The following is a 115,343-nucleotide window of genomic DNA, read 5'->3' on the forward strand; positions in this document are numbered from 1 at the left end:
GAATAATATTAACGGCACCCTTACTAATACCACTAACACCGTACAAACAGCGACTTACACCGTAACTCCAACAGTCAATGGTTGTACAGGACCAGCTTTCACAGTCACCGTTACGGTAGATCCGATTGCTACCATCAATAATCTGACTATTGATGCTTGTACCGGAGATCCATTTACAATATCTCCGACTAATGGAACAGATGGTATTGTACCTTCTGGAACCACTTACTCTTGGAATTCTCCTTCTTTACCTGCAGGGTTAACAGGCGGACAACCTGGAAGCGGAAGCTCCAACATTGGTGGAACACTTATCAATTCAACTAATACCCCGCTAGCGGCTACATATACTGTAACACCTAACTCTGGAGGTTGTGATGGACCAGTGTTTACAGTTACCGTAACAATAAATCCAATTACTGCTATCCTCACTCAACCTGATCCTTCCGATTTTGTAGAATGTTTTGGAGATGGTTTCGACACTCCCCTTTCAATAAATACCGCTGGTGGAGGTTTAACCTATCAATGGTATGCAAAACCAGATAATTCTGACATTGCAACTAATCCTGGCACACCTGTTTCTGGTGCAACATCAAGCTCTTTTTTACCTCCTTCCACACCAGAAGGCATCAATTATTATTATGTTGTTGTTTCAGGTTTTTGTGGTACAGTTACCTCAGAATTATCAGGTCAGTACCGCGTTAATCCACCAGAAACTGTAATCGACATCGACCCTTCCCCAGATGACGAAACAGTTTGTCAAGGTGTTGTATTTTCTCCGCTTACTGTACTAGCCTCTGGTGAAGGAACTGTTACCTATCAATGGTATAGTAATACGTCTCCTTCCAATTCAGGAGGTACTTTGATTTCAGGTGCAACAAATGCAAACTTTACACCTCCTTCAAATACTGTTGGAACATTATACTATTACGCGACAGCATCAAGTAACTGTGGAACAGTACCAACCGATGTTTCAGGTGCACACACAGTCACACCATTAACAGAAATAACAAATGAGAATTTAGAAGAACAAACCGTTTGCGATGGAGATACTTTTGGCCCTATTTCCGTAACTGCAAATGGCACTGATCCAATTGTCTATCAATGGTATAGAAATGATCAAAATTCTACTACGACGGGAAACATCACACCAGTAGGCTCAAATTCAGATTCTTACACACCTATTGCTGATTTAGGAACCTATTATTATTTCGTAGTAGTCTCCAGTGCTTGTGGGCCAGATGACACTTCTAATGTTTCAGGGCCATTCACTGTAAATCCAATTCCAGCAGTAACCAACGCTGATTTAGATCAGATAATTTGCTCGGGCGCAAGTAGTTCAGAAGTTGTTCTAATCTCAGATGTTTCTGGAGCAGGATTCAGCTGGACTGCAAGTGCATCATCAGCAGACATTACCGGTTTCACCACAAGTGGTTCTGGAAATATCCCTGCTCAAATTTTAACCAACTCAGGAACCACACGTGGAAGTGTAACTTATACAATTGAGCCTTCCGCTAACAGTTGTGTGGGGCCAACTGTTGACTACATCGTTTATATTGACCCACTACCTACAGTAACTAATAGTACATTGACCCAAACGATTTGCTCAGGGGGAAATACAACTCAAGTTGATCTTACATCTGATGTAGCTAGTACGAATTTCTCTTGGACTGCAACAGCCACTCCGGGAATTTCTGGATTTATATCTAGCGGAACTGGGCCTATCCCTACTCAAAATATTACAACTACAGAAAATACTATTGGAACAGTCACATTTGAGATTACTCCTACAGCTAATTCCTGCAATGGACCTATTGCAACCTACACCGTACAGATCAATCCAATTCCTACGGTAACAAATACCCTTCTAGAGCAAACTATTTGTTCTGGAGCGCCAAGTTCTCAGGTCGATTTCACTTCTGCAGTAGGTGGAACTACGTTTAATTGGACAGTTGTTTCTTCAAGTGGGGTGAGTGGTTTTACCTCAAATGGATCAGGTTCACTTCCTTCTCAAACCATTTCGACTACGGGGCCTACGCAAGGATCAGTTACCTATGAAGTAACTCCTACAGCAAATGGATGTCTAGGTCCCCCCGAAAATTACACCATCTTTGTGAATCCTGTTCCGACAGTAACAAATACGGTATTGGAACAAACCATTTGTTCAGGTGAAAGCACCTCTCAGGTTGATCTTACTTCAGATGTCCCTGGAGTTATTTTCAATTGGACTGCGAGCTCATCCTCTCTTGATATTACCGGATTTATAACAACTGGATCCGGACCAATTCCAGTTGAAACCCTCTCTAATTCTGGAACTTCTCAAGGTGCAGTTACTTACACTATTACACCAATTGCCACTGGATGCTCCGGCCCTTCAGTAAACTATGTAATCAAAGTAGATCCCTTACCAATCCCTACCTTTACTAGTGCCCCTGGCTCCGATATTTGCGCGGAGATAGAAGAGGTTACTTATACTACTCAATCAGGACAATCAAATTATCAATGGAGTATTCCAGGAGTAGAGGGAACAGATTATGAAATTACTGCTGGTGGAATTGGAACTACAGATTCTTCAGTAAGTATTATTTGGATATCGAGTGGAGAGAAAACCGTAACTGTAAGTTATACTGACAGCAATACAGGCTGTCTAGCACCTACTTCTGCTACATCCACCACTGAAGTTGAAGCTTTAGCAACTGTTGGACCTACATCAGTAGCATTTCCTTCGGTTTGTATCAGTAGCCCTTCACTTCAGCCATTTACACAGTCCACAACTGGAGTTACTAGCATTGGTACTCCGACAGGTCTTCCGCCTGGAGTTTCAGCTACCTTTGATTCTTCTATAGGCGAAATAACATTCTCTGGTAATGCGGCTGGTGCTACACCAGGATTGTATAGTTATACCATTCCATTGTTCGGGAATTGTACCAATAGTCTAGAAGCCACAGGAACCATCGATGTCACTCCTAACTATCAATTAACCTCCATCAGCGCCGCATCTGCAACTGTATCAGGAGGCTCAGCAAGGGTCAGAATAACTGGTGACCCAGCCACTTTACCTAATGGCCAATACATTGTTAGCTATCAACTGAATGATGGTACACCTCCACCACAAGAGTATACATCTGCCCCCTTCTCAGTTTCAAATGGCAGTGGAGTATTTCCCACCATTCCTTTGACGGATCTCAATGTAGAAGTATATGAAATTACTATAAGAACTATCAAAAAGGTAACTGATGTTTGTGAGGTAAATATAACAGACAACAACATTGCCTTTTTCAGCGTTTGCGGAGCAACTTTCGATCAGGATGGTACTTTCACAGTTCCTGCTGGAATCTTTGAAGTAACAATTCAGGCAACAGGGGCAGGTAGTAGTGCGACTACTGAGTTAATCACAATACCTGTTACTCCTGGAGAACCATTAGGAGTATTTGTTGGTGAAAGTAATGGGAGTGGTGTTGCCAAAGACACCTATGTTACTAGAGATTCCTCTTCACCAGATCCACAAAACACAAGTTTAGTTTATTCTGTTGGAAGCGGAGGAGGAGGTTCTGATGGCTCTGTATTAATTTCTTACTCCTGCCCTGACCCGGATAAGGATGACTGCATTGATATAATCGATGATGGTGCAAAATCTGGAACTACTGTTATTAGGTTTACATGTGATTACACCTGGCCAATTCCGGAGGGATTAACTGAATTTTCAGTATTTGCAATAGGTGCAGGAGGAGGAGGAGGAATGGGCGATACCGGCGGCGGAGGTGGCGGCGGAGGTTTAACCTCTACAACAGTAATAAGCAACAACCCATATGGAATACCAGAAGGTGTTTTTATAGATATTGTAATAGGAGATGGAGGTGATGGCGCTGAAACTGTAAATGAAAAAGGTGATAATGGAAATCCTACTACAGTAATATCAGATATACCGGATATTAATGGTGATATAGCAATAAACCTCAATTCCCAAGGTGGCGGTGGTGGTGGTTCATATAATAATGTAGATGGTCGAGATGGTGCATCCGGCGGTGGTGGAGCATATGGTAGTGCGGATAATGCGGGGGCAGGAGGTTTAGGAATAGCAGGCCAAGGAAATGTAGGGGGTAATGGTGGTACTGCCCAAAAGCAAGGTGGCGGAGCCAACAGTGGAGGTGGAGGTGGCGGAGCCGGAGAACCTGGGACAGTTGGAACTGGAGCTGGTGTGGGTAATTCACAAGGTGGAGAAGGAGGGCCTGGTTTATCTTTCGAATTAGGTGGCACTTCCTATGGGTATGGCGCAGGAGGCGGTGGTATTGGGTTTAATGAAAACAGCAATGACAGTAATGGCAAAATTGAAGGGCCAGGAGGAGAAGTGAACGGGGTAATTTTGGGAGGCAATGCAGGTCCAAACTCAGTAGGTGGTCAAGGCACTGACTATAGTGGATCAGGTGGTGGAGCTGGAAATTTAGGTGGTGGTAAGGGAGGCTCAGGTGTAGTCTTTATTACTTATTTCAACTTTAGTATCCTCGAAGTAGAATATCTTTATTTCGAAACTAAATATAATGCAGATAACCGTTCAGGAGAATTAAATTGGGCTACTGCCAAAGAATGGGAAAATGATCGATTTGAAATAGAGAGATCTTTCAATAACGCCAACAGCTGGGAAAAAATAGGAGAAGTTTCTGGTCAAGGGTATTCCGACTCTGAGACTGCTTATTCATTTGTTGACTCAAACTTGCCTGCTTCGGGTGGGAATGTATTCTATCGTTTGAAACAGTTAGATATCGACGGCTCATTTACTTACAGCGTAACCCGATCTATCCAAGTACCAAGTTTAAAGGGTAAGTCGAATTGGATCATTTATCCGAATCCAAGTGAAAATAGATCTTATGTGACTGTTGGTCTATTGAATGTTTCAGTTTATAATGATGAGCCTATTTTGGTTAGAATTTCAGATGTGAAAGGTGTTCTACAAACCTATTCGACATCTTCCGTTGAAGAAGTTAACGCCGCTGTTAATTCCTATTTGGAAAATGCTATTTCCGGAATGTACATCGTCCAATTGATTTGGGGAGATCAAAGTGAGCAATTAAAAGTGATAAGAAAATAATTCGATATTAAATCAAAAAGAAAGTCTTTTGGAACTATTCCAAAAGACTTTCTTTTTGATAATACTTACAAATTCTCTAGTATTCTTCCTCTTCCTTTCTCCTCGGATCTTTTGGTTGACCAAGTCCTAAGCTACCTTTTAACCCACTAAAAGTAGCTCGCCACCAACCTCCAAAAATGAATTTTGATTTATCTCTTTCAAAATAGATCCTTGACTTAACCCGTTTGTTTAGAAACTTTCTTGGATTATCATTTTTAACAAAAATATTGGCTAAAAATGTCATCATATTTAGCTTACCAGTACCTCTATTCAACGTAAGACTATCCAAAAATTCAATCTTTAAATCCTCATAGTGAAAATTCATTTTTCCCCTTGCCACATCATCATTTACTTTGAAGTTCCATTTCCCATCTGTGACTTTCCCATCTAAAACTTTTACAAAAACCCCTCTAGATAACATTTCATTGATTGAAGTTAAATCAAATTCCCCCATTTCTACATCAACTTCCATCGGGTAAGGTTCCTTATAAAATAGTTTAGCTTCTAACTTCACATCACCCTGGCCCATTAATTTTGAAGTTGCTTCTAACCTGGTTGATTTCAATGGAAACTCCTCCCCTTCTTTTGACAAAATAAATGGTTCCATTTTCAGATTTACCTGATCAAAATAAATGGTTCCTGGTAACATAGATTTTGGACCAAACTCTTGATATCTAATTATTCCATCATGAATCATAACTGAATCAATTATCAAATCAAAGGGAGCACTTCGCATCAAAGCTTGTGGCATTGGCTTGTAAACTCCTTCTTTCAAGGGCAATCTTTTATCCCGAAAAACATCTAATTCCAAGCTATCTAAAATCAGTCCCTGAGCTTTTAATTTATTATCCAGAAAATACTGGTTAAAATCAATGTTTTGTAAGGTTATTCTTTTCACTCTTCCGTCAATCGCATCGGCTTGGTATTTCTGCTTATTTAAATAATCATATCGGCCAATGGTGGGACCAAAATCAATATTTTCAATAATCAAATCGTCTTCATTAAGACTAATCTTACCTATATCAATTCCGTTTAAACCGTCATCACTCAATAAATGATAATTTGAAATTGAAACACTCAAATCTTTTTCAAGAAAAAATTGAGGACTTATTTTTTGATTATTCCCGATAAGGTCTAGATTCAGGTTACCCAATTCGAAATTCACCCTTGCAAAAGCTAACCGATCGATTGGACCTGTTTCTTTATTATGTAATGTGAACCCACCATTTTGGATAAGAACATCCTGAAGAAGAATAGATTGAATCAAACCATCCTTTTTCTTTACTGAGGTTTTCTTTTCAGTTTTCTTTTTTTCAGCAGAGTCGAGATAAATATCTACCTGAGGATTTGTCAGAGTGACTTTTTCAAGATTGAAAATTCCAGTTTCCTGAATCTCTTTAAGGGTATTATTCTGGATTGAAAGTTCCCCAATATTGGCTGAAATTATAGGAACCCCCGGTGCCATGTTCGTACTTTTTGGAACTATCTGAAAATTAGAAAATACCGTCGCATCTACCGAATTATCAACATTCACACTGGAAAACATGAGAGTATGTATACTATCCGGAAGGGCAAATGAAAAGTCCTGAAGAGATAAATTAATTTCCGAAAAAAGCCCCGAAAGATCTTCTTTCGTATTTGTTGTGGAATCAAAATTGAAACCATTTATTCCAAGATCAAAATTTGTCAGAATGGATTGAGCTTCTCTGGTTCCAGACCTGAAATTAATGCCTAAAGTAGAACTCACCGCTTCAATTGAATCAATTTTCACTAATTCAACTGATTTTGGTAAAGATCTTCTCCTTTCAGAATTATTAGGGGTTTCATCTTTTTCATAATCCTTATCAATCTCAAGATTGATTTTACCCCCAGTTACTTTAAGATTATTAAGTTCCAGTTTATTATCAAATAAGAAGGACTCTATATCAACACCTTTGAATGCAACTTGAGGCAAATCAAGTGACAAAGCAATTTTGTTTTCAAGGTCGGGTCCAGGTACTAATTCTAGGTTCTCGATTATAATTGATTGATCCATGGAATTATAATTTAACCCACTTGTTGACGCGACATAATTACCTCCCGCAAGATCAAAGGCATAATTTTCTAACCTCAAATCAATCTCTTCAGAAAATAATGTCTTGTTATCTCTTACTGTACCTTTATTATCAACATAAAACCCTTTTAATTTAAGAGATAAGTTTTCTTCTTGAAACATGATATCTTTTTGCCCTGAATAATTTTCATACTTGATTTTTCCTTGAGAAAAACTCAGTGAATCAATATCAATTTCATTGAAATAAGAGGTAATTAAATCTCCAATTTCGCTACTCGACTCAATTGAAGATGTTGTTTTTGAATTTTGCTTTTTCCGAAACCGAATCATAGACAACTCAGGTTTTGGTATCAAAATCTGCTGAATTTCTAATCTTTCTTCTTCAAAAGCTGCTCTTACATTAAATCCTTCGGCCCTAAATTCCGGTATTTGAAAATCTAAGGTTACGCTTTTCCCATACGTATCAAGAATCTGTTGAACCTGATTTGAGTTTTCAGGTCTGATAATTAAACCTCGGATGGATAATAAGGAATTCTTCGAATCAATTGTGACATTATCTGCCATAAACTCGTGTAAATTATCCCTTAGTTTCAGGCGGTATTTATCCAGGCTCAATACCAAATCTTTTGCATATAGCAAATCACTAAGAGACTGAGAGGAATTCGGCTGGATGAAAACTTCATCTAATTCTAGGTCAAAACTTTCAAAGCCAATATCATTACTTCTCTCCCCGGCTTCATTCTTAAATTGTATTTCCCCATCATCTAATTTAAATCGCTGAATTTTAACATCTGTTAGAAATCCCTCAAGCAATTCTTTTACAGATACATTTTGATCTGAACCCTCTCCCTTTTTTTTCAACTCAATGATTTCAACTTTAGGTGAATTCAAAGTCATTTCATTCATCTCAAATTTCCCTTCATTATAAAGAAGTTTAAGATTTGCCCGGGTCAGAGCTAATTTAGGAAGAGTAATTTTTATGATTTGATCCGGATCTTTCTCATTTATAAACTCATCTCTTGGTTGGAAACTGAAATTTTCGATGTCTATTTCATCTTTAAAAGAAGAAACTGAAATTCTCTCTCCCTTAAGTACATGGATTTCGTCAGATAAATAAAGACTTGCATCTTGTATTTCCATCGATGCATCTTCACCATAAAAGAATTGGTTCAATTGCTTCGATTCATCATTCCCCAGATAAAACATGATCATTTTAAAATCAAATTCACCTATTTCGATCCTGTTCCTTAATGTATCTTTAGCATTTGAGGTGACGAAATTACCATTATTTACAGATAGCTCTTTGATAGAAACAGATTCTAATAAACCCTCAATCAATTCATTCAAATCACCCGTTCCAACACTATCCTTTTCTGAAATAATTAATTTTTCGACTTTGAATTGTGGATCGTCCAATACAATTTCATCAATTTGAAGAGCCGAAGTCATGAAGGCCCTATTCAAGTCCACATTTCCTACCCTCAATTGATCCAGCTTTACTGAATAATAAGATTTACTCTCTTTCGCCTTATCAGGCAACAAGGCAAAGTTTACGAGGTCTAATCGGTTTTCTAGGGAGCTGACAAAGACTTTATCTGCTATAATGCTGTGGACATTATCCGGCAGTGAAAAACTTACTTTCTCCAGGTCAAATTCAAACCCCTTCGCATTGAAAGGAGTATCCCATATTTCATTGGTAGTCAGATTAATATCTTTAACCAATAATTTAGTGTTTTGGGCTTTTAATGCATTCTCACTTAAGAAATTAAGAAAAAATAGGTCCGCATGGTTAATATCCAAGGTCCGGATAACCAATCCATTTAGTTTCATTTCCGCAATACTCTTCCTTACCTCATCTTCCAACCTACTTATTGGAGATTCTTTTTTAAGTTGAACCGAATCTTCATTAGCAGGATTACCTTTTGAATTTAAAGGCAAGTTCATATTGATGTTGGGGTTATCAAATTCTAACCTTCCTATATAAAAAATATTCTCAGAAAAGCTGTACCAAAGTCCTTTGAAGACCAATTCATCAAGAGAAAAGTCAAACAATGTCTGCCCAGGTTTTGCAACGACACCGTTAGCAGGTTTCATTATTATTCCATCTAAAAATATCCCTCTTCTTAATAGAGAGATGTTGATCCTATTAAATTCAATATTATAAATATCTTCTGTAGCATCATTTATTTTATTTCTTGCCCAATTAGATAAAAAGATATTTGAACCAAAATAAATAATGAATTCAAGAAAAAGCAGGAATAAAAAGGCTATCATAACCCATCTCAGTAGTTTCTTACGGAAAGGGTGGGCCGATTTTTTATGATGTACTTTTTCTGACATGCTCCATAAATTTAAACTAAAATAATTATTATGAGTGGAAATTTACTTGAAGAAAAAATGAGCTGAAATTTAAAAAGCAACACTTTCGTGTTGCTTTTTTTGCTGTAGGAGAAGGATTCGAACCTCCACGAGGCAGTTAGGCAATAGTCCGGTTTGAATTACGCTTTATTCTGGATTCCTCACCCTCGAGACAGGAGGGCTTGTCTGCCAATTTCAACATCCTACAATAATAATTTATTAAGTAAAATAGGTTTGAGAGTATTAGTTGAAAATTTACTTTTTGGAAATAGAGGCACTTCATTCTTAAAGAAAGAAATGAACTTCAATTCTAACTATTAATATATGGTGCCTTTTTTATCAACTACTTTAAATTGATAGCTCAAAATTAGAAATACCATTGGTTTATTAAAATTTTGATAATAATTTATTTCCTTTTTTACATTTTATTTATAATATAGGTATAATTATTATATATTTTCAAATTATGCTTGTGTAAAATGTTTAATTTTTACGGATTTGTTAATATTTCTTTTACTCTTAAAAATGCCATATTATATATGGCTAAATGCACTATATCCCAAATAGTATTAATCCATTAAAAAGTATGGATATAAAAAAAACCATGAAACAAAATTTCATGGTTTTAGTCAATTAACAATAAACCCAAAATAACCTGCTGTAGGAGAAGGATTCGAACCTCCACGAGGCAGTTAGGCAATAGTCCGGTTTGAATTACGCTTTATTCTGGATTCCTCACCCTCGAGACAGGAGGGCTTGTCTGCCAATTTCAACATCCTACAGTATAAATCTTTAAAGACCATTTGTCTTTGTTGATGATTCAAATATAGGCACATGAAACTTATTTTTACAAATAATCTAAAAAATATTCTAAATTTTTACAGTATTTTTAATGAAACCGATTGATTAATATAGATTTTAAATTTAGAGTAATGATTATCAAGATTATTTTGCCATATTTTCAATAATAAAAATTACTATTACATTATTTATACAAAAAGAGTATGGTATTTACGTAATTATTAACATTTGTATTGTTTTTTTAAACAAATGGCAGTTGTTCTTATTCAAAATTCACATAAGACTCCCATTTTTCTAATACAGATTGAAAATCCTTAGGCAAAGGAACCTCAAAATAGACCCTTTCTTTGGTAACAGGATGTACAAAACCTAAAGACATAGCATGCAAAGCTTGCCTCGGCATGAGATCAAAACAGTTTTGTACAAAAGTTTTATACTTTGAAAATTGAGTCCCTTTCCTAATCTTATCTCCTCCATACATTGCATCATTAAATAAGGGATGCCCTAAATATTTCATATGAGCTCTAATCTGATGGGTTCTTCCTGTCTCCAAATTGCATTGAATCAGAGAAACATAGCGAAGTCTTTTTAAGACTTTCCAATGGGTTACAGCATGCTTTCCCTGATCACCCTCAGGATACACATCCATAACCTTTCTGTTTTTCACACTCCTCCCTACATTTCCTATTATTGTCCCTTCGTCAGTTTCCGGCTCTCCCCAAATCAATGCTAAATAAGTGCGGTCAATGGTATGATGAAAAAATTGACTAGCTAAATCTGTCATAGCTTCCTCTGTTTTTGCTATTACCAATAACCCAGAAGTGTCTTTGTCTATTCTATGAACTAGTCCCGGCCTCCCCGAATTTCCCTTCATTTCAGGTAAATTTTCAAAATAGTAAACCAATCCATTGACCAAAGTGCCAGACCAGTTCCCATGGGCAGGGTGAACCACCATTCCTGGAGGTTTATTAACAATCATTAAAAATTGATCTTCATAAATTATATCCAATGGAATATTTTCAGAGTAAACCTCCGTTTCTTTAGGGGGTTTAGCTAACATCACTTTAATATCATCAAGAGGCTTAATTTTATAATTTGCCTTGGTTGGATTTCCATTCACCATGATTGAACCAGCATCAATTGCTTGTTGAACTTTATTGCGAGTGGCATTAGCTATTTTCTCACTCAAAAATTTATCTATTCTGATAGGGGTCTGCCCTTTATCGATTACAATTCTAAAATGCTCAAACAATTCGACTTCTTCCTCTTCAAAGTCTTCCTCTGGATTCATATTCATAATACAAAAATAGAAGGATCAGGGTTAACTTTGTCAAAATCACCGAAATCAAGCAAATGATAAATGCTAATCCTGTTTTTAATCAAGTATTGAAGAATCCTCTTTTTGAAGAAAAAGAGATAAAAGTGACTATAAAAAGGCTTGATTTAATTCATCCACAGGTTTCTGGAAACAAATTTTTTAAACTAAAATACAACCTTGAAAAAGCCAAATCGGAAAGGCAAAACACTGTCTTAACTTTTGGAGGGGCATTTTCAAATCATATAGCTGCAGTTGCATTTGCAGCTAAAGCAGAAGGGCTAAAATCAATAGGCGTAATCAGAGGCGAGGAGACCTCTCCCTTAAACCATACCTTAAAAACAGCTCAATCGAATGGAATGAAGTTGTTCTTTATTTCAAGAGAATTATATAGAAAAAAAAAGGAGCTTACTTTTTTGAATGACTTGAAATCAAGATTTGGAGATTTTTTCGTGATTCCGGAAGGTGGTACCAATGAATTAGCCATTTTTGGAACCAGTGAAATATTGAACAAAGAAGACAAAGCCTTTTCTCACATAATTACTGCCATTGGAACAGGCGGCACTTTTGCAGGCTTAGCAAAATCTTTATTAAATCACCAGACTTTAATTGGAATCTCGGCCCTTAAGGGTGATTTTATACATCAGGAAATTAAAGACCTCTTAGATATTCACAAAATCACTCCAAAAGGAGAAACAAAAATTATGGATAATTTCCACTTTGGAGGATATGCAAAATTCAATAAGGAATTGATAGATTTTATTTGGAAATTCTATGAAGATTATAAAATCGCGTTAGATCCGATTTATACTGGAAAATTAATTTTCGGTGTTTGGGATATGATTTCAAAAAATAAGATTCCTAAAGGTTCCTCCTTATTGATAATTCACTCAGGGGGATTGCAAGGCAATATTGGATTCACTGAAAGAACAGGAATTAAGCTCCCACCTCTTTCAATGTAAAATAGTCCTCAGATTCCTGTGGATGAATCCTTAATACATTTGCCAAAACGAGTCTAACCAAAGTCTTGGATGCTAAAAACTTTGGAATTCTGGCTAACTTCGAAAATTCCTTTAAGGTGATTTTGCCCTTTTGTTCTATGGCTTTTAAGAGAATTTCTTCCTTTCGACCATAAGTAAAAACCATATCCTTAATGGATTTACTTCTCTTAAGTATTTCCCAAACTTCAATACTAGCTTGTACACTTCTATCCTCAACTCTAATAAAAGAGTGCCTTTTATTATTAATCTTTAAATAATGTGGTCGATTGGGGCTTTGCTCCAATTTGAAAATTGCTATACCTTTTTTGGCATTTATTGGAACAGAAATAAGTTCATATGAAAGCGATGGAAAAATAAGTTCTCTGATGGCCTTTTCCATTACATAAATCTCCTCTTCAATGAATCTTTGACCGGAAACAGTCCCATCATCATCTACCCCAATCATGACAACTCCTCCGGCTGTGTTAGCTAAGGCTATAAATTCCTTGACTATCTTTTCTGGATAGGCAGCTTTCTTTTTGAATTCAATTCTCAAACCCTCCCCTTTTGAGGCAAGGTTTCTTACTTCTTGAAGGGTCATGACTTAAATTAGTTTATTTCAATTCCCAGGAGCTCTGGATAATTCCTCCAATCTTTTTTTCTGAGATTGCCACTCATCTCTTAACCTTGCGGCTTCCATGAAGTTCAATTCTTTCGCGGCTTTCTCCATTTGTTTCTGAGTTTGGAGAATTAGTTTTTCGAGTTTGTCCTTGCTTAAATATTGAATTACCGGATCAGCGGCCATTATTCCGTCACCCGGCATAGGTTCGGCGTAGATTTTAGCATTACGTTTCGAATCCGCCACTTTAGTTTGACCCATGATCTTATCTCTGGATTTAATCACGGTCATTGGAGTAATTCCATTTTCCTTATTGTATTCAATTTGGATAGCTCTCCTTCTTTTTGTCTCGTCTATCGCCATTTTCATAGAAGGCGTTATTTTATCCGCATACATGATCACACGTCCTTCCTGATTTCTTGCTGCTCTACCGATTGTCTGTACCAAACTTCTTTCATTCCTCAAAAACCCTTCTTTATCGGCATCCAAAATCGCTACTAGAGAAACTTCTGGTAAGTCTAATCCTTCCCTCAACAAATTCACTCCAACCAAGACGTCGAAAATCCCCAATCGTAGTTCTCTCAAAATCTCAACTCGATCCAACGTTTTTACCTCGGAATGAATATATCTTGATTTTACTCCAGCTCTTTCCAAATATTTCTGCAGTTCTTCGGCCATGCGTTTAGTCAAAGTAGTTACCAAAACTCGTGCATCCGTTTTGATCGTTTGATCGATCTCTTCTAAAAGATCATCGATTTGATTTTGACTGGGTCTAACATCAATTGTAGGATCCAAAAGACCTGTTGGACGAATGATCTGCTCCACTACGACTCCTTCGGTTTTTGCCAATTCATAATCAGCTGGTGTCGCAGAAACATAAACTACCTGCTTGATCAACGTCTCAAACTCATCAAATTTGAGAGGTCTATTATCCATCGCTGAAGGCAAACGAAATCCAAAATCTACCAAATTCACTTTCCTAGATCTATCTCCTCCCCACATCGCTCTTACCTGAGGAACAGTGACATGGCTTTCATCGATTACCATTAAGAAATCATCTGGGAAATAATCGATTAAACAGAAAGGCCTTGTCCCAGGATGTCTTCTGTCAAAATATCTGGAATAATTTTCTACTCCCGAGCAATAGCCAAGTTCCCGAATCATCTCTAAATCAAACTCGGTCCTTTCCTGAAGACGTTTGGCTTCCAGAAATTTGCCTTCTTTTTCAAAGAAATTTACCTGAGCTACCATATCATTCTGAATCTCATGAATGGCAGTATTGATGGTATCTTTTCCTGTCACAAAAAGGTTAGCAGGGAAAATTGATATAATTTTTTCGTCTGAAAGCTTTTTTCCAGAAATAGGGTCAATTCTCTGAATTGCTTCAATTTCATCTCCCCAGAAGAAAATCCTATACCCAAAATCTGCATAGGCTACAAAAATATCTACTGTATCTCCCTTTACCCTAAAAGTTCCGTGAGTTAAGTCTTGATGCGTACGACTATAAAGAATATCCACCAATTTAAACAATAACTGATTTCTTGGAATCCGGTCTCCCTCCTGAAGGCGAATAATATTCTTACTGAACTCCTCTGGATTTCCAATACCATAAATACAAGAAACTGAGGCTACTACAATCACATCTCTTCTACCTGAAAGTAAACTGGAGCTTGCACTTAATCTTAACTTTTCTATCTCTTCATTAATAGAAAGATCCTTCTCTATGTAAGTGCCTGAGCTGGGAATAAAAGCCTCAGGTTGGTAATAATCATAATAGGAAATGAAGTATTCTACCGCATTATCAGGGAAAAATTGCTTGAATTCCCCATAAAGCTGTGCCGCCAAAGTCTTATTATGACTCAGAATCAAAGTTGGCTTTTGAACTTCTTGAATCAGATTAGCAATGGTAAAGGTCTTTCCAGAACCGGTCACCCCCAAAAGAACCTGGGCTTCTTCGCCGGCATTAATTCCTTCGGTCAGCTTTTCAATCGCCTTTGGTTGATCGCCTGTCGGCTGATAGTCTGAAGTTAGTTTGAATTCCATAGCACAATCTTAAATGACCTAACACTTAAAAGCACCCTATTAGTTTACTTTAAGAATTTATTTAGGCAATTGATGTCTTATATCGGGAGATATTGTAATAAAGATAATTAGACCTTAAAATAATGACTAGCATCAGTGGTATCAAACTGGGGTGAAATGATTGCCACCCTAAAATCCAAAAGACAATAGCTGCATCAGCTAAAATCAATGCTCCTAATAAGTATTTCCTTAGCCAAGGCTTTAACGTTTTTGAGATTAAGCCAGGAATTAAAACTAAATGACCGGGAAATGCCCACAAAATATTCCAATTCCATTTGGTAGATGGTATGTCAGACCCTATCCAAAGTGCAGACATTACCAATCCTAAGATTCCTAAAATCCCGAATAACACAAGATCAAAACCAATAAATAATTTTTTCTTCTTAAACCCTATAAAAGTTATCGCAGTAAAAACCACAGCAATTATCCAAAAAATCAAATAGGGATTTAATAGGCCCAAAGAACCTTCTTTTTGGGGAAAATCTAAAATCACCCGTTCATTCTTAACCAAAGGGCGTGTAGGCCCATCACCCTGAATCTCTGCTCTTCCAAAAGCTTGTTCCATGTATTCGGGAAGAAACTGTTCCTCTCTGGGAGTAGCATCACGATCCAGTTTAGAACCCAAAGCAAGATCAATTCCCAAATCAGACCAAGGCATATAAAATACCTTTTCATCAATTAACTGCCGGAAAGTTTTATCCACAGGATCCTGTTCTTCATCTTTCCAGATTAATTTTTCTCCTAAAATCTCCTCCATCACGTCTCGGATCCTAGTTGAGCAATTGTCATAGAAAAAATCATAGCGATAGTATCTATTCTCGGGAAGATAGTTGGTTTCCAAAAATTCAACCAATGCAATTTTTTGCTCCTGATTCAAGCTGAGTTCTTGCTCTCTAACGCTTCGGTTGAAATAATTATACTCGGCAATAAATCGCTCGAAAGTCGAAACTGAAAGAAAATAGTCTAACCTACCTCCTGCAAAATTGAGGACAAAATTTGGAGCTCTAAAATCAAAGGTTCCATAATTATAGACCCGGTCAATACCTGTCTCCTGACTCAATATCCTAATCGCACTATGACCAAAAGAGCTGTAGATCTCTTCTCCAGGGTCACAAGTCAATAGGCTGATTCTGTATTGCTGAGCAAAAGAGTTAGGTAAACTAAAATAAATCAATACAAAACTTAAAATTAAATAGATTAACCTCTTCTTTTTCAATTTCATTTTATTATATTAGTTACACTTTTTTAATAGTTGAAACTATGTTAGCAAAGGCTACATTTTCTCCTCAGTGGATTTTTTTTAACTGCCGAATATACAGGTTTCTTCTGGCAGTTGTACTTGTTTTTGTCTCATGGGTAAAGCTCTTTTCCCAAGAAGTAGGCTCTTATAAAACAATACAATCCGGAGATTACTCGAATCTAAGTATATGGAATATATTTGACGGAACAAGTTGGTTTGCTCCCTCAACCATACCAAATTCCACGAACGATATCTATATAGACCAAACCCATACCTTACGATTAGTCGGAAATGAATCCGCAAAAAATATATTTATTAATGCAGAAACGGGCGCTGGCGAAAAATTGAATTTAAATGGAAATCAGCTAGAAGTTTATGGAAGTCTTAATAGCTTTTCAGGAGTAGTCCCCGGCACGCCCACTGGAACTTGGAACAGTCAAAATTGGATAGGGAACTCTATATCAAGTAAAATAGTCTTTAAAGGAACTTCACGAACTATAATTTCCAAAGGATCCTGGAGTGGATTTACAACTAATAGCCGTTACTCTGTGGAATTCGATCCTGGACCGGGAGTAATTCTTAGGATTGAAGAACCTTTCAAATCTTTAGGGTTCATTTTAAAATCAGGAACCGTTATCCAAGTTTTAGACAAATCTATATTACCTAACACTTGTCCTACATTTTCCTTTAATAATGAAGCGATTTATGGGTCAGGTTCTTTTGGGGATTTTGTAATAGAATCTGGAGCTAAACTAATTTCTGACTGTGATAGTAATATTCTTTTTAGATCCACGTCACAGAGTGCATCCTTGATTGACCTTCAAGATGGAGGAGAATTGGTCTTAGAAGGAACTTCTCCAACAATTGAGGCTTCTACTTTCCAACTAAATGGAAAAGTAATTTTTAGAAATAATTCCAACCCACAAAATTTCATTACTACCTCATATTCAGGCTCAGGAACACCAAATACCTTTCATGACCTAGAAATTGAAGGAACACAGGATTTACTTATGCCACCATATCTAAATTTGACAGGAAATATGGAACAAACCGGTACCGGTACATTTCTGTTGACTAATACAGAATTGGAATTCTCTGGAATGGACGAACAGTCAATCTCAGGGTTTAGCATGCAAGTTGGAGATTTGTATCTCAATAAATCGTTGGGGGCAGTATCTTTTGCGGAGAATCTGGCTGTTCTTAATAATCTAAAAATGAATTCTGGAGTGCTAGATCTTCAGGGAAATGATATCTCCATAAACACTTCTTTTACCGGTGAATTGGAGTATTCTGCTGGCTCATGGAAAAACATAAATCAGTTCACTTACTTTGGAGTACCCGTCACTTTTGATGCAGTCAACGGAACTTTTCCTTTTGCAGATAAATATCAAGGCGGAATACGAAAAGTGCAGTTGCTTGGAACTTCCGCAGGAGGAAATCTTCAAATTTCTTTTACAGAATATAAAGGGGTAGATTATTCTGCTTCTTTTTCGGATTCAGATGGCACACTCATCCTTTATCGACTATTTAGTTACTTTCAGTTTGATGGATTAAACCCATCCTCAAACCCGCTTGAGTTGAGGATCTCAGCCGATCAATTAATTGTTGATCAAGTAGATGATTTAAGGATTGTTAGTACGGGATATGCAGCTCCTGGTAATCATGTGGCGGGTTTAGATCCAGACCTTTGGGCAAGACGTGATCTTACTTTTGATGATTTAAAAGGTCCAAATTTTACTGTTGGAAGCTTCAGAACATTAACAATTTTGCCCCTTTTTTGGGTGAAGACTTCTGCCACAAACGAATCAGGACTACCGAAAATTGAATGGGAAATGGCAACTGATTTAAATAATTCATACCTAGAAATCTTCAGATTTACCCAGATCAATTCAAAGAAAAAAATTGTCAAAATTGAAGAACCCCAGCTTCTAAGAACAAATGAGTTTATAGATTCATTACCTCTTCCATTGGGAGAAATCTATTATCAATTGAAACATGTAAATTCCTTTGGGGAAGAAAATTGGAGTAAGGCTTTTCGGTTAATTCGATCTAAAGACAAAGAAGCAAAGCTCTTCCCCAACCCTAGTAAAAATTCAGAAAATGTTTATCTAAAATTACCCTTGTCAGAATTTAATTCAATTATTCAGATCATAGGGTTGGGTGGAAATTTATTCTATGAAGGAAATTATGTTGAAAATAATATATCTAATCTGATCCACCCTTTACCAGTTGGCCATTATGTCATTAGGGTTTTCGGTAAGAATCAAGTTTATACTTTCAAATTGATTAAAAACTGACGTAGTCATTTTGTTTTTATTATTGAAAATGGTCTTTCCCTCATTTTTTTTATCTTGTTCGGTAAACCCAATTTCTCCTCATGACCATATTTCTTGTCCTGCTCAGTATTGCAATCCTAGTTTTATTGATTGTTTGGGCTAAGCTCAATCCTTTCCTGGCTTTTATCATCTCAGCTATTGCCGCAGGCTTACTTTTGGGGTTACCTGCGGATAAAATTGCGGGCTCCATTCAGACTGGAATGGGGAATTTGTTAGGTGATTTGGTCATAGTCATTGTGATGGGTGCCATGCTCGGAAAATTAGTTGCAGAAAGTGGTGCTGCTCAGCGAATAGCAGGATTCCTGATGAATATCTTTGGTGAAAAAAATATTACCTGGGCTATGTCCATTACTGGCTTGGTTGTAGGAATTCCTCTTTTTTATAACGTAGGCTTTGTCCTGCTGGTACCTTTGGCTTTTACAGTAGCCTATCAGTACAAAATATCTGCTGTATATGTTGGAATCCCCTTATTGGCAGCTTTATCAGTAACTCATGGATTTCTGCCACCCCATCCTTCTCCTGCAGCATTGGTTGCTCAATTTGATGCTAATATGGGATTGACATTATTTTATGGATTTCTGATAGCGATACCAACTATTATTATTGCAGGCCCCATATTTGCAAAAACATTGAAAAATGTCCATGCCAATCCTTTAAAGACATTCCAAGCAGAAACTCGAACAGAATCCGAATTACCAGGTGCATTCAATAGTTTTTTTACTGCTTTGTTACCTGTTTTTTTATTGGTTGGCACAACAGCTCTTAACCTAAATATTGACTCTCAAAATATCCTCTCCCCCATCATTCAATTTATTTCGAATCCGGGAATTGTAATGTTGATCTCCGTATTGGTTGCAACTTATACGCTTGGGTTGAGGAGAAAATATAAGATGACCCAGTTAATGGACATTTATACAATCGCCGCAAAGGATATTGCGATGATTCTATTGATAGTAGCCGGAGCTGGAGCTTTGAAACAGATTTTTACAGATACTGGGGTAAGCCAGGTTATTGCAGATGGATTAAGCACTTGGGATATACCCCCTCTTATCTTGGCTTGGATTATCACTGCTATTATTCGAGTTTGCGTGGGTTCTGCAACAGTTGCTGGGTTAACAACCGCTGGAATCATCGCCCCGCTGGTTACAACAATGAATGTAGACCCTAATCTTCTTGTCCTTTCTATTGGGGCAGGAAGTTTAATGTTTTCTCATTTCAATGATGGCGGATTCTGGATGTATAAAGAGTTCTTTAATGTCAGTATTAAAGATACCATCAAGACTTGGTCATTAATGGAAACTTTAGTGGCTGTGATTGGACTTGCAGGAGTCTTGATTCTAGATATTTTTGTCTAAATTGAAATCATGGAAACACCAGAAAGTAATTTTTCAAAACTCGGTCTTACTTTACCTCCTGCTCCTAAGCCATTAGGAGTCTATAAACCTTGCCTAATAGATGGAAAGTATCTTTACCTATCTGGACATGGAACTGTCAAAGAAGATGGAAGCCTGATTATTGGTAGGATTGGATTAGACCTTGATATGGAGTCAGGCAAACTTGCTGCAAGACAAGTTGGCTTAGCGATGCTTTCCACAATCAAGGCAAACCTTGGTTCCCTTAACCGAGTAAAACGAGTTATTAAGGTTTTGGGAATGGTTAATTGTACTGAAGATTTCAAAAAACACCCTTATGTCATAAACGGATGCAGTGAACTTTTTGCTCAGGTTTGGGGGAATGAATATGGAATCGGAGTTCGATCGGCAGTTGGAATGGGCTCTCTCCCGGATAATATACCTGTAGAAGTTGAAGCTCTGTTTGAACTCCATGAAGGAGCTTAAGGCTCGACTAATGCCTTATAAGAGTCAAAAATACTCATGATATCTTTGACGTAGTTTACGGCCAAATGCCCTTTTGCAAATCCACTTTTTACGACAGGATCATTGTAATATTTTGGATCGGTTTTTAACTCCAAAAATTCAGAAACATCCGTCCAGCTTTGCGTATTTCTACCATATTTCATAGCTAACCTCCAAGCATCCTCCACATGACCATGTCCAATATTATAAGAAGCAAGAATATATTTAATCCTCTCATTGGTCTCAGGTACTCTTTCCAACCAAAACTTATCCAAGTAACGTAAATATCTAACCCCTCCGGTCAAAGATTCAATTGGGTCATGTGGGTTTTCTACCCCAAACCTCTCCAAGGTGACTGGCATTAACTGTAGTAGCCCCGTAGCCCCCGCATAAGAAATAGCTGTTGTGTCAAATCGGGATTCCTTGTAAACTAATGAAGCTAATAACCTCCAATCCCATCCAAGTTGCTCAGCACCTGTTTTAATTATCTCATCAAATTGAGAAATACGATTTCCTGCCAAGGAGGAAAAAGGACTGTTTGATCGAAAGTAACTGTTTTTTGAATTTAAAAAGTATCTGGCATACAAATCTGGAATAAACCGCTCTTGTTTGTCCTCTAACCAATTATTTAAAGAAGAAAGTAATTTTGGAGAATTCTTCCTTACCACCCAAGATACTTCTCCTTCTTTTTGAACCTCCCATGAAATATCAAGGCCATCATAATAAGTTGCATTTGCTTGTGCAATATTTTGATCGGCAACTGTCCACTTAATCTCGTTCTTAACTACTTGATCAATTAGTGATTCCTCATGATCTGGCGTTTCTATTACAGTAAATTGAACTTGTAAAGAATCCTTTACAGCACACAATTGGGATTTATAAATTGAACCTTGTCTCACAACAATTGTATCACCAGAAATATCCTCCCATGAATTAACCTTTTCTGAAGTTTTTCTTCCAATTAAAACAGAACTCATTTTCCCAAGAGGAATAGAAAAGTTAGCCCTTTCACTTCTCTCTATTGTTTCTTCAAGATTCATCGCAATAAGATCAACCTTCCCTTTCTCTAGGTAATCAAAAGCTTTATCTATATCAGAAATCAATACCAAACGAAGCTGAACGTCTAGCCTTTTAGCTAGGTCACGTAGGAGTTCATACTCATAACCCATTCTTCTACCACGGTAGATGTAATATCCTGTGGAACTGTTATCTACAGCAGCCCGAATAAATCCTCGTGTTTCAATTCCTGATAGGTCTAAAATATAAACATCCTCTTTTTCAGTATTACCAAATTTTCTTTCAAAGAATGTGCATTGAACGCCAAATACCAGAAGGATTATTACTGAAAATAATAGAACAACTGCTTTCTTCATATAAAAGGACTAAAAGTCCATATGATTCTCGATTGCAGGATTTGACAAATGCCATGCCAAAAGAAATATTAATAATTTCTTAAAAAAAGCAAATAAAAAAATGAGCCTGGTAAAATCAGGCTCAGGATATTTTATTCTTCAATTGGAAGATCCAGTTCCTCGTAGCTATTTTGAAAAAATATCCTTCCTGAAAGCCTCATTAATTCAATTTCTCTTTCCTTAATATTGAATATTGAAGTGATCAATCTATTCTCAGCAGTCAATAAGTTTACTTGTGCATCTCTGAATTCTAAATAAGAAGATATTCCAAGTCTAAATCTCTCTAATGCAATTTCAGTATTCTCTTTAGCGACTTCATAATTTTTCTTTTCTATCTCCAAAAGATTTCGATTGGTTTGATAGGTATTATATGCTCTATGAATATCTGCCCTCAATTGAATCTCGAATTGATCCAAAGCATAACCCTGAACTTTTTGTTGAACTTTGGCATTTTGGATTCTTCGATTTAATGTCAATCCACTGAATAAATTCAAGGTAATATTTCCTCCAAAATTTAAACCCTGTCTTTGATTTTGCAGCAAGAAACCTGCATCTGAATTGGATGTGTTGTTCACATAACTTCCATTTAGATTAATCTGGGGCAGTCGCTGTGCCTGTAATTCCTTCATTTGAAGAAATGCTACATTTTCCTGACGTTGCGCTATAAGCAGTTGTTTATTATCAATGAGGGAATTCTCTTCCAAATCCATCAACATCAAAGGCTCCCCAATGGTAATGGTATCGTTTACGGCAAATTGCGTATCTGGACTTAAAGCCATGAGCTCATTCAAATTAATTCGAGCTGCATTGATGATCTGTTCTTGATTTACCAAAAGGGTCAAATCCGAATTATAGTCTACTTCAGCGGTTAAAAAGTCCCTTTTACCAGCTCCTCCTAATTCATATTGAGCTTCCGCAATATCCAATCTGGATTGGCTTAATTCAAGAGTTCTCTTTAATACTTCATAGCGCTGTAATTCTAAAACGAGACGATAGTAAGCAGAAGAGATGGAAGCTACGGTGTTTTCAACTGCAATTTTAGCATCTAATTCTGAAATTTCAGTTAATTGTCCCAGTCGCTTCATCACTACGATATTCTCGGGCTGAAAACCATAAATTCCAACAATCGAGAAATTTTCGGTTCTGGACTTTGCCCCATCAATGGTTCTAGGTTCCGGATCATTGACAAATCTCTGCTCTACATCTTCATTACTAAAGTTTCTGGCATAGGTTGCATCCAATTGAGGTAAGAAAAAATCTCCGACGCCAATTTTTTGGTTGACTTCATTAATAGTAATGTTTTCAACAGCAATTTTAATATCCAGATTTTTCTCCAGACCTATTTGGATTGCTTTTTCAAGGTCTAAGGCCTCCTGACTTTGAGCAAATAATACTGAACTTATGCTGCTCACTAAGAGCATGGCAATCAACTTCTTCATTAAATTCTGGCTAACCTTCCTTCTTTGGAAGTGAGATAAGTATAAATAGCTGGGATGACAAAAAGGGTGAGGATTGTAGCAAACATTAAACCTCCAATCACTGCTGCACCCATCGGAACACGGCTTTCTGCTCCAGCTCCAAGACCCAATGCGATTGGCAAAATACCAAGGATCGTGGATAAACTAGTCATTAAAATTGGTCGGAACCTTGCAACAGCCGCACCATAAATTGCTTCATGGACTGACATACCATTGGCTTTTCTTTGATTGGCAAATTCGACAATAAGAATACCATTCTTTGTTACCAAACCAATCAGCATAATTATTCCAATTTGGCTGAATATATTCAATGTAAAACCTAAAGCCCAAAGAGTGAATAGTGCTCCGAAAATTGCTAAAGGAACAGTAAACATAATTGTCAGCGGATCTAAGAAACTTTCAAATTGGGCAGAAAGTACAAGATAAATCAATACGAGGGCAAAGAGGAAGGCAAAAAGTAAACTATTAGAACTTTCTCTAAACTCTTTTGAAGGGCCTGATACATCTGTTGCAAAGGATTCATCCAAAACTTCTGCTGCAATTCTATCCATCTCTTCCAAACCGTCACCAATGGTATACCCTGGGGCCAAGTTGGCAGAAACAGTACCACTCACAAATCTATTAAATCTATAAAGTTGTGGAGGAGTACTCCTCTCGGTTACCCTAACTAAATTATCTAATTGTACTAAACTTCCATTTTCCGCACGTACATAAAGCATTCGAAGATTAACAGGCTCATTTCTATCTTCAAGCCTCATTTCTCCAACTACCTGATATTGCTTTCCATTTTTAATAAAATATGCAAATCGCTGTCCGGAATAAGAAAGTTGAAGCGTTCTCGCAATCTCTTGAACGGATACTCCAATATTTCTGGCTTTTGCTCTATCAATTTCAATCTCCAATTCAGGCTTGGTAAACTTTAGGTTGATATCCGAGAAAATAAAAATGGGACTTTTCCCTACTTCTTCCATGAAAGTTGGAATTGCTTCTTTAAGCTTATCCATATTGGGAGCCTGCAAAACATACTGAATTGGTAGCCCCCCTCTTCTATTTCCTATTGATTGAGGCTCTGAGGCAAATGCCCTAACTTCCGTGTAGTTCTTTAGCATGCCATTGATTTCATTGAAATAATCATTTTGGGACCGCTCTCTATTTTCTGCATCAGTCAAAATAAATCTGACAAATCCAGAGTTAGTGCTTGATGTACCAAAACCTGGAGAGGTAACTGAAATCAAACCAGTTACTTCTTCAGGAGGAAATTTTGCCTTGAAGTCAGCGACCATTTGGTCGATGACCCGATCCATGTAACCGAAAGTAGCGCCTTCCGGACCACCCAACTGGATTCTGATTTCACCTCTATCCTCCACTGGAGCCAATTCACTTGGAATCTGGTTAAATAGCCAATAAATCCCAAAACCCATAAAGGCAACAAGAATAAATGAAACCCAACGGAATTTCATAAATCCACCTAGCATGCGGTCGTAACCATCATTTAACCAAACAAAGATCGGCTCCGTAGCATTGTAAAATCTATTATGCTTTTCCCTTCTTTTCAGCAATCTGGAACTCAACATTGGAGTCATAGTCAATGCAACAAAAGAGGAAATAATAACGGCTCCAGCTACGACAATACCAAACTCTCTAAAAAGTCTACCAGTTGTCCCTGTTAAGAAAATTACCGGAAGGAATACCGCTGCCAAAGCAACAGTAGTAGCAATTACCGCAAAGAAAATTTCTTCAGCACCTTTTTCAGCAGCATCCAAAGGCTTCTCTCCTTTTTCTATCCTGGTATAAATATTCTCCAGAACTACAATTGCATCATCGACCACAAGACCAATAGAGAGAACTATTCCAAGAAGGGTTAGAACATTTATGGAGAAATCCATCACGTACATGATAAAGAAAACTCCAATCAATGAAATGGGGATTGTCAAAACAGGAATAAAGGTGGTTCTCCAATCTCGTAAAAACAGGAAGATAATTGCTACCACCAAAATAAAGGCGGTAATGATAGTTTCTTGAACTTCTGCAATAGAACTTCTAATATAATCTGTTGAATCGAAACCGATTTCAAGTCCAACATCCGCTGGAAGATCTTTTTTAATAAATTCTAATCTTCTGTAGAACTCATCTACGATTTCAATATTATTTGAACCTGGCAAAGGGACCAAAACTACCCCAACCATTGGGACTCCATCTCGCTTCAGAACAGTTCTTTCATTTAAAGCAGCAAGCTCTGCTTTTCCAATATCTTGAAAACGGACAATATTATTTTGATCTTCTTTGATAATAAGACTATTGAACTCCTGTGGAGTGCTAAGTCTACTTTTAGTTCTCACGGATAACTCAATGGCCTCCCCTTCTATTCTACCAGAAGGAAGTTCGACATTTTCACTTTGAACTTTTGAAAGAACATCCAAAGGAGTGACACCGTAAGAAGCCATCTTAAGCGGATCCATTCTCAAGCGGATTGCATACTCCTTTTCTCCCCAGATTTGAACTCTACTTACACCAGGAATCGTTTGAAGCCTTTCTTTAAAAATATTTTCAGCAATATCGGATAAGTCCAGTAAGCTTCGCTCATCACTTTTTACATTCAAAAATACTATTGGCTGAGAATCCGCATCAGCCTTGGAAACGACTGGTGGTTCTGCATCTGGAGGCAGGTTTCTTTGTGCCCCAGATACTTTATCCCGAACATCGTTTGCGGCAGCTTCTAAGTCTGCTCCAACATCAAATTCTACTGTAATGCTACTTCCACCATCATTACTAGTAGATGTAAGAGATTTTATCCCTTGGATACCGTTGATTGCCTCCTCTAAGGGTTCCGTAATTTGGGCTTCGATTACGTCAGCATTGGCACCAACGTAGGTGGTACGAACATTAATGACAGGTGGATCCACACTAGGGAATTCACGGATACCAAGCAATGAAATCCCTATCGCACCAAAAAGTATGATGACTAGAGACATCACGATGGCCAAAACTGGCCGATTGATACTTATATTTGATAAGCTCGACATATTAGTTGATTTGAGTATACTCTACAGGGGATCCCTGTCTAGCTTGTAAGACACCAGTGGTAAATACCAGATCTCCCTCATCCAGACCACTCAATATCTGAACATGGGTATCTGTCCGTGTACCAATTTCAACTGTTCTTTCTTCAGCTTTATTACCGGCACCAACTACAAAAACTTTGTAACCTTGTAATTCCGGAATAACGGACTCTGAAGGTACCATCAATGCATTCTCTATTTGACCTAAAACAAATCGAATTCTGACGAACATTCCAGGCAAGAATTTTTTCTCTTTGTTTGGGCTTTCTGCTCTTAGCTTCAAGGTTCTTGTCGCTGCATCAACTTGTGGTTCAAATGCATAAACTTTTCCCTTCACCTCTTCAGGAGATGATTCGTTTGTAAAATAAATCTCAGAACCTACAGAAACTTGGTTGGCATACCTTTCAGGAATAGAAAACTCAATTTTTATTGGATCTATATTTACAAAATTGGCAATCACATCGTTTGTGCCAATCACACTTCCTTCACTAACTTGTCTTAATCCCAAAATACCATTAAAAGGAGCTCTAACTACTGTTTTTGACAATTGAGCCTCCACTAATTTCAAATCTGAAAGTGTTGTATTGTATTGGTTTAAAACAATATCATACTCTTCTTGGCTGATAGCTTCTCTTGCCAATAATTGTTTCTGCCTGTTTTCCTGACTCTCAAAAAGCTTTTGTGTGTACTCCAACCTCTGAAATTGAGCTTGTAATTCATCGTCATTTAAGTAAACCAGTGGAGTGCCTTTGGTAACATATTGACCTTCTTTAAAGGCTATCTTGGTAACCAAACCTGAAACCTCTGTTCTTAAGTCTACGGATTCATTTGGAAGAATAGTACCAGTGACTGAAAGTTGATTTCTAAGTGTTTCCTTTTGGAGTTTTACAACTTTTACTGGCAAAGCTGAGGGGGCGCCAGGACCAGCCCCAGATGATGCTACACTGGATTCATTAGAATTTCTTTTATCCAATCTAGGATATAAGAAAGCAGCGATAATGATAACGATAATCCCGACAATCAGGATAATCTTAGTCTGGTTTTTCATAAATAATGAAAGTACTCCTTTTTAGTTTTCTCCTTGAATAAATGCTAAAGCATATTTATTGAATCGTTTTGGTTGCTCCACGTTAACTACATGACCACATTTCTCCACGATTTTTAACATCGAATATTTATGTTCTTGAACTATTTTTTTTACTGGTTCTAGAAACATTATGTCTTGATCTCCCATCACATACAGTGTTGGTATATCAATTGATTTTTCTTTAAAATATTTCAAAAGAGGGTTTATATCTTTAGTCAGTTTAAACCAACGAATAAACTCTTTTTGGCAAAGCTTTTTGGCTTCATTGATAAACAGATTTCTTGACTCAGAATGTTGCTTTCTAGGCATAATTATGAATGCGAACAAACTGTATAACCACATATAAGGAATTACCTTTTTAAATGTGTTCCCCAAGAAAACCAAAAACCTGGATTGGATATTTAAACGGGTAATAGCTCCTGCTAATACCAACGACTTCACTCGTTGCGGCTCAATTTCAGCAAGATTTCTTGCTAGAATTGTCCCCAAAGAAACCCCTGCAAAATGTGCTGGAGGGATTTTCCAATAGTCCAAGACTTCAATAATATCCTTTGTGATCTCCTCAAACGTATATTCTTCTTCCCAAATAGCTTGATGAACATCTGCAGACTTACCATGCCCTCGCAAATCAATAAGCATTATATTAAAATGCTCACGAAAATCCTTCAGCTGCTTGAACCATACTACTGAAGATCCACCAGCGCCATGAATGAAGACTACCCATTCTTTGCTGCTTGGATGAATATACCTTTTACTATATAGCATAAAGTTAAAACACCAAGTTTGTTCAAAGGTTGTCGAATGCCTAATTTAAATCAGATTTTTAAGTTTAATGAGATAAAAGATACTGGAGGCAAATCTTCCCCATCAATGGAGAAAAAAGGTGATGTTTTATTTTGCGAATAGTTAAAAAACTTAAAATTTCCAACCTAAGGTACTTTGAATAACATAATCAAAATCACTAGCACCAAAAGTAGGCATATTATCATAGTTCATGGATATACCTACTTTCAAAAAGAAATCCTCAACAAAATTATATCTAACATTAAAACTTGCATCAGATCTGTTACGGCCTTTCTCAGAAAAGCTTTTATAGTAAACCCAAGAACCGGTAAAGTTAAAAACACCAACATCGAAGAAATTGAAATCCGTTCCCAAAATAGCTTCAAAGCTCTGATTTGAAGGTAGATCACTCAAAAAATCTTCGTTATTATTGTTGATTCCAGCCTGGATATTCCAATAAGAGTGATTGGTATGAATGAGATATTTTCCGAAACCGACAATTGTATTTGCCCTCAGCCTGATTAATTGCTGCGTATTACTTAGTAAGTTTTCTGAACCAATTAAAAACCAATCATTTGGAAGAAATAAAACGAATGCCCCACTTGCTTGGTACCTTTTAATGGCATTGGTCGATTCCTGAATAGAGCGGATTGCATTAAAAGTTAAATAAAACCCCCATTTACTCCCATTATAATTTAAATGACTTAATACAGAAAACTGCCTAAGTCTATTGGATCTAGCAATATTAAATCCGAGACTAATATCTCCATTAAACCTACTTGCAAATGATTCATTGATTTCATTAAGTAAAACCAATTCCTCCTTTTCTATCAAAAATCGATTTTTCTCGTCAAGTGAAATCACTTTTAGAATTCTTGCACTCGGATTCACTACTGAAATTTGGATGGAATCCTTTGAAATCGAATTAATATTACCCACAAGTCTTTCACCATTTTCCAACGTGATAAAAAACTGATTTGTGGTCTGAAGAGAACTAACTTCTTTCCATTTTACCTGAATATCTACATTGGAGTAAACAGTCTTTATATAGAGAATTCCTTTATCCAAATAAGAAATTTTACCTACAATTAGATCCTCGTTTGATAGTCTCAGCGTATCATTTTGTGCATTTAGAGTCAAACAAAAACCATGTAAAAGAAGAATTACTAGGAAAAATCGAATCTTCTTTGCTACAAACTCCATCCAACAGTGGTCTGGAAAATATAATCCGTTGTTGTTGCTCCTTCAACTGGCCTATTATCGTAATTCAGTGTAGTACCCATTTTCACATAAAAGTCTGAAAAGAACTCATATTTCACATCAAGCCGAAAATCAGTTCTAAATCTTCCCCAGTCTGAAATACTGGGATAGGCTACTACTTGACTATAAAGACTTAAATCACCGATGTCATACAAGTTAAGTTCAGAACCTATAAATGCTTCCCCTGTTTTTCTAGATGGACTATCGTCTAAATAAACTTCATTGTTAAAGTTGAGTCCAGTCTGGAAACCAAAATAAGTCCTATTTGTATGGATCACATATTTACCAAAACCGACTTTATTACCTGTTCTCAACTTTATCAACTGTTCCGTATTCGACAAGAAAGTAATATCATAAAGTAAGAACCAGTCCTTCGGAAGAAAGTAATTATAGGTAAAATCTGCATCAGTTCTTTTTACCGGATCGACATTGTCTTGATTAGATCTCAGAGTATTATATGTGGCATTTACCTTCCAACGGTCAGCCAAATAACCTAACCCACTTCTCACGTTATACTGCCTCAGATTATTAGCTCGAGTTAGACTCCAACCCAAGTCAATATTAGCGGAAAGCCTACTCCAAAAGCCATCATCAAGGGCATTGAGGTAAACTATATCTGCTATTGCAACAGAAATCTTTCCTCCACCAATATCTTCTGTATTGGATTTCTTTTTACGAAGAGAGAGAATATAGTCTGGATCATACGTGTCTATTTCGATTGTTTCGTTATCTATACTATTAATGGTCCCGTTATAACGCTTACCATTAGAAAGTGTGATCAGGTATTTGGCTTTTGAGAAAACCTGTGAAATTCCCGTCCAAGTAATCTTAAAATCCGAATCACTGTAGTCCGTTTCAATGGTTAATACCCCCTTATCCATAGTTTTTATTTCTCCGATAATAAGATCCTTATTATTTAGAATCAAAGTATCTGTTTGACCATTTACAGAGAAAAAAGTTCCCATACCAAAAAGTAAAATCAAGTAAAAACTTCTCTTTAGTAGATTAACATTCATTGCTTTGACGATTTAAAATTCCCTGCAAAATAAAAAAAGCATCCTTAAAAGGATGCTTTTTCGAAAAGTAAGATGTGTTAATTAATTGAATATATATCGAACGCCAACCTGCATTCTCCAAGTATCACCTATTGAAGTTGTGGTTCTGAACGTTTCAGTTGGGAAATTACTAGTTCCAGGAATCGTGTTCAATCTATACTCAGGCTGTCCAGCGGCATTTACACCTCTGAAGTTTAACAAGTTGTCCTGAAATGCAAATTTCTGGATACCCCATGAGGAGTTGAACATGTTTCCAATATTCAAGATATCAACCGAAAGCTGAAGTCTGTTCTTCTTATCTTTAGAAAGCACAAGGTCCTCAGTTATTCTGAAATCAAAACGGTTTACAAACGGTCTTAATGCTCCGTTTCTCTCTGCAATCCTACCTCTATTTTCACTTAAATAATCATCTTGATCTATATAGGCATCTAATAATTGAGCTTGCTCAGCTGCTGTAATTGTTCTTCCATCAATCGTAAATTCTTCGAAAGCCAATTCATTCGCGTTATTAGGGATGTACATTAACCTATTTGAAGCATCTCCGAAATTTCCAGAATAGGCATACGAGAATCTTCCAGCATCAGATCCCTCATAGAATAAAGATATCGTTGTGTTATCAGTCTGATAAGAAAGATTAGCAATAACTCTATTAGGAATATCAAAACCTGCAAAACTTAATTCCGGATCATTTCTATCAGAAGCAACTGTCGCAGGCCACAATGAAATAGCTTGAGATCCGCTTGAAGCATCTAAATCTCTTGATCTAGATCTGGTATATGCAGCCATTACAGAAAATCCATTTTCAAACTGCTTTTGCAATTGTGCAGTAAGTGAATAGTAATCAGCTCTTCTTTGGGCATTCGTCAGATAGAAAACATTTCTAAAATCTGAATCACTAGAATAGTTTGTATTATTCCAATAAGGTCTCTGATCAGGACCTGAAAGAGTTCCATCAGGAGTTCTTACGACTGGGTTATACGCGATAGGCGTTGAAACATCCTTCGAGTAAATGAATTCCAAGGTTCCAATAATACCAAAAGGTAATACTTGATCAACAGCTAAATTAGATCTCCAAACTTGTGGAAGCTTAAAGTTTCTGTCAGTTAGGTTCAATTCATTGGAAAGCGATTGACCTGGGTTTTCAGGATTTCCAAAAGTCACATCAGGATTAAATACATAATTTGGACCCAAAGCATCTACTACATCTTGACCTTCATAACCTAATCCACCTCTTACTACGCCCGATCCATTTACTTGATTAGACAACCAAACAAAAGGAATTCTTCCTGAAAATACACCTGTTCCACCTCTTACTTGGGTCGTTCTGTCACCTTTAGCATCCCAGTTAAAGCCTACTCTTGGAGACCAAAGTGGGTTTACCTTTGGAAACTGGCTCACGTCTGGAGTGATTGTTCCATCAGGAGTTTCAAAAGTCTTATTCAAATCATCCAATAAGTCGTTTGATGGAATATCAATTGGATAGAAAGGAAAATCGATTCTCAATCCACCAGTAACTTTCAAATTTTGAGTAATCTGAAACTCATCCTGAACATAAACACCAAACTGACCAAAATTAGTATTGTCAACAGGTGGTGTGGTTGAACCATCCAAAGCATAGCCTTTGGCAAATGCTTCAGGATAAGTACCAGGAGTTCTATCAATTACAGTCGCAACAAAGTCATCATAGGAGTTAAATCTATAGAACCCGTTAAAGACAGGGTTAAATGCATTTTTGAATGTCATGTATTCAAAATTAACCCCAAAAGTATAAGTATGATTTCCTTTGTAGATGGAGAAATTATCAGTGAAATTAAAAATATTATTTTCCAATAGATTCCCGACAGTATACAATTCATTACCCATAGACATATAGTAAAGTAAGTTACCAGATGCATCAGGCTCCATTACTTCAATAAATGGGAAATCTTGTCCGCCAGGAATACCTCTTTTGGGGTCTGTTATAGAAGTGTATCCAATGTTAATCTGATTCGACATATTAGCGCCTATTCTTGAATTCACTTCTGCAACCCAAGATTGTACTTTCCTATCATTGGTATAGTTGGCATTTCTGAAGTTCATGGCTTCAATGCCTGTTCTTCTTGTATTTCTATATCTAGTTGAAATATATCTTACCGAGTTGCCATTTGTTGGCACATCCGTAAACGCTGTATAATTATTATATCGGATAGATACTTTGTGGTTATCATTGAGGTTCCAGTCTAATCTGGCATTGAATCTTTCTTGCTCAGATGCAAAGGCATAATTTTCATAAGGTCCAGCCTCGTATCCATATAATTCAGAAAGTCTATCGCGAACAAAATCCAACTGTGAAGAGGGAACTCTAGATACCGTCAACCCATCAGGTTCTAGACCAGGTCTAGAAGCAACTTTTGTAAAACTTGGAACTGCTTCAGTCTCTTTCTCATAAGAAACAAAGAAGAACACTTTATTTTTTATAATTGGGCCTCCCAATCTAAAACCAGAAATCTCATTTTTGGAATCACCAACATTAAGACGAGTATCTCCTACCTTATCTCCAATCATTTGATCATTTCTCAGAAAATAATAAGCTGATCCAGAGAAATCATTTGTTCCTGACTTTGTGATTGCATTTACTGAAGCTCCTGTGAAACCAGCTTGACGCACATCAAATGGTGCAAGGTTTACCTGAACTTCTTCGATTGCATCTAATGAAATAGGATTAGCACCTGCAAATTGTCCTGAACCAAGACCGAAGTTATTGTTGTAGATGTTTCCGTCAATTGTATAATTGTTGAATCTGCTGGAAGTACCTGCAAATGAAGTCCCATTTGATTGAGGTGTCAATCTTGTGAAATCATTGATACTTCTATTGACAGTCGGAAGTGAATTAATCTTATCATTATTTAAGTTTAATGCCGCTCCGGTTCTGTCTGAATTCATAATAGCATCTTTACTTGCTATAACTTCCACAAGATCCAATTCCATCCCATCAGATAGCTGAACGTTTAATGTGTAAGTAGAACCCAATCCCAAAACAATCCCGTCAAACGTTCTTTCTTCAAACCCAACAAAAGATACTACTACTGTATAAGGCCCACCAACACGCATGTTTGGAAGAACAAATCGACCTTCTAAATTACTTACAGCCCCATATCGGGTACCTGATGGCTCATGAGTAGCCACAATATTTGCTCCTGGAAGCGACTCTCCCGTTTCGTCAATAACATTCCCTTGGATATTAGCTGTTGTCACGCCTTGAGAAAAGGCTAACCCTGTGCTCATCACCATGAATATCAAAGACAATAAATTTTTAAGTAAATTTTGCCTCATAATAAATTGGTTTTTTGTTTAAGTTGGTTTTAAAATTTTTCCTTGCAAAAGTAAAATGACCTTTTGGCAATCTTGGGTAGTTACTGTTATTTTTTGACACGCGAATTTCACAATTTTTAACAAAAAAAATAATATATAAGCGCAAATAAAATTCTTTAAACGGCAAAAAAACTTTCATTCCATTATAAAATAGTCAAATTTTAAAACTGAATTTTACAATATTTTCTATTTTATGGGTAAACTCTGGAATTCATCGTTTGTTCAAAAACCTCAATTGGATTTTGTTTTTTGACGATTTAACGATTCCTTACTTTGCTCTTTTAAAAAAAATCAAAATATCATACACGTTGAGAAATAAGAACTTTGCTTGGCTTTATCTGTTTTTACTAGCAACTCTAGCAGATTTAGTCTTTTTATTGGAATCAAATTCTGAGCTTAGATTTTACTCTAAACCATTGATTTTATTGGGATTGATCCTTTATTTCTACATGATCACCAAACCAATCGCCAGCACTTTGCTAACCAAATCTGTTTTAGGGGCTTTAGTATTTTCGTGGATTGGAGATATTCTTTTGTTATGGTCCCAACTATTTGCTTTTGGTTTGGGAGCATTCTTAATCGCTCATGTTTGCTATATCATAGCTTTTAAAGTCGCTCAGAAAAACCCAGGACATATTGGTCAGGTGAATTTTATCAAAACCTTCTTTTATAATCTCCCTTTTTACATCCTTGCGGCATTTGTCTATTATCTGATCCAGCCTAATTTGGGAGTCTTAAAGGCTCCCGTAATTATTTATGTGATTGTCATCGTTTCGATGGTCACTACGGCCAGAGAACGATTTGGAAAATCTCATCCCTCCAGTTTTTGGCAGGTGATGATTGGTGCCATCCTATTTTTTATTTCTGATGGAATTCTAGCCATTGATCGGTTCTATCTTGGGTTTCCTGAAGCAGGAATTTTAATCATGGGAACTTATGCTGTTGCACAGTTATTAATTGTGATGGGAATTCGGAGTCATTTAATTCAACCTCAATAATCATTCTCTGAAGATAATTTTAAAAAGCTCCTATTATCATTAAAATGGACAAACAAATCCTAATCGATTTAGTAACCAAGAGAATGCCTTATGGCAAATACAAAGGCCGACTTCTTTGTGATATTCCAGAACATTATTTGGTTTGGATGCATGGCCAAGGGTTTCCTGAAGGAAAGCTCGGAATGTGGCTTCACACGCTTTATGAAATCCGCTTAAACGGACTCGAAGGCATCTTAAGGGAGCTACGGAAGAATTTCAACCCTATCTGATTTTGATAGATAATTTCTTTTTGTTGTAACTTTTAGCTGCCTCTCTTCATAGCAGGTATTCCGGAGGAATTATTTTTTAGAGGATTTCTCCAAACCAGATTAGAAAAATTGATTCATCCACTCGCAGCCATTTTTATTTCGGGCATATTATTTACCGCTTGGTATATTCCCAGTAGATTTTTTCTTGCTGATGGGGTAGATGGAACAGCTGGCGATCTATCTTCAGTTTTAATGGGTACTGGAATTCCGGTCCTTATTGTGGGAACATTCTTTGGTTGGCATTGGATGCGCTACCGTAATTTACCTTTGTTTATACTTGTCCATTGGGCGATTGATATTTTGCCCTCTATCAGTTCCTTTTTCAAAATCAGCTATTGATTGAGCATTATTAATCTGGTATTGATCCATTTCTGACAAAACCATTTGAACGCTTAGAAATTAAACTCAAAACAAAAAAAAGGCCGAAGCCTCTTTCCTTTTTATTTCAAGTTTACCAAAATCGATAACTCTTTGAGTTGCTCATCTGCGATGCTACTTGGTGAGTCTATCATGACATCTCTTCCTGAATTATTTTTTGGGAATGCTATATAATCTCTAATGGAATCAGATCCTCCAAAAATCGCACAAAGTCGATCAAAACCAAATGCAATACCACCATGTGGAGGAGCTCCATACTCGAATGCTTCCATCAAAAACCCAAACTGATTTTGGGCTTCTTCTTCTGTAAATCCAAGATGCTTGAACATCAATTGTTGCGTTGTTCTATCGTGGATACGGATAGATCCACCGCCTATTTCCACACCATTAATAACTAAATCATAGGCATTAGCACGTACAGCTCCTGGATCAGAATCCAACAAGGCGATATCTTCGGTTTTTGGCGAAGTAAATGGATGGTGCATGGCATGGAATCGATTAGTTTCTTCATCCCATTCCAACAATGGAAAGTCTACTACCCATAGAGGTTTAAAAACATTTCTATCCCGAAGACCAAGATCTTCACCCATTTTTAGACGAAGCTCCGAAAGTTGCTTTCTAACTTTTCCGGCATCTCCACTTAGGATCAACATCAAATCCCCTGGTTCTGCATTGAAAGCACTAGCCCAACCCTGAAGATCCTCTTGAGAGTAAAATTTATCTACCGTTGATTTAATAGTACCATCGGCATTGTATTTGGCATATATCATTCCTTTTGCACCAATCTGCGGTCTTTTCACCCAGTCAGTAAGCGCGTCCAATTGCTTCCTAGTATATTCTGCTGCCCCCTTGGCACAAATCCCTACTACAAGTTCAGCATTATCAAAAATCCCAAAACCTTTACCTTTTGCCAAATTATTTAACTCGACAAATCTCATGTCAAAACGAAGATCAGGTTTATCGTTGCCATAGTATTTCATGGCATCCGCAAATGTCATTCGCTTTACTTCCTCCAGCTCCACTCCTTTTACATTGGCGAAAAGATGTTTAGTCAAACCTTCAAATGTGGATAAAATGTCCTCTTGCTCCACAAAAGCCATTTCACAGTCAATCTGTGTAAATTCTGGCTGACGATCCGCCCTGAGGTCTTCATCTCTGAAACATTTCACGATTTGGAAGTATCTATCAAATCCCGAAACCATCAGCAATTGCTTAAATGTTTGAGGAGATTGCGGCAAAGCATAAAATTCTCCTGGATTAACGCGACTTGGAACCACAAAATCTCTTGCTCCCTCCGGAGTAGATTTGATCAGAACAGGAGTTTCAACTTCAATGAAATTTTGTGCGTCCATGTATTTTCGAGTCTCTTGCATCATTTTATGACGCAGTTGAAGTTTTTCTCTAACTACATTTCTTCTCAAGTCCAGATAACGGTATTTCATTCTCAGTTCATCTCCACCATCGGTTTCATCTTCAATTATAAATGGAGGTACTTTAGCTGCATTAAGTACATCAAGTCTGCTGACCTTGATCTCGATTGAACCCGTCGGGATTTTGTCATTTTTTGAGGTTCGCTCTATGACAATTCCAGTAGCTCGAACGACAAATTCTCTACCTAAGTCAGCCGCTTTCTCTAAGAGCTCTTTTTCAGAAGAATCCTCTTCAAAAATTAATTGAGTGATTCCGTACCTATCTCTCAAGTCAACCCATATCAACCCGCCTTTATTTCTTACGCGCTGAACCCAGCCAGCTAAAGTTACTTCTTGATTGATATTTTCCAGGCGTAATTCGCCACACGTATGCGTCCTCAGCATGTCATTAGTTTTTTTGGGAGGTCAAAGATAAAGAATTGAGGTCGAGTACACCACCATCTTTTTGGGATTCCTTATCAGTTTGGTCAAATCTCTAAAAAAAGCATTTTAAATAACACCTTTCATTGAAAGAATCTCAAAAATTATAGGGCTTTGGACTAGCATTTTAAAAAATAAATTAGAGTTCATCCTCAAATATTTGTTGTTTTGAATTCGTTGGAATTATAGTTGGCTAAAAAATGATAAAAGTAAGTGTTTCCAAAACTTGGAAAATACCCTCTTTTTTCCTTGCTTAACAGGTTATTTAATTGTCCCATTAGATCACAGATTAATGAATAAAAGATGGATTGTTGCCGCTTCAGTTCTTCTCACACTTGTAGCTGCAGCTTTTTTCCAATATTTCACCGGTCCAAAAACACCAGAAATTGAAACAGAAAATTCTGAGGAATTGGCTGTTGAAGAAGTTTCTCAAGATGTCTTCCTCTATGGTATCAATGTAACAGACCTTAATATTGTAGAGGGTACTGTAAGTAAAAATCAGACTTTAGCTTCTATTTTGGCACCTTTCAATGTCCCTTATCAGATTATAGATGAGATCGCTAAAAAGTCAAAGGAAGTATTTGATGTACGAGGAATAGCCACAAATAAGAAGTTTACAGTTTTGACTCCTTCAGATTCTGCTCAAGCCCAATTTTTTATTTATGAGCCAAACCCTGCTGAATATGTAGTTTTCAATTTAGATTCTTTGAATATCTACAAGGCAGAAAAGCCTGTGGAATATATTCAAAGAGAAGTTTCAGGAATTATAGAAAGTAACTTGTCTTCTGATATGGGCAAGCAAAATATAAGCTATGATATTGTTGATCAGTTTGCAGATCTATATGGATGGTCAGTAGATTTTGGTGCACTTCAAAAAGGTGACAAGTTTAAAGTAGTTTTTGAAGAAAAAATGATTGATGGAAATGTGATTGGAGCTGGAGATATTAAACTTGCATATTTCGAGCACAGAGGAGAACCTTTTCACGCAATTCCCTTTGTTCAAAACGGTGAAATGAATTTCTTTGACCAGGAGGGAAACAGCTTAAAAAAAGCTTTCTTGAGAGACCCGGTAAAATATACAAGAATTAGCTCCCGCTATAACCTGAGAAGATTTCATCCTGTGCAAAAGCGATATAAAGCTCACTTGGGGACAGATTATGCGGCGGCCAAAGGAACAGAGATCAGATCTGTCGGAGATGGAGTGGTCACAGACGCAAGATATACCTCTGCCAACGGAAATTATGTGAAAATCAAACATAATGGGACTTATACAACCCAATATCTACACATGTCAAAAATCGCTTCTGGATTGAAACCCGGTCAGAGTGTTAAACAAGGTCAAGTAATTGGATATGTAGGTAGTACAGGTTTGGCAACTGGACCACATTTGTGTTTTAGATTTTGGAAACATGGCAAACAAGTGGATTGGCTTCGAGAAAAAATCCCACCATCCGAACCCATATTAGCCGCAAATAGAGCTGCTTTTGATTCGAAAAAATATGAATCTCTTCAAGTGCTGGCAAATATTAATTACCCTGGAGAAGCCAAAAAACTATTGGCAGATAAAGAGGTAAACCCAAATGCCGCAACGATTAAAGCTAAAGTGGATTAAATTTCATTAAAAAAATAAAATGAAGAGAGGCTCTAAAAGGCCTCTTTTCCTTTTATGGGGAATTAAAGCAGGTTTTCAACAATCTTTTAATTAAATGATATTTGTCACAAACCATAGAGTTTATTTTTCATAGTTTCGCCCAAATGCTGAAAAGCACTCTCTACATATGGCTTTCTGCTGTCTTATTAATGAACAGCATGGTGTATTCGGTGATCAAAGTAAGTTTTACGATCAACCAGAGATACATCATCGAAAATTTTTGTGTTAACAAGGATATGCCTGAATTGGAGTGTGATGGAAAATGCTACTTAGCAGATCAAATTAAAGCCGAAAAGGAAAGACAGGAATCAACACCAGCATTTACTTTTAATTCCGATTTTGGGGTTTATATTCCAAACTCTTCCTTTTTCGTCAACCATCCGATTAATACCATTGAGCCCTTGGCTCACAAAGCTTTTTATCATTATTGGTTTGGCCAAACCGTATCTAAAGAAATCGAACATCCTCCGAAAGTGTGATTTTTTGATCAGTTCAAGATTTCTTAAATAAAAAAATACAAATCATGCGATTTCAATTCCCTGCCTGGCTGGGGTTGGTGTGCGTGTGTGGTTTCGTTTCTTGTGACAAAATTGATGAGGCTCCTAAATCCGGACCTAATTTAATTTCACTGGATGCCCCGGATTATTTTCCTGGAAATGTAGCCATGCCTGCCGATAACCTACTGACAGAGGAAGGAGTGCGACTTGGTCGAATGCTTTTCTATGAAAAAAAGCTTTCATCAGATGGCACTGTTTCCTGTGCTTCCTGCCATCAGCAGCAAAAAGCCTTTACTGATGGCAATAAATTTAGCTTTGGAGTCAATGACGCTATTGGCGATAAAAATGCGATGTCATTATCCAATCTTCATTGGCAAAATCGATTCTTTTGGGATGGTCGGGAAACTACGCTAGAATCCCAGGCGATTCAGCCAATCGAAGATAAACGTGAAATGAATCTTCCTATTGAAGAAGCTGTGGCACGTTTAAAAGCTGATGCAACGTATCCCAGTTTGTTCGAAAATGCTTTCGGCACGGAAGAAATCACTCCCAAACTCATCGGTAAAGCCTTGGCTCAGTTTCAGAGAACGTTAATTTCTGCCAATTCAAAGTTTGATGCCTGGATCAGAAATGAAGTAGAACTTAGTCCCGAGGAAGAATTAGGGCTTGAGCTTTTCTTCACTCATCCTGATCCCAAACTCCAACTACGAGGCGGAAATTGCGGTGATTGTCATCTGGGATTCCTGACTGCAGGAGACCCAAATGGTTTTACAGGATTCCACAATAACGGCTTAGATACAGAAGAAAACTTGCCTTTAGGCTTAATGAAAGTAACTGGGAACTCTTTTGATCGCGGAAAATTCAAAGCCCCAGGATTACGGAATATTGAACTGACTGCGCCTTATATGCATGACGGGAGATTCCAGACTTTGGAAGAAGTCCTAGACCACTATAATGACCACATTCAAATAAGTAGTACGCTGGATGTATTGATTTTGGAAGCCAGTAATGAGATTCCAGAAAATTCCGAAACTGTCAAGTTGCATCTAAGTGAAAATGAAAAAAAGGCAATTATCGCTTTTCTAAAAACATTGACAGACCAACAATTTATTACCAATCCAAAATTTTCAGACCCCTTTAAATAAAACTAAGCAATGAAAAATCTTATTTATACCGCCCTATTTTCTTCCTTATTGTTATTCTCTTCTTGCAATGAGGATGAAGTTCCTGCTACCATGGCTGTGGATATTTCCTTGGACCATATAATTAGCGGACAACCATTGGAATTGAATGGAAAGTCTTTTACACTTCCTTCAGGAGAGTCATTTACCCCCAAAAAATTCAAATATTATATTTCCAATGTGAAGTTAACCAACTCCAAAACTGGAGAAATTTATGTTGAATCAGATAGCTATCATTTAATCAGTGAGGATGGAAACAAAAGTATAGATCTAGGGATGATCCCTACCTCAAACTATGACCAAATCACCTTTTCCATCGGAGTAGATGAGATAGCAAATGGTAAAACAGATCAAACTGGAGATTTAGACCCTAATTCTGATATGGCTTGGAACTGGAACACGGGCTATAAATTTCTGATACTGGAAGGTGAGTTCACAAATGCTAAAACGGAAGAAAGACAGGGATTGGTAATGCATATCGGAACTAATGCAAATTATAAAACCATAACCCAATCAGTGAATGGGTTAAAAGCAGGAAAAGCTACTACGATCTCTCTTGTTACTAATTTGGATGAATTATTTGTAGATCCAAACTCACTTTTATTGAGTGAGTTGGAAAGCACTACGATCATGTTTGGAGAGATGGCGGATAAAGTCGCTGAGAACTATTCTGAAGGGTTTATCACCATAAAGTAATCTAAATTCCCGGGAGCTTTTGTTCCCGGTTTTTCTTATGAAAACTGTTTCTAAACTTCTTTTATTACTAGGAATTACCTTTGTTTCGGCCTGTACACAGGATGAAGATCTGGTGATACCCAAGCAAGAAATCCATTATTATTTACCTGAGTTATCTTCCACACTACAGGTTACTGGATTTCCTCAGCCTGAGCGGAATATCCTCTCAGTAGAAGGAGTTGAATTAGGAAAAAAATTATTCTTTGACCCAAATATTTCTGGCAATGGAAAAGTTTCCTGTGCAAGCTGTCATAAGACAGAATTAGCATTTTCTGACGGAATTAGCTTAACTAATCAAGGAGTTTCTGGAAATACTTTGCATCGCCATTCTCCTGTTATTTTCAATATAGCATGGCAGGAAGACGGTCTGTTTTGGGATGGAGGAGCACATGATTTGGAATCTCTGAATTTTGGGCCTCTTACACATCCAGATGAAATGGGAGCAGATCTCAATTCAATAATAACCTATCTAGAAAATGATCCTGAATACAAGAAACAGTTTGATTTAGTTTTCGAAGAAGAACAGATTCAAAGCGCTACCCTTTCTCGGGCTATTAGTCAATATGTAAGATCTCTTATTTCGCAGGATTCAAAATTCGACCATTGGAAAAAGCAAGAAGCTTCCTTTACGGAGTTTGAACTGAGAGGCTATCAGCTTTTTCAACAAAACTGTTCAAACTGTCACAAAGAAGGCCTTTTCACAGATGAAGCGTATCATAACAATGGATTAGATCAAACTTACCCAGATCCACCTGGTCTGGAAGGATTATATCTTGGAAGGTATAGAATCACGTCAAACCCTGAAGATCTGGGAGCATACAAAACTCCTACACTACGGAATATTGCATTAAGCGCACCTTATATGCACGACGGAAGGTTTGCAACTTTGGAAGAAGTCCTAGATCATTATCAATATGGAATCAAAATTAATGAATCATTGGATCCCCAACTCAAAGAAGGTATTCATTTCAATGAATCTGAAAGAAAAGCCCTAATTGCATTTTTAGGCACACTTACAGATTCTTCTTTTATTCAAAAACATCATCGCCAAATCAACTGATGAAATCAACACACAAAAAATTATTCTTTCTAAGTTTTACCTGTTTTTCATTTCTAGGAATTCAGAAAAGCCATGCCTGTGATAGCTGTAATTTCTTCGAATATAGCTTGCTCCAAAACAAAAGTTATTTTGGGCTTTTCTACAGATACCGGGGATTTAATGATTATAAAAGTTATACAGCAGTCTCGCCAAACGGACAATCAATTATTAATTACCCTCAACAGCTTTCATTAGGATTTACCCCCGTCGATTACCCAACAATTATGCATGAACCTGAGGGAAATAATCTATATGTCAGCAAGTCAAAAGAAGATTTCGAAACATATCAAACAATAGAGGTCAGAGGTAATATCACGATTAAAAACAAGTGGAATTTAACTGCAGTCTTACCTTATGAGTTTAACAAGATTTATTATCAAGAGTATCTTGACCTTCCAAAGCCAAGTCGGGACACAACTTTATTTGTACAAGGTTGGGGAGATCTAAAGCTAGCTGGTGACTACATCTGGCTGATTTATAAACAAAAGGCTCGACATACAATCCGTCCTGGTATCGCAATTAATTTGCCAACTGGACAAGCATTAGTAAAATCAACCAACGAAGCAAATTCCTATTATGATCCTATAATTCAGCCGGGGAAGGGTGCATTTGCATTTATTCCAAGAATAAATTATCAGTGGTTTTTGACCAACCAGGGAATAAATGCTGGGGCAAGTTACCAGCTCAGCACAGAAGGTGCCCAAAATTACCAAATGGGAAAAAGCTTTAATGCATATGGAATTTATTTCCATCAGTTCAACGCGGCCGAAAACTTACTTTTAGCCCCAAATGCAGGCTTTTATTATGAAGGTTCAGATAAAGATTTGTGGGTTAATGAAAAACAAGATCTAACGGGTGGAAAAATACTGTTTGCCCAAATAGGGCTTGACCTTAATATCACTCAAACTACTTTTAATTTGGTTTACCAGTATCCAATTAGTCAAAAGCTAAATGGTAACCAAATATTAAATGATCATAGAATAAGTGTTGGATTAACACGAAGTTTTAAACTCTAAATAGTTAATACGTAAAAGGCAAGCTCATTCCTAAGCTCACCTTTTTTTGTAGTTGGTTCTTTCTTAATACTATTTCGACTTTTCAAATTAAACCTAATTGGCTTATTATTTGAAATTCGTCTTCCCAATTCTTAATTCCGTTCTTCTATTTAGTTGGTGCATGGCGGGGGTACAAGTAATCTCATTGCAATTATGGATCGGGCGGCTCTCTCCAAACCAAGTTTCCTCTATTCTATTTTCTTCAATACCTCGGTGAAGAAGATATGATTTCACTGCCTCTGCTCTTCTTTCTGAAAGCTTTTGGTTGTAATTATCTTCACCTCGTTGATCGGCATGTCCTTCAATATAAAGTCTCAGATTCGGCATACGCTTTAACATGATGGCAGTTCTTTCCAATTCCTTTTTATGAATGCTTCTCAGCATACTTTTATCAAAATCGAAATATACAGTGGGTATTTGCGCAATTACATCCTGAATCTGCTTAAACAATTCCTCTGGATCACAAAAATCTGACCCTTTCATCTCCTCAGGAATCTCATATTGTTTGGTAGTATCAGAGAATGCTTCCAAAATCAATTCTGATCTTCTGTTTAATTGCTGCTCTGAATCTGCACATGCTACGCCATCTCCACAATCATTTACCAAGTTCTTTTCCCCAAACCATTCCAATCTTATTCTACTGGCTGAAACACTATGTTTTGCCATATAGTCTGTTACCGCTTTAGCCCGATCTTTAGACAAGGTCATATTATACTCATCGCTTGCACGAGCGTCAGTATATGAACTTACAAGAAGGTCTAAGAATGAATATCGATTCATCAGTTCGGCTAGCTTATCTAATATTGGCTTAGCATCTTCTCTGATTAGAAATTTATCTAAATCATAGTATACAATATCTACATAAACCGGTAATTTATATGGGATAGGAATTAGTTTATATTCCTTTTTCAAGGTATCTCCAACAAAACCTCTAGTGGTGATTTCCTCATCTGTTATGCTAAAGTATCCTGATTTGGAAATCTTGATTCCAAAGTCACTCTCAGGTTCCAAATCAGCAAGCAGAACTCCTTCAGCTCCTATAGAAGTTTGTACTTCTATATCTTGAGATTTATTTCTTAAAGTTGTTTCATAAGGATCATTTATCAAGATTCCTTCACAATCTACTACACGAGCTAAAAAACGCTTATAAATCTCTTCAACACTATAAATATCATCCAGCCCTATACCACCTTTTCTGTTGGAAGAGAGATAAACTTCTGGTTTCATTCCTTCTTTTATCACTTCTATATAAGCAAAGTCATCAGCCACAGAATTCACAGGAGCACCCATATTCCTCACATTATCAATGCTGTTTTCAGAATAGTCTGCCACGAAGATATCCATTCCGCCCATCCCCTTATGACCTGTCGAACTAAAATAAAACTTACTGTCCTCACGAAATGCATGTGATTCATTTCCTACGGTATTCACTTCAGGGCCTAAATTCACCGGGCTACTAAAGTTCATATTATCATCATATGCTGAATAATATAGATCATAGCCTCCAATACCCCCGGGCATGTTTGAGGTAAAATATAAACGTTTGGATTCCTCATCTATATAAGGATTCATCACTGCATACCCAATAGAATCATTAAAAGGGACGGGAGTAAATCCCTCCAATTCTCCATCCTCATTAACCCTGCTGTAATAGATTTCAGGCTGAACAGTAATATTTCGGTTTTTCTTAACTTTTTTGATGCCTCTTGTGACAGAATAAAACAAAATACCAGCTTCCTTAGCATAGTTCGGGTCCGAAAAATTATAGGTATTAGGAATGTTAGAGGCTACTTCCTTCACTTCCCCATCCGTATTTTGTCGATATACGCTTAGATATTCGCGTCCCGTATAATTTTGTTTCTCTTCGCTAAAAATCTTATTCCTGCCATCTATCCTAATTGCCGGCATCTCATCTATGTAAGTTCCTCCCCTATCAGAGACAAAATATTTGTTTCCTTCAGAATCCAGGGTAATTCCAAAATCAGACTCGGTAGAATTCAATCCTTCTACTCCTGTAAGCTTCACTTTTCTCGGACTTTGAATTTTTAAAAGTTCCTCAACTTGGATGCTATCAGCCCCTATTCCTTTGGCACCTAAAATGTCCCGAGCCTCAGATAGCTGGTCGGTTAATTGGGCATAGCGCAAAAATTGTATAAAATCCCCTGGAGTAGATTCTTCATAATCTACTACTTTCTTCCACCATAAATAGGTATTGTCATAGTCCCGGAGAAGCTCATAGGTCTGAGCCGTCTTTTTAGCAGTTGGGTATTCTGGCTTCTGTTCGTATGCCTCTTGATAGAGCTCTATCGCAGTCTTATAATTCTGTTCTAAAATAAGAGAATCTGCATAGCGTATTTTGCTTTTTTGAGCCTTTAGTGTTCCAGTCATTCCAAAGATCAACAAGGAAGCAATGCTCAGAATCATCCATATGTTTTTCGTCTTTAGAACCATCTTTGATTATTCATTATTGCTTTTCTTGGAATCATGTAAAAGCCTACAGATAACTCATGGGAGTTGTTCTTATAATCACTGAGGACATTTAAACTATGATCATATGCATACCCCAGTCTCAGTCTTTCCGTCACAAAGATCTCTATAATTGCCGCAACCGCATTCCTTTGGTTTAGATTCTCGGGAAGGTTATTTTTTCCCAGCTTCATATTCGACCGGAAACTCCCTCCCAGCCAGATTCGGTCATAAAACAAAAACATTGCGTTCAAATCATAATTTATAGGTGATCCTTTCATCTCCCTGATCAGAAAGCTCGGCTTTAACCTGACATTGCTTGCTAAATCAAACATATAGCCGGCCGTAAGGTAATAGTGGAAATCATGGTATGCCAAAGCAACATCTTCTCTCTCCAATGACTTTTTTCCGATCATATTGAATACACTGAATCCTGCATAAAACCTATCGTTATGGAAAAACAAACCCGTATTCAGATTCGGTGTAAACAGGTTAATTGTACCCATCGGTATCTCTGAATCCGGAAAATCATTTGGATCCAACAGGTCCCCGTCGATCGAATACTCACTCACACCGGCACTCACACCCAGTCCTAGCCAACTCTTCTTGCCCGTCTGGATTCGGTATGCATAAGTCAATAATCCACTTGTCGTACGTGTAGGACCCAGATTATCACTTAACAGGGAAAAGCCAAAACCCATTTTTCCTTCATTGGCAGCAAAATCAGCAGTTACAGTGAACGTCTCAGGTGCCCCGGGGAAATTTATCCATTGGCTCCGGTAGGTACTTTGGATATAGGGCTCCCCCTTATATCCAGCATATCCAGGATTGATGTGCAGCCCATTAAACATGTACTGGCTGAACTGAGGAAGTTGCTGTCCAAAAGTCGAACCCGCACCGGTCAAAAAAGCCAGCACCAAAGCAATTCCCGTAATTTTAAAAACTATTCTCATAACGATTTTAGTTATTCCCCTTGATTACCTGAATCCATCCCTGGAAGACAAAGCGCTCACCTACGGAGTTCTTGGCAGTAAACACATAGAAATATGTCCCAGCATTAAGCCCTGTTGCAGACCAGTCATTCTGGTAGTTTTCTACTGACAGTACAATATCGCCCAGTCTATTGAAAATAACCAGCTTGTTCTCTACAAACTTATTCAATCCATTTATCTCAAACTCGTCATTTAGCCCATCAGAATTAGGCGTAATGACATTTGGCACTCTAAAGGCTTTTATTTCATCCGTAACAGCAGACTGATTATTACCCGAATCAGTATCTACCCCATCAGAAAGAACTGAAGCAGAATTTGTTATCAAACCAGGATTCCCAGCTCTAACTTTGATACGAATCAGAACCTCTGCTTTAGCTGGTAAGATAGGAATCTCCCAAGAAAGCGTGCTGCCCGATACACTCGGAGTCACTACTATTTGCGGATCACTTACCCGTACAACTTCTTCGCTTACTCGCTGTACTCCACCTGGCAACTCGTCACGCACTAGGACGTTTCTAGCAGAAATATCACCTATATTTTGGATCAACACTTCATATTCAAATTCATCCCCTTCATAGATCTCAGTGACCAAAGTTGACTTCTGAATGGCCAAATCAACTCGGTCATCTTCCAGCTCTAAAGAAATAATGGCCTCATCCCAAATCTCAGGAGAATCCTTCTCACTAAGCCTATAGACTAATTCGTATGTTCCCGGTTCATTTAGGCCCGGAATTAAAATCAAGTTCCCGTCATTATCAAAACTTGCACCGATCAAATTACCTGGATCACGAATTTCAAGAATTACCTCAGTTGGATTAGGAATAATGCCATTTACCAGATCATTTGCCAATACATTCCCAACACTTCCAGTGAAACTCAACGGGAATATTCCAAAATCATCGTCATTGGCAACAATTTCAGTGCGTAAATACCTTGAGGTAGCAAATCCATTTACCTCTATCAGGTCCGTTCCTAAATAAACACCTTTAGCAATAGCTGTATTCGTAAAGAATCCTCTATCGATGTCTTCCTGAGTTATGGTATAGGCTGTCTCAACGGTGATCAATTCACCCACATTCAATTCGTCGATAGTCTCTCTCAATCCGGTAACAGGATCTTCTAGGATAATATCTTGAAGTGTAATATTTCCTGTGTTCCCAAGAGTCAATTGATACGTAAGAACATCGCCGACCTTTTTAAATTCTGTTTTATCAACTGTCTTTACTAATTCGGCATCGGGGTTAATCAACGCAAAACTTACCGCAATCGCATCCGCGGTCAGCACCGTCTGGTTCGGATCCGTACCCGTCACGCTGCCCGTGTTCAGCACCTGACCCGCATCCACATCGGTCTGCAGGGTCGTGTAGGTCGTCGTCAACGTCTGGCTCTGGCCTGGGCTCAGTGTACCCACATTCTGGGTGAGGCCCGTCAACGGATCGGTTACCGTCACGTTGTCCAGGGTCTCATTGCCCGTGTTCTCCACCGTCAGCGTATAGGTCAACACCTCGCCTGCCTGGCTGTATTCCTTCTTGTCCACCGACTTGATCAATGCGATGCCCGGATTCTGTACCGCCGTAGCCGTCGCACTGCCTGTTGCCGTCTGAACCTGCTGGTTCGGATCCGTGGCTGTCGCCGTGGCCGTATTCACTACCTGCCCGTTGTCCAGGTCTGACTGGGTCACGGTATACTGCTCGTTCAACGTCAAGGTCTTGCCCGGTGTAAGCGTGGTAAAGGTCTGGCTCAGATTCGTCAGCGGATCATTGACCGTGATGCCGCTCAAGGTGACGTTACCACTGTTGGTCGCCTTTATGGTATAGGTCAATACGTCGCCAACCTGGTCATAGGTGCCCGGTATTACCGCCTTGCTTAGCGTGATGCCCGGGGTCTGTACCGCATTGGACACCGTCTGTGCATCCGCGGTCAGCACCGTCTGGTTCGGATCCGTACCCGTCACGCTGCCCGTGTTCAGCACCTGACCCGCATCCACGTCTGCCTGGCTCACCGTGTAGCCCGTTGTTACTGTCTGATTCTGGCCCGGAGTCAGCGTGCCCACATTCTGGGTGAGGCCCGTCAACGGATCGGTTACCGTCACGTTGTCCAGGGTCTCATTGCCCGTGTTCTCCACCGTCAGCGTATAGGTCAACACCTCGCCTGCCTGGCTGTATTCCTTCTTGTCCACCGACTTGATCAATGCGATGCCCGGATTCTGTACCGCCGTAGCCGTCGCACTGCCTGTTGCCGTCTGAACCTGCTGGTTCGGATCCGTGGCTGTCGCCGTAGCCGTATTCACTACCTGCCCGTTGTCCAGGTCTGACTGGGTCACGGTATACTGCTCGTTCAACGTCAAGGTCTTGCCCGGTGCAAGCGTGGTAAAGGTCTGGCTCAGATTCGTCAGCGGATCATTGACCGTGATGCCGCTCAAGGTGACGTTACCACTGTTGGTCGCCTTTATGGTATAGGTCAATACGTCGCCAACCTGGTCATAGGTGCCCGGTATTACCGCCTTGCTTAGCGTGATGCCCGGGGTCTGTACCGCATTGGACACCGTCTGTGCATCCGCGGTCAGCACCGTCTGGTTCGGATCCGTACCCGTCACGCTGCCCGTGTTCAGCACCTGACCCGCATCCACGTCTGCCTGGCTCACCGTGTAGCCCGTTGTTACTGTCTGATTCTGGCCCGGAGTCAGCGTGCCCACATTCTGGGTGAGGCCCGTCAACGGATCGGTTACCGTCACGTTGTCCAGGGTCTCATTGCCCGTGTTCTCCACCGTCAGCGTATAGGTCAACACCTCGCCTGCCTGGCTGTATTCCTTCTTGTCCACCGACTTGATCAATGCGATGCCCGGATTCTGTACCGCCGTAGCCGTCGCACTGCCTGTTGCCGTCTGAACCTGCTGGTTCGGATCCGTGGCTGTCGCCGTAGCCGTATTCACTACCTGCCCGTTGTCCAGGTCTGACTGGGTCACGGTATACTGCTCGTTCAACGTCAAGGTCTTGCCCGGTGCAAGCGTGGTAAAGGTCTGGCTCAGATTCGTCAGCGGATCATTGACCGTGATGCCGCTCAAGGTGACGTTACCACTGTTGGTCGCCTTTATGGTATAGGTCAATACGTCGCCAACCTGGTCATAGGTGCCCGGTATTACCGCCTTGCTTAGCGTGATGCCCGGGGTCTGTACCGCATTGGACACCGTCTGTGCATCCGCGGTCAGCACCGTCTGGTTCGGATCCGTACCCGTCACGCTGCCCGTGTTCAGCACCTGACCCGCATCCACGTCTGCCTGGCTCACCGTGTAGCCCGTTGTTACTGTCTGATTCTGGCCCGGAGTCAGCGTGCCCACATTCTGGGTGAGGCCCGTCAACGGATCGGTTACCGTCACGTTGTCCAGGGTCTCATTGCCCGTGTTCTCTACTGTCAGCGTATAGGTCAACACATCGCCAACCTTTGTATAAGAAGTAGGATTTACTGTTTTGGTAAGTTGGATACCTGGATTTTGAATAGCTGTGACAGTAGCATTAGACGAAGTAGCCAGGCTACCTCCATTAGTATCCTGACCACTTACGGTTGCCGTGTTCACTACCTGGCCCGCATCCAAATCTCCTTGAAGGATGGAATAGCCAGTGGAAATAGTGACAGATTCTCCTGGAATCAAATCACTCAGCGCTTGATTCAAATTGGTCAACGGATCCGTTACTGTCAAACTACTTAATGTAACATTTCCTGAATTGGTAATTATGAGCTCATAATCAATCACTTCACCCAAAGAAGAGTATTCTGGCTGAGAAGGCGTCTTGGAAATAGAAATACCCGGGGTTTGTACCGCGTTGATTCTGACAGAATCTATGCTATTCTCAAGGGTGCTGAACGGATCAGTACCTTTTGCCTCAGCTATATTCAATATAAATCCAGCATCCAAATCAGCCTGAGTGACCGTATAATTTCTGGCAATCGTAATTACCTGACCCGGATCTATGGTGTTCGCAAATTGAGTTAATCCAAGTTTCGGATCGCTGATGGCAATTGTGTTGAGCGTGGTATTTCCGGTATTTTCTACCTTGATTTCATATGGGACCAATTCACCCAATTGACCAAATCCGGTGGCCGTTGTTGTTTTTTCCAGGGTAATGCCTGAATTGATCAGTGCATTCGCCAAGGAAGTGGCGCCAGCAGTCAAGGTCTGATTGTTAGGATCAATTCCTGAAACTGTTGCGGTATTGGTAATGACCCCTAGATCAATATCCGATTGAGTGACTGAATAAGAAGTGGTCAAACTACTACTCTGTCCTGGTGTCAAAGTTCCAATAGCCTGATTAAGACCTGTGAGCGGATCAACTACCGTCACATTGGTCAGGGTTTCATTTCCGGTATTTTCAACGATCAACTCAAATTCTACTACATCGCCTGGTGTGCTATAGGTGCCCGGAGCAATGGTGGTCTTGATCAGTCCAATACCTGGATTTTGAACTGCAAAAGCCGTAGCAGAGGTAGTGGCCTGAACTGCCAAACCATTAGGATCCGTGCCTGAAACATTGGCTGTATTGATTACCTGCCCTGCATCGATATCCGCCTGCGTAATGGTATATTTTTCAGTAACAGTCACTTTCTGGCTTGGCAGCAGGGCAGGAATGGTCTGATTGGTATTGGTCAAAGGATCGCTAACCGTTACATTGGTCAAAGTCAAATTGCCTGAATTCGTAACCACTATTTGATAGGTAATCACATCTCCTACCTGATCATAGTCAATTGGTGTGGCTGTTTTTGTGACTAAAATGGCCGCATTTTGATTGGCTGTCGCAATAGACTGTGCAGTGGATTCAACCTTGATATTTGAAGGGTCAAATCCTGTAACTGTCGCCGAATTATTGATCTGACCTGCGTCCAAATCAGCTTGTGTAGCAGTGTAAGACGTGGAAATGGTTGAAGATTGGCCCGGTGTCAAAGTACCTAAGGATTGACTTAATCCTGTCAATGGATCTACAACCTTGACTTTAAATAAGGTCTCATTCCCAGTATTGGTGACAAGCAATGTAAAGTCAATCACATCCCCGACCTGATTATAGATCGGTGTTTTCGTCGTTTTTACAAGGTTAATTCCCGGATTTTGAACGGCTGTGACTGTAGCAGTTGCATCATCCTGAACGGTTCCCCCTGCCGGACTTGCGGCAGTTACAGTAGCTGTATTCACCACTTGTCCGCCATCGATATCCTGCTGAGTAATGGTATAGCTCTCATTTAGGGTTAGTGTCTTCTTTGGATTCAATATTCCAAGATTTCTATCCAACCCAGTCAATGGATCAATCACACGAATATTGTTCACCGTGACATTGCCGGTATTTGTTACCTTGAGAACATATCGGATCACATCCCCAATCTGGCTATAGGTACTTGGAGTAGCTGATTTTGTGATTTCAACAGCGGCGTTAACAGTCGCCGTTATTGTTGCAGTTTGGCTATCAGAAACAGATACTCCACCAGGAGCTGATGCCTCCACAATCCCTGTATTCACAAACTGTCCTTTGTTAAGATCTTGCTGCGTTACAGAATAAGTAGTAGAAATGCTGCTAGACTGTCCTGGTGCCAAAGTGCTGACTGTCTGGTTCAGTCCAGTCAAAGGATCCTTGATGACTACATTCGTCAAGGTCACATTTCCGGTATTCTCCACTAACAAATCAAACGTAATGGATTCTCCATTTTGAGAATAGGTGGATTGGCTTGGGGTTTTGGTCAAGGAAACAGAAGGACTTTGAATGGCCGTAGCCTGTGATCCTGTATTGGCCTGTACAGTCTGATTAGAAGGATCGGTACCGGACACTGATGCCGTATTCACAACCTTTCCTGCATCCAAATCTGTTTGAGTCACTGTATAGGATGTGGTAATCAATTGGCTCTGGGCCGGGATGAGGGTTCCTATATTTTGATTCAAACTGGTCAGAGGATCTACCACTGTGACATTGGTCAGGGTCTCATTTCCTGTATTGGTCACTTCTATTTTAAATTCCACTACATCTCCAACAGCACCATAGGTTGGAGTTGTTGTAGTCTTCTTCAATCCAATTCCTGGGTTCTGAACCGCATCCACTTTTGCATTTGCGGTAGCTGATACTTTTTGAGATTTGGGATCCAGAGCCTGGGCGTTAGCCGTATTGAGTACAAATCCCCGATCAATGTCTTGCTGGGAGATGGTAAACACTTCGGTTAGTGTTTTAGAGGCCCCTACAGCAAGGGTACCCAAATTGACATTGAAGCCGGTCAAAGGATCGGTCACTATAGTACTGGTGAGCGTGACGTTTCCGGTATTTTTCACTACCAACTGATACGTGATCACGTCACCTACCTGATCAAAGATGCTCGGTGTGGCAGTCTTTGTCAATTCCAAATTAGGTTTTTGATCAGCAGACACCGTGACACTTGCCGTACTACTTGCAGGATTTCCTAGAGGATCTACTCCTGACACCGTAACTGTATTTGCAACCTTTCCAGCATTGATATCAGCCTGTGTAATCTGATATTTTTCTGTGATCGTAACTTTCTGACCCGGTGCCAGATTACCCAAATTCTGGTTGGTATTGGTCAATGGATCAACTGCAAGGACATTGGTTAAGGTGACATTACCAGAATTCGTTACTTCTATCCTATAAGTAATCAAATCTCCCACTTGGTCATAGGTACTTACATCCGCTGCTTTGGTCACTTTTATAGCCGGCTTTTGTGCCGCTGGCGTAACTACCTGGTCTGAGTCCTGAACTGTCAGATTGCCAAAGGTTGAAGCATTAACAGTAGCTACATTGGTCACACTTCCTAAATCCAAATCTGATTGTTGGATATTGTAAGAAGTCGTAATGGTTCGGGATTGTCCGGGATCAATATTCTGAACCGCCTGATCCAATCCTGTCAACGGATCCGTCAAGCGAATATTGGTCAAGGTCACATTGCCATTGTTGGTAACTACGAGCTGATAATTAAGCGTGGTACCTACAGCTCCAAATGTCTTGGTTAGGTCCACTTTATCCAGCTTCACATTTGCTTGGGTAGTAGCGAGGATAATCACAGCATCCTGAGCAGATACGGTTCTAGCTTGAGGTGTACTTTCGACCCCTTGAACAAATGCTACATTTTGGAACTGTCCTGCGTCAATATCGGCCTGAGAAACAGTATAGGACGTAGGAATCATTGTAGAAGCTCCAGGAGCCAGACTTCCTAAATCCAAATTGATAATACCAGTCAAACCATCTGTCAATCGAATATTATCAATGGTAACCGTTCCGGTATTGGTTACTGTGAGTTCAAAATCCAATACATCTCCTGCTGTGTCATAGGTTTTTTGAACAGCTGTCTTTTCCAATTTTAGTGCTCCTACCCCTGCAATGGTAATGGTATTGCTATCAGTCGTAGTGACAGTAGAATTATCAGGAGCGGTACCGGACGCAGTGGCAACATTGACTATCCGAAGAGCATCCACATCTGCCTGGGTGAGCGTGTAAGTCGTAGAGAACTGTGCGGCCTGATTTGGCGCCAGCGTGCCTACCACTTGATTAAATGGAATTCTTGGGTCATCAATCACAACATTATTCAAGGTGACGTTTCCAATATTTGCTACCTGGAAGTTGTAAGTAACTACCTCACCGGCGACATTGAACAAGTTGGTATTGGCAACTTTTCGAAGTTCCAAAGCTTTTCTTTGCAAAGCTGGAAGACGAAGAGAACCTGAATCTTGAACTTGGGTAGCAAAAGGATCCTGACCAGATACAGAAGCAATATTTACAATTTCCCCAGCATCCAAATCTGCTTGGGTTACCTGATAATTGGCAACTATTACCGCAGTATTCCCAGGAAGTAAGGAAATTCCCGGATTGGAAGTGAAGTTTATTTTAGGATCTGTCACGATCACATTGGATAAGGTGACATTACCGGTATTTTCTACTGCAAAAGTATAGGTGATCTGTTCTCCTAAAGTCTGGAAGTTTTGCTTATTGGCTGTCTTGGTGATGGATATACTTGGTGTAGACACCGCCGATACGGTTGCCGTAGCTTGACCATTCAAGGTATTGGAATTAGGGTCAGTGGCTTCCAAAATTGCTACATTGACTACTGAACCCGCATCCAAATCAGCCTGCTTGATCGAATAGCTTCCCGTCAAAGTCTGGGTAGCACCCGGTGCCAAATTCCCTAAGTTTTGATTGATCGAGACAAGCGGATCCTGTACCGTTACATTATCCAGACTCACATTGCCGGTATTGGTCACAATCAGCTCATAATTCAACACATCCCCCACTGCGCTGTAGCTTGAGGTCAATGCCTTTTTCTGAATGTCTATAGATGGATTCTGTACCGCATTCAGGGTAATCGAAGACTGCTGATTAAGCGGTGTTCCAACTGGTGGAGAGGCGATCACTGTCGCGGTGTTCGTCAAGGTACCTGCATCCAACTCAGCTTGGGTAATCAGATGGCTGCTTGTGATGGTTCGGCTTTGGCTTGGCGCCAACTCTCCGATATTGGAATTCAACCCGGTCAAAGGATCTGTGACAATCACATTTTTCAAGGTCACATTCCCCGCATTGCTCACATTCAATTCATAATTGATCACTTCTCCGAGTGAATCGTATTCCGTTTTGTCGGCAGCTTTTGTGAAGCTCAACTGAGGAGTTTGCGTAGCCGTCGCCGTAAAGCTATCCTGCGTTTGCTGGGTTTGACCGGCGGGGTCAAGAGCAGTTGCTGTTGCCGTATTCACAATGGATCCACGATCAATATCCTGCTGGGTCACCGTGTAGGTCTCAGAGATTGAGACTGTCTGATTCGGTGCCAAACTAGCTGAAACGGTTTGATTGGTATTAGTCAACGGATCCACGATCTGCACATCCGTTAAAGTGACATTTCCGCTATTCCTTACCTCAAGTGTGTAGGTGATCGTTTCCCCGACATTGCTGTAGGAGGCAGGTGAGCCTGTTTTGCTCAGTGAAATCGAAGGGTTTTGATTTCCTTGAATTGTAGCTCGAGCAAGTTCTGACACATCAGTTCCTAAAGGATCGGTACCAGTGACTGCTGCTATATTTTCAAAAAATCCCCGGTCTACATCTGCCTGCTGCACCGAGTAGGTAGCGTCCAGTGTCACTACTTGACCAGGAGAAACCGTCCCTATATTTGGATTGACCACCGTAGCTAATGGGTCAGACACCACCACATTATTCAACGTGACGTTTCCTGCATTTTCAACAATAAGTTGATAGCTCAACACGTCCCCCAATGCGTCAAAATCAGCAGTTTGAGCAACTTTGGTGAATATGAGCGCATCCCGTACTTTCGCTACGGACAATGCACGATCCTGTGCATTTACCGGAGTAGCCTGTGGAGTGCTTTCCACTCCGGTCACAGAAGCGATATTAACAACCTGCCCTGCATCCAGATCTGCCTGCTGAATGATATAGGAAGTAGGAATCACCGAGCTACTCTGTCCCGGATTCAAGGTGCCAACGTTAACATTCAGGCTGGTTAAGTTATCCGTGACCACCACATTATCAATGGTCACATTGCCTACATTGGTCACCGTGATCTCAAAATCAATCGCCTCTCCTACTTGGGTATAGGTCTGATCCAATGCTACCTTATTGATATCCAGTGCGCCTTTATCCACGGCAGTCACTGCAGCCTGATCTGTAGCGGTTACTGATTTCCCAAGAGGAGAAGTCGCCGTTGCAGTAGCTGTGTTGACAAACCCCTGGTCGTTGATATCAGATTGGGTAAGAGTATAGTTATGGGTAATCGTGGCGGCCTGTCCAGGAGCCAAGTCCGAAACGGCCTGATTAAAGCTGATCCTTGGATCGTCCAATACAATATTGGAAAGGGTCACATTCCCGGTATTGGTCAATTCAAAGGTATAAGTCACCACTTCTCCTGCATTTACAAATACCGTCGGATTGGCTGTCTTTTCCAGATCAAGTGCTGCCGCGATCTTCGCACGAACGGTATGAGTATCAGTTGAGGTGACCTGAGTATTGGAGGGGTCTTCTCCTGATACCGTGGCGGTATTCACTATTTCCCCCGCATCCAAATCCGCCTGGGTCACCGTGTAGGTAGTGGTATATGTATTCACTCCGCCTGGGGACAAGGAGAACGGAGTCCCTGAACTGAAGCCAGTCAGGTTATCCTGTACTTCCAGCTGATCCAGCGTCACATTTCCTGTATTCTCCACACGTATTGTGTAAGTAATTACTTCTCCCGGCAACTCAAACGTGGACTTATCTGCAGTTTTGGTCAGAAGGACACTTGGATTGGACTGTGCAGTGAGCGTATCCGAATCCGTGACGTCCGACAGACTTGGAGCTCCTGAAGGTACCGTTCCTGAGGCGGTGGCGGTATTGACAATCGTTCCGCCATCGATATCCGCCTGGGTTACCGTATAGGTGGCAGTGTATATAAAGCTTTCTCCCGGACTCAGAATATTGTCCGCAGGACTGAGGCTTTCGGATTGAAGCACCGGTGAAGGAGACACCTTGTTGTCGGTTAAGGAAACTCCGGTAATAGACACATTCCCTGTATTGGTCAGGGTAAAGGTGAAGGCAATCACCTCTCCTACTTTAGAATAGGTCGATTTATCCGAGGTTTTGCTCAGGCTCCAAGTTGGACTTTGTCGTGCCGTAACCCTTGCCGTGTCCGTTGCCGAAGGAAGTACTCCGTTCGGTCCTTCCGTACTGGCTGTTGCAGTATTAATAAACTCCCCTCTATCTAGGTCAGCCTGAGTGACTTTATAATTGCCTGATACTACCACGCTGTCTCCCGGTGCAATCGCCTGGGGAATGTTTTGGTTCAAGCCCAGCAGCGGATCCGAAATCGTCGAATTGCTCAACGTCACATTTCCCGTATTTGTCAGAATCAGCTGGTAGGTGATCGGATCATTTACAGAACTATAGGTTGGAGTCAAAGCCTTCTTCTCAAAGCTGAAAGATGGGGTCTGGACTGCTGTGATGGTGGTAGAGTCTCGAACAGAAGGAGGAGGTCCTGCCGCAGAGTTTCCATTTATTCTCGCGGTATTGGTGAAGAACCCTCGATCCAGATCTGCTTGGGTTGTCTTATTGATAATGGCATAGGTCCAAGTCTCCCCTGGATTCAAAATACCATCTTGTGTAGAACTATTTCCACCTAAATCTGGCGCCCTGTTGAGTGTTTCATCAAAAACATCAACAGATGTAATATTCACATTGCCGGTATTAGTTACCAGAAACAGATAAAGAATCGGCTCTCCCACGCGATCGAAAGAAGTAACCCTAGCTGATTTATCCAGCGTCCAGGAAGGATTTTGCACCGCCGGAACAGTCACGGAATTGCTGGTGGCCGGAGTCAACGTACCCCCTGCTGGTGTCCCAGTAGCCATAGCCGTATTGGTGTAGCTGCCTGCCTCGATATCGGCTTGGGTTACTGTATAGGAACCCGAAAAAGCCCAGGTTTCATTTGGGCTTAACACATGATCATTTCCCTTATCAGAGCTTGCTGTAAGGTTTGGACCAATGGATAACATGGGATCAGAAAGATTAATACCAGAAATGGAAACATTTCCGGTATTGACCAGTGAAAATGCATAATTAATCACATCCCCTTCCTGATCATAAGTAGTTTCCAAGCTGGCCTTATTGGTCTTCCAACTTGGGGATTGAACCGCATTGATAACTATGGTATTTGAAACTGCGTCCGACAAAGTACCCCCAGCTGGTGTGCCAGATGCTGTAGCTGTATTAGTAATACTACCTGCATCAATATCTGCTTGGCTCACACCATAAACCGCACTATAAGTCCAGCTTTCACCCACATCCAAAACACCAGGATTGGAAGTATCCCCTGTGATAGTTTGCGATAAATTGACTTTCGAATCTGTCAGTGACACTGAAGAGATGGAAACATTTCCCGTATTTGCCAATACCAGTTCATAATTGATGAAATCTGTGGTAGTTGAATAGCTTGATTCGGTAGCAGATTTGGTCAGTTCCCAATCAGGAGTCTGTGTAGCTGGAACGGTAACGGAATTGGAATTCACTTCCGGCATTGAACCGACAGCGATGGTATTGCCATTTGCAGTTGCAGTATTTGTAATAAAACCTTGGTCCAAATCTGACTGGGTCGCAGTGTAGGATCCAGTATAAATCCAGATTTCACCTGGATTCAAAATTCCTGGATTCACTACATCTCCACCTGTTTTGGTTAAATTAGGAATCAAAGGATCCGAGACTGTAACTCCTATGATCCTGAGGTTGCCCGTATTTTCTAATTCCAATTGATATGGAATCACCTCTCCGGCAGATGAAAAACTTGTTGAGCCACTAGACTTGGATAGGGTCCAAGTCTTTTGCTGATCAGCGTTAATTACTACTGTATTAGAATTTTCTAGTAAATCCGCCTGTCCAGGCACAGCCACTTGTGACCTCGCTGTATTAGATATACTTCCTCTATCAATATCTACTTGAACTACCGTATAAGACGGGGTATATACCCAGGTTTCTCCTGGATTTAATTTTCCATCATTATTGACATCTGATCCAGGATTAGGGGTCTGCGAGAGAGTAGGAAACTTTGGATCCTGCACATAGGTACCATTTACCATATCCAATGTCACATTCCCGGTATTGCTAAGCTCCAATCTATAGTCTATCACTTGACCTACCCGATCAAAAACAGCCTCAGCACTGGTAATGGATTTGACCAAAGTAATAGCTGGATTGATATCCGCAGTTGCCGTCACTGTATTGGAAACTGCATCATCCAATGACCCTGCAACTGGAGTACCAGTGGCCGTAGCTGTATTGGAATAACTGCCTGCATCAATATCTGCCTGACTCACCACATAAGTGGCTGTGTAGATCCAAGTTTCTCCTGGTTCTAATACAGAAGGAAAACCCACATCTCCAGATTCCAAAACAATGTTTGAGGAGATATTTGGGTCATCGATGTTTACTGAAATAATGTCGACATTTCCTGTATTTTCTAATTCTAATGTATAATCAAGGATATCTCCAACGGCATTATACTGTGGAGTTGTAGTTGATTTAGTTAGTGTCCAAGAAGGATTAAAAAGTCCAGTAGCAAACGTAAATACCGCTCCATCGACAAGATTTACCCCATTAAAAATCAATTTTGGACTCCCGAAAGAATCAGGATTAATTATCTGGACATTGCCAGTGGTGAAGTCTCCATCTCCATCATTATCAATCAGCAGTCGATAGTTATTAAGATCAGTGGTACCACCAGAGAAAGTAAGGCCGTTGAAGTCGAACTCTAGGTCCAAAGTACCTACATCACCCGTGTGTTGGACTTTCCATTCTCTCCCTAATCGGAACATATCCAATCCCACAGGTAGATCTGAACTCGTTTCAGATAGACCCCCATTGTCATGACCAATCATTAAAAAATCTCCATCATCTAATGATGAAGGACTCGCTAAAATAATATTCCCTTTTCCGGATTGACCTGTTCCATCTCCACTACCCGTGTTGATGCTATTACTTGCTGTTTGATTCAAACCTTCCGAATCTTCTCGCCCAATACCAAATACATCATTCCAATAGTTTGTATTATCCCAAACCGCAGTGGGTGTTCCTCCTCCTGAAGGAATTACATAGGCACCAATGCTAGGATCGAGAGTAATTCCATATTTTATGGCGAGGTACGATTCTACCTCTTGCTTTTCAGCTGAGGATAAAGAAAAAGGATATAGAATTATTTCAGCCAGCTCACCGCTAAAATGCGTATAGACACTGCCAGAGGCATTTATTGCCCCGCCTACCAAAGGGGTTATTTGCACATCGGCAAAATCTCCGGTACCAGAATTAAAAGCTGTTGACGCACCATTAATTCTAAAGGAGCTTGCTGGGTTGGTTGGCGATACATCAGTATTAGCAATGTGAAAGGTACCTCCTTGCGTGAATTGATAGTTGTTTTGAACTGCTCCATCGGAAACTGTAACAAACTGGTTATTTGCACCCAATAAAAACCCTCGTGGATAGGTAGAACCTGGGGTTGTCGAACTAATGATAGAGCCATGGTTACTATTTGCTGCATCTTTATAAACGGCAAATGATTCAACTGCTGTTAAGGCGGTATTTCCTTCCAGACGGTTAGGAGGAGCAGTATTTGTTGCTGCTGCAGAATTATCAAAGCCGACTATTGGATTAAAGTTGATGGCATTTTCTTCATAAGTTGGTGTACCCACCACGGTAAAGGCATTAATTCCGGTTTGATCAGACCATCCCGTAACTTGATTGCTCCCGTTTCTGCTGACACCATTGTTTGCCTCAAGCCACAAAATATCATTACCTGCACCCGGAGAAGGTACGCTGGTGATAATTGTAAACACGTACAAATCCTGAAGGTCAAGATCATTAAAGATGAGTGTGGTATTTCCACCTAAACTGCTGGCATCAGCTTGTATAATCGTGGGTTGTCCTGTGGTAAAATCGCCATCCTGATCCGTATCAATCAATAAGCGATAACTGCTCGGCACAATTCCAGAGTAACCTAAACCATTAATGTCAAACGTCAAATCTACATCCCCTACATCCCCTGTTTCTCTTACTAACCACTGACGCCCAATGCGTGTAAAGCCACTTAAACTGGCAGGCAATTGATCACCAGGTGTCAAAGGATCGAGAGTTGCATTGTCGTGACCAACCAAAAGATAGTCACCATCTTCAAGGCTACTAGGATTTCTTAGTACAATGCTACCGGTTCCGTTTTGTCCTGTACCATCTCCGCTACCGGTGTTGATACTGTTGGATTGGGTTTGGTTAAGATCGCTGGCGTCATCCTTACCGATGCCGAAAATGTCATATTTATAAGTATCATCCGCAGTCCAAACCTCAGTGCCACTAGATGAAGTATAAGCAACTGCATCGGTATTATCTCCAAGGCTGATTCCATATTTGATAGCCAGGTAAGATTGTACTTTGTTTCGGTCGGCTGCAGAAAGCAATGAAGGATAAAGGACTATTTCTGCAATATCAACAGTTGAATACCCACCATTATAGAACGCAAAATTTAGAGCATTACCTGAGGCTTGATCAACATAACTTGCACCACTTGTTGTGCTTGACGGCCCTCCGTTTAATTGCAGATCAAATGTAGAGCCCGAGCTGGCTGTGCTTGCAGCAAGATCGACCAAGGCCACTTGTCCCGCACTTACCGTTCCCACTGGGTTTACGGTTTGGTTCTGTTGTACCAACGCGCCTGCGGAATTTCCACCTACAGCCCATGCAGAGGTTCCATCAGAATAATTGAATACCACTTGCGTGCTGCCAATTTGCCTGAAAACGACAAACTGAGTTCCAACATCAAATCCACCTTCCGAACCCAGAATTGAACTTGCAATAGTTGGAGTAGCCAATGCCTCAGTATTTGAGGAATTAAAAGAAATGGAAGGATTAAAGTTTATTTGCGCACTTGTAGATGTATTGTTAAATGTAGGTGAATTAGCACCTGAACGAGTGGTAGCATTTGCAGCAGTACCCAAAACACCTTGGTTAGCCCAAGTAAAGGTGCCGGTTGTCACACCCTCATCTGCTTTGTACCAAAGGTTTGTTCCAATTACTCCTCCTGGAATTTTATCCAAAATGGAAATGATTAGTGTGGAATTAAATCCATCTCCATTGGAGTCCCCAAATTCAACATCTCCAGAAACACTTGCCACAGACAATTCCAAAATACGGTTCTCGTTGGTAGTCATACTACCCAACATTTCGACAGGAATTGGTATGGAGTCTACTGCTGAATAATCCCCGGGAGGGATAGTGATTGTTTTCTGTGCGAAACTATAGTCCACCCCCTCTACGGCGGTGGAAGAGGGATCAGCCTGAAAGGTAATCGTACTATTCGTTGTGACTCTACCATTTAAAATGATATAGGGTCTGTAGCTGTTATCAAATTTGCTAACCGAAGTACTGGATAGGTTGAATTCAGCGATGGCATTTAGCCCAATCCGGATATTATCCAAAAAGTTACCCGCACCGCCTGTTGCCGGAGCAGTAGCTTCAAATCCTATCTGGTAAACTCCTGTGGCTCCTGTAAAGGTATAAGTTCCCCTTGGTGCATCCCAAGTACTGGTGCTCGAGGCAGTGTTGGTATCGATAGTTTCAAGTTTGGTCGTTCCATCCTGACTATAAATAGAATATTCAACAGTTTGGGTACCCACCCCGCTGCGTTGCTTATGATGGTAGCTCCATTCAAAGCTTTCACCATTAACAAGATATACTGTTTGATATAGTCTGGAAGGTTGAACAGCATTCAACTCAACAAAATAATTCCCTTCTTGGGACGCTACACCTTGGAAACCAGTTCGCCAAGATTCAATAGGAGATTCTTTTCCACCAGCTGGAGGATGATTTGTAAACCACCCATCGATTTCTGGGTTCGTTGCGGCTTGCGACTCTAGTTGGGCAAAAGTCCCATGGGTCAATGGAACTCCTCCTGGTCCATTCTCGAACGAAGGATTGACAATTACTCGATTTACAATTCCACCTGAACCAACGGCATCAGGACTATCTGTTATTATGGAAAATACTGCTCCATCAGGCAAATCAACCCCAATAAACTTGACATTATTAGCAGAAACTATCCCTGAACCGAGAACCGTAGGAGTTCCCGTAGAAAAATCCCCATCTCCATCAGGATCAATTATTAGCTTAAAATCCGAAGCCTGGGTGGCAGAAATTAAAATACCGTCCAGATTAAAGTTTAAATCTACTACACCTACATCTCCATCACGATCTGCTATCCAATTCCGTCCAATTCGCTTAGATCCATCCAAACCAGCAGGAAGATTCGTGGTATTCTCAACAAGGGCTCCATTATCATGCCCGAAAGTCAAAAACTCATCCTGGGTATCATTCGAGGATGGATTATTGACCGTGAGTATACTGGATTGAGCCTCGTTTATGGTTCTCAATCCGGTACAAGCGGATGCAAAAGCTCCGATCCCAGAAATATCGTTGGGAAAGGACGCAGAATGATCAAAATTAGAGGCTAAGTCATAATAATCGCGACCATATTTAGACCCCAGGTAGTCATTCACTTGCTCTATTTCACAAGGCGTTAAGGACCTTGGATAGACGATGATTTCTGCAATTTTAGAATCATAAAAGCTACCTCCATTTCTGTTCACCCCTATTCTATAAGAATTAAAACCAAGGGCTGCGCCCAAACTTGCCTGGTTCTGAAGTACCCCATCGGAATAGGTCTCGAGATTGGTACCCGTTTGTCTTACGGCAAAGAGGTCCAACTCCTGGTTAATAGGTCCAAATGCCAGACTGGCTTGATTACTTCTTACCTGAAAATTACCTGTCCCAGCCACATAATCTATTTGAAAGCTATTGGCTTGTCCAGCGGCATTCCAGGAAGAGAAAAAGGCATCGAAGTCTTGAGGGTTGGTACTCTCTCCTTCCAAAACAATAAATAAGGTAAAATCCCCTACGTAATCTGCCGATAGTATTTTTCCCAGAGATTCGCTGTTGGCTTTGTCAAATCGCAGCGCAGCATTTCCGTTAAATTGATTATTCAAATAGGATGGAGGATTTACCCCTCCCTGCGAAATACCTGATGTAGTAACATCATTCCCGTTTCCTGACTTATCTTTCCAAACCGTGACATCGGTATCATCGGCTGGATTATTAGCTGTATTTTCATCCGCATCCGGATCAGATGCATCCAGCCATAGCTCCGCCCCACCTACACCTCCTGGAGCTTTAAGGGTGGTGAATGTTTTTTCGGAACCAAAGGAATCACCAGAAACATTGGTGGATTTTAAACGATAGTAATAGGTTGTTTCGGGTTTGAGACCAAGCAAGGTCGCTTGCACCGAAATAGCAGAACTACCAAACCCAGTGGATGGAGTAGCTGCTGCCGTTTGCCCATAGGCAGGGGTTTCTCCATATTCGAATGAAAAAGTGGAAGATGTTCCTTGAGGATTAACTTCTCCGGTTATTGTAGCCCCCCCAGAGGTAACCACAATTGGATCACCCGTAGTTACTGAACCCAAAGCTCCGGCAATTTCCCCTGCTGATAACGGTGCATCCCAAAGCCTGATATTTCTGACAGAGCCACCTGAGGTATGCTCGGTAGCTGTTTGATCATTCATAAAAAACCGAAACTCTCGACTACCATTTACATCTCTCGGCACTGCGGCAGATTGGGTATCCTGAGTATTATAAACCTCAGTTACGGTTCCGTCACTTTCTACTACATATACGATGATCGCTCCAGAAGCATTCCTTGTTAATACAAAATCATAGAACGTATTTAGGGCATAGGTAATGGCTGTATTTTTCCCAAATGGGAAAAACTCCAAATTGTTATTTTGAAAATAGAGACCATTATCATCTGTAGGCCCCTTAAAGGATAAGATTTTTTTGTACCCTGGTCCCGTCTCAGCAAATGAGATCCTAAAACCAATCGAATAACTATTGGGGTCTGGTAACTGATCTGTTAATAATTCTAGTCCTCCACCTGGACTACTGGGCTGGGTCCAATTCCAACTGTTGGGATTTGATCCAAAAGAAGAAGAAGCTACATTAAATGGGGTAAGGGATACCCCAGTAGATTTCGAGTCATTAAGGTTGTTATTAAACTCAAAATTGTGAATGAGATTTTGCGAAAATCCCTGAAAGGAAATCAACAACCCCAAAAAAGCTCCAAAAAGTGAGTTCTGTAAATTTTTTACCATAAACAGTTTTATATAAACTAAATCCCCATACCAGAGAACAAATTACAAACTAAAACTCGAAGATTCTGTTCTTATCCCAGTCTAAAAGCTTATTCAAACCTTCAACCGAGCTAGAGTAAACTTCTAGAGTAGAAGGATTCGAAGGATAGTTCTGTTCATCGAAAGAGACAATTCTATTTTCACTTCCACTGAAAAGAATCAAATTCTTCCATCCATTGGTAGATTCTTGATCTATAAATACTGGGTATTTGACTACGGAAAATCGAGTGATTACATCACCATGATTAGTGAGCAAAAGGAGGGTGCAACCTCCTGATCCACAGAAATAAGGGCCGGCAAGCCCTACCAAAATTTCTTTATTTCCATCAGCATTCAGGTCTATCTGATCATACATATATTTTCTATCAGCAGAGTCCAAGATAACTTTTTCCATATCTTCTTTGAAGACATCATTTAAAGTCAATCCGATTAGCTTTCTAATATTCCCTTGATCATCCTGAGTGAATTGAGATGAGGAGGTAGTAGGAGTTGCATCAGATTTTGGACTTCTGGAATTTATTTCTTCTACTTTCTCTAATCCTGGCTTATCATCCTTACAGCCAAACCATAAACAGCAAAATACCAGTGCTATGATCAGACGATAGGAATTTATGAGTGAAAAAAAGCCCGATTCTTCAGGCTTTTTTAAGGTTAGTGGATACATTAAGGAAGTGGCTTACTTAGAATCTTAGCCCAGCTGTCCAGAAAATACCTCTTGATTTACCTAGGTCTATTTGATCAACATCAGTTTGAATATTGGTAAGTGACCATTGATATGTAAAGTCAAGATAGAAAATAGCAATATCAAGTCCGAGACCTCCAAAAACTCCCCACTGAGGTGATTCTACCATGTCCTTGTCCAGAAAATCACTGTTAGTTCCAGTCACAATTAAACTTGATGCACCACCAAATACGCGAAAACCAGCAAATGAATCCGCATTGCCAAGAACATCTAATCCAACAGCTAAAGGAATCCTTATACCACTGTAAGTAGCATCTGTGACTGGAAGATTTCCTACTTGATTTACCTCAAAAGAATTAGTCTGATAGAAGACTCCCGGTTCAAAATAAAATTTTTCGCCAAAAGCTACACTACCTCCAATTTGCCATCCAATTTGACCGGAAGCATCTAATCCACTGCCTGTGATATTTGTGGTATTTACACCTATACCTGGCTTAATTTGAGTCTGAGCCTTGGAAAAAGAAATGCCCAAAACCAAAGCAAATAGAACTAAGACAATTTTTTTCATTGATTATGTAGATTTAGTTTCGCCCTAAATTCATCATACTAGACTAATACTGAAATTATGTCTCTGTATTTTTTATAACAGGACACGTTTAATTTATTAATAATGTTATTTTTAATTGTAATTTTTGAGCATGAAAAGTTTATTCCTAATTATTACCCTATTTAATAGTGCTTTTTTTGGATTAAAGGCACAAGACACAGTTTTTGTGGATAAGCATATCTTCCCATCACCTGTTAGAAACGTTTTCAATGTAGGCAGAGAAGTATATATCAAAACTGGAGAAAGCCTTTATTTATTGAAGGATGGAGAATGGGTGGATCAAAAAATACAGTTTAAAAAGGCCTATGTATTTTTTAAAGACAATTTTTATGAGTCGGATTTTATCCCAAATACTGAGCTTTTTGATGCCAGTTCAATGAAAGATTTAATCCCACAAAAGGGATTATTTATCACTACGGCAGCACAAAAAGGATCTCAACTTTTCATTGCCAGTGGAAGTGACTTATTCGAATACCATATTTTTGATCACTATACTAAAAGCTATTACAATAAATCCATCCGGGATATTTTTATTAATGACAGTTTGAAAGTCATTTCTACTTATTCTGGAATCTACATAAATGATACCTTCCGCTTGTCTCAACCAGAATATTCGAATGGACCATTAACCGTCATCAATAATTCCTATTACCTAAACTGCGATGAACTCTTTGAATTTTTTCCTCCAGATTCAACCTCGCTAATCAGTAATGCCACTAATATTTTTGCCGGCAACATTCGAAAGCTTGTTACATGGAATGGAAACACTTATTCTCAGAATACCCAATCCATCAATCTATTGTCAGATAAGTTCGATTTAACCCCCATTCATAAGGAGTATGAATATTTAGATTTAGAACCAATTCCTGAAGGTTTGCTTTTTTCGACTGCAGATGGCAAATGCCTCTTTTATGATGGAAATCAGGTAGTTCAATTAGTCGATATTAGGATTAGAATTAGAGATATCTATCCTTCTGAGAACATAATCTACCTATCTTCAGACGATGGGGTTTATACTTTTGAAAACTTAAACCCTTTGACTTTAAAAAAAATATCAGATACACGACTTAATGTTCACACAGAGAAAGACAATTTTGGTAATACCTGGATCTCCACTGAAAACGGTCTTTACATCCTATCAAAAGATTACCCCAAAGTCTTACCTATAATTGAAGGAATAGAATTCAATAGAGAGGCTTTTCTTTATTACAATGATTCAATATATGTGGGAGCAGTGGATGGGCTTTATACATTAAATGCCGTTGAAGTTTCAAAAAGCTATATTCCTGCAGTTATCAATAAGCTAGAACCCAATTCCCCATTTGGAATTCAACAAGTCTTATTGGTAATTCTCCTTCTAGGAATCATCGGAATTGTGGTTTATATCTTCGTGAGAAAGAAAAAATCAATCGTTTCAATTTCAGAAGATCCTAGATCCAATCACTTAAATCTTGAGCATTTGGAAGAATTAATCATTGAGAACAAATTAAATTCTGTAGAGGCAATAGCTAGTTATTTGGACACAAACACAGTTCAGTTGAACCGAAATTTTAGAGAGTTTAATATTACCCCGGGAAAATTTTTAAAAAAGGTAAAATTAAAACATGCTAAAAAATTAATAAATGAAGGAAAAAGCTTAGAAGAAGTGGGCAAAAAAATAGGGTATTCCTTAAGGTTTCTCAAAAATGAACTTCAATGATGATATAAAGTTTGTAACAACCCCAATTAAAATAATTTCCTAAAGAATTATTAGCTTCCTTTTTTGTGAGAAACAAATGAAACCAACTATGGACGGTAGCAAGACAACCCCTTCCGACTTGTATCAATATATTTTCGAATTACAAAAAACTACTTCCATCAAGTGGAGAAGTTCTACGGTAAAAGAACGGAGCAAAAGATTAGAAAATCTTCAAGATTGGATTTCCAATAATACCCAACGCATTAGACAGGCATTATATGAAGATTTTAAGAAGCCATTTCCCGAAACCGATTTAAGTGAAATCTATCCCGTCACTTCAGAAATCAAGCATACGCTAAAAAACCTAAAATCTTGGATGAAATCCAAAAAGGTTAGTTCCAGCCTTTCGATGTCCGGTACAAAAGGGAAAATAGTTTATGAACCTAAAGGAGTTTCACTTATAATAAGCCCTTGGAATTATCCCTTCAGCCTTGCCATTGGCCCACTTGTTTCTGCTTTAGCTGCTGGCTGTCCAGTCATCTTAAAGCCCTCCGAAATGACGCCACATACCTCTGGCTTAATTCAAAATATGGTAGTTGAAATCTTCGATAAATCAGAGGTCTCTGTTTTTAATGGAGATGCTGAAGTTTCACAGGCACTGTTACAACTTCCCTTTGACCATGTATTTTTCACTGGTAGTCCGACTGTTGGTAAAATAATCATGGAAGCAGCGGCCAAACAACTTAGCTCTATTACCTTGGAACTGGGAGGTAAATCTCCAACTATCGTTGATTATACTGCGGACCTAAAAGATGCTGCATATAAAATAGTATCCGGAAAATTTCTTAATTGTGGCCAGACATGTATCGCACCGGATTACATTCTTGTACATGAGAGTGTTCAAGAACATTTCCTAATGGAGCTAAAAGTTGCGATTCAAAAAATGTATGATCCAGATTATGAGGGAATAGAAAAATCGAAAGACCTGGCAAGAATAATCAATTTAAAAAATTACAACAGATTAAATTCTTTATTGGAAGATGCCTTGCAAAAAGGGGCGAATATAGAGTTTGGGGGGACAAAAAATCCAGAGACACTCTATATAGAACCGACAATCGTAACTAATCTGGATGAAAGCATGGAAATAATGCGGGAAGAAATTTTTGGACCGATTCTTCCAATAATTCCCTTTAAACTGATCAGCGAAGCGATTTCTATCATAAATAATAAGCCAAAACCCTTGGCCCTCTATTATTTTGGAGAAGAAAATGAAACGAGCGAAAAAGTAATTCAAGAAACCAGTTCAGGAAATACGGTATTAAATGACTGCGTTTTACATTATTTACATCCAAACTTGCCATTTGGAGGAGTAAACAATAGCGGAATTGGAAAAGCCCATGGATATTTTGGATACCTTGCCTTCTCCAATGAAAAAGGAGTTTTAAAACAACGAATCGGATTTAACAATTCTACTTTAGTAAAACCTCCTTATGATATTAAGACTCAAAAAATCATTTCAACCTTAATTAAATGGCTATAACTATGCAGATTTTTAGAATTCGCTTTTTCATTCTTCTTTCTTTTTCTGTTCTATTCTACTCTTGTAATAATGATACCGAAAATCCGGTCGTTGAACTTGAAGCGATAGATATTCTTAATGAATCTTACGGAAACACGGCTGAAAATAATATGGATGTATTTCTACCGGCTGGTAGAACTACTGAAGAAACCCGACTTTTTATTTATATCCACGGGGGAGCTTGGGTGAGCGGGGATAAAAATGAAATACTAGCTTTCAGATCACTTGTAGAGTCTTCCTTTCCTGGATATGCGATAATTTCTTTGAATTACAGCTTGTTAAATTTAGGAACAGGAACCGGACAATTCCCAGATCAGGAAAATGATATCATTGAGGCTATCAATTACATTGTTTCAAAAACGGAAGAATGGAATGTTTCTAATAACATCATCTTAGCCGGAGCAAGTGCCGGAGGACATTTAGCTTTACTTCATGGCTACAAGCATCAGGAAGTTGGTAATATTCAGGCTGTTTTAGCCTTATTCCCTCCAACGGATTTAAATTCATTATACGGCTTTAACGCATTAACCTCCCAAGGACTTCAGGTACTTCTAAACGGTACTCCGGAAAGTAATCCTGATGGATACACCGAGTCAAGTCCAATCAGCTTCGTTACACCAAACAGCATACCTACGGTTTTCTTCCATGGAACAAGCGATACTGTAGTACCAGTTTCACAAAGTGAGATTTTAGCTGAAAAACTGGAAGAAAATGAGGTGCCCTTTTACTTTGAAGCTTATCCAGGTGAAGGGCATGGCTTAAACTTTGGTCCTTACGCAGAGGTGATCCAAAAAGCTGCTGACTTTATTAATCAGGAATTATAGCAATAAAAAACCCCGCCAATGCGGGGTTACCATTTATTTCAGACTTTTTGAAGTCCCGTAGACTGTGCCATCGATTTAATGGCATTTACTACTTTTTCGGAAGGTTGAAGCTCGATCTGGTCTAATTGTCCCAAAGTGCTCAGCATCTCTACATATTCTTGCATCAATGACTCGTCATTATGCAAGGCTTGCACTAATAGCTCTTGTTCATCCTCCGTCATTTCCTGATAGATATATCTTACCAGGTCATTTGGGGTAAATAGTTTTATCATAGGCAACATTAAGGTGTTTCATCTTTTTTCTTAAATGGATCAATGCATACCGCATTCTTCCCAACGCAGTATTAATACTTACTCCTGTTTGATCAGCAATCTCTTGAAAACTCATATCTAAGTAATGTCTCATAACTAATACTTGCTTTTGAGCCTCAGGAAGTTCTTCAATAAGTCTTTTCACTAATTCAGCTGTCTCATCCCGCATTTGGCGATCTTCAACAGTCTCCTCAGCAAAGCTTAACGAATTGAAAATATTTGACCCATCTTCCATTTGGATCATGGGATATCTTTTCGCTTTCCTAAAATGATCTATTGCAAGATTGTGGGCTATTCGCATAACCCAAGGTTTAAACTTCCCTTCCTCGTTATATCTATCCGAGTTAAGAGTTTTCACTACTTTAATAAATACCTCCTGCAACAAATCTTCAGCAATTGACTGATCCTTAACGATAAGGAATATTGTGGTATATAACTTACTTTGGTATCTATCTACCAAAAGATCAAAGGCAGCTTCGTTTCCACTTCTATACTGAGCTATCAACTCACTGTCTTGAGGTCCTAGTTTTTTACTCATCTTCAGTTGGTTTATGAACAACGTAGAAGTTTATACCATAGTATTTATTTAGTGTGAAAGAATATGAAACAATTTTAAAAGTATAATATCAAAAACATCTCTGCAAAGATTTGTTTCAATTTTATCGGAATAATTTTTCAGAAATAATTGAAACAAAATATCCTTTCGTTAAAACCTCAAAGGACATCTTCTTTATTAAAAGGTTTATGAATTTTGAAATGAATAATTACCAATGACCATGCCAAAAAATGTTAAAATTTGGTTTAGTTTATATACTAATTTCCAACTTACTAGTCGGGAGTTTTACAGTCCTTTGATTACCTTCGTGATATTATACTTTAAAAAATTAGAAGATGGAACTAAGTGGAAAGATTATACAAATTTTGCCAGAAGTAAGTGGTAATTCCAGAAATGGAAATGCTTGGAGAAAGCAGGAATATATTTTAGAAACAGGCGGAAATTATCCAAAAAAGGTATGTCTATCAATTTGGGGAGATAAGATAGATCAGTTTGGAATACAAATGGGTGAGCAGGTTACCTTGGGAGTGGACTTAGAAAGCCGTGAATATAACGGGAGATGGTACACTGATGTGAAAGCTTATAAAGTTGACCGAACTGGATCTGAAAATAACGCTCCATCCCAAAATTCCATGCCTGAGGTAAGTAGTTTTCATTCAGACAACGAAGAAGACACGCTTCCATTTTAACTAAAGATTTTGAGATGTGGGATGATTTTGGAGATGATTCTGATTGGGATGAAGGAGATGAAGACAGCATCGAAAACCAACAAAATAAGATTTATAAACATCCTTTAATGCAAAAAGCAAAGGATATTATTAGACTTACACATGCTTTGGTTGGAAGTTTAGACGAAGCTAGAAAAGAATTGTATGGTGGATTGATGATGGAAGGTGCAACCATTATGAGTTCCAAATTCGCAAGCACTGAAGTACTTGAAGATTATGTCGCAAAAATGGAAAACGCGACAATTATGAAAGTACATGCTAAAAGCTTAAAAGCTATGACTTATCAATTAGCCGTGGAATCGACACATGCTGAAGAGCATCTCCAACTGCTAAGAGATGCCATTGAGGACTATCGTAAATTGTTTGTTGAATGGATTAAAGGTTTTGATGCTAGTGAAAAAAGTAATGATGGTTGGGGAATTTTTACAGATTAAATTTTCCCGCCACCAAAACTAAAACCCATCCAGGCACCAAAAATCATCAATAACACCGTGATCATGATCAATAAAATCAGGATGTTTAATGGGATTTCCCATTTTTCTCCGCTAATAGTAAATCGAATTGGTTTCTTCCAGTCCATATAAAAATGAAATGCGGCAAAGCGCCGCATTTTTTATTTCTTTAAGATTTCTTTCCAGCCTAAATCCTCAATTTTAGCAGCAGAAGCCTCCACTTTCTCTCTAAGTGAAGCTTTAAACTTATCCATCCTTTCAGCCACTTCTAAATCAAAAGAACCAACAATAGTTGCTGCTAAAATCCCAGCATTTTTCCCTCCATTTAGTGCCACGGTGGCCACAGGAATTCCGGATGGCATTTGAAGAATAGATAAAATACTGTCCCAACCATCAATAGAATTGGAACTTAAAATTGGAACACCAATAACTGGTAAACTTGTCAACGACGCCACCATTCCAGGTAAATGAGCAGCTCCACCAGCTCCTGCAACAATTACCTTTAATCCTCTTGACCTAGCAGATTCAGCATAGTCTATCATTCTTTGAGGGGTTCTATGTGCAGAAACTACTGTCAGTTCATATTCTACTCCGATTTCTTCTAAAAACTGGGCCGCCTCTGACATGATAGGTAAATCAGACTGGCTCCCCATGATAATTCCTACAGATGGCTTCATTAGATGGATTTAATTTTTATGAGCTCTTTAACTTTCATTGCTTTTGCTTTTAGTTTGGATACATCCTCATCCAAAACCGTTACATGTCCCATTTTTCGAAAGGGTTTAGTCAGTTTTTTACCATATAAATGGATATAAACGCCTTTCTCTTCGAGTGCTTTTTCTTGACCTTCAACAACAGCCAATCCGGTAAAACCTTCCTCACCCAACAAATTAATCATGGCTGCAGGACATCTTAAATCCGGGTTTCCAAGAGGCCAATTCATTACTGAGCGCAAATGCTGCTCAAACTGAGAAGTGAAATTTGCCTCGATAGTATGATGCCCACTGTTATGCGGCCTGGGTGCAATTTCATTGACTAAAACGTCTCCTTCTTTTGTCACAAACATTTCAACTGCTAGAATTCCAACCATCCCCAACTTCAAGATAACGTCCTTGGCAATCTCTTTAGCTTTTTCTTCTATCTCATCAGAAATTTCGGCAGGAGCAAAAAGAAATTCAACCAAATTTGCAGTAGGATGAAAGGCGCACTCTACAGCCGGGTAAACGACCAAATCACCACCCTCATTTCTTGCCACGGTCACCGCGATTTCTTTTTCAAAATCAATGAGTTTCTCAAGCAATCCTGGTGCATCAAATGCATTTTCTAGGTCTGCTTCAGTTTTTAACACTTGAACTCCTCTACCATCATATCCTTCTTTACCCAATTTATTTACTGCAGGCAGGAAGTTTTTATTGTGGATAACTTCTGATTTGTCTTCAGTCAAAATAAATTCAGCGGTAGGAATATTATTCTCTTGATAAAACTGCTTTTGCTCTCGTTTATCTTGAATCAGCTTGAGTATTTCAGGTTGTGGATAAACTTTCTTTCCTTCTTTTTGAAGTTTTATAAGTGCCTCTGTATTAACACTTTCAATCTCTACAGTTATGATATCGCAAGCTTGCCCAAAAGCATAAACCGTATCAAAATCTTTTAATGAACCTACTGAAAACTTTTGGCACAAATCCTTGCAGGGAGCATTTGAATCAGGGTCTAAAATGTGGATATCCTGATTGTAATTGATAGCGGATTGGATCAGCATTCTGCCTAACTGCCCTCCTCCGAGGACTCCTAATACGGTTGATTTTGATGATTGGGTCATAGCAAAATTTGAATCACGAAAATACAAGAATCTAGGGGAAGGAAAAAACCTTTATTGTTCTTGAAATCTTATTCCCATCAACTCCATTAGTTTATGGGCATTAAAACTAGGGCAGGGCCCTTGTTTAAGCTTATAATCAAAATTGATGGTATCATCTAATATTTCGGAATGAAAACTCCTGTTTTCCACCCCTTCGATTATACCTTCTAAAGCAGAAAGTTCAATGTCATGGGTGCTTACTATACCTAATGCTGAGGTTTTTGCAACTTGTTTGACCAGAGCTTCACTACCAGCGATTCTATCTTCTGTATTGGTCCCTTTTAATATCTCATCCAAAAGGAAAAATATCTTCTCCCCCTTTTCTAATCGCTCTATCAACGTGTGAATCCTACTCAACTCGGCATAAAAGGAACTGACACTCTCTCCCAAATTATCAGTATTTCTCATACTGGTATATAATTGGAAATCTCCCATCATAAATTCCTTTGCAAAAGGCTTTAATCCAATATTTGCCATTACAGCGTTGATGCCAAGCGTTCGCATAAACGTAGTTTTTCCGCTCATATTAGCTCCTGTTAACAAGATGAATTTCCTACTTTCCCCTAATTGGAAATCATTTGCGACAGCTTTTACCGGATCCAGCAAAGGATGAGTAACTTCAGAACAGGTCAATATTTGCTCAGAGGTCCAACTCAAATTACATGCGGCACCTACTTCTCTTTCAAAAGACCCGAGAGAGACAAGAACTTCCCAATCCTCCAACAATTCTGGAATTTTCCCAATTTCTTCTCCATGTTTGTTTATCCACAACTGAAGTTTTCTGGCCAAAAGTAAATCTGTCCATAAAAGGAGGTTTATCGGGATGTAAAGCAAATTTAACCTATTATCTATCCACAACCCCAATTTATCAAGTTGCTGAAAAAGTTGGGATGCGCTCTCCCTCTCTGTTAAAATCAACTGATGCCTTTCTTTTAAGAGAGGGGAATGGAATTGCCTCTTCTCAAGTTCAAATAACCATGTTGAATAGGCTTTTAATTGCATCCTGGATGGCAGTTTTTCCGTAGCCTCCTTTAAACTCTTAAAAACATAACCTAGCGGAGCTAGTCCTAATAGAATCCAAAGACCCAACAAAGCTCCCGGAAAAATTCCGAAAGTCACTAAGCCAATTAATATCAGTCCACCAACCGGTCCTATTACCGATAAAATAGTAAGAATGACAGGAATCGCCTTTCTTTTCCCAAGAAAGGTCTTCCAATTTGAGGTAGGCTTTTCTTCAGAATAAAATGCAATTCCACTGCTTTCCATGGCATCCAAAAAATCATGATTCTTTGAAAGTTCATAACTGGCCTCTTGAAACTTTTTGGCTTTTTCTTGATCAAATGATGATTTCATAAAATCTGCCAATTTAGTTCTAGCCCTTTTTGAAACCGTATGATTCACTAGCTGAAAAAGTGAATGATCTCCAAATAAATCTAAATCATTGGCAAAAGGATGTCCTTTATCCTGGAATTCCTTACCCCCGTCTATTTCTTCAAGTTTTCGTCTTTTTCTTTGCTCTGCTCTAATTAAAATTAACTGTAATGCTTTATAAATAGACTTCTGATCATTCAAAAAATTATATTTCTGAATAGAAATAACGAAGAAAGAAATGAGAATAAGGAATGGTAAAATCCATATGATCGTTTGGGATAAGGTGAGCACACCCGTAATTCCGATTACAATAAATAATACCAGTCTTAAAAGTGAAATACTTCCAGATTTTTTATTGGCTTCAGCTATCTTTTCTGAAAGCCTTTCAGTATTAAAATCGAATCCCTCCATGCCCAAAGATAGCACAACCCTCCTTCCTTGAAAAAGTATTATTTTTAAGGGTTGAAAATCAACCACTTGAATTTTTAATTCGTTTTATATTCTTGTAGTTTAACAATGGATCGTAAAAAAATCAGAAATTTTGAAAAAGAAAAAACAATCCTCTTCAACAAAAGAAGAAAATTTTGCAGAAGAGTGGGAAATAGGAAAAGGGATGGGAATTCTTCCGGATGATATTCCTTTAACACAAAATATAGGATGTGTTGGAGGTAAAACTAAGTCATCTAAAACAAAAACTCCTAATTCTAAAGAATAAGTCCTCTTTGGGTATTAAAATTTCTTCTTAGCTCAAAACCTATTTTAATTAAACTAGGCATGATTTTTTCGGTATTCCCAAAAATTTGATCTCAAACCCTAATTTAAAAATGAATCATTTTAAGAAATTTTCGCTGTTGCTGATTGCATTAATTGCACTCATAGGTTTTTCTTGTAGTTCGAGCGATGGTGACTCAGATCCATTAGTTGCCGATACATCGATCGTGTTGGAGGTATCTGAGGTAAATCAAAAATTTGAAGATTTAGATAATCTCACATTAGCCGTATTGGAGAATTCAGGTTTAGGCGCAAGGAAAACAACAACTTTCGCAGGAGACCTTTGTGCTTCAACAGAAATTTCCACCAACCAGGAAGAAAAAACCATTGTGATAGACTTTGGGGATGGTTGTACAAGCCCGAATGGTGTAAATAGAAAAGGTAAAATTATCTTAACATATTCCGGAGCCTTATTAATCCCTGGTGCAAGCATAGTTACTACATTTGAGGGATATGAAGTAAATGGGTTTAAAATTGAAGGAACTAGAACGATTACAAATACAAAACTTGATATTATTCAAAGTATGATTACACTTGCTGTCACGATAGAAAATGGAAAAGTTACATTTCCAGAAGGTGGATTTGTTACTGTGACAAGTGATCAAGTAAGAGAAATTACCCTAGGAAATTCTGGCTATGAAGCAAGTATAACTGGAACAGCAAGTGGAAATAGTGTATCTGGAGACCCCTATACCGCTACCATTACGGATGAGTTGAAAATTACCCAAAGCTGCATAGAATCCGGCGTTTATAACCCTATTAGTGGTCTTATTGAGTTTACTTATAAGGGAGTATCTATGAGTTTAGATTACGGTACTGGAGACTGTGACAAATCTGCAACGATCACCTATCCAGGAGGTGTCAAAAACATCACATTCGATTAAAAATATATCATTCTCTTAAAAACGGCTATCTTTCGAGGTAGCCGTTTTTATTATATGGAAAAGAAAAAGATTTCAGGTCACGATCATATTCGATATAAAAGACCCCAAATATCCGAAGTAGAAATGCTTAAAAAGTCCCGGGAATTCTTTAACCAAATGGATCAAAGAAGGACTGTTAGAGAGTTTGACACTCGTCCTGTAGCTTTAGAAGTAATTGAAAATATTATTAAAACCGCAAGTACAGCACCATCTGGAGCTCACAAACAACCTTGGACTTTCTGCCTTATCTCTAATCCTGAGATTAAAAGAAAAATAAGACTTGCTGCAGAAGAGGAGGAAAAGATAAGTTATGGGGGGAGAATGAGTGATACCTGGAAGGAAGATTTAAAACCATTAGGCACAAATTGGGAAAAACCATTTCTGGAGGAAGCTCCCTATTTGATCGTTGTTTTCAAGCAATCCTATGGAATGGAAAATGGTGAAAAAGTCCAACATTATTATGTGAGCGAATCAGTGGGGATTGCCTGTGGTTTTTTAATTGCTGCAATTCATCAAGCCGGACTTGTAGCGGTGACCCACACTCCAAGTCCTATGAATTTTTTAAGTCAGATCCTTGAGAGACCATCTCACGAAAAACCATTTCTTCTTGTTCCTGTGGGTTACCCTAAATCAGAAACCTACGTTCCGGATATAGAAAGGAAAACCTTAGAAGAAATACTTATTAGGTATTAAAAAAGGCGATCAAATTGATCGCCTTGATTCTGATAATATTAAAATCAGGAATTTTCTTCAGCAGCTTTTGCTTTGATTTGATGAACCACTCGTTGTGGGAAAGGAATCTCAATTCCGTGTTTTTCAAATTCAGTATTAATTGCTTCCATTCCTGCAAAATACATGGGCCACATATCTGCTGATTTAGCCCAAACTCGTACAACTATATCAAGAGAACTGTCTCCAAAATTATTTAAGGCCACGAAAGGAGCAGGATCTTTCAATGCTCTTGGGTCATTTTCAAAAATATTGAGAATAATTTCCTTTGCTTGCTTGATGTTGGTTCCGTAAGCCACTCCAACTTTCAATTCTGCTCTCCTAGTTTCCTGGGTACTCATGTTGATGATATCAGAGTTTGCCAGATTACCATTTGGAATAATCACCTCTTGGTTGTCAAATGTCATTAAATGAGTATACAATATTTGAATCTTATTAATCGTACCCGTATGGCCTTGCGCCACAACTACATGTCCCACCTTAAATGGTTTGAATGCAAGAATTAAAAGGCCACCGGCAAAATTGGAAAGTGAACCTTGCAAAGCCAGACCAATGGCCAGACCAGCTGCACCGAATATCGCTAGGAACGAACTTGCAGGCACTCCCAGGATCATCAACACGCCTCCAAACATGATAACATATAGAAGAAGCTTTGCTAGGCCATAGAGAAACTCGTTTAATGAAGGAGCATCATCTCTGCGCTCAAGAAATTTCTTTAAAGTCTTTAATAATTTATTGACAATAAATTTTGCGATAAAATAAAAAAGTAGGGCTCCAAGGATTCTTAACAAGATACTCATTGCCAGGCTAATGCCTTCTGCATATAGAGCGTCCGCAGTTTCTTTAGAAATTCCAAATTCTTCCATTTTTAAAATTGTTTTGGTTAATGATTTTTTAAAATAAAATGTTCACTTGCCAGCGAAACGCCCAATGCCAACTAATAGTAAAATCGGTTATTCCTGACTTTCGGAGGATATTTTCCCAGTCGTTTTTTGAAAAACTTCTCAAAACAGATAGAGAAGCATCGTTCTGGACCATAGCCGACTTGCTAAATAAACTAGTCAGGAATTTAATACTATAAAAAGCAAACCAATGTCTATGAAGATCATTGATCACTATTCCCAAACTAGATTTTGCCTTGAGGGACTTTAATAAGCCAATTAATTCGCTGTCTGTAAAATGATGTGTAAAGAGCGTGCAAGTAGAAATATCTACTTTATCATCTGAAAATTCAGTGTCAAAAACATTCTGAACTTTTAAGGAAATTTTGGGTAAGTCTGATAACCTAACCGAAGCAAGTTCAATAATGTTCCGATTAGCATCTACGCCTGTAAAAGTAACCTGTTCTTTTTTATTTTTTGCCCAATCATACATGACTCGGATCATATCTCCACCTCCACAGCCAATATCCGCAACAGAATAAGATTCTTTTGGATATTTTTTGAAAATTTTAGAGAGACCATTAGTAGTCACATAATTTCCTCCCAGCCATTTATTGATGGTCTTTAGTTCCCGTAAAGTTTGGGCTAATTCTTCACCAGAACAATCCAGATCGTCCATCAACTCTTTTTCAGTACTCCTTTGAGAGAATTTACCCATTATTTTTCCAAATGAAGTGTTTCCAAAGTCAGACCTGGACCAAAGCCAAGGGACAAAATATCTCCAGATACTGAAGGATCTTGAAGCATTCTCTCAAGGACAAAAAGGATCGTAGCGGAAGACATATTGCCAAAATTTCTAAGAACTTCCAAAGCATGAAAATTAACTTTAGGAGCTAGCCCAAAAGCTTCTTGAACCTTTGTTAATATTTGTTTTCCACCTGGATGGATTGCAAAATTTTGAATTTGTGAAACTTTAAATCTTTTTTCAAAGATCCCTTTTAATTGATGAATTCCTTCATCAAGAAGCGATGGAATATATTTGCTAAGCCTCATTTCAAAACCGAAATCTCCTATTCCCCAAGCCATATCTTTTTCTCCTTCCCGAATCACCTTACTCATATATGATTTGATTTTTAAGCCTTCCTTAGAATTTTTGACCAAAGCTGCTGCGGCACCATCCCCAAAAAGAGAATTTGCCAAAATATTATCCTCTACATACTCCTTTTGAAAATGCAGCGTGCATAGCTCTACCGAAACCAAAAGAACATTCGCTTCAGGCTCAGCTTTAAGGATTTTATCAGATAATTTTAATCCGGTAAATGCAGCATAGCAACCCATGAAATGTATACAGTACCGCTCCACAGAATCACCTAAACCCAATAGATTCATAAGCTCAAGTTCAACACCCGGAGCTACCATTCCTGTACAGGAAACTAAAATTAAATGGGTTATTTCTTTTGCCTCAGTAGATGCCTTGCTCAGACATTGTTTTGATGCTTCAAAAGCCAATTGAGGAGCCGTTTTGGTAAATACCCCCATTCGGGATTTCGTCCTCGGAAAAGGTGCTAACTCATTGTTATTAGGAAAAAAAGTAAAGTCTCCCGGATCTTTTTTCTCAAAATCCAATAAAACACTGTGCCTTGTCTCAATACCTGACTTCCTATATAAGTATCGCAGCTTTCTAGCTTCTATTTCATCGAGTTGATGGGCAAACTTCATAAAACCTGCTATGGAGGCCTGCTTAATCGGCAGACCCGGATTAGCTAGACCAATACTAACGATACTAGAATTCATAGGATCAAGTTAAAGGATATTTTCTAAATTGAATGCTTGCAATTACAACCTTCGCAATTTGATAAAGTTATAGAAGCAATTAGAACTACGATATGATCACCGTTTCCAGTTTAAGACATCTAAGAATTCCTTTTTCATTATTCTTAATGCCTGTCTTCTTTTTTGCTTTGGCTTTGACCCCAAATCACAATGATTCAAGAATTTTATGGGTTTTTTTAGCCCTTCATCTATTCCTCTATCCTTCCAGTAATGGGTATAATAGCTTTTACGACCGAGACGAGGAAAGTATCGGAGGCTTAAAAACTCCTCCTAAAGTTACTCCGGATTTATTTTGGTTATCTATGTTATTTTTCGCATTAGCTATTCTGATTGGATTCCAGATCAATTGGGAGTTTGCCAGCATGATCCTTGTATATGGCTTGGTAAGTATGGCTTATAGTCATCCTGCTATCCGAATTAAAAAATTTCCTTGGGCAAGTTGGTTTATCGCAGGATTCTTTCAGGGGTATTTTACATTCGCAATGGCTTATGTTGGATTAAGCAATTTGAGTTGGTCGACCTTACTGAAACCTCATGTCATTATTCCAGGTATGCTAACCAGTTTGATGCTTTGGGGATCCTATCCATTAACACAGGTTTACCAACATGGTGAAGATTCAAAAAGAGGCGATTTAACCTTGAGTTTGAAGCTGGGGATTAAAGGAACCTTCTATTTTGCCAATGTATTCTTTATCCTCACAGGAATAGCCTTTGTTTGGTATTTTATAGAAAAAAATCAAGAAAATGTTTTATGGGTCTATTTAGGAGCGATGGCCCCCATCATTTTGTATTTCCTCATATGGTTTAGTTTTATAAGGACAAATGCTGAAAAATATGCATCCTACAGTTGGGCTATGGGGATGAACGTCATTTCAGCATTATTTTTAAATGCATTCTTTATCTATTATTTCTTTGAAAACACTCAAATCTTGCAAGTCTTTGGTTACTAAAACGGCTTTCCATGAGTGTTTTTAAGGATCAAACTTGCAAGACCTGGAAAATTTTTGATCAATTTCCCAGCAAGGATAGAACTCTTGTTTGCTCCAAAAAGTAATTGAGTTTTCCTTCCTACCCATAATCTTCTTTGGAAGAGCTTTTTCCATTCTAACTCATATTTTTGCTCTATTTCACTTCTTTCCTTGTAGTGTAAAATAGTTTCAGCGGCAATCTTGCCTGATTGAATTGCCATTGCCATTCCATTTCCGCACAGTGGCGTGATCAAACCCGCAGCATCTCCAGCCATAAGAATATGATTTTCTACAAGTTTTTTGGGTTCAAAATTGATCTCATTGATCACTTCTGGTTTATCCAGTAAAAATTCACTTTCCGAAAATAATCTTTTCAAGAAAGGATTCTTCCATAACACCTGCTTCTCCATTTCCTCAATAGAACCAAACTTCCGAAGTTGATCTCTACTTCCAAGATAACAAATATTAAACTTATCGTTTTCAATGGCATTAATCCCGCAATAACCTCCTTCAAAATTATGAAGAGCAACTGTATTTCTTGATTCATCAGTTTTTAAATGATACTTCACCCCAATGAAAGGACTTCTTTTTTCAATAAAAGGCCTATTCAATACTTTATCCAATTTTGACCTTTTACCAAAAGCACCTATAACGTGTTTTGAAGTAAGAATCGTGCTATCGGATAACTCAATTTGAAAATGGTTCTCCTTATTATTGAAATCAACATCAAAAACTTGAGTTCCTGTTAGAAAATTAACTCCTACTTCTTTTGCCCTCTTGAATAAAAAATAATCCAACTCGTACCTACTTATCCCAAAACCACCAAGATCAAGCGGAAGAGTAGCTGATCTTCCAATAGTATCTGAGAATAGAAAGTTTTCAATAACTGGAAGATCTAAATCAGGAGGAATCAGCCCTTCAAGTTTCAAGAATCTAAGTGCCTCATTGGACACATACTCCCCACAAACTCTATGAAAAGGATAGCTCTTTTTTTCTACTAATCTCACTTCCATACCATTCTTGGCAAGCATGTATGCTGAAACCAAACCTGCTAGGCCCCCTCCTATAATAACGACTGAAGTAGAATTACTCAAAGATTTACCTTTAACTCTAAGATTAAACCGCTTATCAAAAATTAAGTTTTGAAGATCAACCTTAAGTGAAAATCAGGGTTATTTTTGATTGCAATTAAATGTTTAAACTAATAAAAAATATGCTACCCAAATTATTTCAGAGATTTATCTTAATGATTTGCGTATTAGGAATCTTTATGCATGCTGAAGATTCTTTTGCGCAAAAGAAAAAGAAGAAAAATTCTAAAAATGAGCCCGCTGCTCCTACAGCTCCAGCTAGACCTTCCAACGGTTCAAAATCAGGACCGAAGCCATATAAAGATGTAATCACAAAAGATGCAAAATCAAAAGACGGACTTTTCAAAGTTCATCAGATTGATGATAAATACTTTTATGAAATCCCTGAAGATATGTTCGGGAAGGATATGTTAATGGTTACTACCATTGCAAAAACTGCAGACGGAATTGGTTATGGAGGTGAAAGGACTAACACCTTGATGCTAAGATGGGAAAAGAACAATGATGATGTGCTCTTGAAAGTAGTTTCAGTAAACAACTTTGCAGCAGATTCACTTCCTATTTCCATGGCTGTCAAGAATTCAAATTTGGAGCCTATCCTTCAGAAATTTGATATTAAATCTAAATCTACCGACTCAACTGGTGTGGTGATCGAAGCTACTGATCTTTTTAGCAAAGATGTACAAGCTCTAGGTTTGCCAAGAAACAGAAGAACAGGTTTCAAGGTATCTCGATTGGATTCTGATAGATCCTACATCGATCATATTCATACCTACCCAATAAATATTGAAGCGCGTTATATTTTAACTTATGCAGCTGCAGCACCTCCTTCGAATAGTTCAACCGGGCTAATTACTTTGGAAATGAATTCTTCAATGATTTTACTTCCTGAGGAGCCAATGATGCAGAGATTAGGAGACCGACGAGTTGGTTGGTTCAGTAGATCAATCGTGGATTATGGTTCTGATGCTCAAAAAGCAGCCAACAGAACTTTCCTTGACAGATGGAGACTAGAGGTGAAAGAAGAGGATATGGAGAAATTCAAGAACGGTGAGCTAGTTGAGCCCAAAAAGCAAATTGTTTATTATATCGATCCTGCGACTCCGGAAAAATGGATTCCTTACCTAATCGCCGGTGTGGAAGATTGGCAAGCAGCTTTTGAGGAAGCAGGTTTCAAAAATGCGATTACCGCAAAGAGAGCTCCTAGCAAAGAAGAAGATCCTGATTGGAGCCCCGAAGATGCACGTTATTCTGTGATCAGATATTTTGCTTCTGACATTCAAAACGCATATGGACCGCACGTTTCTGATCCAAGAACAGGAGAAATTTTGGAATCTGACATCGGTTGGTATCATAACGTAATGAACTTATTGAGAAACTGGTTCTTTATTCAGACTGCAGCAATCAATCCAGATGCTAGAAATGTCAAATTTGATGATGAAGTGATGGGAAGATTGATACGTTTTGTTTCTTCTCATGAAGTGGGCCATACCTTAGGGCTACCTCACAACTTTGCTTCATCTCATGCATACCCAGTTGAGAAACTAAGAGATGCAGCGTTTACTCAGGAAATGGGAACCGCACCTTCTATTATGGATTATGCCCGCTTTAATTATATCGCCCAGCCAGGTGATGAAGGAGTAAGCTTGATGCCAAATGTTGGTCCATACGACAAATATGCGATCGCCTGGGGCTACAGACCTATACCAGAAGCATCAACTCCAGAAGAGGAGCAATTGACGCTAGATAAATGGATTACATCTAAAAATGGGGATCCTATTTATCGTTATGGAAGGCAAGGGAATAGCTACGATCCTACTGCTCAATCAGAAGATTTAGGGGATAACTCCATGAAAGCTTCCGAATACGGCATTGCCAACTTGAAAAGAATCGTACCAAATCTAGAGGAGTGGACGAAAGAAGAAGGAAAGCCATTCAAAGATTATGATGACCTGGAAGAAATGTATGGTCAGGTGGTAACACAATTCAATCGCTACATGGGACATGTCAGAACCAATGTGGGTGGAGTTGCAGAAATCTATAAATCAGCAGGTCAGGATGAGCCTGTATATATCCATACTTCAAAGGAAATTCAAAAGTCAGCTGTAGAATTTTTGAACAAAGAATTATTTGCAAGCCCAGCATGGTTGATGGATGATGCAATCTTTGCAAGAATTGATGATTTCGGTGCTTTGGAGAGAGTCAGAGGCGTTCAAGCCAACACTTTGAATGGAATTTTAGAGTGGGGAAGACTAGGAAGAGTTATTGAAAATGAAGCACTAAATGGATCAGATGCTTATACAATGACTGAGTTATTCAATGATTTGAGAAAGGGAATCTGGACAGAACTATCTTCTGGCAAAACCATTGATGTTCATAGAAGAGCCCTACAAAGAGCCCATATCGAGCGATTGGAGTATTTATTGACTCAGGATGAGCCTTCAGTTTCTGCTGCTTTCAGAAGATATGTAGGACCTCAGATTAATGCTTCCCAGTCAGATATTCGACCTGTGGTAAGAGGAGAATTAAAAACTTTACAAAGACAGGTAAATGCTGCTATTTCCAGAACATCAGATAACATGTCAAAACTTCATTTAGAAGATTTATCGGCTAGAATCGATGCTATTTTAGATCCAAAATAACAGGCATTAAACAAATGAAGAGGCTCCTTTTTGGGGCCTCTTTCATTTAAAAAGGAATTATTTTCTTGTAATTTAGTGTTTCCAAAAAGTAAATGTCAAGCCCCCATTCCATATTGCAAAGTCACAAACTGCGAATTACAGATTGCAGACTGGAAATCATTCGTGAGTTTCTTGAAAAGCAAGTGGCTTTGGCTCATTCCGACTTGGAAGATAGTCTGGATAATCAATTTGACAGAGTAACTATCTATCGCACTCTAAAAACTTTTGTAGATAAGGACGTAATTCATAAAGTGCTTGATGATAGCGGAGGGGCTAAATATGCCCTTTGTTCACATGAAGAGCATGAAGAACACAGTCATGAACATGTTCACTTTAAGTGTGAGATTTGTGGGGAAACGACTTGCTTAGAATCGATAACACTACCTTCTATAAAACTTCCCTCCGGATTCCAAAAAAAAGAAATGAGCTTATTGGTACAGGGTATCTGTAAAAAATGTCATTAAAACTCCACAGGTTCGGGTCTAGAATTTCTAGGGGCATCTGAGGGCCAAATGACTCCAGGTGGCAAATCAATTTTTGGAGGAGTGAAATCCTCTATTCCTCCATCTCCATCATCTCCATTTCGGTCTCGCTTTTTCAGAGAGTTGCGAGTTAAGGTGGCTACGAAATAAATCAAAATTACATAAGCCAACCCACAGAGCACCAAATCTATTACTAAACTACTCATGGCTAAAAATTTTATAAAAGATAATCCAATACTCATTTTAAATCAATGCCTTTGGCAAATTGTTTTCTATAAATCATGATTTTATGATTTTATTCGACTTGTTTAATCCCTCGGATACTTGGATATTTGCGCACTGAAAATAAAAGTGATGATAGTAAAGACGAAAAAATACCAACTGGAAACAGGAACTTATATCAAAATGGGACTAGTTCACATTCTCAAAGAGCAATGGTGGGTTATTCCAATTGCTTTGGCGATTATGTGTGGCTATTTCTGGATTCCTTCTATCTGGTGGATTATTGGGGCCCTTATTGCTTATGGGCTTTATGTGTTGTTTTGGGCAATCCAATTTACCGGTGTGACTCAAATGGAACAAAATAAAACCATTTTTGAACGAATGGCCTATGAGATAGACAGCAGGCAGATCCTAATGAAAATTAATGCGCGTCAGGGAATGCCTATTCAGTGGAATATGATCAAAAAAGCAGAAGTGAAAAAAGATGCGTATGTTCTTTATCTTTCCAAGGCACAGTTTATCCATCTTCCATTCAGAATTTTTAATTCAGAAAACGAGCGAAAGTTTATGGAAACAATTCTAAAGCGGAAAGAATTGATCAAATAATTGAATGCCTTCTGAGAGAAATCCAGAAGGCTTTTTCATGAACCTGAAATCTTTTATTAGAATTTGATTTAATTTTTTCAGAGAAAAATATATGGTCAAAATGGTAAAAAAGTGAATCTATTCAATGTGTTTCAGAAATTGTGACCCTACTTGCGCAGGCATAAAAAGTATAACACAAGCAGTAAATAATATTAAGACTATATAAACCTTTACAAGATTTCTTTGAAATACTGTTCACTTTTTTGACTAGCAAGAAATACGCTCCGATGAAAAAAAAAGAAACCACAGTGACCAAATAAATATATGAAAGAGGTGAATTATTAATTGCGGTTAATCCATAAAAAAAGCCTATCGTTTGATAGGCTTTTTAATAAAATATTTTTGACTACATAGGAGGCATGATAACCGTATCGATTACATGCACCACACCATTATCAGCTTCAATATCTGCTGCAGTAACTGTTGCATTGTTAATCATAGCTTTTCCATCTTTTAAAGTTACTTTGATAGAACTTCCTTCTACTGTTTTTGCCATTTGACCATTTTTAAGATCTGTTGACATTACCTTACCAGGTACTACATGATAAGTAAGAATTTTCACCAATTGTGCCTTGTTTTCAGGCTTTAATAGAGTTTCTACAGTACCCGCTGGCAACTTTGCAAATGCTTCATTAGTTGGAGCGAAAACTGTGAATGGGCCTTCCCCTTTCAAAACATCAACCAAATCACCTGCTTTAACAGCAGCAACTAAAGTTGTTAAAAAATCTTGTGATACTGCCAAGTCTACAATGTCTGCTTCAATCTTAGTCTCATGAACTGAGTTTGTTTTTGTAGTAAATGAAGATGCTACAATTAACATTGCAAGCATAAGTACTGATCCTAGTTTTTTCATAATTGATAATTAGTAATAGTTAAAATTGGTTTATAGCTTAATGAACAAGGATAGTTTCTAATTGTTTTTTAAATTTTTAGAATACAGTGTTTTATAATATTTATTTTACACAGAAGGTGCTTTGGGTCAATCCAAGGATATAATAAGAGTGATAAAAAGAAAAATGGATATTTAGGAATGCAAATCAAATTAATCGCTATTGGAAAAACGGATAATCAAGCGATCATCTCGCTGATCGATGATTACAGTAAACGTTTGAATTTTTACATCAAGTTTGAGTTTGAGGTAATTCCCGATCTCAAAAACACCAAATCCCTTTCAGAGACCCTCCAAAAAGAAAAAGAAGGGGAGTTGATCTTAAAAAAATTAGCTTCTTCAGACCAATTAATTTTGATGGATGAACGGGGCAAAAGCTATAGCTCAGTAGATTTTTCCGAATTTCTTCAGAAAAGAATGAATTCGGGCTTAAAGCAACTAGTATTTGTTATTGGAGGACCTTACGGTTTTTCGCAAGAAGTCTATTCCCGTTCTAATGGGAAGATTTCTATGTCTAAAATGACTTTTTCACATCAAATGATCCGCCCATTTTTTATAGAACAACTCTACAGAGGCTTTACTATTCTTCGAAATGAGCCCTACCACCACGAATAAGGCTTGCTAGGAATATAGGGAGCTAATACTAGAAACACGTGATTATGTCTTTTGACAGGCGTTAAAATTTTCCTTACAAATTACCCTAATGTTAAGTTATTAGTCTTTTTTTTTGCTAATGTTACCAAATTGTTAACTTTACATGTTCTGATTAACATAGGCTTCATGCAAAATGAAACATATGATCCTCACATATTTGATGATTTTTGGGCTCAGTAACTTTACTTTTGCCCAGGAAGAATTATATCCAAATGAGGAGTTGTTTTTTGAAACTCAAAAAGAAGAGTCCATTTGGAAGGAAGGAACTTCAGACCCTTTAAAACTTTTTACGGCAGTTCATGCCAATGAAATCCATGAACAAAAATGGAATGAATTAATTGAAGAGCTGGATCATAAAAGATCCAAAACAAAGAGTGATTACAATTTCTTAAGGCACATTTTCCAAAAATCACATAAATCTTTGTTAAAGACCTATGTGAAGCATTCCACTTTCAACGATATGCTTCTGGATGGAAAATTTGATTGCGTGAGTGGGTCTGCGACCTTAGGCATGCTATTAGACCGATACGGATTTGATTATAATATAATAGAAACCGATTTTCATGTGTTTATAGCAGTCACCCTTGACCGTAAAACCATCATCTTAGAAAGCACATTACCTATCGGTGGAATGATCACAAGACCATCTGATGTTCAAGCTTATTTAGAAAGCTATAAAGCAGTAGAATTTGCTCAGTTGAGTTCTCTAACGCAAAGATTGGGAAATCCAGAAATAGATTTATCCGACAATGCAATTTTTAGAAAGGTCTCTTTGACTCAATTAGCAGGTCTTCAATATTATAATGATGCAATAACTCATTTTAATGAACAATCTTTTGGGCTTGCTTCAAAACAGCTCTCAAAAGCAATCATTCTTTATGATTCTGAAAGAATAAAAAACCTTCGCGAGTTAGCGATTGAGCAGGCCTACAATGTTTATGGTTATGATGTAAAATAGAATTTTTCCTCGAACAGGTTTAAGATATTTTCAATCAACATTTTATTTCAAAAATTCTTTTAAAATATAGGCCCCGCCAATAAAGGAAATATTTTCTCTTTTTAATGATGGTGATGTCCATCGGGCCCATGAACATGACCATGCTCTATTTCTTCCGGCTGAGCATCTCTAATTAACACGATTTTCCCATCAAACTGAAGATCATGTGCTGCCAAAGGAGGATTAAAGTCCATATGTACTCCCATATAATCGATCTTCGTAATCTCGCCCTTAACTTGATTCCCTTTATCGTCCTGCATGGGAATCACAGCTCCAACCTTAAGAAGATCTTTTGCCTTTTTCCCTTCTTGCTTAAAATTTGCTTTTGGGATTATAGTTTTCCTTTCTTCATAATAATCTCCATAAGCATCTTCAAAATCTAAAAAGACCGAAAATTCATCCCCTATTGATTTTCCTTCCAAAGCTTCTTCAAATTTTGGGAAAACTGCTCCAGTACCAAATAGGAAAAGAAACGGTTGATTTTCAGGCACATTCTCGAAATCCACCATGCCTGATTCTCCATCATCCACTTTAAGTTGATAACTAATCCCTACTACTTTGTTTTTTTCGACTTTCATAAAATATACCTTATCTGAATAGGTAGGCGACTCCTATTTGTGCCACAAAATTCTTTCTATCATAGCCAGGAACAAAATACTGATCCGGTTGATTTTCCAAAAACCACTTATAATTTAATGTGTTTACGTATTGCATTTTCCCGCTTAAAAGGAAATCTCCAACTTTCCAGTCACCAACAAGAGAAGGCACCAGATCGACATACTTATTTCTCCAATCCTTTGAAGCTTCATATCGGAAATAATAAAAATCATTATTATAAACGATCCGCTCCATTTGAAATCCAATACGATTCATTTTATTTACCCAAGCGAATTCTACAAAAATAACATTGCTTCCTGGGCCATTCCCAACTCCTAATACTTGACCATTGTGTGTGTAACCTTCGCGTACATGATCATGGATATACCATGTCTCTAAGTTTCTAATGTCTTTCCGAATCGTTTGTCCTGTTTGAGTCATTTCGGAACTTATCTGAAGATAATGCCCCGGTTTTTTTAAACTCATCAGATGAGAGAACCCAAATGTAAATGCTCTCCCTGATTCTGGGGTAATCATGAAGTCTTCCAATTTCCTATTATTCCCCCTCGTTCCATATTCTCCATAAAACTCAAAGTGTCCGGTCGGACTCATCCATCTGAAAAATCCTGAGCTAAATTGCTGCCTTTTATCTCGAGTGGGATCAAGTATATTTTCAGGCCCCTTCCTTCCATTAAATACAGGTATTAAATCACCAAAAGTCGATACCTCCTTACGGTACATTTGATTTACAGATCCATATCCAAGAAATAAACCAGGAACCCATTTGGGTTGATAGGTGAAAATCAACCCAGATAAGTATCTTTTGTTCTCTTCAGGTTTAGGAATGTAAACTGGATTTTCCTGAATATTGTAATCACTTAATGGCGGCAAAAACCCGCTTGATTTCAAAAATCCAGCTACCATTTGCCCTTCAAAAGATCCAATTTTTGTTTGAATAGGTTTTCTTGTATTTAAGGTAAAATGAAAGAATCCGGGCGCATTATTTCCAAGCAATAAGGAATTCCTTCTTCCTGGTCCCCACCAAAGATTCTCGGTTGAAATACCTATTGAAACCTCATTGAGATTATACCTTAAACTGGATTGCCCACCATAAACCTTGTTATACCCCGAATTTCCAAATCGCTCTGGCATATCAATTCGGTTCATGTACTCATAATAAAACAGGATAGTTGCCTGATGTTCAATTGGGAATCCTATATAATCCTTGTTTTGAGCGATTAAAATTTCAGGTTGAAATTGAAAACTCCAGTTCCCATATTCTGCATATGCTCCAGGACTAAGAATAGTTTGAATACCCCGATTAGGAATGAATGCTCCATCATTTACTCCAAAAGCATAGGTAGAATTAAACTGCGTTTTCAAAACGGCTGGAAGGACCAAAAGCTTTCCCTTATTTTCCTTTCCAAAATACCTATGGAATCTAGAATTCTCTATATCAACTACCGAACTATCTAAATCAAATCCATTTTTAAAACCAAAAGCTTCGGTTGGATAGATCGGACGAATCATAAAAGAAGAACTAGAATCTACCACCCCTAGTAGTTGTGCTCTTCTTAAATACTGATCAAGCAAAGGCATTCCAACTGGTACAGTTTGACCAAATGAAGATTTGAATCCAAGCAATAATAACAATCCAAGCAGAATATATTTTCTCACAATTATTTTCATAGAGTTAATTAAGTGTGAGTGCTGTGATTTCAATTTTTGAAATAGACCAGGATTCATCGCAGGTAGGATCTGGACTGTTTTCTTGAACCAAATCAGAATTCATATAAATCCTTGCTGAAGGGTTGCTATGATCCATAATTTTTGAGATGCTATATTTTGTACTGTAATTATTAAAAGCCCCAAAAATACAGAGACCTGGCAAATTAGTCTGAATAGCTCCGGATTTTGGAACATTCTGTCTAAAGTAGGTAGCTGGGTACGATTGATAGAGACAATATGTTGGCGCACAAGGTGAGTTTGAAAAGGTAGTTCTAAAAACTTCTTGGTTATCTATACCAAAAAACCAGAAATCAGGCCCTGATACCCCATCATCTGGATTCCCGTCCCAACTGTCATGAACGATAATTTCAATGGTCACTTTTATTAAATTGTGGGAAGGTAGATCAGATACACTGACCGCAACCTCTTCGTTATGATAATAGCCTGCAACAGTATCATTCTCAAATACAAACAATCTCCCATTCTCAAAACCTGCCAAATTCAAATCCGAAAAATCGTTGGAATAAACTATACTTTCAGATTCCAAAGTTTCACTGCACGACCAAAGAAAACCCAAGAGAATCAAGACTGGAAGGGTAACCCAGTTTTTAGACCAAGTGCGTAACACCATGAATTATAATTTGCATATAAAAATGAACTTCACAAAGAAACAAAAAACCAGCCAAATGAGGATTATACAAACTTTCCTATTTTTCTAGAGGAGAGCAATAAGTAATCTTTATTTTTGAATAAATTTTCAAACTTCAATTATGGGTAATTTTACCATAGTCGCCGGGGCACGACCAAACTTCATGAAGATCGCACCTATTATTCATGCACTTCAAGATCAACAAAAAAAGGGCTTATCTGTTAAATACCGCCTTGTTCATACAGGCCAACATTACGATAAAAAGATGTCAGGGGATTTTTTCGAACAATTGGGAATACCAGATCCCGATGCGAATCTTGGTGGTGGAGGAGGAACCCAAGCTGAGCAAACTGCCGCTATAATGGTTGCATTTGAAAAAGAATTGATAGAAAATAGACCTGATTTAGTTTTGGTAGTTGGGGATGTAACGAGCACTTTGGCCTGTTCTATCACAGCAAAGAAACTTCAAATAGACGTGGCTCATGTTGAAGGCGGTATTCGTTCTGGAGATTTGACCATGCCCGAAGAAATCAATAGGATGGTGACGGATAGCATCACTGATCATTTTTTCACAACTTCTGAGATAGCAAATACAAACCTAAGAAATAGTGGATTCTCTGAGAATAAAATCCACTATGTAGGAAATACCATGATCGATACGCTTTTGGCTCAAATGCCAAGGTTTAACAAGCCTGAAGGAGAAATATTTGACGCCTTAAAAGCTGGACAATATTTCGTAATGACCATGCACAGGCCCGCCAATGTAGATCAAGAACATAAGCTAAAAGCTATGGTTGATGCTATTTTGGAAGGAACAAAAGGCTTGACTATCATTTTTCCAGTTCATCCCCGAACAGCAAAAAATCTCCAGGCAATCGGAATTGATGCTCCAAATTTAAAAATGACGGATCCATTGGGGTATTTGGAATTCAATTATTTGGTCAAAAATGCTAAATGTGTGATTACTGATTCAGGTGGAATAACTGAGGAAGCTTCAGTCATGAATGTTCCATGCATTACATTAAGAGATAATACCGAAAGACCGGAAACAATCAATTTGGGAACAAATGAATTAGTCGGAACAGATCCCACTAAACTGAAGCCGTTTTTAGAAAAAGTTATGAAGGGTGAGTGGAAGAAGTATCAGGGAATTCCTCTTTGGGATGGCAAAACTGCCGAGAGAATTGTTTCTATTTTAATGGAAAAATACCCTGATTAAAATGGTGACAAAGGAAAGAATCAAGCAATTGATTTCGGAATTAAATCTCCTTCCACATCCGGAAGGGGGATTTTATAAAGAAGCATATCGGTCTACCGATTTGGTCAAAACTCCAAATGGAGAGCGGAATCTTTGTACGGTTATCTATTTTTTGTTGACTTCAGAAAATGTTTCAAAATTCCATCGAATCAAAAGCGATGAACATTGGTTTTGGCATGAAGGAAGCCCGCTGACCATACATATTCTAGATCAAAAAGGTCATCATACATTACTTCTTGGACCTACTAATGACTCAGGTTCACAACCTCAGCAAATGGTACCAGCTCAGAAAATTTTCGGAAGCACAGTGGATGAAAAAGATGGCTATGCCTTAGTTTCCTGCGTAGTAGCTCCAGGATTCGATTTTGAGGATTTTGAACTGTTTAGGAAGGAAGATTTAATAATGACTTATCCAGATCAGGAAGCTATTATTTCCACATTGACATAATTATTTCCTAAGAGAAAAAACTGAGGCCGTTTTTAAACTTTTTGTGTCATAAACAAGGTCTTCTTGATACCAGACTTTGGTCAAAATAATACCCGCTTCTCCAAGTTTTTTCATTTCACCTACGAATGTATCACTTTCATCCTTGCTCCATTCAATTATAGTCTCGCCAATAGGATAATCACCTCCCAAGAAAACCCTCATGACATAATTGTCATTTTGTTCGTCTTTGTAAATGAAAAAGTTTTTTGGGTGATCAAATCTTCCATTAAAAACTCTCACTTTTTTCCCTTCCTCCATGTAGTAAAGATTGATAAATTCCTCCTTAAAACTATTAGGATTATTTCGATCCAATAAATCATTTCCTTGGACATCGGTTACTGTAAGATCAAAACCTATATCTATCACCGTACAGCAAATAGGATCTTCATGGCATCCAACTAAGAAAAATGTAAAGAGGATTAAAGTAATTTTGACAAGTCTCATATTGAAAAATAACTAAAAAAACTCTAAAAAAAATAGGCTCCAATTGGAGCCTATTTTTAATATTCATTGTGGTGTTTTTTCTTAGAATGAGAAGGCAACTCTCATCGTGATTTTTGTTCCTGGAGACAATCTTGTAAAGATTTGATCTTGGGCTTCATAAGATCTGAAAACCATTTCTTTTTTGTCATTCAAGAGATTCTGAACTCCAAATCCTGCCTGAAAACGCTCATCAGCACCAAAGGTCTTGTTCACATTTAGATTCAAGCTGTGGAAAGGGACAGTATAAGTATCAGTTCTGTTACCAAAACCAACATAATTTAGAGTTGAGCCCTGGACATTATAGAAAATGCCTGCTTCTAAACCATTCACAAATGACTGATAACTCAATCCTGTGTTGATAATATAAGGAGCCTGACCAGCCATATCCCTTGTATCTTTGATCTCTTGACCTTCTCTAGCGGTTAAAGTTCTGGACCTGAATTCAGATTCAGACATTTTAATCTGAGACTTAGTTACAGTCACATTTGTGTTCCAGTTAAAATTTTCAAGCTTTGGTGCAATAAATTTCAAAGATTTTCTGAATTCAAATTCCAAACCTGCTACACTACCATTACCCACGTTTCTAGGCTGGAATGTACCTGGATCGGCTAGGAACTGAACCATTTCAATAGGCTTGTCAAACGTCTTATAGAACGCACTTACTGAGAACATCTGGCCTCTATCCTGGAAAGCTTCCCATCTTAAATCAAAATTGTTGATTCGAGTCGAAACCAAATTACCATCCCATAGAACCTCGGTACCACCGTTGGTAGTTTCTGGATATAATCCACCGATGAATGTTCTACCGGTAATTGGATCTAAAATCTCTGCATAAGACAATTCTTTGAAGGAAGGTCTAGCGATAGTTCTAGAAGCAGAGAATCTCAAGTTCTGCTTTTCCTTCAAATTGTAAATCAAGTTGACGGTTGGGAAGAAATCCAAATCATCAAGCATGGTTACCAAATCATAATTGATTGTACCAGTTTGGTTTGTACCAGTATAGAATTGGTTGAACTGTTCAACTCTCAAACCTACAACCGCTTTCAAATTAGCAGTAGGATTTGCTTCCACAGAAGCATATCCAGCTACGTTTGTTGCAATTGACTCGTATTTATTAGGGTTGATTGGAATAAAGTCAGCATTGTATCTAACTCCATTTCTATTATCTGCAGCAAATAGGTTTTCTGTCTGAAGAATCTCATTTGGATCACCTGTAAATTCTGTATCACCTGTGGCAAACTGAAAGCTTTGAATATCAAAATCTCTGTATTTGAATACGTAGTTTGTTCCAAATTTAACTTTAGCATCTCTTTGGAAAAGAGAAAGATTTCTAGCTACATCAAGCTTGCCTACCACACTATACTCTTCTAGATTTCTCCAAATTCTTGCAGGTAAGCCAACCTCTGTTGAAATGGTATTTTCAGGAACTCTGAATCTTGTGAATCGAATATCCGGATCCTGGATCGTAGATCTGGTTGGAGCCAATTTCCAGTTTACTTCCCAATCTCTTCCATTAAAGAAATGAGTCCCTCCTAAAAGAATGCTAGTTAAAGCTCTTTGGCTATATTCTAAATTGTATTGTTTTGCTTCGAAGTTTGCTCCCAAATTGGTATTTACGAAGTCAAATTCACCTGCTTTTGATTCACCATTTTGAAGGTGCATCAAGTTTAGTTTATACTTAGAATTTTCAGTTTTTAAAGCAATTCCCGCTAACCCACCAAGCAAAACATTATTTACTCCGTAATCACCTTTCTGTCTTTCAAGTGCTTCTAATTCAGTGGCAGAAGATTCTCTTGGCTTAGCATAAAGGTTGAATTCTGCATCCTGATAAAACTCGGTTTCATTCTTATAGGTCAATGCAAAATTATATCCCCATGTAGCCCTGGACCTAGCAATTTGGTTTCCTAAAGAAAAGCTTACTCCTGCGTCCATCAAGCTATTACTTCTATATCCACCCAAAGTTTTGTTGAAATCACCAAGGATTTGCTGATACTCTAGACCTTTTGGTCCATTTGGATTTCCTACTGCATCTCCATATTGTGGAATATCGGTTCTACCTCCTGTTGGGATAGATCTAGTACCATCATCAAAACCTAACCAATCACTCTTGCCACCATCATATTTCAAATAGTTGGAATTGAAGTGCATAGAAGGATTAATTCCACCACTCAAGCTCAACTTCATTGATTTCTCCTCAGGGAAATCTTTAGTCTCAATATCTACTACACCTCCTGTGAAATCAGCTGGAAGTTCAGCTGTAAATGATTTTGAAACTATAATATTATCGATCACATTCGTTGGGAAGATATCCATCTGAATAGAGTTTCTATCTGGATCAAGACCAGGTATATCAACTCCGTTCAATACCGTTTTTGTATATCTATCTCCCAAACCTCTTACATAGATGTATTTTCCACCTTCAATGGAAACACCTGTTACTCTTTTTACAGCAGATGCTGCATCGCCATCTCCGATTTGACGGAATGTGCTTGCAGATATACCATCCAGCAAGTTGGCAGCATTTCTCTTTACTGACATCAAAGCTGATTCTGTAGTACGAATGGCAGTAGCAGCAATAGTTACTGTTTCCAATTCTGAAGCCTCCTCAGCCATTGCAATGTCATTTAGAACATTTACTGCCCCAGCTTTCACTTCTACTCCTGTTAGCTCAACGGTGGAGTAAGAGATATAAGAAATCTGAATCGAGTAAGTCCCTGGCTCAACTTGAATCTCGAATTTCCCATCGAAATCAGTTACTGCTCCAGTAGAAGTTTCTTTAACTAGTACAGAAACACCGAATAATGGTTCTCCTGTACCTTCTTCGAAGATTGTTCCTCGAATTGTTCCTTTTTGAGCAAATGCGAATCCCGCAATGACCTGAGATAAAACCAGAACGATCAAGACAACAATGGTACGTGTCAAGAACTTATTTGTAGATTTATTTTTCATACAGCAATTAGATAATCACTTAATTCAGAATTGGAAGAAAGACACCTTGCAAGTCCTTTCTTCCTTCTCCAAGTTTCGTTTATTGTTTATTTAAAATATGCTAACTGACCATCTTGAAAAGCCCAAGTCCAGTTTGCGAAGGCTGATTTATCAGCACCTATTGTATTAGCTCCGGCTTCAACAGCCATAGCAAATTCAACTGTTCCTGCTTTAAATACTGTTTCAAGTGTTACACCTTCAGCAAGTGTTGCTTCAAGGCTCATGAATTTTAAAGATCCATCGGCAAAAGTTGCCAAAGCCTTATCACCACTTAGAGAAAGGTCTCCTCTTCCATCTGTAGTAGCCGGATCAGCAAATCCAAAGAAGTAGATGTTTTCGAAATTGCCTCTTGCTCCGTCTCTGAAATCACCGAATTCAGCGACATCATTTCCTTTAATAGATCCGTTTTTCAATGTGTGTCCTGCAAGTGCAGAACCCTCTGGTCCATCTATTTCCAATGTATGATCTGTCTCACTTCCCGCTATGACAATGAAGTTATCTAAAGTACCAGACCATGCCTGGTCCGTATCCATTCCATCATCACCTGGATTCCAAACTAGTGCGTTAGTGACATTTACAGAGCCACCGAACCATTCTATACCATCATCCTGATTTCCGATTACTTCTACATTTTCGATGATTGTACCTGATCCAACTGCTCCAAGAGTCAAACCATTTATTTCGTTTCCTTCTCCGATGTTAGCACCACCGTGGCGGATTGAGATATATTTAATGATACCTGAATTATCAGCATCGTCAGTTCCACCATAAAGGCCATTTGTATCTGACGGTGGAATTCCTTCAATTTGAACTTCCGTTACGTCACCGGCAAAAGACCCTTTTGCATTACCAAGAATCAATATCCCGCCCCAAAGTCCAGTTAGGTTTGGCTCAAGGTTTGGAGATACGATTTCTCCTGGTTTGATTTCATCCGCAATAGTTGTAAAAATGATGGGAGAGTTAGCTGTTCCCTGTGCATCAATTTTTGCACCTCTAGCGATGATCAATGCAGTAGCATTTGATCCAGTTCCTACTTCACCTTTCACGATTACTCCTGGCTGAATTGTCAATGTGTTTCCAGAGGTTACAGAAATTCTACCTCCTAAAACATAAGTCTTTCCAGTTTCCCAAGTAGTGTTTGAAGTAATATTTGAATTGATCAACACATTGGTTGGGTCTTCAGGCTCGGGCACGGTTGTTGGCTTGTCATTACCCTCTATACAGCTAGTGAATCCTAACACGATCACTGCGAATAGAATGAATAGTGAATTAAACTTTTTCATTGAGTTATTAATTGAATTGTGGTTTTGCCTTCGTTTGATGATACAAAAGTGATTCAATTAAATAGCACAAGAGAATTTTTTGAATTATGCTTTTTTTAAAAAATTTGACAGAATTTAATATTGAATTAATAGAAATGGCAGAAAAAAAGGCTTCCCTTGCGAAAAGCCTTTTAAAACAGGTTTTAATGTTATTAGAATGTTACCGACTTATTAATCGGCACTTTTTCCATCAATATTTTTACTAAATCTCGGGTGTTAATTCCATCTGCCTCTGCCTCATAATTCAGGATTATCCTATGATTTAGTACATCTTCAGCAATTTCCTTGATGTCCTCAGGCAATACATAATCTCTACCGTCCATATAGGCAACAGCTTTTGCTGCTAAGTTTAAATTGATACTTGCTCTAGGAGAGACACCAAACATGATATATTTAGCCTCATTTTTCAATCCATACTCATTTGGGAATCGCGTCGCAAATACCAGCTCAATTATATAATGCTCCAATGGTTCTGCTATTTTCACTGCATTAATCTGATTTCTAATATCAAATACATCCTGCTTCGAAAGAATAGCATTTACTTCATTGGAAAAAGACATGTTAGCCATTCTTCTCATGACTTCCATTTCATCAGCCTTGCTAGGATAATCGATATGAACTTTCATCATAAATCGATCGACCTGAGCTTCAGGAAGTGGATAGGTACCTTCTTGGTCAACCGGGTTTTGAGTGGCAAGAACCAAAAATGGTCTATCCAGCTGAAATGTCGTTTCACCAATCGTTACCTGCTTTTCTTGCATGGCTTCCAAAAGAGCCGACTGAACTTTAGCAGGAGATCTGTTAACCTCATCCGCCAAAATTAAATTTGAAAAGATCGGTCCTTTTTTCACTTCAAAATCACCGGTTTGCTGATTATAAATCATCGTTCCGATCAAATCAGCTGGCAGCAAATCAGGTGTAAATTGGATTCTATTAAAGTCCAAGTGCAGCACCTTTGCTAGTGTATTAACAGTAAGGGTTTTTGCCAGACCTGGCACTCCTTCTAATAAAATATGTCCATTCGTAAATAAGCCAATTAATAATCGATTAACCATCCGGTCTTGGCCAATGACTACCTTTTTTACTTCTTCTAGAACTGCTTGAATTTTTTCCTGATGCATGGATGAGGATTTTTATAACTATGCTATGGGGCTAAAATAACGTAAAAGTCCCAAAGGACAATCTTAATTCTTAGAAGCGGTAATGCCTCGTGTGGAAAGGAAATTTAGGATTTTTTAAGACCTTTTTGGTCTGTTTTGCTTCTGTTTCGCAGCTTCTTTAAAACCAGTAAGTCCAAGTTTATGATAAACTGTGTCTTTATCCAGTTCTTGTACCTCTCCAACTTTAAAGTCCATGATATTTATTTTCTCCATGGATTTTCTAACCAAGCGTAAGGTTGGGAATCCAACAGCTGCAGTCATTTTCCTTACTTGTCGGTTTTTCCCTTCGATAAGAGTCAATTCTAACCAAGAATCTGGGACATTCTTCCTGTATCGAATCGGAGGGTTTCTTTCAGGAAGATCTGGCACCTTTTCCAATAATTTTGCGACGGCATGCTTCGTTAAATATTCCCTTCCGTCTACCTTGATTTTGACCCCATTACTCAAAGTCTTGATTGCTTCCGCAGTGGGAATTCCTTCCACTTGAGCCAAATAGGTACGCTGATGACCAAAACGAGGATTCAACAAATGATGATTAAGCCATTTATCGTCAGTAATCAAAAGAAGGCCTTCCGAGTCTTTGTCCAATCTTCCGACAGGATAAACCTCCTTTGGAAAATCAAAAAGAGAGGCTAAAGTATTTGCCTCTCCTGAAAATTGACTTAAAACCCCAAAAGGTTTGTAAATAATAAAGTATCGTGACAAAACGCTGGAATTAACTTCCGCAACCGATACAATCAATGCTGGAATCCATAGGCTTTACACCTTTCAGTTTCATTTCCAGATTGTGGATTTTGTCTCTTAGCTCCATGTCCGCAAACATGTCTCCCGTCAATTGGCTTTTCAGTTCAGAAATCTGGGCTTCTAGATCTTTTAGTTGTACCTCGCTCATAAAAATTTTCTTTTAAGGGTTAAAGTGATGTCCTAAAATAGCGAAGGAATAAACAAAAGTTCCTCCCTTCTGAAAAAATTATTTTACAAAAATGGTTCCAAAAGAAAATCAGGACTTTACCTTGGTGGAAATTTTCAATAAAAATGAATTTGAACCAACTGATCCAATTAAGACAAGAACTTCATAAAACGCCTGAAACAGCAGGAGAGGAGCAGGAAACGGCAAAAAAAATCAAATCTTTTTTTCAAAACCTTCAACCGGATGATTCTATTGAAAATCTTGGTGGAACCGGTTTGGCATTTATTTTTAAAGGGAAATTTCCTGGACCAAGGACACTTTTCAGGGCTGAATTAGATGCGCTTCCTATCCAAGAAACTGGAAATCCATCTTACAAAAGCATAGTAAATGGCAAAGCACATCTTTGCGGGCATGATGGTCATATGACGATACTTTGTGGATTAGGGGAAAAATTGGCAAAACAACGGCCTGAAAAAGGTGAAGTGGTTTTACTTTTCCAACCCGCTGAAGAAACTGGAGAGGGGGCAAGAAGAATACTGGATGACCCTCAATTTGAAAAAATCAAACCCGACTTTGCATTTGCTCTTCACAACCTTCCAGGTTTCCCTTTTCATCAGCTAGTCACTCGAAAAGGAACTTTCGCAGCAGGAAGTACCGGCATGACCATCACATTAACTGGAAAAACTTCCCATGCAGCACATCCCGATGCAGGGATCAATCCTGCTTTTGCTATAGCTAAACTGATTCAAGTGTTGCCAAAATTCCCTGAAAAACTAAAAAACTTTGCTTTGGTCACTGTTATCCATTCAGAAATAGGCAGTCTGGCTTTTGGAACCAGTGCAGGAAAGGGAAGTTTAAGTCTAACTATCAGGGCTTTTGATCAGGAAGATCTGGATAGCCTTATTAATCTAATTGAAGGGGAAGTTGAGCAAGTTGCAGGTGAAGAGCAATTGGGTTTTGAGATTTCCTATTTAGAGGCTTTCGCTGTTTCTAAAAATGATCCAAATGCTGCAAAAATAGCAGAAATGGCATTTAAAGAGCTACAGGTTGATGTCTATGAAAAAGCAGAACCGTTCCGTTGGTCAGAGGATTTTGGCTTATTCAGTCAATCATGTCCATCCTACTTGTTTGGATTAGGATCAGGAGAAAATTGTCCCCAGCTTCATGAGCCGACCTATGATTTCCCTGATGAATTAATAGAAACCGGAGTAAAAGTTTTCGAAGAAATCGTGAGAAAAAGTTAATTATTTACCGATTTGGCTTGGTATTAGGACTAAAAAAGTCTGGAAACAGTATTCTTAGTGATTTATTTTTTGCATTATCTAAGAGTTCAAGATTCAATAAACTCTGAAGATTCTATAATACATTATGAGCGTACCAAAAATACCGATTCAGAAAATGGCAAGATTTATAAAAAAACCAAAAGAAGAGATTGGCCTTTCCCCAGATGAGTTGATTTTCAGAGGAGAGCAAAAATCCAAAGATGTTTTATTACGAATCATTGATTTCGATGCATCCAATTATCAGGAGGACGCCATTCAAACTGTAAAAGAAGTTGTCCAATACCAGGAAAAGAATACGGTCACTTGGCTTAATATAGATGGGCTTCATAATACTGCAATCATGGAAGAGATTGCTCAGTCTTTTGATTTCGATCCGCTGGTGATAGCAGAGGTTTTGAATACCACTTCCAGGCCTAAAGTTTTGGAGTATGATAACTGCATCCTGATCACTATCAAAATGATGCAGATGAAAGATGAAAGCGGAAAAATTACGATTGAAAACCTGAGCCTAATTCTCACCGAATCAGTCCTAATTTCTTTTCAGGAGACGAAGGGGGATGTATTCGAACCGGTGCGAGAACGGATTCGGAAACAAAAGAAACGAATTAGAAATGGTGGAACAGATTACTTAACCTTTGCTCTTTTGGATATTGTGATCGACAATTATCTCTATGTAATCAAATTGCTTGGCGAAAAAATCGAAACACTGGAAGAAAACCTTCTTGTAAATCCCAATGAGGTGGTAATTAATGAAATCAACAATTATAAAAAAGAACTCAACTTCTTACGAAAGAATATTAAACCAGCCAAAGAGATGATTTTCTCTCTTGCTAAAATGGAAACTGAGTTGATTGAAGAAGGAACTGATATTCACTTTAAGGAGCTACAAGACAATATCAGTCAGGCAAGCGATTCTTCAGATAGCTATCGGGAAATATTATCGGATCAGCTAAATATTTACCATACCACGATTAGCAGTAAGCTAAATGATACGATGCGATTTTTGACTGTCTTTTCGGTGATCTTCATCCCGCTGACGTTTATCGCTGGTATTTACGGAACAAATTTTGAAAATGTACCCGAGTTGTCTTTTCAATACAGCTATTATATCATGTGGGGAGTCATGATAAGTATTGCGGTTGGAATGCTACTTTATTTTAAAAACAAAAAATGGCTTTAATCTGCTAAACAAATGGCCACTCTGTGACTTATCCATAAGTCCAGCTTTTGAAGAAGAAGGACAACGCAAACCAAAGAAATAAAATCCCCCAACCCCCTTTCAAAAAAGGGAAAGTAGACCGCTGCTCCAGGGTATTTTCAAAAAAATATTCTTTGCGCTGTGGCGTCTTTGCGGGAGATTATTACTTATAAAAAAAAGCCAACTTCCGTCGGCTTCCTAAGTCTTTTAAAGATCTGAATAGTCAGTCGGATACAATAACCTAGTATCGTTTCGGGAAACTGTGTTTTTGTATTCTTCAATATCCCGCATTTCAATCCACTTTGGATCAACTCCAAATTGCTTCCAATGCTCATTTCTAACATCCATATTTTCATGGGTAGTCATGTACATCAAATTTGGCATATTGGCGCCTGCGATCGTTTCGGCATAGAATATCGGGCTGCAGTTTAATCTTTCAAAAATATCCATTTCACCTGAGTTGAACATCTTTACTTTTTGACGATAAAGTCTTTCTGTCGGGCCTTCATAGCTTCTCAGCTCGTAGACTCTTTCTTTTTTGTCATTGGTCAATTTAGAAGGAGCAAACCTCGGGTGCTCAGACATTCCTTTCATTATTGCTGTTTCAATTCTCTTGTAAGGTGGGTTGTCAAAAGCTGCATTGATATAAGCATCTCCGTCTGTTAAGTACGTTTGATCTTTCAATAATTTTTCTTCAAATGCCATAAACTCATTCATTGATTTGAAGGGGATAAACACATATACTTTCTGTCCGGCATCAGGTTGAGAGGCGATAGGCTTAAATACTCCTACCTTTTCAACACCATGACGATGGGCAGCTGGAATAAACGCTTTTTCCAAATAGCTATCCAACATTGCTTCCTGCTCGGGCGATTCAATATGATAGGTTTTTAGCTCGTAGATGTCTCTTTTTTGAGCCATTAGGCTTAAACTCATCATGAGACATAAAGCAAATAAACCAAAAGAGGCTGTTTTTAAAAGTTTCATTTTCTAGGTTTTAGGTTATGAATTGGTAATTGAATCCTAATCTAATAGAAACTTCCTAATGAAGTGTCCTGTTTAAAAAATCCTAAGTGAATTTTAAGATTAGAGCTGTTGCGCTGTTCAGGATTTGCAATCCTGAACTATGATCATAGGATTTAAAATCCGTTTCAATTAAATTCTAAAAACTTAGTACGTTTATCATGGGATTTGAATTTAAAATTAGAGACCAAGGAGCTGTTCATTTTCTAACATTTACAGTTCATCAATGGGTAGATGTTTTTAGCAGAAAATATTATTCAGATCTGATTTTGGAGAATCTAAACTATTGTCAGAAGGTAAAAGGGTTAGAAATTTATTCATGGGTGATTATGAGTAATCATATCCATTTGATAGCAAGTGCAAAAAATGAGAATCTTTCAGACGTTATAAGAGATTTCAAAAAATTCACAGCAAAGAAGATTTTTAAAGCTATTCAGGATAACCCGGAAGAGAGCAGAAAATCATGGTTGTTATTAGCTTTAAGCTTCCAAGACAAAATTTGTTTTTGGGAAGATGGGTATCATGGAGAAGAGATATTTACCGTTAAGTTTTTAAAACAAAAGCCAATTACATTCACCAAAATCCTTTGAGAGCAGGCATTGTAGAAAAGGAAGAGGAATATTTGAATAGTAGCGCCGGAGATTTCTATGGAATAAGAAAAAGGATCTATTCCGCTAACAGAATTTGGATAAAGGAAATATTTAAGAAGATTAAAAATCTTCAGATCTAGCTTCGAGGTTACAAACCTGGAAGAGCAGTTTAACCCAGCTTTCGTTAAGAGTTGAAACCAAAAAAGCCGACTCTCGCCGGCTTTTTTATAATTCACAATCTTAATTGTTTTTTGCTCTCTTCATTGGGTTGCTTCCGGTAGAAGTTCCTCTTGCAGCTCCCGAACCTTTAAACAATTCAAATCTTGTTGGCTGGTATTGTCTTGGCCAGTAGTTACTGCTCTCGTCGATATCAGCTGTTTCTCTCAAAGGATCCAAAACAATCTGCTTCACTTCTTTTTTCTTGGCAAAAACCTTGGTCACCTCAGTTTCATTCATTCTCCAGATCTCCGCAGGAATTCGATCAATTTCTGAAGTTCCATCTGTATACTGCCATTCCAAAATAATCGGCATCACCAATCCACCAACGTTTTTGAAGTTGATTTCATAGAAATTCAAATCAGAATTCATCAATTCCTTCTCTTCTGGAGAAAGGCTCGCCATGAAATTCTTATAAGCTTCCTCATCTGCGGGAGTTACCGTAAATGGATTGTAGGTCGTGTAGAAATCTCTGGTAGCAGGATCTGCTTCAATCACCGTTTCAGGAACATCTTTCATGTTATTAGTTCTAGAAACATTCGTTTCATCATACTCTGCCGCTGCTTTTGCATCTGCTGCTTTCTCCGCTGGAGTGCGCTGATCTAATTTAAACCAAGAAACATTTTCAATGGAAATATCCACTGCCTCAGTTCCGTAGAACCATCCTCTCCAGAACCAATCCAAATCTACCGCCGATGCATCTTCCAAAGTTCTGAATAAATCATCCGGAGTAGGGTGTTTAAACATCCATCTTCTCGCGTATTCTTTGAAAGCATAATCAAATAGCTCACGACCCATTACCGTCTCTCTCAAGATATTCAAGGCAGTTGCAGGTTTCGCATAAGCATTTGGACCGAACTGAACTATGTTTTCTGAATTGGTCATGATTGGCTCCAAAGTATTTTTCTCGCTTCTCATGTAAGGAACGATCTTATGTGCTGGACCTCTTCTGGAAGGGAAATTACGATCCCATTCCTGCTCCGCCATGTACTGCATAAAGGTATTCAAGCCTTCATCCATCCATGTCCACTGACGCTCGTCAGAATTGACAATCATTGGGAAGAAATTGTGACCCACTTCGTGGATAATCACGCCGATCATTCCGTTTTTCACCGCTTCAGAATAGGTACCATCCGAATCAGGGCGACCATAGTTGAAACAGATCATTGGGTATTCCATACCGTTTGCTGCCTCCACAGAGATCGCTGTTGGATAAGGATAATCGAACGTATGGCTTGAATAAGATTTGATAGTATGAGCCACTACGCGGGTAGAATATTGACCCCAAAGTGGATTAGCTTCTTTAGCATAATAAGACATCGCCATCACATCTTTCCCACCTTGCTTCACTGCCATCGCATCCCATATAAATTTACGGGAAGAAGTCCAGGCAAAATCTCTCACGTTTTCAGCTTTGAATTTCCACGTTTTTTTCTCTGTGGATTTTCCTTTTTCCAATTCTGTAGCTTCTTCCTGGGTTCTAATCACGACTGGAGCATCATAGGTTTGCTTTGCCTTGTTCCAACGATCCAATTCTGTTGAAGAAAGTACTTGATTTGGATTTTGTAACACCCCAGTTGCGCCAACCATATGATCTGCAGGTACGGTAATATTCACTTCGTAATTTCCGAATACCAAAGCAAACTCTCCTCTACCAAGGAACTGCTTGTTTTGCCATCCTTCAAAATCAGAGTAAACGGCCATTCTTGGGAACCACTCAGCCATAGTATATAAGTAATTTCCATCTCCTTCGAAATATTCATATCCCGGACGACCCGAGATATATCCTACTCTATTCGTGATGTTGAAGGACCAGTCCACACCGAAGGTGAAAGAATCACCTGCTTTCAGCGGAGTTGGCAAATCAATCCGCATCATGGTATTATTCACTGTCACAGGAAGTGGATTGCCTTTGGCATCTTTTACCTCTAATACTTTATATCCAAAATCCTCATTTGCCCAGATGATCCCTTGAAGTGAACGAAGTGTCATTCCCTTATTGATGGAGCTTTCAGCAACCTTAGGCGTACTGGAACCAGCTCCACGCTGGTTTTCCTCCAATTGAACCCAGAGGTAAGTCAATTGATCTGGAGAATTATTGATATAAGTGACTTTTTCAGAACCTTTAATGGATTGGTTTTCGTCATCCAATTCCACATTGATCACATAATTTGCCTGCTGCTGCCAATACATATGACCTGGAGCACCAGAAGCTGTTCTGTACACATTAGGTGTGCGAAGCATTGTTCCTAGCTGTTCAAAGCGTTCCGCGTGGTTTTGCTCCGATCTATTTTGAGCAAAAACACTGGTCAAACTCAATAGAGCCAAAGAAGCGATTAATCCTATTTTCTTCATATTACTAAAGGTGATTTATTACCAAAATTTCATTTCTAACATTAACATGAGTGCGATTCCAAATACAAAAGAGGAAACGATCAAAGTCCATTCTTTTCTACTTACCCCTGCGATACCAACCAAAATTGACGTGGCTAACAGAAAGAAGGCTACAATAACCAGCTGTCCTAATTCAAGTCCTAAATTAAAAGCCAAAAGCGGCTTCCAAATTGCTATTTCTTTTCCCAACAAGCTTCTCAGGTAGTTGGAAAAGCCCAATCCATGGATTAGCCCGAAAAACAGGGCAAATATATAATTGATGGTTAATCCTTTGCCAGAAGCTGGTTTTGGGCGAAGGATAGAGATAAAGGCAGTAATGGCAATGGTTACAGGAATCAAAAACTCAATCAATTCCGTATTGACCTGAATGACTTTAAATGTGGCCAAAGCTAAAGTCAACGAGTGACCAACAGTGAATGCAGTCACCAAAATGATGATTTTCCTCCAATCCCTTGGAATAAAAACTGCACAAAGTGCCAAAACAAATAAAATATGATCGTAACCTTGAATGTCCAAAATATGCTGAACACCCAAACGAAAGTACAACTGAAAGGAATTCATATAGGGTAGAACTACTTCGAAAGAAGTAAATTGCGGCAATAATACAGGATTATTCCCATAAAAGACAAAAGACTATTACCAAATGCAACATCTTTACATATGCCTTATTTCTTTGGGATGGCTGGTCAGTACTCATCCATTTTTCATTAGCCTTACTGAGATCAGGTATAATGAAACCAGTCAAAAATTAGAAATCGCTGAGAAAATTTTTTGGGATGATCTAGAAGTTTCTTTGGAAAAATTTCACCGCACACCCATTGATGTCCTTAACCCCACAGATAAGAAATTATTTGATGAGCAAGTCAAAGCTTATCTGTTGGAAAAAAATAAAATCTGGGTAGATGGTAAGCCTGTTGGTTTGAATCTGATTGGATATGAGGTGGAAGAAGAAGCTATCTGGTTCTACATAGAATCCACTAAGACTACTTTTGAGAAATCTATTAAAGTGCAAAATTCTGTTTTGATTGACGAGCATGATTCCCAGCAAAACATCGTGCATGTCTATGTGAAAGGAAACAGTCCAAAAAGCCTTCTCTTAAGAAAGGACCACGAATCAGAGCAATTGGATTTATAAAGAATTTATTAAGGATAATAATTTTGAAATTTCTTCGTCATTGAATCAACCGAAAAATGACAATTTGCCTTGATCAGAGTACCCTTTATAGCTTTATTCCTTTATTTTCCGTCCTCGCTTTTCGCCCAGAATTGGTCTGAAAATGACTATCAAAAATATTCACTTGAGACTTTTTTTAAATTAGATGCAATTTACAAACCTATTGATTTTCAAAATATTGATAGGCCGTTATTGAATGCAGCGATCTTCTATGTCACGAATGAAATGCGGGCAAAAAGAAGACTGCCTTTGCTAAAGCATTTGCCTGCGGCAGAAAAAGTCGCCAAAGATCATGCAGAGGACATGGTGAACTATGACTTCTATTCTCATTATAGCAAGGTGCCCGGCAAAAAAATGCTGACGGATAGGTTAAAAATCGAAGGGCTTGATCCCTATTGCTATGCTGAAAACATCAGCTCAAGCAATGGCCTCCAATATGAATACGGAAGGAAAGTCAATCCCCCAGGGCCTAACGGAATATTTACTTATGTGAGTCGATCCAAGAGAGAGGAAATAGTCCCGCATACTTATATTTCATATGCCAGATCTGTTTTGATTTTATGGATGAATTCCAGAGGACATAAAAATAATATCATTAGTACCTGTTACGAGTACATGGGCTGTGCAGCTGCTTATTATGGAGATGAAACGTTTCATGATATGCCCAACTTCATTAGTGTACAGTGCTTTGGTGGTGGTCAAAAGTAAAATCATTAAAGGTCATTTATCCTAATAAAAGCCCGATTGGAGGCTGAATGACCCTATAATCATAAAAAATCTTAAAGAGGAAACCTTAAGAATTTAATTCAGTTTTAATCTACTAAATGACGCAGTTCAGTCTTGCAACTCATACGGAGAGTAAGGCTTTTCTTAGTTTAGTTGATACCTATTGTCATTGAAACAAAAGCCCCAATTCTTGGGGCTTTTGTTATTTATTTCCAATAAATTTTTCAGCAAAGAAGAAAATCCATTCGTCTTGTAACCTGATTTTCCTATCTGGTCCAACTATTATCCTCTAGATTTTTATCAGGAAATCTTCCGTGTGGATCCAGGGTAATTTTTTTGATTTTTCTATCTCCAAAGTCTAAAACCGCATCAAAGGTCTTGTCCCCATCAAACCATACAGTTACAGGCCAGGTAATTTCTGCTGCTGTTTCATTCACCATTTTTGAATTTGGCATATTCTTAATTTCTGGACCTTCTTCTTCAAATTCTACTAAAAGGACTACAGGAGAAGGCATTTCTCCATCCTGTCTTACAGTCACTTTGGTTTTTCCATTTGAATATTGTACCTCTTGAATTGATCCTTCTACCGACTCAGTTGTAAATAACCAATAGTACCAGAACCATTCTAGATTTTGACCTAATTCATGATTCATAAAAAATAGATAGTCCCAAGGTGAAGGATGCTTATAGGCCCAAGTGGCTGTATATTTCTTCATGGCATTGATGACTGCTTCATCACCCACAATTCCTCCAAGCATAGACAACATAAGCGGTGTTTTTTGGTAGGTCTGAAATCCATATCCTGTTCCGGCATAGTTCGCACTCCACATCAAGGGAGCTTCATCTTCACTCCCACTGATGCGTCCATATCTTTGGCCATACCCATCAAGATCATAAGGTCGGTCAGCTGCATCAGCAGCAGAAAGAATATTCATGTACTGATTAAATCCTTCATCCATCCATCCATATCGGGTCTCGTTAGTACCTACCATCATTGGCCACCACTGATGTGCTGTTTCATGATCTGCAGCACCTTGATTTGAGTTGATCACCATTGGATATTCCATCCCAGCACTTGGCCCATCTTGTAAGGTTAGTTGAGGAAATGGATATGGCGCCCAGAGTTTTGAGTAAAATTCTAAAGCATGGCGAGTTCTCTCGGCAGCGTTTTCAAAATATCTTGCTCTTTCTGGAATAAAGACCATATGAATTGGAATAGGACCTTTTTCTGGAATCATAGCACGAGTTGCTTTCCAAATAAATCTATCTGATGTAGCCCATGCAAAATCATTTACTTTATCTGCTTTAAACCTCCAGGTCAATTGATTCCCTCCCAAAGTAGACTTTTCTGGACCGTTCTCATCTTCTCCAACGATTGTAATTTCTTCATCGGAATCTAATACTTTAGAGAGTTGCTGAATAGCTTTAGGAGTCAATACCTCTTCAGGGTTTTGAAGTACTCCGGTTCCAGATACTATCCATCCTGCAGGAACAGTTAACGAAACATCAAAACTTCCAAAATTATTGAAGAATTCAGCCGGACCTAAATAGTCATTGGTTTCCCAACCTCTCAAATCATCGTACTTAGCCAATCTTGGAAACCATTGGGTTGGCTGAAACAAGGTGCTATCAAAACGCTGAGTCATTCTATGGCCTCTTCCGCCAGACCCTCCCGGTAATTTGGTATGCCAATCAATTTCTAATTCCACAGTACTTCCTGCTTTAATTGGATTGCTCAGGGTAATAGTAGCTACCGTTCTGTTCAATCCACTCGCTCGCAATTGTGACGGATCGTTTCTCCTAGTGGGAGCTGCCGCTAAGTCAACTGCTTCTCCTGCTACTTTTATGGCTGTAACAATCATTCCCTCCGTTTGCTCTGCAGGAGTAGAAAATCCCCTCGGCACGTCAGCACGAAAAATATTATGATCCAGTCTCAAAACGATCTGCGTCAAATCATCCTTGCTATTATTATGAACCAATATCTTTTCTGATCCAGTAATGGTTTGAGTGGAAGGATCCAAACTGGCATTGATAGTAAAATCTGTTTCCAATTGCCAATAGTTAGGCCCCGGTCTACCTGTAAAATCTCTGGTCCCTGCTTCAAACGCATTACGTATAGAATTCGTCATAGGAACATATTGCCGAATTGCTCTCGTTTCTGTCTCCATCGAGGTACGAAGGGGTTTAAGTTTATTCTCCTGTGCAAAAACAATCGAAGAGCTGAATAACAATAATAAAAGTAGTATACGCATCGGCAGCTAATTTTTTGAATTAGAAAACTAATAGAAATTTCCAACAAATACATTAAAACCCTATAGAGAACATATTTAAAAATAAGAACACTAGAGTAATGGTTTAAAAAACATTAGGGTCAACCAATTTTTATTTTCTTGTGAGTTTTCCACCTTCCCTCGACTCTCTTAAGCAAAAAAAGTTGCTCAGCGACAAACCTTTCTAGAACAGGTTGCTCCTCCAATACTTTAATAATATTTGGTATTTGGTTTTTTTTCAGATCTTTAAATGCTATCGTCATATGGGGATGAAAGTTTCTATCACTTAATTCATCTACAATATTCAATTCTCGCTTACAAAATGCTTTCAAGTTCTTTTGAAAAAAAAATAAATCCTCTTTTCCCTCCACATTCAAGTAGACAACTCGATCTCCAAATTTTCGGACACCTCCAACTATTAACTCTAAAGGATGATAGTCTTTTAAAAACTCTTTCAACCTTTGTTCCAAATATTCTTCCTTTGATTCGTTATAGGTAAAAGGCATTTTCACCGTTATGTGAGCTGGTGATTTTAGCGCATATTTAACATTAAATCGCTCTTTTAACGTTTCCTTTAAGAAAGTTGCCTGTTCTTGTAATTCCCCTTCAGGAACCAAGGCTAGAAAATATTTTTGAAAACTTGCCATCACTCAATTTTGCCTTGAAATCAACTCTAACATGCAAAAACAAAAAAACTATTCGATTTCCTCAATAGAACCATTAAATTAATGATCTCAAATACCAAACTGCTATGAAATATTTTTCCAAGGCCATGATCGGCCTCGATCTTACAGAAATGGATGATATTCTTATTAAGAAAACGATCGTTTTCTTAGAATTTCTGGGAATTGATAAATGCTATTTCGTTCATGTTGCAAAAGATTTGGCAATACCCCAAGAAATCTTAGACGATTATCCTGATTTATTGGCTCCTGGAGACGAGTCTCTTGAGGCTGTCATCAAGGATAAATTAAAACAGTATCATTTTCCGGAAAATATAGAGATCGAAGTTTTTGCCGAAGAGGGAAATCATCCCTTGGATACTTTTTTAAGATGGGCAAAAATAAAAAATGTGGACCTTATCATCATGGGAAGAAAGGAAACCTTGGAAGGCAATGGTTCCCTTGCCAAGGGTATAGCTAAAAAAGCACCTTGCTCAATTTTGATGTTACAGGAAAAAAGAGAACCTAGTCTGCCAAAGAGAATCATGATCCCGAGTGACTTTTCAGAGCATACACACATGATTTATGATTTTGGAGAAAGAATTTCGGATGAATTACATGCAGAATTACTTCCCGTTCATATGTACCACGTACCACACGGATACTCTAAAACAGGAAAAAGTTTTGAAGAATTTGCGGAAATAATGAAGGAAAATGCTCGTCGTGATTTCAAAAAATTTGTTAGCAAGCATAACCATCCTGAATTGAAATGCGACTTTGTACTGAATGATGGACAAGATGATGGTAAGGTTTTGTTAGACGAAGCTATTAAGCTCGACGTCGATATGATCTTATTAGGATCTAGGGGTAAAACCAAATCTGCAGCAATCCTTTTAGGAAGTGTTGCAGAAAAGCTTGTTATGGTAAATAACAAACTTCCAATGTTGATCTTTAAGAAAAAAGGAGAGACAATGGGCTTTTTCGACGCCCTTTTCAAAATTTAATCTGGTTTTCTAAAGTAAAAACATACTTGGTCTCCTTTGCCCTCTTGGTTATACCGGAGGGCATTTTCTTTAAATGAATCGATCTCCTCTTTTTTAAAGTTCTTTTCAATCAGTTTTTGGTCTAAGGGTAAACCCTTTTTGTATAACCCAGTACCCCAAAACTGAAATTCACTCGAATCAAATTCGATTTCATCCAAGATAAAGCCTACTTTCCCAGCAACTTGTTCCATTCCTTTTGTAGAAGGGATCACCAAATGTCGAGGAGCATCCAGCTGTACCCAAAAAACTCCCTCATCTTTCCAAAGCTGTGCGTCAGAAACCGGAGTTCTAATAAGCAATTTTCCCCCAGCTTTAAGTTTTTCAAAGCAAACTTTAAGAATAGCCAATGGGTCAGGCATGTGCTCAAAAGAATGATGCATCATGATAAAGTCAAATTTTAAATCTGACTCTTCAATTCTTTTTTTCCAAATAGTCAATGAAGGAGAAATTCTATGCTCTTTTTGAATAAAGGGATCAAAACCATGCAAATTCTGAAACCCAGAAGCATAAAATTCATACAAAAGCTGACCATTGCCACAGCCTATATCTGCAATTCTATCAGAAAATTTTGGCTTTATTTTCTTCA

The 115,343-nt window shown here is 38.6% G+C and carries 82 protein-coding genes (1 of these 82 running past the window's edge); 36 read left to right on the top strand and 46 right to left on the bottom strand.

Features of this window, described 5'->3' with window-relative positions; genetic code table 11:
• On the top strand, positions 1 to 5,083 hold a 5,083-nt coding region (locus AAGF08_RS00005), incomplete at its 5' end, for a PKD-like domain-containing protein (protein ID WP_343508817.1).
• Positions 5,084 to 5,159: 76 nt separating this feature from the next.
• Here AAGF08_RS00005 and AAGF08_RS00010 read toward each other — a convergent pair.
• Both AAGF08_RS00010 and AAGF08_RS00015 read right to left on the bottom strand, forming a co-directional pair.
• Positions 5,160 to 9,515 carry a hypothetical protein gene (locus tag AAGF08_RS00010; RefSeq protein ID WP_343508818.1) on the bottom strand — a complete coding sequence of 1,452 codons (4,356 nt, stop codon included), beginning with the start codon at positions 9,513 to 9,515 and terminating at the stop codon, positions 5,160 to 5,162.
• Positions 9,516 to 10,596: 1,081 nt separating this feature from the next.
• Positions 10,597 to 11,631, bottom strand: coding sequence for an RluA family pseudouridine synthase (locus AAGF08_RS00015; RefSeq protein ID WP_343508819.1), 1,035 nt, complete (start codon positions 11,629 to 11,631; stop codon positions 10,597 to 10,599).
• 56 nt (positions 11,632 to 11,687) lie between these two features.
• Between AAGF08_RS00015 and AAGF08_RS00020 the strand changes: the two genes are divergently transcribed.
• Complete coding sequence (locus tag AAGF08_RS00020; RefSeq protein ID WP_343508820.1) at positions 11,688 to 12,611, top strand: pyridoxal-phosphate dependent enzyme; 924 nt, start codon at positions 11,688 to 11,690, stop codon at positions 12,609 to 12,611.
• Here the strand turns inward: AAGF08_RS00020 and AAGF08_RS00025 are convergent.
• The 3 genes from AAGF08_RS00025 to AAGF08_RS00035 form a co-directional block, all read right to left on the bottom strand.
• Positions 12,586 to 13,230 carry an ATP-binding protein gene (locus AAGF08_RS00025; RefSeq protein ID WP_343508821.1) on the bottom strand — a complete coding sequence of 215 codons (645 nt, stop codon included), beginning with the start codon at positions 13,228 to 13,230 and terminating at the stop codon, positions 12,586 to 12,588. The two genes, AAGF08_RS00020 and AAGF08_RS00025, sit on opposite strands and share 26 nt — an antisense overlap.
• An 18-nt stretch (positions 13,231 to 13,248) precedes the next feature.
• Positions 13,249 to 15,291: an excinuclease ABC subunit UvrB gene (uvrB, locus tag AAGF08_RS00030; RefSeq protein ID WP_343508822.1), complete on the bottom strand. Its 2,043-nt coding sequence runs from the start codon at positions 15,289 to 15,291 to the stop codon at positions 13,249 to 13,251.
• 61 nt (positions 15,292 to 15,352) lie between these two features.
• On the bottom strand, positions 15,353 to 16,552 hold the full coding sequence (locus AAGF08_RS00035) for a DUF4105 domain-containing protein (RefSeq protein ID WP_343508823.1): 1,200 nt from the start codon (positions 16,550 to 16,552) through the stop codon (positions 15,353 to 15,355).
• A gap of 38 nt (positions 16,553 to 16,590) precedes the next feature.
• On the opposite strand from AAGF08_RS00035, the gene AAGF08_RS00040 reads away from it, so the two are divergent.
• From AAGF08_RS00040 to AAGF08_RS00050, 3 genes are all read left to right on the top strand, one after another.
• Positions 16,591 to 18,867: a T9SS type A sorting domain-containing protein gene (locus AAGF08_RS00040; protein ID WP_343508824.1), complete on the top strand. Its 2,277-nt coding sequence runs from the start codon at positions 16,591 to 16,593 to the stop codon at positions 18,865 to 18,867.
• Between the two features lie 80 nt (positions 18,868 to 18,947).
• A complete protein-coding gene (locus tag AAGF08_RS00045) occupies positions 18,948 to 20,261 on the top strand; it encodes a gluconate:H+ symporter (RefSeq protein ID WP_343508825.1) in 1,314 nt (437 codons plus the stop codon).
• A gap of 9 nt (positions 20,262 to 20,270) precedes the next feature.
• Entirely contained in the window at positions 20,271 to 20,744 is a 474-nt protein-coding gene (locus AAGF08_RS00050; RefSeq protein ID WP_343508826.1) for a RidA family protein, read from the top strand.
• On the opposite strand, the gene AAGF08_RS00055 is transcribed toward AAGF08_RS00050, so the two are convergent.
• The 8 genes from AAGF08_RS00055 to AAGF08_RS00090 all read right to left on the bottom strand — a co-directional run bounded on the left by AAGF08_RS00055 (position 20,741) and on the right by AAGF08_RS00090 (position 34,208).
• The gene (locus AAGF08_RS00055; RefSeq protein ID WP_343508827.1) at positions 20,741 to 22,135 is read right to left on the bottom strand and encodes a transporter substrate-binding domain-containing protein; all 1,395 of its coding nucleotides are present in this window, start codon (positions 22,133 to 22,135) and stop codon (positions 20,741 to 20,743) included. The two genes, AAGF08_RS00050 and AAGF08_RS00055, sit on opposite strands and share 4 nt — an antisense overlap.
• A gap of 131 nt (positions 22,136 to 22,266) precedes the next feature.
• The gene (locus tag AAGF08_RS00060; protein ID WP_343508828.1) at positions 22,267 to 23,613 is read right to left on the bottom strand and encodes a TolC family protein; all 1,347 of its coding nucleotides are present in this window, start codon (positions 23,611 to 23,613) and stop codon (positions 22,267 to 22,269) included.
• Entirely contained in the window at positions 23,613 to 26,675 is a 3,063-nt protein-coding gene (locus AAGF08_RS00065) for an efflux RND transporter permease subunit (RefSeq protein ID WP_343508829.1), read from the bottom strand. The genes AAGF08_RS00060 and AAGF08_RS00065 overlap by 1 nt, the downstream gene beginning before the upstream one ends.
• Position 26,676: 1 nt before the next feature.
• Positions 26,677 to 27,759: an efflux RND transporter periplasmic adaptor subunit gene (locus tag AAGF08_RS00070; protein WP_343508830.1), complete on the bottom strand. Its 1,083-nt coding sequence runs from the start codon at positions 27,757 to 27,759 to the stop codon at positions 26,677 to 26,679.
• A 21-nt stretch (positions 27,760 to 27,780) separates the two neighbouring features.
• Positions 27,781 to 28,563 (bottom strand): alpha/beta hydrolase, encoded by a 783-nt coding sequence (locus AAGF08_RS00075; RefSeq protein ID WP_343508831.1) that lies wholly within the window; start codon positions 28,561 to 28,563, stop codon positions 27,781 to 27,783.
• Between the two features lie 150 nt (positions 28,564 to 28,713).
• On the bottom strand, positions 28,714 to 29,784 hold the full coding sequence (locus tag AAGF08_RS00080) for a DUF481 domain-containing protein (RefSeq protein WP_343508832.1): 1,071 nt from the start codon (positions 29,782 to 29,784) through the stop codon (positions 28,714 to 28,716).
• The gene (locus AAGF08_RS00085; protein ID WP_343508833.1) at positions 29,772 to 30,857 is read right to left on the bottom strand and encodes a DUF481 domain-containing protein; all 1,086 of its coding nucleotides are present in this window, start codon (positions 30,855 to 30,857) and stop codon (positions 29,772 to 29,774) included. The genes AAGF08_RS00080 and AAGF08_RS00085 overlap by 13 nt, the downstream gene beginning before the upstream one ends.
• Positions 30,858 to 30,938: 81 nt before the next feature.
• Positions 30,939 to 34,208 carry a carboxypeptidase regulatory-like domain-containing protein gene (locus AAGF08_RS00090; protein WP_343508834.1) on the bottom strand — a complete coding sequence of 1,090 codons (3,270 nt, stop codon included), beginning with the start codon at positions 34,206 to 34,208 and terminating at the stop codon, positions 30,939 to 30,941.
• Between the two features lie 347 nt (positions 34,209 to 34,555).
• Here AAGF08_RS00090 and AAGF08_RS00095 point away from each other — a divergent pair, with 347 nt between their 5' ends.
• Genes AAGF08_RS00095 through AAGF08_RS00105 form a run of 3 tightly spaced genes read left to right on the top strand, consistent with a single transcriptional unit; the run spans position 34,556 to position 35,892 of the window.
• The gene (locus AAGF08_RS00095; RefSeq protein WP_343508835.1) at positions 34,556 to 35,245 is read left to right on the top strand and encodes a lysoplasmalogenase; all 690 of its coding nucleotides are present in this window, start codon (positions 34,556 to 34,558) and stop codon (positions 35,243 to 35,245) included.
• Positions 35,246 to 35,289: 44 nt separating this feature from the next.
• Positions 35,290 to 35,514 (top strand): DUF3820 family protein, encoded by a 225-nt coding sequence (locus tag AAGF08_RS00100; RefSeq protein ID WP_343508836.1) that lies wholly within the window; start codon positions 35,290 to 35,292, stop codon positions 35,512 to 35,514.
• Between the two features lie 48 nt (positions 35,515 to 35,562).
• The gene (locus AAGF08_RS00105) at positions 35,563 to 35,892 is read left to right on the top strand and encodes a CPBP family intramembrane glutamic endopeptidase (protein ID WP_343509282.1); all 330 of its coding nucleotides are present in this window, start codon (positions 35,563 to 35,565) and stop codon (positions 35,890 to 35,892) included.
• 101 nt (positions 35,893 to 35,993) lie between these two features.
• Here the strand turns inward: AAGF08_RS00105 and aspS are convergent, their stop codons facing one another.
• Positions 35,994 to 37,745, bottom strand: coding sequence for an aspartate--tRNA ligase (gene aspS / locus AAGF08_RS00110; RefSeq protein ID WP_343508837.1), 1,752 nt, complete (start codon positions 37,743 to 37,745; stop codon positions 35,994 to 35,996).
• Between the two features lie 328 nt (positions 37,746 to 38,073).
• Between aspS and AAGF08_RS00115 the strand changes: the two genes are divergently transcribed.
• The 6 genes from AAGF08_RS00115 to AAGF08_RS00140 all read left to right on the top strand — a co-directional run bounded on the left by AAGF08_RS00115 (position 38,074) and on the right by AAGF08_RS00140 (position 43,960).
• Positions 38,074 to 39,393: a peptidoglycan DD-metalloendopeptidase family protein gene (locus AAGF08_RS00115; protein WP_343508838.1), complete on the top strand. Its 1,320-nt coding sequence runs from the start codon at positions 38,074 to 38,076 to the stop codon at positions 39,391 to 39,393.
• A 143-nt stretch (positions 39,394 to 39,536) separates the two neighbouring features.
• Positions 39,537 to 39,911 (top strand): hypothetical protein, encoded by a 375-nt coding sequence (locus AAGF08_RS00120; protein WP_343508839.1) that lies wholly within the window; start codon positions 39,537 to 39,539, stop codon positions 39,909 to 39,911.
• 44 nt (positions 39,912 to 39,955) lie between these two features.
• Entirely contained in the window at positions 39,956 to 41,074 is a 1,119-nt protein-coding gene (locus AAGF08_RS00125) for a cytochrome c peroxidase (RefSeq protein ID WP_343508841.1), read from the top strand.
• Positions 41,075 to 41,083: 9 nt separating this feature from the next.
• On the top strand, positions 41,084 to 41,806 hold the full coding sequence (locus AAGF08_RS00130; RefSeq protein ID WP_343508842.1) for an MbnP family protein: 723 nt from the start codon (positions 41,084 to 41,086) through the stop codon (positions 41,804 to 41,806).
• A gap of 37 nt (positions 41,807 to 41,843) precedes the next feature.
• Positions 41,844 to 42,905 (top strand): cytochrome c peroxidase, encoded by a 1,062-nt coding sequence (locus AAGF08_RS00135; protein ID WP_343508843.1) that lies wholly within the window; start codon positions 41,844 to 41,846, stop codon positions 42,903 to 42,905.
• Positions 42,905 to 43,960 carry a hypothetical protein gene (locus tag AAGF08_RS00140; RefSeq protein ID WP_343508844.1) on the top strand — a complete coding sequence of 352 codons (1,056 nt, stop codon included), beginning with the start codon at positions 42,905 to 42,907 and terminating at the stop codon, positions 43,958 to 43,960. The genes AAGF08_RS00135 and AAGF08_RS00140 overlap by 1 nt, the downstream gene beginning before the upstream one ends.
• Positions 43,961 to 44,065: 105 nt before the next feature.
• Here AAGF08_RS00140 and AAGF08_RS00145 read toward each other — a convergent pair whose 3' ends face one another.
• Genes AAGF08_RS00145 through AAGF08_RS00165 form a run of 5 tightly spaced genes read right to left on the bottom strand, consistent with a single transcriptional unit; the run spans position 44,066 to position 67,434 of the window.
• Positions 44,066 to 46,423 (bottom strand): OmpA family protein, encoded by a 2,358-nt coding sequence (locus tag AAGF08_RS00145; RefSeq protein WP_343508845.1) that lies wholly within the window; start codon positions 46,421 to 46,423, stop codon positions 44,066 to 44,068.
• A gap of 17 nt (positions 46,424 to 46,440) precedes the next feature.
• A complete protein-coding gene (locus AAGF08_RS00150) occupies positions 46,441 to 47,418 on the bottom strand; it encodes a type IX secretion system membrane protein PorP/SprF (protein ID WP_343508846.1) in 978 nt (325 codons plus the stop codon).
• A 7-nt stretch (positions 47,419 to 47,425) separates the two neighbouring features.
• Positions 47,426 to 66,145, bottom strand: coding sequence for a gliding motility-associated C-terminal domain-containing protein (locus tag AAGF08_RS00155; RefSeq protein WP_343508847.1), 18,720 nt, complete (start codon positions 66,143 to 66,145; stop codon positions 47,426 to 47,428).
• Between the two features lie 49 nt (positions 66,146 to 66,194).
• Positions 66,195 to 66,848, bottom strand: a complete 654-nt coding sequence (locus AAGF08_RS00160; RefSeq protein WP_343508848.1) for a hypothetical protein — start codon at positions 66,846 to 66,848, stop codon at positions 66,195 to 66,197.
• Between the two features lie 16 nt (positions 66,849 to 66,864).
• Positions 66,865 to 67,434 (bottom strand): outer membrane beta-barrel protein, encoded by a 570-nt coding sequence (locus AAGF08_RS00165; RefSeq protein ID WP_343508849.1) that lies wholly within the window; start codon positions 67,432 to 67,434, stop codon positions 66,865 to 66,867.
• Between the two features lie 130 nt (positions 67,435 to 67,564).
• Here AAGF08_RS00165 and AAGF08_RS00170 point away from each other — a divergent pair, with 130 nt between their 5' ends.
• The 3 genes from AAGF08_RS00170 to AAGF08_RS00180 all read left to right on the top strand — a co-directional run bounded on the left by AAGF08_RS00170 (position 67,565) and on the right by AAGF08_RS00180 (position 71,554).
• Entirely contained in the window at positions 67,565 to 69,172 is a 1,608-nt protein-coding gene (locus AAGF08_RS00170) for a hypothetical protein (protein ID WP_343508850.1), read from the top strand.
• 76 nt (positions 69,173 to 69,248) lie between these two features.
• The gene (locus AAGF08_RS00175) at positions 69,249 to 70,691 is read left to right on the top strand and encodes an aldehyde dehydrogenase family protein (protein ID WP_343508851.1); all 1,443 of its coding nucleotides are present in this window, start codon (positions 69,249 to 69,251) and stop codon (positions 70,689 to 70,691) included.
• Positions 70,682 to 71,554, top strand: a complete 873-nt coding sequence (locus AAGF08_RS00180) for an alpha/beta hydrolase (RefSeq protein WP_343508852.1) — start codon at positions 70,682 to 70,684, stop codon at positions 71,552 to 71,554. The genes AAGF08_RS00175 and AAGF08_RS00180 overlap by 10 nt, the downstream gene beginning before the upstream one ends.
• A 38-nt stretch (positions 71,555 to 71,592) precedes the next feature.
• Here AAGF08_RS00180 and AAGF08_RS00185 read toward each other — a convergent pair whose 3' ends face one another.
• A complete protein-coding gene (locus AAGF08_RS00185) occupies positions 71,593 to 71,826 on the bottom strand; it encodes a hypothetical protein (RefSeq protein ID WP_343508853.1) in 234 nt (77 codons plus the stop codon).
• A complete protein-coding gene (locus AAGF08_RS00190) occupies positions 71,801 to 72,403 on the bottom strand; it encodes a sigma-70 family RNA polymerase sigma factor (RefSeq protein ID WP_343508854.1) in 603 nt (200 codons plus the stop codon). Before AAGF08_RS00190 ends, AAGF08_RS00185 begins: the two co-directional genes overlap by 26 nt.
• Positions 72,404 to 72,756: 353 nt before the next feature.
• Here AAGF08_RS00190 and AAGF08_RS00195 point away from each other — a divergent pair, with 353 nt between their 5' ends.
• Both AAGF08_RS00195 and AAGF08_RS00200 read left to right on the top strand, forming a co-directional pair.
• Entirely contained in the window at positions 72,757 to 73,110 is a 354-nt protein-coding gene (locus AAGF08_RS00195) for a DUF3127 domain-containing protein (protein ID WP_343508855.1), read from the top strand.
• 14 nt (positions 73,111 to 73,124) lie between these two features.
• The gene (locus tag AAGF08_RS00200; RefSeq protein ID WP_343508856.1) at positions 73,125 to 73,583 is read left to right on the top strand and encodes a hypothetical protein; all 459 of its coding nucleotides are present in this window, start codon (positions 73,125 to 73,127) and stop codon (positions 73,581 to 73,583) included.
• Here the strand turns inward: AAGF08_RS00200 and AAGF08_RS00205 are convergent.
• The 4 genes from AAGF08_RS00205 to AAGF08_RS00220 are packed head-to-tail and all read right to left on the bottom strand — an operon-like array spanning position 73,580 to position 77,241.
• Positions 73,580 to 73,759, bottom strand: coding sequence for a hypothetical protein (locus AAGF08_RS00205; RefSeq protein WP_343508858.1), 180 nt, complete (start codon positions 73,757 to 73,759; stop codon positions 73,580 to 73,582). The two genes, AAGF08_RS00200 and AAGF08_RS00205, sit on opposite strands and share 4 nt — an antisense overlap.
• Positions 73,760 to 73,762: 3 nt before the next feature.
• Positions 73,763 to 74,278, bottom strand: coding sequence for a 5-(carboxyamino)imidazole ribonucleotide mutase (gene purE / locus AAGF08_RS00210; protein WP_343508859.1), 516 nt, complete (start codon positions 74,276 to 74,278; stop codon positions 73,763 to 73,765).
• Positions 74,278 to 75,420, bottom strand: a complete 1,143-nt coding sequence (locus AAGF08_RS00215) for a 5-(carboxyamino)imidazole ribonucleotide synthase (protein WP_343508861.1) — start codon at positions 75,418 to 75,420, stop codon at positions 74,278 to 74,280. The genes purE and AAGF08_RS00215 overlap by 1 nt, the downstream gene beginning before the upstream one ends.
• Positions 75,421 to 75,471: 51 nt before the next feature.
• The gene (locus tag AAGF08_RS00220) at positions 75,472 to 77,241 is read right to left on the bottom strand and encodes a DNA mismatch repair protein (protein ID WP_343508863.1); all 1,770 of its coding nucleotides are present in this window, start codon (positions 77,239 to 77,241) and stop codon (positions 75,472 to 75,474) included.
• Between the two features lie 130 nt (positions 77,242 to 77,371).
• Between AAGF08_RS00220 and AAGF08_RS00225 the strand changes: the two genes are divergently transcribed.
• The 3 genes from AAGF08_RS00225 (at position 77,372) to AAGF08_RS00235 (ending at position 79,217) form a co-directional block, all read left to right on the top strand.
• Complete coding sequence (locus AAGF08_RS00225; protein ID WP_343508864.1) at positions 77,372 to 77,545, top strand: hypothetical protein; 174 nt, start codon at positions 77,372 to 77,374, stop codon at positions 77,543 to 77,545.
• A 109-nt stretch (positions 77,546 to 77,654) separates the two neighbouring features.
• Positions 77,655 to 78,485, top strand: a complete 831-nt coding sequence (locus AAGF08_RS00230) for a hypothetical protein (RefSeq protein WP_343508865.1) — start codon at positions 77,655 to 77,657, stop codon at positions 78,483 to 78,485.
• A gap of 54 nt (positions 78,486 to 78,539) precedes the next feature.
• On the top strand, positions 78,540 to 79,217 hold the full coding sequence (locus AAGF08_RS00235) for a nitroreductase family protein (protein ID WP_343508866.1): 678 nt from the start codon (positions 78,540 to 78,542) through the stop codon (positions 79,215 to 79,217).
• A 44-nt stretch (positions 79,218 to 79,261) separates the two neighbouring features.
• Here AAGF08_RS00235 and AAGF08_RS00240 read toward each other — a convergent pair whose 3' ends face one another.
• From AAGF08_RS00240 to AAGF08_RS00250, 3 genes are read right to left on the bottom strand one after another with little or no spacing between them, the layout of a single operon-like run.
• Positions 79,262 to 80,119 (bottom strand): mechanosensitive ion channel domain-containing protein, encoded by an 858-nt coding sequence (locus tag AAGF08_RS00240; protein ID WP_343508867.1) that lies wholly within the window; start codon positions 80,117 to 80,119, stop codon positions 79,262 to 79,264.
• Positions 80,120 to 80,147: 28 nt separating this feature from the next.
• On the bottom strand, positions 80,148 to 80,852 hold the full coding sequence (locus AAGF08_RS00245; protein ID WP_343508868.1) for a methyltransferase domain-containing protein: 705 nt from the start codon (positions 80,850 to 80,852) through the stop codon (positions 80,148 to 80,150).
• A complete protein-coding gene (locus AAGF08_RS00250; protein ID WP_343508869.1) occupies positions 80,852 to 81,928 on the bottom strand; it encodes a type III polyketide synthase in 1,077 nt (358 codons plus the stop codon). The genes AAGF08_RS00245 and AAGF08_RS00250 overlap by 1 nt, the downstream gene beginning before the upstream one ends.
• Before the next feature lie 92 nt (positions 81,929 to 82,020).
• On the opposite strand from AAGF08_RS00250, the gene AAGF08_RS00255 reads away from it, so the two are divergent.
• The gene (locus tag AAGF08_RS00255; RefSeq protein ID WP_343508870.1) at positions 82,021 to 82,917 is read left to right on the top strand and encodes a UbiA family prenyltransferase; all 897 of its coding nucleotides are present in this window, start codon (positions 82,021 to 82,023) and stop codon (positions 82,915 to 82,917) included.
• Here AAGF08_RS00255 and AAGF08_RS00260 read toward each other — a convergent pair.
• The gene (locus AAGF08_RS00260) at positions 82,914 to 84,029 is read right to left on the bottom strand and encodes an NAD(P)/FAD-dependent oxidoreductase (protein ID WP_343508871.1); all 1,116 of its coding nucleotides are present in this window, start codon (positions 84,027 to 84,029) and stop codon (positions 82,914 to 82,916) included. The two genes, AAGF08_RS00255 and AAGF08_RS00260, sit on opposite strands and share 4 nt — an antisense overlap.
• A 152-nt stretch (positions 84,030 to 84,181) precedes the next feature.
• On the opposite strand from AAGF08_RS00260, the gene AAGF08_RS00265 reads away from it, so the two are divergent.
• Both AAGF08_RS00265 and AAGF08_RS00270 read left to right on the top strand, forming a co-directional pair.
• The gene (locus tag AAGF08_RS00265) at positions 84,182 to 86,668 is read left to right on the top strand and encodes a zinc-dependent metalloprotease (protein WP_343508872.1); all 2,487 of its coding nucleotides are present in this window, start codon (positions 84,182 to 84,184) and stop codon (positions 86,666 to 86,668) included.
• 92 nt (positions 86,669 to 86,760) lie between these two features.
• Entirely contained in the window at positions 86,761 to 87,171 is a 411-nt protein-coding gene (locus AAGF08_RS00270) for a transcriptional repressor (RefSeq protein ID WP_343508873.1), read from the top strand.
• Here AAGF08_RS00270 and AAGF08_RS00275 read toward each other — a convergent pair.
• Positions 87,168 to 87,395: a hypothetical protein gene (locus AAGF08_RS00275; protein WP_343508874.1), complete on the bottom strand. Its 228-nt coding sequence runs from the start codon at positions 87,393 to 87,395 to the stop codon at positions 87,168 to 87,170. The two genes, AAGF08_RS00270 and AAGF08_RS00275, sit on opposite strands and share 4 nt — an antisense overlap.
• Positions 87,396 to 87,543: 148 nt before the next feature.
• Between AAGF08_RS00275 and AAGF08_RS00280 the strand changes: the two genes are divergently transcribed.
• Entirely contained in the window at positions 87,544 to 88,017 is a 474-nt protein-coding gene (locus tag AAGF08_RS00280; RefSeq protein WP_343508875.1) for a YcxB family protein, read from the top strand.
• Positions 88,018 to 88,402: 385 nt separating this feature from the next.
• On the opposite strand, the gene AAGF08_RS00285 is transcribed toward AAGF08_RS00280, so the two are convergent.
• Complete coding sequence (locus tag AAGF08_RS00285) at positions 88,403 to 88,909, bottom strand: fasciclin domain-containing protein (RefSeq protein ID WP_343508876.1); 507 nt, start codon at positions 88,907 to 88,909, stop codon at positions 88,403 to 88,405.
• A 177-nt stretch (positions 88,910 to 89,086) separates the two neighbouring features.
• Here AAGF08_RS00285 and rlmH point away from each other — a divergent pair, with 177 nt between their 5' ends.
• Both rlmH and AAGF08_RS00295 read left to right on the top strand, forming a co-directional pair.
• On the top strand, positions 89,087 to 89,560 hold the full coding sequence (rlmH, locus tag AAGF08_RS00290) for a 23S rRNA (pseudouridine(1915)-N(3))-methyltransferase RlmH (RefSeq protein WP_343508877.1): 474 nt from the start codon (positions 89,087 to 89,089) through the stop codon (positions 89,558 to 89,560).
• Positions 89,561 to 89,741: 181 nt separating this feature from the next.
• Entirely contained in the window at positions 89,742 to 90,557 is an 816-nt protein-coding gene (locus tag AAGF08_RS00295; RefSeq protein ID WP_343508878.1) for a hypothetical protein, read from the top strand.
• A 101-nt stretch (positions 90,558 to 90,658) separates the two neighbouring features.
• Here AAGF08_RS00295 and AAGF08_RS00300 read toward each other — a convergent pair whose 3' ends face one another.
• Genes AAGF08_RS00300 through AAGF08_RS00310 form a run of 3 tightly spaced genes read right to left on the bottom strand, consistent with a single transcriptional unit; the run spans position 90,659 to position 93,552 of the window.
• Positions 90,659 to 91,174 carry a peptidylprolyl isomerase gene (locus AAGF08_RS00300; RefSeq protein WP_343508879.1) on the bottom strand — a complete coding sequence of 172 codons (516 nt, stop codon included), beginning with the start codon at positions 91,172 to 91,174 and terminating at the stop codon, positions 90,659 to 90,661.
• 10 nt (positions 91,175 to 91,184) lie between these two features.
• Positions 91,185 to 92,882 (bottom strand): capsule assembly Wzi family protein, encoded by a 1,698-nt coding sequence (locus tag AAGF08_RS00305; protein WP_343508880.1) that lies wholly within the window; start codon positions 92,880 to 92,882, stop codon positions 91,185 to 91,187.
• Between the two features lie 4 nt (positions 92,883 to 92,886).
• Positions 92,887 to 93,552, bottom strand: coding sequence for a hypothetical protein (locus AAGF08_RS00310; RefSeq protein WP_343508881.1), 666 nt, complete (start codon positions 93,550 to 93,552; stop codon positions 92,887 to 92,889).
• Positions 93,553 to 93,691: 139 nt separating this feature from the next.
• Between AAGF08_RS00310 and wecB the strand changes: the two genes are divergently transcribed.
• Together wecB and AAGF08_RS00320 are read left to right on the top strand one after the other, a co-directional pair.
• On the top strand, positions 93,692 to 94,789 hold the full coding sequence (gene wecB / locus AAGF08_RS00315; protein ID WP_343508882.1) for a non-hydrolyzing UDP-N-acetylglucosamine 2-epimerase: 1,098 nt from the start codon (positions 93,692 to 93,694) through the stop codon (positions 94,787 to 94,789).
• Position 94,790: 1 nt separating this feature from the next.
• Entirely contained in the window at positions 94,791 to 95,276 is a 486-nt protein-coding gene (locus tag AAGF08_RS00320; protein WP_343508883.1) for a cupin domain-containing protein, read from the top strand.
• On the opposite strand, the gene AAGF08_RS00325 is transcribed toward AAGF08_RS00320, so the two are convergent.
• From AAGF08_RS00325 to AAGF08_RS00350, 6 genes are all read right to left on the bottom strand, one after another.
• Positions 95,277 to 95,759, bottom strand: coding sequence for a hypothetical protein (locus AAGF08_RS00325; RefSeq protein WP_343508884.1), 483 nt, complete (start codon positions 95,757 to 95,759; stop codon positions 95,277 to 95,279).
• Between the two features lie 81 nt (positions 95,760 to 95,840).
• A complete protein-coding gene (locus tag AAGF08_RS00330; RefSeq protein ID WP_343508885.1) occupies positions 95,841 to 98,747 on the bottom strand; it encodes a TonB-dependent receptor in 2,907 nt (968 codons plus the stop codon).
• Positions 98,748 to 98,833: 86 nt separating this feature from the next.
• On the bottom strand, positions 98,834 to 100,069 hold the full coding sequence (locus AAGF08_RS00335) for a hypothetical protein (protein WP_343508886.1): 1,236 nt from the start codon (positions 100,067 to 100,069) through the stop codon (positions 98,834 to 98,836).
• Between the two features lie 191 nt (positions 100,070 to 100,260).
• Entirely contained in the window at positions 100,261 to 101,229 is a 969-nt protein-coding gene (locus AAGF08_RS00340) for a MoxR family ATPase (protein ID WP_343508887.1), read from the bottom strand.
• A 114-nt stretch (positions 101,230 to 101,343) separates the two neighbouring features.
• The gene (locus AAGF08_RS00345; protein ID WP_343508888.1) at positions 101,344 to 101,973 is read right to left on the bottom strand and encodes a pseudouridine synthase; all 630 of its coding nucleotides are present in this window, start codon (positions 101,971 to 101,973) and stop codon (positions 101,344 to 101,346) included.
• Between the two features lie 10 nt (positions 101,974 to 101,983).
• Positions 101,984 to 102,160 (bottom strand): hypothetical protein, encoded by a 177-nt coding sequence (locus tag AAGF08_RS00350; protein WP_343508889.1) that lies wholly within the window; start codon positions 102,158 to 102,160, stop codon positions 101,984 to 101,986.
• Between the two features lie 143 nt (positions 102,161 to 102,303).
• Between AAGF08_RS00350 and AAGF08_RS00355 the strand changes: the two genes are divergently transcribed.
• Both AAGF08_RS00355 and corA read left to right on the top strand, forming a co-directional pair.
• Complete coding sequence (locus tag AAGF08_RS00355; protein WP_343508890.1) at positions 102,304 to 103,422, top strand: amidohydrolase; 1,119 nt, start codon at positions 102,304 to 102,306, stop codon at positions 103,420 to 103,422.
• A gap of 154 nt (positions 103,423 to 103,576) precedes the next feature.
• A complete protein-coding gene (corA, locus tag AAGF08_RS00360; RefSeq protein WP_343508891.1) occupies positions 103,577 to 104,641 on the top strand; it encodes a magnesium/cobalt transporter CorA in 1,065 nt (354 codons plus the stop codon).
• A 225-nt stretch (positions 104,642 to 104,866) separates the two neighbouring features.
• Here corA and AAGF08_RS00365 read toward each other — a convergent pair whose 3' ends face one another.
• Complete coding sequence (locus AAGF08_RS00365) at positions 104,867 to 105,646, bottom strand: NIPSNAP family protein (RefSeq protein WP_343508892.1); 780 nt, start codon at positions 105,644 to 105,646, stop codon at positions 104,867 to 104,869.
• Between the two features lie 197 nt (positions 105,647 to 105,843).
• Between AAGF08_RS00365 and AAGF08_RS00370 the strand changes: the two genes are divergently transcribed.
• Positions 105,844 to 106,272 carry a transposase gene (locus AAGF08_RS00370; RefSeq protein WP_343508893.1) on the top strand — a complete coding sequence of 143 codons (429 nt, stop codon included), beginning with the start codon at positions 105,844 to 105,846 and terminating at the stop codon, positions 106,270 to 106,272.
• A gap of 240 nt (positions 106,273 to 106,512) precedes the next feature.
• Here the strand turns inward: AAGF08_RS00370 and AAGF08_RS00375 are convergent, their stop codons facing one another.
• Positions 106,513 to 108,843, bottom strand: a complete 2,331-nt coding sequence (locus tag AAGF08_RS00375; protein ID WP_343508894.1) for a M1 family metallopeptidase — start codon at positions 108,841 to 108,843, stop codon at positions 106,513 to 106,515.
• Between the two features lie 18 nt (positions 108,844 to 108,861).
• Complete coding sequence (locus AAGF08_RS00380) at positions 108,862 to 109,443, bottom strand: HupE/UreJ family protein (protein ID WP_343508895.1); 582 nt, start codon at positions 109,441 to 109,443, stop codon at positions 108,862 to 108,864.
• Between the two features lie 82 nt (positions 109,444 to 109,525).
• On the opposite strand from AAGF08_RS00380, the gene AAGF08_RS00385 reads away from it, so the two are divergent.
• Both AAGF08_RS00385 and AAGF08_RS00390 read left to right on the top strand, forming a co-directional pair.
• Positions 109,526 to 110,017: a DUF6702 family protein gene (locus tag AAGF08_RS00385; protein ID WP_343508896.1), complete on the top strand. Its 492-nt coding sequence runs from the start codon at positions 109,526 to 109,528 to the stop codon at positions 110,015 to 110,017.
• Between the two features lie 69 nt (positions 110,018 to 110,086).
• A complete protein-coding gene (locus AAGF08_RS00390; RefSeq protein ID WP_343508897.1) occupies positions 110,087 to 110,764 on the top strand; it encodes a CAP domain-containing protein in 678 nt (225 codons plus the stop codon).
• A 284-nt stretch (positions 110,765 to 111,048) separates the two neighbouring features.
• On the opposite strand, the gene AAGF08_RS00395 is transcribed toward AAGF08_RS00390, so the two are convergent.
• Together AAGF08_RS00395 and AAGF08_RS00400 are read right to left on the bottom strand one after the other, a co-directional pair.
• Positions 111,049 to 113,034, bottom strand: coding sequence for a M1 family metallopeptidase (locus tag AAGF08_RS00395; protein ID WP_343508898.1), 1,986 nt, complete (start codon positions 113,032 to 113,034; stop codon positions 111,049 to 111,051).
• Between the two features lie 119 nt (positions 113,035 to 113,153).
• On the bottom strand, positions 113,154 to 113,699 hold the full coding sequence (locus AAGF08_RS00400) for a 2'-5' RNA ligase family protein (protein ID WP_343508899.1): 546 nt from the start codon (positions 113,697 to 113,699) through the stop codon (positions 113,154 to 113,156).
• Positions 113,700 to 113,803: 104 nt separating this feature from the next.
• Here AAGF08_RS00400 and AAGF08_RS00405 point away from each other — a divergent pair, with 104 nt between their 5' ends.
• Entirely contained in the window at positions 113,804 to 114,718 is a 915-nt protein-coding gene (locus AAGF08_RS00405; RefSeq protein ID WP_343508900.1) for a universal stress protein, read from the top strand.
• Here AAGF08_RS00405 and AAGF08_RS00410 read toward each other — a convergent pair.
• A protein-coding gene (locus AAGF08_RS00410) for a class I SAM-dependent methyltransferase (RefSeq protein ID WP_343508902.1) crosses the window boundary here: on the bottom strand, positions 114,715 to 115,343 show its 3' portion. The gene runs 307 nt beyond the window's last position; only the last 629 of its 936 coding nucleotides appear in the window; the start codon falls outside the window, past its right edge — the gene reads right to left on this strand; it ends in the stop codon at positions 114,715 to 114,717. The two genes, AAGF08_RS00405 and AAGF08_RS00410, sit on opposite strands and share 4 nt — an antisense overlap.

It is taken from the genome of Algoriphagus sp. SE2 (assembly GCF_039563885.1).
Classification (GTDB): domain Bacteria; phylum Bacteroidota; class Bacteroidia; order Cytophagales; family Cyclobacteriaceae; genus Algoriphagus.

Excerpts from the sequence above, each read along its gene's own strand:
- AAGF08_RS00050 (WP_343508826.1), top strand. The coding sequence starts at position 20,271 with ATGGAAACACCAGAAAGTAATTTTTCAAAACTCGGTCTTACTTTACCT.
- AAGF08_RS00375 (WP_343508894.1), bottom strand. The coding sequence starts at position 108,843 with ATGAAGAAAATAGGATTAATCGCTTCTTTGGCTCTATTGAGTTTGACC.
- AAGF08_RS00385 (WP_343508896.1), top strand. The coding sequence starts at position 109,526 with ATGCAACATCTTTACATATGCCTTATTTCTTTGGGATGGCTGGTCAGT.
- AAGF08_RS00070 (WP_343508830.1), bottom strand. The coding sequence starts at position 27,759 with ATGAAAAACCAGACTAAGATTATCCTGATTGTCGGGATTATCGTTATC.
- AAGF08_RS00055 (WP_343508827.1), bottom strand. The coding sequence starts at position 22,135 with ATGAAGAAAGCAGTTGTTCTATTATTTTCAGTAATAATCCTTCTGGTA.
- uvrB (WP_343508822.1), bottom strand. The coding sequence starts at position 15,291 with ATGGAATTCAAACTAACTTCAGACTATCAGCCGACAGGCGATCAACCA.
- AAGF08_RS00320 (WP_343508883.1), top strand. The coding sequence starts at position 94,791 with ATGGTGACAAAGGAAAGAATCAAGCAATTGATTTCGGAATTAAATCTC.
- AAGF08_RS00295 (WP_343508878.1), top strand. The coding sequence starts at position 89,742 with ATGATCCTCACATATTTGATGATTTTTGGGCTCAGTAACTTTACTTTT.
- wecB (WP_343508882.1), top strand. The coding sequence starts at position 93,692 with ATGGGTAATTTTACCATAGTCGCCGGGGCACGACCAAACTTCATGAAG.
- purE (WP_343508859.1), bottom strand. The coding sequence starts at position 74,278 with ATGAAGCCATCTGTAGGAATTATCATGGGGAGCCAGTCTGATTTACCT.
- AAGF08_RS00175 (WP_343508851.1), top strand. The coding sequence starts at position 69,249 with ATGAAACCAACTATGGACGGTAGCAAGACAACCCCTTCCGACTTGTAT.
- aspS (WP_343508837.1), bottom strand. The coding sequence starts at position 37,745 with ATGCTGAGGACGCATACGTGTGGCGAATTACGCCTGGAAAATATCAAT.
- AAGF08_RS00125 (WP_343508841.1), top strand. The coding sequence starts at position 39,956 with ATGCGATTTCAATTCCCTGCCTGGCTGGGGTTGGTGTGCGTGTGTGGT.
- AAGF08_RS00170 (WP_343508850.1), top strand. The coding sequence starts at position 67,565 with ATGAAAAGTTTATTCCTAATTATTACCCTATTTAATAGTGCTTTTTTT.
- AAGF08_RS00035 (WP_343508823.1), bottom strand. The coding sequence starts at position 16,552 with ATGAAATTGAAAAAGAAGAGGTTAATCTATTTAATTTTAAGTTTTGTA.
- AAGF08_RS00370 (WP_343508893.1), top strand. The coding sequence starts at position 105,844 with ATGGGATTTGAATTTAAAATTAGAGACCAAGGAGCTGTTCATTTTCTA.
- AAGF08_RS00245 (WP_343508868.1), bottom strand. The coding sequence starts at position 80,852 with ATGGGTAAATTCTCTCAAAGGAGTACTGAAAAAGAGTTGATGGACGAT.
- AAGF08_RS00325 (WP_343508884.1), bottom strand. The coding sequence starts at position 95,759 with ATGAGACTTGTCAAAATTACTTTAATCCTCTTTACATTTTTCTTAGTT.
- AAGF08_RS00135 (WP_343508843.1), top strand. The coding sequence starts at position 41,844 with ATGAAAACTGTTTCTAAACTTCTTTTATTACTAGGAATTACCTTTGTT.
- AAGF08_RS00300 (WP_343508879.1), bottom strand. The coding sequence starts at position 91,174 with ATGAAAGTCGAAAAAAACAAAGTAGTAGGGATTAGTTATCAACTTAAA.
- AAGF08_RS00150 (WP_343508846.1), bottom strand. The coding sequence starts at position 47,418 with ATGAGAATAGTTTTTAAAATTACGGGAATTGCTTTGGTGCTGGCTTTT.
- AAGF08_RS00275 (WP_343508874.1), bottom strand. The coding sequence starts at position 87,395 with ATGAGTAGTTTAGTAATAGATTTGGTGCTCTGTGGGTTGGCTTATGTA.
- AAGF08_RS00160 (WP_343508848.1), bottom strand. The coding sequence starts at position 66,848 with ATGTATCCACTAACCTTAAAAAAGCCTGAAGAATCGGGCTTTTTTTCA.
- AAGF08_RS00335 (WP_343508886.1), bottom strand. The coding sequence starts at position 100,069 with ATGAAAAAGTTTAATTCACTATTCATTCTATTCGCAGTGATCGTGTTA.
- AAGF08_RS00040 (WP_343508824.1), top strand. The coding sequence starts at position 16,591 with ATGTTAGCAAAGGCTACATTTTCTCCTCAGTGGATTTTTTTTAACTGC.
- AAGF08_RS00285 (WP_343508876.1), bottom strand. The coding sequence starts at position 88,909 with ATGAAAAAACTAGGATCAGTACTTATGCTTGCAATGTTAATTGTAGCA.
- AAGF08_RS00395 (WP_343508898.1), bottom strand. The coding sequence starts at position 113,034 with ATGCGTATACTACTTTTATTATTGTTATTCAGCTCTTCGATTGTTTTT.
- AAGF08_RS00080 (WP_343508832.1), bottom strand. The coding sequence starts at position 29,784 with ATGGAGTTTGTAGCAAAGAAGATTCGATTTTTCCTAGTAATTCTTCTT.
- AAGF08_RS00165 (WP_343508849.1), bottom strand. The coding sequence starts at position 67,434 with ATGAAAAAAATTGTCTTAGTTCTATTTGCTTTGGTTTTGGGCATTTCT.
- AAGF08_RS00220 (WP_343508863.1), bottom strand. The coding sequence starts at position 77,241 with ATGGAGGGATTCGATTTTAATACTGAAAGGCTTTCAGAAAAGATAGCT.
- AAGF08_RS00060 (WP_343508828.1), bottom strand. The coding sequence starts at position 23,613 with ATGAAGAAGTTGATTGCCATGCTCTTAGTGAGCAGCATAAGTTCAGTA.
- corA (WP_343508891.1), top strand. The coding sequence starts at position 103,577 with ATGGCAAGATTTATAAAAAAACCAAAAGAAGAGATTGGCCTTTCCCCA.
- AAGF08_RS00115 (WP_343508838.1), top strand. The coding sequence starts at position 38,074 with ATGAATAAAAGATGGATTGTTGCCGCTTCAGTTCTTCTCACACTTGTA.
- AAGF08_RS00130 (WP_343508842.1), top strand. The coding sequence starts at position 41,084 with ATGAAAAATCTTATTTATACCGCCCTATTTTCTTCCTTATTGTTATTC.
- AAGF08_RS00230 (WP_343508865.1), top strand. The coding sequence starts at position 77,655 with ATGAATCATTTTAAGAAATTTTCGCTGTTGCTGATTGCATTAATTGCA.
- AAGF08_RS00235 (WP_343508866.1), top strand. The coding sequence starts at position 78,540 with ATGGAAAAGAAAAAGATTTCAGGTCACGATCATATTCGATATAAAAGA.
- AAGF08_RS00280 (WP_343508875.1), top strand. The coding sequence starts at position 87,544 with ATGATAGTAAAGACGAAAAAATACCAACTGGAAACAGGAACTTATATC.
- AAGF08_RS00350 (WP_343508889.1), bottom strand. The coding sequence starts at position 102,160 with ATGAGCGAGGTACAACTAAAAGATCTAGAAGCCCAGATTTCTGAACTG.
- AAGF08_RS00185 (WP_343508853.1), bottom strand. The coding sequence starts at position 71,826 with ATGATAAAACTATTTACCCCAAATGACCTGGTAAGATATATCTATCAG.
- rlmH (WP_343508877.1), top strand. The coding sequence starts at position 89,087 with ATGCAAATCAAATTAATCGCTATTGGAAAAACGGATAATCAAGCGATC.
- AAGF08_RS00045 (WP_343508825.1), top strand. The coding sequence starts at position 18,948 with ATGACCATATTTCTTGTCCTGCTCAGTATTGCAATCCTAGTTTTATTG.
- AAGF08_RS00075 (WP_343508831.1), bottom strand. The coding sequence starts at position 28,563 with ATGCTATATAGTAAAAGGTATATTCATCCAAGCAGCAAAGAATGGGTA.
- AAGF08_RS00240 (WP_343508867.1), bottom strand. The coding sequence starts at position 80,119 with ATGGAAGAATTTGGAATTTCTAAAGAAACTGCGGACGCTCTATATGCA.
- AAGF08_RS00310 (WP_343508881.1), bottom strand. The coding sequence starts at position 93,552 with ATGGTGTTACGCACTTGGTCTAAAAACTGGGTTACCCTTCCAGTCTTG.
- AAGF08_RS00365 (WP_343508892.1), bottom strand. The coding sequence starts at position 105,646 with ATGAAACTTTTAAAAACAGCCTCTTTTGGTTTATTTGCTTTATGTCTC.
- AAGF08_RS00380 (WP_343508895.1), bottom strand. The coding sequence starts at position 109,443 with ATGAATTCCTTTCAGTTGTACTTTCGTTTGGGTGTTCAGCATATTTTG.
- AAGF08_RS00330 (WP_343508885.1), bottom strand. The coding sequence starts at position 98,747 with ATGAAAAATAAATCTACAAATAAGTTCTTGACACGTACCATTGTTGTC.
- AAGF08_RS00355 (WP_343508890.1), top strand. The coding sequence starts at position 102,304 with ATGAATTTGAACCAACTGATCCAATTAAGACAAGAACTTCATAAAACG.
- AAGF08_RS00265 (WP_343508872.1), top strand. The coding sequence starts at position 84,182 with ATGATTTGCGTATTAGGAATCTTTATGCATGCTGAAGATTCTTTTGCG.
- AAGF08_RS00100 (WP_343508836.1), top strand. The coding sequence starts at position 35,290 with ATGGACAAACAAATCCTAATCGATTTAGTAACCAAGAGAATGCCTTAT.
- AAGF08_RS00180 (WP_343508852.1), top strand. The coding sequence starts at position 70,682 with ATGGCTATAACTATGCAGATTTTTAGAATTCGCTTTTTCATTCTTCTT.
- AAGF08_RS00190 (WP_343508854.1), bottom strand. The coding sequence starts at position 72,403 with ATGAGTAAAAAACTAGGACCTCAAGACAGTGAGTTGATAGCTCAGTAT.
- AAGF08_RS00305 (WP_343508880.1), bottom strand. The coding sequence starts at position 92,882 with ATGAAAATAATTGTGAGAAAATATATTCTGCTTGGATTGTTATTATTG.
- AAGF08_RS00140 (WP_343508844.1), top strand. The coding sequence starts at position 42,905 with ATGAAATCAACACACAAAAAATTATTCTTTCTAAGTTTTACCTGTTTT.
- AAGF08_RS00250 (WP_343508869.1), bottom strand. The coding sequence starts at position 81,928 with ATGAATTCTAGTATCGTTAGTATTGGTCTAGCTAATCCGGGTCTGCCG.
- AAGF08_RS00215 (WP_343508861.1), bottom strand. The coding sequence starts at position 75,420 with ATGACCCAATCATCAAAATCAACCGTATTAGGAGTCCTCGGAGGAGGG.
- AAGF08_RS00205 (WP_343508858.1), bottom strand. The coding sequence starts at position 73,759 with ATGCGGCGCTTTGCCGCATTTCATTTTTATATGGACTGGAAGAAACCA.
- AAGF08_RS00085 (WP_343508833.1), bottom strand. The coding sequence starts at position 30,857 with ATGAATGTTAATCTACTAAAGAGAAGTTTTTACTTGATTTTACTTTTT.
- AAGF08_RS00065 (WP_343508829.1), bottom strand. The coding sequence starts at position 26,675 with ATGTCGAGCTTATCAAATATAAGTATCAATCGGCCAGTTTTGGCCATC.
- AAGF08_RS00200 (WP_343508856.1), top strand. The coding sequence starts at position 73,125 with ATGTGGGATGATTTTGGAGATGATTCTGATTGGGATGAAGGAGATGAA.
- AAGF08_RS00400 (WP_343508899.1), bottom strand. The coding sequence starts at position 113,699 with ATGGCAAGTTTTCAAAAATATTTTCTAGCCTTGGTTCCTGAAGGGGAA.
- AAGF08_RS00340 (WP_343508887.1), bottom strand. The coding sequence starts at position 101,229 with ATGCATCAGGAAAAAATTCAAGCAGTTCTAGAAGAAGTAAAAAAGGTA.
- AAGF08_RS00015 (WP_343508819.1), bottom strand. The coding sequence starts at position 11,631 with ATGAATATGAATCCAGAGGAAGACTTTGAAGAGGAAGAAGTCGAATTG.
- AAGF08_RS00090 (WP_343508834.1), bottom strand. The coding sequence starts at position 34,208 with ATGAGGCAAAATTTACTTAAAAATTTATTGTCTTTGATATTCATGGTG.
- AAGF08_RS00405 (WP_343508900.1), top strand. The coding sequence starts at position 113,804 with ATGAAATATTTTTCCAAGGCCATGATCGGCCTCGATCTTACAGAAATG.
- AAGF08_RS00155 (WP_343508847.1), bottom strand. The coding sequence starts at position 66,145 with ATGGTAAAAAATTTACAGAACTCACTTTTTGGAGCTTTTTTGGGGTTG.
- AAGF08_RS00145 (WP_343508845.1), bottom strand. The coding sequence starts at position 46,423 with ATGATTCTGAGCATTGCTTCCTTGTTGATCTTTGGAATGACTGGAACA.
- AAGF08_RS00025 (WP_343508821.1), bottom strand. The coding sequence starts at position 13,230 with ATGACCCTTCAAGAAGTAAGAAACCTTGCCTCAAAAGGGGAGGGTTTG.
- AAGF08_RS00270 (WP_343508873.1), top strand. The coding sequence starts at position 86,761 with ATGTCAAGCCCCCATTCCATATTGCAAAGTCACAAACTGCGAATTACA.
- AAGF08_RS00120 (WP_343508839.1), top strand. The coding sequence starts at position 39,537 with ATGCTGAAAAGCACTCTCTACATATGGCTTTCTGCTGTCTTATTAATG.
- AAGF08_RS00255 (WP_343508870.1), top strand. The coding sequence starts at position 82,021 with ATGATCACCGTTTCCAGTTTAAGACATCTAAGAATTCCTTTTTCATTA.
- AAGF08_RS00010 (WP_343508818.1), bottom strand. The coding sequence starts at position 9,515 with ATGTCAGAAAAAGTACATCATAAAAAATCGGCCCACCCTTTCCGTAAG.
- AAGF08_RS00020 (WP_343508820.1), top strand. The coding sequence starts at position 11,688 with ATGATAAATGCTAATCCTGTTTTTAATCAAGTATTGAAGAATCCTCTT.
- AAGF08_RS00195 (WP_343508855.1), top strand. The coding sequence starts at position 72,757 with ATGGAACTAAGTGGAAAGATTATACAAATTTTGCCAGAAGTAAGTGGT.